This window comes from Shewanella sp. SW24 (genome assembly GCF_025653395.1).
In the GTDB taxonomy this organism is placed as follows: domain Bacteria; phylum Pseudomonadota; class Gammaproteobacteria; order Enterobacterales; family Shewanellaceae; genus Shewanella; species Shewanella oncorhynchi.
The window spans coordinates 115,344-210,031 of the sequence record NZ_JAKKSH010000003.1 but is presented as its reverse complement, the minus strand read 5'-3'; the positions used below and the strand labels follow the sequence as shown (position 1 = coordinate 210,031).

The window sequence follows — 94,688 nt, the reverse complement described above, 5'->3', positions numbered from 1 at the left end:
TTGATGGTTCAATGCCTGTTGTGGCTAGTTGGTTTACACGCACAGCAACAGGGCTGGGATAAGCATTTTCAGGCCAATACCATTGGGCATCGAACGGTACTCTCAACGATTCGCTTGGGATTGGAGGTACTCAGGCGGCCTGATTATCAAATCACGGAGAAAGAATTGCTGGCGGCCTGGGTATTATTCGCCAATCAGTTGCTCAAATATGGCTATGCTATGGCTGATTTATGAGGGGATCCTTCAGGGTAAAGCAGCTTTGACTGGCTTACCTCCATATTATTGATTATTTAGAGATATATTTAACCACAATATCTTACTCGCCGACTATTCTGTTAATGACGATTAAAAAAACCTGTTTCAATAATCTTATCCGCAAAAACTTTATGCACGGCAGTCGTTGGATGAGTGATCCCCCAAAACAGATACTTATCAGAGCCATAGTAGGCACAATCTTTTGTTAAGCTGTGTGACAACAAATAATCCTTACTACTATCTCTATTGATATCTAAGCAAGCATCTGTGACATTAACAAAACCATACTCTTTAGGATTTTGAATAATTTTATCAAAGATAGAATGAGCATCAAACAACACAAGATCTATACCTTTTGCTTGATACAACAGAGCCTGCTGTTTAATAAAGCCATTGAACTCTTCAATTTTTGATTTTATTTTCACAATGTTTTCTTGAGTAGAATACTTGAACTGTGGTGCGCGCGTAGCATCGGGCAATGTGAATAAAATAATATGCTGAGCCCCGCCTTCATCAACTAAACGTTTTAACCCATCACTTAAGTTCTGACTCACATCTTTAACCTCACGATCATAATTCATAAAATCATTAAGGCCAATTTCAAGTGTAAATAACGTATTTGCAGGCTGGTAATTTTCAGCCTTTTTTAAATAATGAAAATAGGATTGTATTTGATGACCTAAACCGGGAATAATCTTATATTCATCAATACCTGCGGCCCCGCCAACAGACCAATTATACAGAGGAATATTCTGCGATTTAGCTAAATATTCCGGCCATACAAATCCATTAGAAAAATGACCTAAAAACCAAGAGTTAGGATTTGGAAATCGCCACTCAGAACCATTAAATAGATTTCCCGTATCAGACAAACTATCACCAAATGCAATAATTTTGTTAATTTTATTCCCTTGTTCAGCCTTATCTTGCGTCCAGATAGTCTGATTAAATGACAATTTTTCATTAGCAGCAAAGAAGGTAATGTCTGCGACTTCGTTGTTTGAAACGCCTAATGTATCGACACACCGTTGCATGATTTCATCTTGTGACGTCTCTGTATAAAACATATTTTTACCCGAAAGCTTATGCCTCCAAGCGCCTTGAATAGAATAATATTCATCACTGTCCTTTTGCTTTGCCCACCTATGTTCAGTTGCAGGATTATTATGCGTTTGATCTAATCTATACCAACAACGAATATAAGTATGACTGTGACCAGCTTCCAAATGGTTATCTGGACCATCTGTCTCATCTATATCATCTATCTCATCGATATCCGCAGATCTAAGCGTTTCCAATATGCTAGTTTGGCTCTCCATATCATCCCTAAACGTTTCATTAGCAGCCCAAGCAGCTGAAAAAGGTAGGGTTAATGAAAAAAATAATAAAGCCTTATTCATACATTTCCTTAACAAAAATAAAATCAACACATATAAATTGGCCATAAAATTAAAATTGAGAAACCTAGTAATTCAATAGACTAATAAGTTTTGTCACAGCCAATATCAGAATAAATATTAAGTATGGGAGAATAATGATTAAAAACTCAAAAAAATATTATAATTAGTATGTTGACACCTGAAACTGGTCCGATGAGGTGATATAAAATATCCTTACTACGGGCAGTTATTTACATGAAGTGCTTAATCTTGTTTAACACTTGTGTAGATCTGCAAGTTTAGTAAGGAAAAATATCAGAATCTAAAAACGCGACGCGACAAACGATGCCTATCAGATCTTTTCCCCAGAGTAACTTGTATACAAGTTGTTATTTAAAATACGTTTTTGTGATAAAGCGCATTGATTAAACCGTATAGAGCGGGTTAAAGTGTGACCACAAAGTAAAAAGTGTGACCACTCAGGAAAATGCAGGGCAAACTCGAACTCAATCATCGAGCACGCCATTTAAGGAAGAAGAAGCAAATCAGCAATGTGCGCCCAAACTCTTAGCAGTCAACTCTGCCACCACTTTCCAAAATGATAAGTAAATTTTATTAGCGGTTTTATCATCGGGTTAGCTATTGACTCGCATTACTTCAGGGACGTAAATGACCGATTTCAGTAACAGTATGTTATCCCTAGCGATAATACTCTCCAGCATGTTTGCCATTGTGGGTGTCATGTATGGTTTGCTGAAATATCGCGATGCAACCGTAAAACTACCCGTCGATCGTGAGCAACTCACCCGTATTCCCGCTTATGGTCTTCAGCAACAAATACAAGATCTGCAGATGGACTTAATCGGCAGCATGCTGATGGGCGCGATGATAGTATCCCTGCCGTTTGCCGTCAGTAGCCTTAAAGCCCACATCACAGTCGGTCAATTCCCGTGGATATCTGTCACAACGGGTTTAATGGGATTAGCTTATTGCGGCTTTAAAACATGGAAAAACTTTTCAAAGCTCACCAAATTACGCCTAGGTCATACAGCCGAAATAGCCACAGCCAATGAACTCATAGGCTTACAAGCACTCGGTTATCAAGTATTTCACGATGTCCAAGCCGACGGCTTTAATATCGACCACCTCGTAATCGGCAAAAATGGCGTATTCGCCATTGAAACCAAAGGCCGCCATAAACGGAACAAAGACCTACTCCAAACCAATGGAACTGGCCCAGGCTCTGGTAAAAAAGGCTATCAAGTATTTTATAAAGACGGGCGATTAAACTTCCCCTCATGGACTGAAACCAAGCCCATAGAACAAGCAGAACGCCAAAGTAAGTGGGTCAGCCAATGGTTAACCAAGGCAACAGGAACACCAGTATCCTCAACCCCAGTCCTAGTATTCCCCGGCTGGTATGTCACCTGTCAATCAAAACCACCGTTCCCGATCCTCAACCACAAACAATTAGTCGGCACTATCCCAACCCTGCGAACCCAAGATCTTACCCAGCAACAAGTAGACACCATCATCTACCAAGTCGCCCAAAGATGCCTAAGTAAAAGCGAGGTGGGGAAATGATGGTACGAAAATACACTCTCTGACCACTTATGATGGATTTATATGCAATTAAGTATTCGTGATTTTGATTTTCTAAATAGTTTCGATCACCTAGGAGAATACTATCTAGACGTCCACAAAAAAAATAAAATAAATCTCTTTTCATTGAAAATTAGTGCCAATGAATTCGACTATAAATTTTTACAAGAAAACTTACTCGACCCCTTAATTGACTTCTCACTTTCAAGAGCAGTTAAAGCTGAATTCAAAGATAAACCAGGAACGCTTAGTAAAAAAGCTAGAGAAAAGTTCATTGACTATATTAGAAACAAAGGTGAATTAGGCGAATTAATTCTTTATAGCTTTTTAGAAACTCACTTAAAAGCACCTAAAATTTTATCAAAACTTGAATTAAAAACCTCGACAAGCCACTACGTAAATGGTGCTGATGGAGTTCATTTTATTAAACTAGAAAATGGTAATTATCAATTAATCTTTGGAGAATCAAAAACAGAAATAGGTATTACAAAAGGGATTACTGACGCTTTTAAGTCCATCTATGAGTTCAAAAATGAAATCAATAATAATGGTCAAAAAAAAAGTGGCCTGCCTTATGAAAAATCACTAATCAGTGATCATCTTGGCAATGAAACATTCTCTGAAGATGAAAAGAGGTTAATTAAGTCAATCATTTATCCCTCTAGAGACAGTGATTTCGATGTAGATGATGCATTTGGAATATTTATTGGTTATGAAATAACAGTTAGTGATGCAGACAAGAAACTATCAAATTCAGACTTTAGAGAAAAAATAAAAAATGATATAAAAAATGAAGTTAAAAATAAATTTGATCACATTACTAAAAAGATTGAAGAACATCAACTTTATGGACACAACTTTTATATATACATTCTGCCAATTACTGAATTAAATGACACCAGAATGAAAATTCAAAAAGGAATTACAGAATGAGTATTTTTGAATCATTAGCTGAAGAATGTCTTCAAGATGAATATTTCATATACTTGCTACATAAAGCTGAGTTGATAAATGCTAAAAGATTTTATTTTATAACAGAAGAAGGTTTTAATGAAAAGGAATATATAGATCTCCTTCGATTTTCAGACATTCTATCTAGATCTAAAAGTCCAGAGGCTATAAATAAGGCATATAAAGTAATAAGTTTATTAGCTGACACTTACAAAGAAGAAAAATTATTTACAATTTTCGCAAAGTCAATATTATTAAAAATAGGAAACTTCCCAGCAATAAAATATCTTGAGGAAAATTATAATGTTGACTGCAAATTACCTATCGAGCAATTGATATCCAAGATGGTTAAGGAAGATATTCAAAAAATACCTAATAGTGAATTAATATTCACCGACTCTCAATATGAAATTTTTGAAAGATTGAAAAATAGTAACCACTTTAGTTTTTCTGGACCAACATCTTTAGGCAAATCATTTATCATAAACGCATTTATCCGCCACCTTATATCAGAACACAAAGGTACAGACAATCTAGTTATATTAGTTCCAACTAGAGCATTAATAGGTCAGATAGTTAGTCAACTAAAAAACAACTTTTCAGATGTAGATAATTACAAGATACTAGCTTACCCCAAAGTTCCACTTTCTTACAAAGTCGAAAACTTTAAATTTATCTTTGTTTTTACACCGGAAAGACTATTAGCTTACTTATCAAATAAGGATAATCCAAAAATAGATTACCTCTTCATAGATGAGGCTCATAAAGTAATATCTAAAAAAGACTCTAGAAGCCCATTATATTATCATGCAATACTGCAAGCAGAGAAAAAGAGTGTGAAACTTTTTTTTGCATCCCCAAACATTCCAAATCCAGAGTTATTTCTTAGTATTTTTGACAAGAGCACTGATGAAAATTTAAACATAAAGAACTCACCTGTATCTCAAAATAGATATTACATGGACTTTTTGGATAAAAAGTGTATATATTTTTCTGAGTATAGAGGTGATATTAATATTCCAATAAATTTTGAAAACAAGAACTTTTTTGATTTTCTAGTTAGTTTATCTCGTGGAGATAAGAGCATTGTATATTGCAACACGAAGAAAGATACCATTGAACATGCACTAGACTTTGCTAAAAACTTACCTGAACGGAACAACAAAAAGATTAATGAATTAATTACAGTCATAAGAGAAAATTTACATAAAGATTATTATTTAATAGATTGCTTAAAAAAAGGTGTTGGATTCCACTTTGGAAACCTACCCCATGAAATAAGAGAGAAAGTTGAAGATCTTTTTTCAAGAAAAGATGGGATAGACTATCTATTTTGTACTTCTACTTTACTTGAAGGTGTCAATTTACCTGCTAAAAACATATTCATTTTAAGTAATGCTATAGGTCTATCTAAGTTTACAGATGTAGATTTCTGGAATCTAGCTGGACGAGCCGGTAGAATGACTAAAGAATTATCTGGAAATATAATTTGCGCCAGAATAGAACATAAAGAAAATCGATGGATAAATCCTGACAAAGATTTAGATGTTGCACGAAATAAAATTGTAAACCCGATTGATTCTATTCTAATCAGTGGAAAAGGAAATTTTTATAAAAATATCGAAAACTCTATAAAGGATCAGCCATTCACTAGAAAAAATGCATCGAATGATGACAAGAACATCTGGAACCATTACGCAAATATTGCACAAATCCATGAGATGCTAGGTTATGAGTCGACGCTTAGGTCAAACTTTATCGATAAAATTCCTTCTGCAAAGAAAATTTTAAGTAATGTAGCAACAGAAAATATAGTTCCTTATAAAATTTTATCATTTTCGCCTATGATAAAAATTAAATACCAAAATAACATTCTATCAATGCCTGATGATAGTAATTTAATATCTCTTACTGATGAAATCAATTACAACTCCTGTCTAGATATACTGAATTTACTTTATAAATTGTATGGTTGGGAGCATGAGGAATCCACAGGAAAAAATCCTATGTGTAGAACACAAGAAGTATTAAAGTACTACGCTGTTATTTTATCAAGCTGGATGAACTCGACTCCACTTAACTTGATGATAAAGAATGCTCTAGATCATTATGAAAAAAAAGGTGAAATTTGGGATAACAATTTAAGAACGAACATTTTATTTAGTCGCACAAACAAGCAACATACAAACATTGTAATAAATGAATTAATATCCGATATAGATAATGTACTCAGATTTAAACTAAAGAACTATTTTGATAACTATTATCTTCTACTAAAAGAAAGGCAAGGTGGTAACACAATAGGAGTAAATTGGGCTGATTTTCTTGAATATGGAACCAATAATTATAAGGTCATTGAGTTACAAAACATAGGTTTCTCAAGAACTTTAGCTTTGACTCTATTGGAACGCTGTTATGAACACCTTAAATTTGAAGGAGATGAGCTGGTATCACTTCATACTGAAAAAATATCTTTATCACTTCAAGATACACCATCTGAAAATAAAGAATTTAGAGAAGTAATGTCATTGGATAGGTAATAATAACGAGTCAGTAAGCTAATTTACTAATATCAAGACAGGCATAACTATTCATTCAATGGTTACACCAAACACAGCATTGTTGCACCAGTGACCTTCTAAAACAGGATGTTTTAGTAGAGCCTACAAGGATGTATCCACGGCGAGTCACTGGTGTAACAGTGCGAGAGCCTGCGGCAGGCAATTGGGAAATATCGTAGCTAGAAGCCATGATAAAGCTATTTCGCAGCACTTAACTCAGCAGAAATAAAATTCAAATCATTAAAGGTGGACGGCACAATTTAGCCCTTCTAAAGTAGAAAGTTGTGATTGGGGTGATAAGATACTGGGTGATGCTCTTTCTATTCTAAGAGGTAAAATATTGTGAAAATGAGATATCAAGAAGGTGATATTTTTATTATTCCTACAGAGGGTAAATTTGCCATCTGCCAAATTGTTTTTGCCCCAAAAGGGAAGTTTAAGCAAGTCATAGGTTTCTGCGTCCTATTTGTACAGGATAATAAAGTTTTTAAAAGTGATGACGTACTTCGCCCTCTTCCTATCATGGATATGGGGAAAGAGATGAAAGTTATATTTACTGGGAATCAAAATGTAAAAAATGGTTCTTGGGAGATAATTGGACATGCAGACCTGACCGAAGATAAAGACGAATTAAGGATCTTTAATTATGCAGGAGGGCTATATAAGGGAGAGAAAGAAATTAAACGAATCCCTGTCTCTGAGTATATTAACTATACCTCAATGGAGGTGTATGGTTTCGAGCTTGTTAATAGCTTATTGGCAAGCCTGTAACACCTCCGTTTTATCAGCCAGCGTCTTGTATTTGGGATATATCAGAACTGTACTAAACCGTTACACCAGAATAGGCATTGTTGCACCAGTGACCTTTTAAAACATAGGTCTTTTAGTTGAGCCTACAGGGGCTATTTTATTTAAGCATAAGCACGGCGAGTCACAGGTGTAGCTCATACAAGAGCGTCAAGAGCATGCAGAATCCTGCGGCAGGCAACAAAAAAAGCGACCTTTCGGTCGCTTTTTGATGCTTCAAATTCGCTGAAGCCGAAGAATGATAATGGCGTTACTGCCGACGATAAGGCAAGGAAGCCGATGCTTTTCGCCACGGAGTTGACTGGTGTCAATGAGTAGCGAAAAGTGTTGGCTGACGCCGAATTATCTAGGCCAAGTAGCCATTATTAATTATTCGTAGTCTGATAATGGTGCACAACTACACATCAAATTCCGGTCGCCGTAAACATCGTCAATACGATTCACGGTTGGCCAGAACTTGTTAGTGCGTACTGCTGCACTTGGAAACACGGCCACTTCGCGGCTGTATGGACGCGTATCAAAATCTGGGTCCATGATATCGGCCATAGTGTGCGGTGCGTTGTGCAGCGGGTTGTTGTCCGCTGGCCATTCACCCGATTCTACTTTGGCGATTTCGGCACGGATTGACACCATAGCGTCGATGAAACGATCGAGTTCCACCTTAGACTCAGATTCCGTAGGCTCAATCATCAGGGTTCCCGCAACGGGGAAGCTCATGGTTGGTGCGTGGAAACCGTAGTCATTCAAACGCTTAGCGATATCCATTTCGGTCACGCCTGAAGCTTCTTTCAGTGGACGTAGGTCGATAATACATTCGTGCGCGACGCGATCATTACGGCCACGGAACAATACTGGGTAGTGTTCAGACAGCTTCTTCATCACGTAGTTAGCGTTTAACAGCGCAGTTTGGGTCGACTTTTTCAGACCCTTTGAACCAAGCAGCTTAATGTACATCCAGCTGATCGGCAGAATGCCAGCACTACCATAAGGTGCGGCTGAGACGGCGCCGTTGTTGTCGCTCACGCGGCCCGGTTTCACCACAACGTGGCCCGCAACAAATGGGGCTAAGTGTGCTTTCACGCCGATTGGGCCCATACCTGGACCACCGCCGCCGTGTGGAATCGCGAAGGTTTTGTGCAGGTTTAGGTGTGATACGTCGGCACCGATAAAGCCAGGAGACGTTAAGCCGACCTGAGCGTTCATGTTGGCGCCATCTAAGTACACTTGACCACCGTGCTGATGCACTATGTTGCAGATTTCGCGGATAGATTCTTCATACACACCGTGGGTCGATGGGTAAGTGATCATGATGCAAGACAGGTTTTCAGCCACTTCGGCAGCTTTAGTCTTCAGATCTTCTAAATCGACGTTACCTTGCTTATCACACGCCGTCACCACCACTTGCATACCGGCTAATTGTGCCGATGCAGGGTTAGTACCGTGGGCAGATTGCGGGATCAAACAGATGTTTCTGTGCGCATCGCCACGTGACTCATGGTATTTCTTGATAGCTAACAAGCCAGCGTATTCACCTTGAGCGCCAGAGTTAGGTTGGATGCACACAGCGTCGTAGCCTGTAATGTTCACTAACCAAGTCGACAACTCTTCAATCAACTGAGTAAAGCCTTTAGCTTGATCCAGTGGGCTGAATGGGTGCATGTTGGCAAATTCTGGCCAGCTCACAGGGAGCATTTCAACCGCTGCGTTTAACTTCATGGTGCATGAGCCCAGTGAAATCATCGAGTAGTTAAGAGCTAAATCTTTGCTTTCGAGACGTTTGATATAACGCATCATCTCGGTTTCGCTTTGATAGCGATTGAAGGTTGGGTGGCTTAAAATCGCATCTTGGCGCACAAGTGCCGCCGGAATCGATTGGCTACCTTGGCTCACGATTTGCGCGTCTAACGCGGCAACATCTAAACCATGGCCAGCACCTAAGATCACATCGAACAGGGCTTCGATATCTGTGCGTAATGTGGTTTCGTCTAAGCTCACGCCCACAATACCATCGGCATCGAAACGTAGATTCATTTCAGCAGCCAGTGCGCGTGCATTGACGGCAGCAACATCTAAGCCTTTGATGCTAACAGTATCAAACCAAGTGCTGTTGACTAAGTTCACGCCCTTCGCTTTTAAGCCTGCCGCTAAAATGTCGGCGAAACGGTGAATGCGTGATGCGATAGTTTTCAGGCCATCTGGGCCGTGGAATACGGCGTAGAAAGACGCCATATTCGCCAACAGAATTTGTGCAGTACAAATGTTTGAGTTGGCTTTTTCGCGGCGGATATGTTGCTCACGAGTTTGCATTGCCATACGCAGTGCGCGGTTACCACGGGCGTCTTTTGACACACCAATGATACGGCCAGGCATAGAACGTTTGTGCTCGTCACGGGCAACGAAGAAGGCCGCGTGTGGACCACCAAAGCCCATTGGCACGCCAAAACGCTGTGCACTACCAAATACCACATCGGCACCCATAGCGCCCGGTGATTTCAGTAATACCAAAGACATAATGTCGGCGGCGACAGTCACAACCACATTCTTCGCACGCAGAGTTGCGAATAATTCAGTGAAGTCAGTGATTTGACCGAAACGGTTAGTATATTGGAACAAAGCACCAAACAGCTCATGGTTAACGGCCTCAGATGCAGGGCCAACCACCACTTCAAAACCAAAACACTCAGCGCGGGTTTTCACTACGTCTAAGGTTTGCGGGAACACATCATCAGCAACGAAGAAAATATTGGCTTTTTTCGCTTTAGAAACGCGCTTTGCCAGCGCCATTGCTTCGGCAGCAGCAGTTGCTTCATCTAATAAAGAAGCAGAAGCCAAATCTAAACCCGTTAAGTCCATCGACACTTGTTGGAAGTTTAGAATGGCTTCTAAACGGCCTTGGGCGATTTCTGGCTGATATGGCGTGTAAGCCGTGTACCAACCTGGGTTTTCAAATACGTTACGCAGGATCACGTTTGGCACTTGAGTGCCGTAGTAACCCATGCCGATATAGCTCTTAAATACTTGGTTTTGTTTCGCTAAACCACGAATGTAAGCAATGCCTTCGGCTTCGCCGCAGGAATCACCAATGCTCAGATCTTGGCTTAAACGGATCGACTCAGGCACAATTTGCGCGGTCAGATCGTCCAGAGACTCAGCACCAACATAGTTCAGCATGGCTTGCTGTTGGCTGCTATCTGGGCCGATATGACGACGTAGGAATAAATCGTGCTGTTCTAACTGAGTGAGGGTTTGCTTGGTCATGATAAACCTTGTTCCAGATTTGCCGAAATTCAGAACTGTAGGGTACTGATTAACGGACTGTTGTTATGTCAATCTTGCGCTAAAACAAACGAAGCCCCTTAGGGCTTCGTTAGCGTCGACGATTATTCTTCGTCGATGACAGCTTGGTAGCCTTCAGCATCCAGCAGAGCGTCGACTTCTGATTCGTCAGAAGGCATTACGCGGAAGAACCAGCCTTCGCCGTAAGCACTGCTGTTAACGAGTTCTGGCGAATCTTCCAGCGCTTCGTTCACGGCAATCACTTCGCCAGAAATAGGGGCATAAATGTCAGACGCCGCTTTTACTGATTCAGCTACAGCACAGTCTTCACCCGCAGTCACAGTGTCGCCAACTTCTGGGAGTTCAACGAAAACCATGTCACCTAACAGCTCTTGGGCGTGCTCAGTGATACCTACTGTGTAGCTACCGTCTTCTTCCTTGCGGATCCATTCGTGTGAAGAGGCGTATTTCAGTTCTGTCGGAATATTGCTCATTGTTCTTGTTCCTTGTTCCGTTTTTTTAAAATGCTTGTTTACCGTTGCGCACAAAGTTTGGCGCCACTACTCTAACAGCCACACGTTTTTTACGCATTTCGACTTCCGCAGTATCCCCAATCGAACTAGGAACACGTGCCATCGCAATAGAATAGCCCAATGTTGGCGAGAAAGTCCCGCTGGTGATCACGCCTTGTTGCTCTACACCGGCTGCGTCAGTGAAAAATACTGGCATATCATGGCGTAACACGCCCTTTTCTTCCATCACTAGACCAACAAGTTTGCTGGTTCCGGCATCGCGAAGTGTTTCGAGGGCTTTACGGCCGATGAAGTCACGGTCGCTTGGTTCCCATGCAATAGTCCAGCCCATGTTGGCGGCCAATGGGTTGATGGTTTCGTCCATGTCTAAGCCGTAAAGATTCATACCAGCTTCGAGACGCAGCGTGTCACGGGCACCGAGACCACAAGGTTTAACCCCTTGATCTAACAATGCTTGCCACAAGGCTTGGGCTTCATCTTCTGGGACGATAATTTCGTAGCCCGCTTCGCCTGTGTAACCCGTAGTCGCAATAAACAGTGAGCCAGCTTGCTTACCGAAGAAAGGTTTCATGCCTTCGATGGCGGCGTTTTGCTCAGCACTGAACACGGCAGCGGCTTTCGCTTTTGCGTTAGGACCTTGAACGGCAATCATCGCCAGCTCAGGACGCTCAGTCACAGTGACATCAAAACCTTGGGATTGCTTGGCGATCCAAGCGAGATCTTTTTCGCGGGTCGCTGAGTTCACTACCACGCGGTAGTTAGTGTCAGTGAGGTAATAAGTGATGAGGTCGTCGATGATACCAGCATTGTCATCTAACATGCCGCTGTATAAGGCTTTACCTGGCACTTTAAGTCTAGCCACATCGTTCGCCAGCAACTTACGTAGAAATGCACCAGCGTCGCTACCTATCACATCAACCACAGTCATGTGGGATACGTCGAACATACCCGCGTCTTGACGCACAGCGTTGTGTTCTTCGATTTGTGAACCATAGTTGAGGGGCATATCCCAACCGTGGAAGTCGACCATCTTAGCGTTTGATTCTAAGTGCTTGTTAAACAGAATAGTTTTGTTAGCCATTGTTATCCCTTTTTGCGGCCTTTTTCAGGTCTCTGCCTAGTGTAGGGTGTAGATACTAGGGTCTAAAATGCGGCGAAATTATACCTTGCGTCACAAATTTGTATACAGGAGATTTTTCTAATCCGAAGCCATTGTCATTAGATTTTCTCATCTTCAACATGTAATTTTTTTACATGCGAAGGCCAGATTTGCGCAGCTTGCAGTCAAATTGCTGATATTGTCGGCAATTCTGATCACATTAGCGCAACCTAGGCTAACGGCACAACTTAGGCAGTGCCGACTTATTGCCCATGGCCTGTTGTATGAACACTGTTTTCAGCCCAGCGACATTATCAACCAGATTTAAGCCCAGATCGCGAATCGCCTTTTTGACTGGGTTTGAACCTTCGAATAGGCGTTTAAAGCCCTCCATCGCCGCGATCATCTCCATTGCATCGGCTTTGCGCCAACGTTCAAGTGCACGCAGCTGCGCATAATCGCCGATATCTTTACCCGCTTGCTGTAATTCGCTGATGACTTCGATGATGCTGGCCGCATCTAAAAAGCCGAGGTTCACCCCTTGGCCAGCCAGCGGATGAATAGTATGGGCAGCGTCGCCTGCCAACACTAAACGGTGGCGGGCAAAATGGCGGGCGTAGCGCATCCGTAATGGAAAGGCTTGGCGCTCGCTTTCCAGCTTGCAAATCCCTAAACGACCGTCGAAAGCAGCGGTTAAGTTGCGCTCGAATTGCACTTTATCCATTGCCAATAATTCAGTGGCGCGCTCGGGCGGCACCGACCAGACGATAGAGCAGAGATTGTCTTCATACAGAGGTAAAAATGCTAGCGGGCCGTCCTGCAAAAACACTTGGCGGGCGGTGGCAAGGTGTGGCATTTCGGTACGAATAGTTGCGACGATTGCGTGGTGGCCGTAATCCCAAAAGGTCAGCGGGATCTTGCATTGCTCGCGCACCCAAGAGTTGGCGCCATCAGCGGCTATCACAAGTGCAGCACTGACACTTTCTATTTCAGAATCGGCGCCATTGGCAAGGGTCAACCAAGCTTCACGCTCACCAAAAGCAATGCGCTCTATGCGTTGGTTTTGAATATGGGTGATATTGTCAAACTCACTGACACGTTTGGCGAGGGCAAAGCTAATGGCATCGTTTTCGATAATCGCGCCGAGACTTGTTTCGCTGATGCTGTTGGCATCAAAGGCAATTTTACCGAAACCGTCTTTATCCCACACCGCCATTTTTTGATAAGGCGTAGCGCGGGAAGTGTCTAAATAACTCCATGCCCCTAAGTTTTCTAACAAGCGCTGGCTCGCCTTATTGATGGCGCTCACCCGTAAACGCGGCTCGCCGCTCACGACCTCTGTGTGGCCCGCATCGATAACGACGACATTCAGATCGGCCTGCGCCAATCCAATCGCGGTGGCGAGTCCCACCATGCCGCCACCCACAATGGCAATGTCATAGGCTTGTGAACTTAACATGGGTACATCCTTTTCGCGTTGCGATACCAGTAAATTGCGGAGTTATTTCCAGCCCATTGCCTTTTGAGCGACGGGGGTTTTCAGTGGCGGAAACCAAGACAAAAGCCGTAATCCTAAGTTACGCCCCAGCGCCATCGGCCAATATTGGTTTGAAAAGCCACGGACTAAAAATTCGATATTTCGGATAGTGCTGTTTCTGTCGTGCTCGCGGGCATTAAGGTACGCATGGGTCACAGCGGCGGAGCCAATATCTTCGCCCTGAGCTAGCGCCGTTTGGATTACCTCGAGCAAACTCACCACATCCCGCAGTCCTAAGTTAAACCCTTGCCCCGCAATCGGATGCAGTGTCTGCGCCGCATTGCCGATAAACACACATCTGTGATGAATTGGCCTTGGCATATAGGACAAATTAAGCGGATACGCATGGCGCGCGCTGACATCGATAAACGTGCCCGCACGATAACCAAAGGCCTGTTGAAGCGCCGCTAAAAACTCGGCCTTAGGCGCGTCTTGCATCTGTTTAGCCCGAGCATCATCGAGCGCCCACACGAGAGATAAGCGAGGTTGACCTTGAATATCGGCCATAGGCAATAACGCTAAGGGACCTGTTTGGGTAAAGCGCTCATAGGCCCAATGTTTGTGAGGCCTATTGGTTGGCAAATCGGCGGTTTGAATATTGGCAATAATGGCCGTTTGTTCGAAGGCCACTTGAGTCACGGGCAAATTAAAACTGCTGCGCACTTTGGATTGCAAACCATCGGCTGCAACCACAAGTTTGGCTTGAATTCGCTCGCCCGTATCGAGCACTAAGGTGTGACCTTCAACGGCGGGTTCTACTTGGGCAAGCTTGGCGGGGCAATAGAGTTTGACATTACTCTTATTCAACTCGTTAAACAGCACTTGGCCAACCCGTTCAAGTTCAACCACTTGGCCTAGGGCATCTAAATGAAACTGCGCCGCATTGAGTTCTGTCATGCCAAAGTGGCCGCGATCCGACACATGGATATTTTCAATCGCCGTGCCCAAATGGGCGAGCTTTTGCCATAAACCTAAACGGGATAATTCGAAAATAGAACCGTGGGCGATAGCAATAGAGCGAGCATCGAATCCGGGATGTTGCTTATCGGGAAGGTGCGCTTCGATTAAGGCAATAGAAAGTGGCCGAGCTGCGGATAAAGAAAGACGCGCGAGAGCTAACGCTAGGGTCGCCCCCGCCATCGCACCGCCTACAATCGCGATGTCGACGTGTTGAACTGAAGTATCCATGTGATTTGTGGCCGTCATGGGGATCTCATTCAAGCTTTGGCATAACACTAAGGCATGTAAACATAAAAGATGTAAACATCAATGCTATGCACTCAAAAATACCAGTGCTATGGACTCAAAGGCAGGTTTGCCCACCTTTGACATCTAATGAAGCCACTACTGTGTTAACTTATTGAACATTAAACAACTGCGGTAAATTAATGCACCACCGCAGTATCGTCAGCCTCGCCATGGGGAAGCTCAGGACCAAATTCCGAGTAACACATGATGGCTGCAATACGGACAAACTCGAGTAATTCAGTGTAAGCGGCTTCGGACTCTTCATCGTCGGCAACATCAAATTCCACTTGGGCAATTTCCGCCAAGTCTTTGATCACTTCACGTACTTCTGCCGAGGCTTGATTCAGTTTCGGCTGAATAATCGCCATGCCAGTCAAAAAACTCTGGGTCCACAGAGACAAGGCTTCAACACGTTGGCTGAGCGGCTCTTCTTCTTCAGGCAACAGCGGCATGAAACCAAATTCAAAATCCACTAAACGCGTCACTGAATCGTTAAACAAATCACACACTAATTGGTGCAACTGCGCTGGCAAAGGTTGACCATCGTTCATCAGGTCGAATAAAGGCTTGATCCAAGTGTCGCCAGTTTGCTCTACACCACCGCAGATTAAACCGACTAAAGCACCGTGAACTTCTACCGGATGCTGGCCGATTTCAGCCGCATCTAAGGCGAGTTTTAAGCTGTCGATACGTAACGAAGGAGGGGTTGCCATATCAGATCCCAATAAGATTTTTCCAGCAGCAATGCTAGCAGAGATAAAGACTTGAACCAATACTGAATCCCAATAATGGCGAAATCGGCCACGCCCTGATAAAAAACTATCCAACTGCTCACACAAACAGCAAACAAAACCGTCAAAGACCAATCCATTTGCGGCTTACCTTGCACTTTTAAGATCAGCCCTATATAGTCCGCCCTAAGAGGCTAACGAAAGGATCACCCGCGACATGAGTAACAGTGCTGTTGAAATTACCCTACTTGGGCGCACCTACTCTATCGCTTGCCCGAAAGGTCAAGAGGATGCCTTACGTACGGTAGCGTTGGGAGTTGAACAACAACTCACAGCGTTAAAAACCCGAACCAATAGCCTAAGCCGTGAAGAAATTGCGATCATGGCGGCGCTGAATATTGGACACGAGTTGTTCCAAGAAAAGCAAAAAAATAAGCACTACATGCAACAGATGGACGACAGGATCAGCTTGCTGCAGTCGACCCTCGAAAGTGCCTTAGTTGAGCGTTCAACTAAATAGATTTAAACTGTGCACCTTAGTGATTTAACACTCATTGAGTTAAACCAACTGACGCACAGTGAATGGCTAAACTGGATTATCAACATAAACCAATGCTTTAGCGATTCAATACCGTTTTGCTCCCTGGGATGCATGCCAACTGGTAATGTCCCTGTGCCGATAATTTTTATCTCAGGGTGAATGCTTTACTGACATTGTGCATGCTCGGCTTGTACCGAGAAGCCTTAGGAGGTAATCATTTACCCGCCTTGAACCTACGGTTCAAGGGCTACACCGGTAGCGGCATTCTGGGGAGCATCTTAATTCTATGTCTACATCTTCCAAACTTTCTCATTTGAATGCCAAAAGCGACACGGCGCAACTTGCCGTAGAAGTCGCGGATGCCGTAGATGTCACAAACTATGCGGCAAATATCGCACTCCATACAAAAGAAAGCCGCAATCTGTTACGCAAAGCCATTCGCACCGCCCGTAAATATCTCTCCGAAATAGAACAAACCCAAGCAAGTTTAAACGCCTGCCAGCGAATGCTCGATGCATTGCAGGCCAACAAAGCGCAACATGTAGCGTTATATCTCACCCATGATGGCGAACTCGCCACGCCACCGCTGATCGCTGCGCTGTGGCAAATGGGCATAAACACCTATCTGCCTAGGTTACATCCCTTCAATGCCGGACAATTATTATTCCTGCATTACACCGCAGACACGCCGATGCAGGCGAATCAATTCGGCATCTTAGAACCTAAGTTAGATGTGCGCGCCATTATCCCAGTAACTGAGCTAGATGTGGTTATCACGCCCTTAGTGGCTTTTGATTTAATGGGGAATCGTATGGGCATGGGCGGCGGCTATTACGATAGGACACTGGCGAACTGGCAGCTCAAAGGTAAACCTTTGCCTATGGGTTACGCCCACGACTGTCAGCAAGTGACGAGTTTACCTTGCGAACATTGGGATGTGCCTTTACCGTTCATCATCACCCCAAGTCGGGTACTGACGTTTTGAAAAAGAAGGATCTAGAAGCTAGATTCTACAGCCATGCAGTGGCGTTCTAGAGCCTTCTCTACCTTAAATGCCGGCCACCATCGACATTATGGCAACGACCAGTGACGTAGCGGCTATTCAGCAGATATTCCACTAAGTCGATAATTTCCTCATTCCCCGCCTCTTTCGGCAACAGCGCTTTGGCTAAGGTTTTTTGCTGATAGGCAGCGTCATCACCCGCATTAAATAGGATCATCGCAGGCGCAATCGAATTCACTTTGACCTCGGGCGCAAATTTGGCGGCAAAGGATAGCGTCATATTGTGCAGCGCGGCTTTACTGGCGGCATAGGCGATATGCTTCTGACTGCCCTTCTCTGCCACATAGTCAGTAATATGAATCACATCACTGCCGCCGATTTCATCGCCAGCAGCCGCACGTAGCTGCGCCTCTAAGGCCAAGTTCAACTGATAGGGTACGCTCACATGCACTTGCATCATCCGCTGCAGCACTTCACTCATTGTAAAAGTGGCACTCTTTAAAGACTCATTCTTTGTAAGCACAGGATCAGGCAGCCAGTCCGAGGCATTGTGAATAATGGCGCGAACTTGAGGCTGTTGAGTTAACTCATCAATTAAGGATTGCACTTGGGCATCGTCATAAAAATCGCAGGGATACAGGGTCGCACCTAAGGTGGTAAGCTCATCAATGCTAGCGTAATGGCTGCGATAAGTACCAATCACGCGCTGACCTTGGGCGAGAAAATGTTTGGCTAAGGCGTAACCTATGCGTTTACCTACGCCTGTGATTATGATGGGAGATGTCATACCTATCCTTTTGAGTCGTTATTTGTCAGGCTTTACCTTGTGCACTTAAAAATCAGCAATCAAGTTAAACTAATGAATAACCAAGATGTTACTGTACTCATTTAAATTTAACCTAACAAAAAGCCAAATGAGGGGGCTGAACCGTTCTACAATCACTTCGATCTAAAACCCTTTATTCTGCGTATAGGGTAGAAGAAAACCAAGCTTAAGTACTCAAGCCAAGAGCTTAGACCAAGTATTGTGATCAAGTCATCAGAGGTAATACCGATGGAACTGCGGATTTTTTACGATGGGAATTGTCCATTATGTAGCGCCGAAATGCGTCAATTGAAAGCGCGCGATCCGAAGAACTTGATTGCGCTTGAGGATTTAAATGCGCCAGACTTTAATGAGCGCTTCAGCCATATCAATAAAGACTACGCAAATACGATTCTCCATGGCGAAACCGCAACGGGCGAAGTGTTACTCGGGTTAGATGTCACTTGCAAAGCGTGGGCACTGACAGGAACACGCGCTTGGATCCAACTATTACGCCTGCCCGTGATTAAAACTGTGGCCGATTGGTGCTATCTCAGATTCGCAAAACACAGATATCGCATCTCTTATTTACTGACGGGCAAAGCCCGCTGCGATGATAACTGCCAAATTCCCACTAAGCGCCGCTGATCAACTGAATTAGCTTAGTAAAGTATAAAACCCAGGCATAAAAAAACGAAGCTCAATGGCTCCGTTTTTAATTCGTCATAATCTAAAAAGATTATCCAAAATATTATTTAACGAAATCAACGCCTAGTTTGATATCGCCTTTCAGCGTATCTAACATAGAATCACGAGCGTTAGCTTCGAATGCACTCACTTCACCGTAAGGCAGTACTTTTTCAATACCGTTTTTGCCTAACAGCACAGGTTGTGCGAAGAATTCAGCATGCTCACTGCCGCCGTCAACATAGGCGCATTCAACGATGTTAGCTTCGCCTTGCAGACCACGAACCAAAGACAGACCGAAACGGCAAGCCGCTTGACCCATAGACAGAGTCGCGCTTCCGCCACCGGCTTTAGCTTCAACCACTTCTGTACCCGCGTTTTGGATGCGAGTCGTCAAACTTGCCACTTCTTCGTCAGTGAAAGTCGCGCCTTCAACTTGAGACAGTAATGGCAGAATGGTCACGCCGCTGTGGCCGCCGATCACATTCACTTTAACGTCAGCAACGTTCAGGCCTTTTAATTCGGCGATGAAAGTTTCAGAACGGATCACGTCTAGAGTCGTGATACCGAACAGACGGTTCTTATCATAAACACCCGCTTTTTTCATCACTTCTGCAGCGATAGCCACAGTCGTGTTGACTGGGTTAGTGATAATGCCAACCAAAGCCGTAGGGCAAGTTGCCGCTACTTTTTCGATCAGGTTGCGAACGATACCCGCATTGATATTGAACAGATCGGAACGATCCATACCAGGCTTACGCGCAACACCAGCAGAAATTAGAACAACGTCAGCACCCACTAGGGCAGGCGTTGGATCTTCACCAGCAAAACCTTTGATTTCAACAGCAGTTGGAATGTGGCTCAAGTCAACCGCAACACCCGGAGTTACCGGTGCGATATCATATAGAGACAATTGTGAACCCGCAGGCAATTGAGTTTTTAACAGTAGGGCAAGAGCCTGGCCGATACCACCAGCAGCACCAAGTACAGCAACTTTCATAGTTATCTCCGTTATTTCTCGGATATGTGTGACATGGATCTAATTTGCGTTGGCGTCACATTACTGGAATGTCACAACAATTTCAATTATCCCTTAGTCGTGGGACAAAAGAATTCCGGAATAACGCAGAAGCAATGTAGAACAATTACTCAAATTGGGATTTTTACGCCCCCTACAAACACTTAACCACTGAGAGCTAGTGAATTTTTATTCAACCAATCTGGTTATTTGTTGACAATTTTTCTAAAAATATTCAAAATGGGCCTGTTTTTTTGAATAACGAATAATAATATTATGCAAACGACCAAGAATCAGGATGACCTTGTTAGAATTTTTAAGTCGATTTTAAAAGAAGAGCGCTTTGGCTCTCAGAGTGAAATCGTCACCGCCTTGCAAGCTGAAGGCTTTGGTAATATTAACCAATCAAAAGTGTCACGCATGCTCAGCAAGTTCGGCGCAGTGCGGACTCGCAACGCTAAGCAAGAAATGGTGTATTGCTTACCAGCCGAATTAGGCGTACCCACCGCGGGTAGCCCACTGAAGAATTTGGTACTCGACGTCGATCACAACCAAGCTATGATCGTCGTGCGAACTAGCCCAGGTGCCGCGCAGCTGATAGCCCGCTTGTTGGATTCTATTGGTAAACCAGAAGGCATTTTGGGTACGATTGCCGGTGACGACACTATCTTCATTTGCCCATCGAGCATCCAAGATATCGCCGATACCTTAGAAACCATCAAATCTTTATTCAATTATGCAGAATAAAAAAACAGGTCAGTGAGCTGACCTGTTCTATTTTATCAATACATTTTGAAGTGCAATACCGCGCTGGTTATTTGGCCATTGTCCCGATTACGTTACACATTCCAGCACAATATCTAACTCACAATCTCTAACTCAACTATAGCGATATCAGTAAGCCACACTGATGCGCTGGTTTGGGTAAGCGCCCTTTTCGGCTTCATCTACCATGGCTTTTGCGTAATCGGTTACAGAGATACGGCTTTGACCATTAGCATCGGTAAAGAAGCTGTCGCCACCAAGACGGTACGGGCCTTCACTCTCACCGGGATAAATCTCAGCCGCTGGGCTCACAAACGTCCAATTGATTGCCGTTTGCGCCGCACGGAATACCTTCAAGGCTTCACCCTGAGCTAACGCCTCATCTTTATATGCTGCAGGGAAATCTGGGCTAGAGACCAGCGTCACACCCGGCGCCACTTCTAAGCTTCCAGCACCACCGACCCACAATAAACGTGGCACGTTAGCGTTAGGCAGCACATCCAGTAAATGCTGAACCGTACTCGCCACTAGACCATGATTTTGTTGGGCGCGGCCACCAACGGCGGCAATCACGACATCTACGCCAGCAAAAGTATCGGCGACCAATGGCAGCTCTAAATCCACGGCACGTACTGCCACGTCAGCCACGGATAACTTGCTTGGGTCACGCACTAACGCTGTCACTTGATATCCACGACTCTGTGCTTCTTTTAAAATTGCACCACCGATCCAACCCGTTGCACCTAAAATTGCGATTTTCATTTCATTGTCTCACTCAGATGATTTACATTGGATCCAGTTTACTTGCAGTTTTTCACCTAATAAACATCAATAATTGAGCATGATTGTTTCAATATAGGATACTAATGTGGATAAAATTGCCGCTATACGCAGTTTCGTCGAAGTCGCAAACTGTGGCAGCTTTACCAAAGCTGCCGAACATTTAGACCTCAGCCGCCTGCAGGTTTCCCGTCATATTCAAGAAGTGGAGCAGTGGTTGAGTTTACGCTTATTACACCGCACCACGCGCAGCGCCAGCTTGACTTTGCAGGGTGAGGAAGCGCTACAATTTTGCCAGCGGATCTTAAGTGAAGTTGCTGCCATGGAGAGTCGTGCCCACAGCCATAACAGTGAACTGGTAGGCAGTATTCGTATCGCTACGCCTATTGGCCTTGGGCAGCACAGTCTGTTTGATGTCGTTGATCGCTTTATTAAAATTCATCCTAAGGTCAACATTCAACTGGTGATGTCGGACAGTTTTGCGCAATTGGTAGATGAGAGAGTCGACGTGGCGCTACGCTATACCGAGCAACCCGATGAGAATCTCATAGCTCGGCGTTTGATGACCATAGATGCGGTACTTTGCGCAGCGCCGAGCTATCTTGATAGCGCAACGCCACTCCTCGAACCCATTGATCTGCTGGCCCACAACTGCCTCATACACTCAGCGCAACAAAACTGGCCTTTTCTAAAAGAACTGCAAGCCGAGCACGTCAAAGTTACAGGGAATCTTAGGGCTAACGATATGGGAGTGTTGGTCAGTGCGGCGCTACGTGGACATGGCATAGTGCGTTTACCCTGTGACTTAGCTAACCAATACCTTGCCAGTGGTCAACTCAAAGAAGTCCTACCCGAATTTACGACACCAGGCCAAACCTTGTGGGCGGTATATTTGTCCCGCAGTTATCAGCAAAATCTAGTGCGCGCCTTTATCGATTTCACCGCCCTGCAATGGCAGCTCGATATCAAAAAATGGGTTCCCGCGCATTAGCATAAAAAAACGCACTTAGGCGTTAGCTTAAGTGCGTCTCGATTGATACTAATTCGGCTTGATTATAGAAAGCTTATTCGTCGAACTGCAGCATAAAATCCAGTGCGGGGGCAAAGAAAGATGAACCTGTCATCGCCTTAGTAAAATGCATCAAGTGATCATGATTGCCTTCGCCATCACCAAACATCATGCTATGCAGCATCTTTTCAAAATGTTCTGGCGTGCGGCAGTTAGAGATAAACATTAATCCCTGCTCCTTCAGCGAACCATAGGGCATACTCTGACGCAGGATCTCCATTGACTTACCATCGGCATCTTTAAGATTAACGCGCTTGATATGGCTGGTCAGTGGCTTATCTTCAGATTCATACTCGATATTATCTTGCTTAGTACGGCCGATAATATCCTCTTGTTTTTTAACTGGTAATCTATGCCACTTACTCAAGTTATGGGCATACTTTTGCACATGAATATAGCTGCCACCCTTAAACTCAGGATCCTCATCACCCACAAGTGCCACTTCCTGGCGGTGACGCCCCTTAGGGTTTTCGGTACCATCGACAAAACCAGTCAAATCACGGCTATCCATAAATCTAAAGCCACGCTCTTCTTCAACTAACTCCACTAAATCTTCAAACATTTGGCTGATTTCATTAGCCACTAAATGCAGAATATCGTAACGATCACTGCGAATATGCACGAATAAATCATATTCAATTGCAGGTGCTTCACGACTGCCCACTTGCATCGCAGGGAAAGGTTTAAGCAGTTCAGGGCGAGCAGTAGGATAGAGGCTATCCCAATAATTAGCACCAATACCAACAAAACCATTGAATGCACTGTCGGAATATTGATCTGTCAGCTCATAAATATACTGCGCAACGTTGGCAAGACAGGGACGTAATTGCGACTCGACATTGTCATTGGCATTAAACATCAAATAGACACTGTGTAAGTTCCCCTCTGCACACACACCCAACTGTTCACGCGGCATATTTTGAATATCCATTTGGTTATCACCCTTTTTCTAAATTCATTTTCGGCAATATTATCCGCAACTTTACCTAAAAATGACATTAACTAACGCACAGTTTGCTCTGATCTGTTTATGATAATGCCAATAGCGGAGCATTATCCCACCCAAGGCCCTTAAACATAAAAATTGACGAGACCATTAAAGTCTCGCCAATCAGTTAAATCGAATAAATGAAGCAAAGCTTACTCTGCCTCAAGCTTACCTTAGCGTGACGCTGAAGTTAATAACCCGCGGCGTGACCATCCTTGCGACTCTCAGAGGCCGCACGATATACGCCGGTTTCTGCATTAAATCCAATGGCTTGATAGCCACCAAACTCCCCAAGTCCATCACGCAGTACATGGCCTTTCTTAATCAACTCACGACGGGTTTCTACCGGAAAACCTGATTCCAGACTAACGTAGCCGCCATCATTCATCACTTCGCCTGTGGGCTCGGTTGAACCCATATGCAAAATTCTGGGGGCATCGCCCGCTTCTTGCAAGTTCATTTTAAAATCAATCAGATTCATTACAATCTGCGCGTGCATTTGTGGCTGAGTCGCGCCGCCCATCACCCCAAAGCTCAGCCAAGGTTTACCGTCTTTGGTCACAAAAGCCGGAATAATGGTATGGAATGGACGCTTGCCCGGTGCGTAGGTATTAAAACGCCCTTCCGTTAAATCAAACATCTGCCCGCGGTCTTGCAGCACAAAGCCGAGATCCGGCGGTGTCATCCCTGAACCCATACCACGGTAATTACTCTGAATGAGTGACACCATGTTGCCATCTTTGTCGGCGGTAGTCAGGTACACAGTATCGCCATGTTGCAACGCTGGATTACCCGCATCGACACTCTTGGCGGCTTTTGTAGGGTCAATCAACTTAGCGCGATCATAGTTATATTTCTGTGAGATAAGCTCGGTAACGGGCACTTTATTAAAGGCCATGTCGGCATAAAACTTAGCTCTGTCAGCAAAGGCGAGTTTCTTTGCTTCGACAAATAAATGGACATATTCAGGACTATTAAAGCCCATGGCAGCCACATTAAAGGGTTCCATGGTTTTTAAGATTTGTAGCGCCGCAATGCCTTGACCATTAGGTGGCAGTTCCCACACATCGTAACCACGGTAGTTCACCGAAACGGGATCTATCCAGTCGCTAGTATGGCTCGCTAAGTCATCATAACTTAAATAACCACCTTGGGATTTCATGTACTTATCGATACTTTTGGCGATATCACCTTTATAGAAAGCATCGCGGCCGCCCTTAGCAATTTTCTCATAGGTGTTAGCAAGCGCGGGATTTTTAAAGATTTCCCCTACGGTAGGCATCTTACCATTAGGCATATAGGTTTCTTTAAAACCGGGGAATTTAGCCAGTTTTTTACCACTGCCATCAAGGTAATAGGCAATCAACTCTGACACAGGGAAACCATCACGGGCGTAATGAATTGCAGGCGCGAGGTTATCGGCCATAGCTAATTTACCAAACTTATTATGCAGCTCGTACCAACCGTCAACAGTACCCGGTACAGAAACTGGCAAAGGTCCAAGCGGCGGTAAATAGTCTAATCCGAGGGATTTAAGCTTTTCTAAACTTAAGGATTTGGGACTGCGCCCCGATGCATTAAGACCATAGAGGCGTTTATCTTTTGCGCTCCAAACGATAGCAAATAAGTCCCCACCGACACCCGAGCCCGTTGGCTCGACTAATCCTAACATAGCGTTAGCGGCAATCGCTGCATCGACCGCACTGCCGCCCTGTTTGAGTATATCAATAGCGACTTGCGTGGCTAAAGGCTGACTGGTCGCCGCCATCCCTTGGGTTGCATACACTTCTGATCGCGTTGCGAAGGCTTTACCTGTGATCCTATCCATGGCCATCACTCCTGAAGACGATATTGCCGTTGCTACAATAACGAGGGTGCAAATTGAATTTATTGTTTTTATCATAATTCCTCCAAAACCGGAGGATAAAAGTAGCAAGGATGGTCGAAAATATCACCAACCAATACCGCATAGACCCAAGTTAAACGTAAGCAAAAATGTCGTACTTTAGTTGGCTATGTCATATCTGCATTAAATAAATACTCATCGCTTAGATTGGGTCCCCACAGTTTGAATATGCTGAAGATTCAAACAACACGAGCGAATGCGGCTCAGTCGTTACCCCAACTTTTTGGCCGATAGTGAGCTGCATCATTTGGCTACGCACCTCCACATAATAAGCATGGGAAGCGGCTTCAATTTTGACCCAATAATGACAAAAGGCGCCTAAGAAACGTCGCTCAGTGATAGTACCAACGCCCTGTTCATCGGCGCTGAGCGTCAATTGCTGTGGTCGCAAGAATACTGTTCCGCTGAACTCGCTCGGCAAATTTAATGGCGTGAGGCTCGTTAAATGACCTATGGGAGTGACAACACTGTGCCCATCAAACACTGCTGCAGGTAAGTAATTACCGCTACCTAAAAAGTCCGCCACATAGCGGCTGTTTGGGGCGGCATATAAGGCTTCGGCACTACCATGCTGCACTATGATGCCTTGATTAAAGATGGCTAAAGTATCTGCAAATACAAAGGCTTCATCCTTGCTATGAGTAACAAACACCGCGCTGACATTACGCTGTTTTAAGATGCTGCGAATTTCCGCCATCATCTCGTAGCGCACTTGGGCATCAATATTGGAAAAAGGCTCATCGAGCAGCAATAACTGCGGCTCATAGGCAAGTGCCCGCGCAATCGAAACTCGCTGCTGCTGACCGCCAGATAATTCATGGGGATAACGCTGTGCCAACCCTTCAAGTTTGACCAAGGCTAGCATTTCATCCAAACGTGCCTGACGTTCTGCGCCCGACAATCTAGCCACCCCAAAGAGGATATTTTCCGCCACAGTCAAATGAGGGAAAAGCGCATAGTCTTGAAAAATCATGCCGATGCCGCGCTGCTCGCTAGGTACAAACTGGCTATCGCCACTCACTATGCGGCCATTAATCTGGATTTCACCTTGGCTTATGGCCTGTAATCCAGCAACCGCACGTAATAAGGTCGTCTTGCCACAACCGCTTGGGCCTAACAACGCCAGGATTTCCCCTTGGGCGAGCGTTAAACTCAAACCTTTAAGTACTTGCTGGCCCTGATAATCGCTATGAATTTGCTTAAGCTTGAGCGTACTTGTCATCAGCTGTGATGCTCCAATGAACGGTTTAAATAAATAAGCGGCACTAAACCCACCAGTACAATCACAATAGCAGCTAATGCGCCGTGCTCGAGTTTTTCATCGGACGCAAACTGGAATACATAAGTTGCAAGATTCTCAAAGCCGATAGGCCGCAGCAATAACGCAGCGGGCAGTTCCTTCATGCTTTCGATAAACACCAATAAAGCGCCCGCAAACAATCCCTTGGCAAGTAAAGGCAAATGCACCCGCCGCAAAAGTTGCCTAGGAGTTTGCCCCATGGTCAGGCTCACCATGTCTAGCGATGGCGAGATGCGTTTATAACTGCTTTCAACACTGCCAATCGCAATTGCCACGAAACGCACACAAAAAGCAAAAATCAATGCCATCACACTGCCTGTAAGGATAAGACCAGGACCTGCTATGCCGACAAGATCCGCCAGATCGTTAATCGCAAAATCTAGCATAGTTAAAGGCACTAATACCCCAATAGCCAGCACAGTGCCTGGTAAGGCATAGCCCGTCGAAGCTAACCGTGAGGGCAAAGCATCACTCTGTCTTGGGCTTATCCGGCGAACGAACATAAGCAGTAAGGCGATTAAGCAACAGAGTAAACTGGTGATCAGCGCAAGACTGAGGCTGTTAAGACTCAATTGCCAAAAACTCTTATCCCAGCTTTGTTCAAAGTAACCAATGGCATAGGATAATAAAATCCCGAAAGGTAACAGAAAGGCTAATAGCAATAGCATGCCGCAAAAGCTGAGTGCGACCAAGGTTTGAGTCATCGAGAGTCGATACAAGTCAGTGACTTGTATACGTGATTGTTTTTGGAATAACTGCTGTTTACGACGGGCAAAACGCTCAAATCCAATCAGACTAAATACCACCAGCAAGATAATCACCGATAACTTAGCGGCGGCGGTTAAATTGCCATAACCCAACCAAGTGTCGTACACGGCTGTCGTTAAAGTAGGCACGGCAAAATAGTTAACCGTTGCAAAATCAGCGGCCGTCTCCATCGCCACTAAAGCCACCCCAACGGCGAGCGCAGGCCTTGCCATAGGCAAAGATAAACGCCAAAAACTTTGCCACGGTGAACAGCCCATAATGCGCGAAGCATGCGCCAAACTTAAGGATTGCTCCATAAAAGCGGTACGCGCCAAGAGATAAATATAGGGAAACAATACCAGCGACAACATACACGCCGCGCCGCCTAAGGTACGAATATCGGGGAAGAAATAATCCTGCGGTGAGTCCCAGCCAAATATCGAACGAAGACCGCGCTGCACTGGCCCCGCATAATCGAGTAAATCGGTATAGACGTAGGCAACAATATACGCAGGCATAGCGAGGGGCAATAATAGCGCCCATTGCAAATATCGCCTGCCGACAAAGTCACAACGAGCCATCAACCAAGCGCAGGGTAACGCGAGTAATAACGCCCCCAGACTCACCCAGAAAATCAGCAATAAACTATTAATGATATATGTCGGCAGAACCGTTGCCATCAAGTGCCCAAACACGGCTTCGTCAGGCTGAAAAGCTTGAAATATCAACGCAAATAGTGGCAATACCAGCAAGGCGGCCACGGCATAACCAGCAAGCGACCAGCTTCTGGCTAATCCTAAAATCATGTCAATCCTTAAAACGTCACAGCGCCAATCACTGGCGCTGATAACCTAAATCTGCATTTTGTCGCTAGCACTGGAGCTAGAGATCAAACTGCACTTCATCTAATAGCTTAACCGCCGCTTGGTGATATTCTGCCAACTTAAAAATGGGTAACTGATCTGACTTAAACTTACCCCATGAGGCCACTAAAGATGAAGGTGCCACATCGGCTTTCACTGGATATTCCATATTCACATCGGCATAGGCCTTTTGAGCCACATCGGCGGATAAGAACTCCATCAATTTGATCGCATTGGCTTTATTAGGCGCATGGCGAGTTAGTACCATGCCAGACACATTCACATGGGCACCGCGGTCAGCTTGGTTCGGGAAGTTGAGCGTCACAGCTTCGGCGATCGCCTTTTGCTCAGGATCCTGCAACATATTGCCGTAATAGTAGCTATTACCAATGGCGATCTCACACACACCTTCTTTTACTGCGGCAATTTGCCCCCTATCGTTCCCCTGAGGTTTGCGGGCTAAATTAGTTTTCACGCCTTGTAACCAAGTTTTTGCCTCTGCTTCACCGTGATGAGCAATCATAGATGCGACTAACGCTATGTTGTATGGATGCTTACCACTGCGAGTACAAATCTTTCCTTTATATTTGGGATCGGCTAATTCTTCATAGGTCAATTGCTGCTGGCCTAAACGATCCTTGGCTGTATAGAGATTTCGCACCCGCATAGTCAGGGCATACCACTGGCCGTCGGGATCGCGATACTGCGCAGGAATATTGCTCTCTAGCAGGGGATTTTTGACTGGAGAGGTTAGATCTTTATCCACTAATTCAACTAAACGTGAAAAATCAGACGTCAGCACAAGATCTGCTGGGGATAAACGGCCTTCACGGACGAGACGCTCGGCAATACCGTCTTTAGCAAATACCAAATTCACACCTATGCCAGTTTCTTCGGTGAAACGCGTCAGGATAGGCTCCACCAAGAAAGCTTGACGATAAGAATAAACGGTTAATTTATCATCTGCATTCGCTGAATGCCCAACCGACATTAACCCAACAACAGCCGCGCAAGTTACCCATTTCATTACCGAATTCTCCCCAAAGTGATGACGTGTTCAGTAAAATTTGAACACTAACGCATTAATGATAATGCTTATCAGTTTCGCAAGAGTAATGGATACAGAACTTGAGAGCAAGCAGCTAATTAACTTTATGTTTTTAATGGTATTAATCTGAAAATTTGAGATTATCTCAAATCAAACTAAACTGAACCTTAATTTGATAAAAATGCTTTCAGGAGGCGTTATGTTAACTGTTTTGCTGCTAGGCGTAGCCGCAATTGCGCTATTTGGCTTATTCAAACTCAATACTAGTCCCAAAAGACATAAACACCCTTCTCAAGCTGCAGATCCCAGTATTAATAAAACTCACAGTTTTCACAGTGTGAGCATTGTGAATAACGGCAGTTGCTGTGAGCAGATTGAAGCGCTTTCTGGAAAACGATTTTTATCGAAAGATGCGCCCGAAATTCCGATGGAAGAATGCACTATGGCAAACTGCCAATGCCGCTATCAACACCATGAAGACAGGCGCCAACTAGGCAATGATCGCAGAGTAGAATATGGGGTTACTCGTGAATTATTCGGCGCTTTTGGTGAACAAAATCGCCGTGATAGGCCAAAAGGAAGACGCGCAACCGATGGTTGAGCATCCTCTGCGGATTATTGGGGACGAGTTTGAATAAATGCAGGTAAATCACGCATTTCACTGAACCAAAGTGCTGTCGCAGGTGCAACCTTACGCCAATCTAGCTCTGGATGTCTAAAATCCACATAATCGAGTAAGCAAATCAAAGCTAATTGCGGTGCTTGAATCGTGGTTTGGGTGATCACAGTTTGAAGCTCAATCTGCATAAGGCCGCGCAGCAGTGCTTGTTCAAAACGTGCAGTCCAAAATACTGACCTCACGCCTTCTTCTTCACGCATTTGCTCTTGGCGTAATTTCACCGCGCTATCGATTAAGCCTTTGACTAAAGAATACTGACACTCCAGCACCCAGTTATTATTTGAGATCCCAAACATCTTACGATCGCCAAGCTCTGCATCTAGGTAACGCATGATCACTTCACTATCGAATAGTGCTACACCATCGTTGGTAATAAGACACGGGATCTGTCCTAACGGGTTAGCATCGAGTAATTCTGCGCTGTTTTCAAAGGGATTAACTAACTGCTCTTCAATATTGTTAATCCCTAGATACTGGATTAAGGCTCTTACACAACGGGCATAGGGCGAAGCTTGAGAACTTAACAACTTCATCAAAAATTTCCTTTTGTTTGCATTAAATGCTATGGCTTTTTAGGGGCAAGAACGGAAACAAGTTTACTCTCGCCTTCTATGTAAAATTGAGATTACCAGTATTTTTCAACGGTAATTTGCCCAGGAGCACGGCGTAAATTCTTCACTAACCCTTTATCGAGTAAAGCGGCTTGCGCACCATTAATCATACCCGGATTGCCGCAGATCATAACTTGAGAGTCAGCTGCGTTTAAGGTTAATCCTGCCTTTTTTTCGATTTCACCCGAGACTATTCCCTCGGGAATGCGGCACTGCAAAGCATCGGCAAAGGGTTTACGGGTCACACTCAAGACTAATGAAAATTGTTCAGGGTATTTGCGTTCTAAATTATGCAGCTTATCAAGATATGCCAAATCCTGTGCCTCGCGCACGCCATACACAAGCACGACTTGTTCAAAACGCTCCCAAGGTTCATCGGTGTCGAGCATAGACAAAAATGGCCCTACCGCTGTTCCTGTGGCTAAAAACCACAAATGCTTCCCTTGGAGTTCACCCTTAGGAATTTCAGCTAAGGTCATAAAACCGGTCGCGGTTGAGGTAATTTCAATTTCATCGCCTATTGCAAGGTTGTGTAATTGAGGCGATAACAGGCCATCCTCTACCGCAACGGCGAGCACCTCGGCATAGGGTTTATCGGGAGAATTTACTAAGGAGTAGGCTCTAGCCACACGCTTATCATCTTGCATTTGACTTAACTTGATAAACTGACCAGGAATAAATGGAGCTAACTCGGCAGCAATGCGCAATGAGAATAACTTATCACTCCAATCAATACGTTCTATCACTTGTCCCCTAATCCACATAACTTGCCCTCAAGCGAAACGTTAAATAGGCTTCCAGCATAGACTTTTTTCTGCACAACAAAAACCCCTTATATAAGGGGCTTATGACTATAACACTGAATATAGAACTGAAAATACTGAGGTATTAACTCGGACTCTATGCTGTCTCATCAGTCTTCTTGTTAAAGCTATCTCTAAAGGCTTGCAGCCCCTCTTGCACTAAGCTGTAGGTTTTATCGACACCATCGGCAATATCACCCTGCAATACTTTAAGGCCGGACAGAATATCTTTAGCCTCTTTAAAGCCATTGTCGATGGCACCGCCAATAATCCCCATAAAGCTATCGAGTTGATCACTTAGACTCATACCCGAATTTTGTTGTTGGTGAATGCTAAAAAACTGCGTCGCAAAACTCACGATACGATCTGCAGTCGCTTCTGGAGAAGTATCTACGCCATTATCGTAAGCCGTCTGAATCGCGTTCTCGCCCATAGTGGGCGCTAATTCTTTATTAATCGACTCTATCGCTGCGCGATAAAGCAAGGCCATAGACTGATCGCCTGACTTGATATTCACATCTTGCTGTGCCGATAAAATCGCTTGATTCATCAGCTGCTTACTCGTTTGCTGCGCGGTTTGCTTCGAGGTTACTTCTGTGGCTTTCGCGTCCTTCGAATCACTCACGTCGGTGCCCTTAGACGCCGCGTTTTCAGCATATTTTTTCTGTGGCAAAGGAGTACTTTGCACTTGAGGGGGTTTATTGATTTCCATGATGACTATCCATTCAATTCGGGTCGACTTAATTATCGACCAAAATTTAACCAGCTTTAGTAATTTTTAGAATTGAAGTACCATCTGACCACAAGGCCATGATAAGGCCCACATAAATTAAGTGGGTTCATTCTTTAATAAGGTGCATAAAGCGCCAACCCACCGCAATGCAGATCATTACTATCGCTGAGCTTAGACATAAGCCAATAGAAAAGGATGTTACACCATGGCAGCAGGCCGCAGTTTGAGTCATTTCCGCTTTCACGAGTTTACACTAATCCTTAAGCACTATTTTAAGCATAATCTGGGTATCAATATAAAACGCTTTAGCCTGCTAACAAGCCTCGTCATATTCACTTGCCTCGGCTTTACTCCCATTAGCCAAGCTCATGCGGAGAGCAGACTAATTATTTTAGTCAGACATGCCGAAAAAGCCGACACGCCAGCCAATAACCCGCAGTTATCACCCAAGGGAGAAATGCGCGCAACATCACTGATCACTGCCTTGAGCCGCACGCCGCTGTCGCAACTTATTGCGACTCAATACCTAAGAACCCAGCAAACACTCACGCCCATCGCCGAGGCTCGCCATTTACCTGTGACGATAGTAGAAGCAGCCAAACCTATCGAAGGACATATTCAACACATTGTCGAACAAGTGCATGCTGTAAAGGGCAATACACTCATCGTTGGGCATTCAAACACTGTCCCACTGATCATTAAAGCCCTTGGTGGACCTGAGATCCAAGCGATAAGTGAAGATGACTATAGCCAGCTGTTTTTACTCTCTCTTAATGATGACCAACCTGCGAGCTTGATCGCCACCCGTTACGGACAAGAATAAGGATAAATAACATGAGTGAACTCAATTGGTTTATGTGGGGACTCGATCTATTTTCAGGGCTGTTTTTGATTGTAATAGGACTCGCAGTACTCGCGGTTATTTACATGTATATCGCAGATAAAATGCAGACCAAACAAGCGGTAAGACATAACTATCCTGTAATTGGTCGCTTTCGGTATCTGTTCGAGAAACAAGGCGAGTTCTTTAGACAATACTTTTTCGCCCAAGACAGAGAAGAACTGCCATTCAACCGTGCAGAACGCAGTTGGGTTTACCGCGCAGCTAAAAATGTTGATAGAACTATCGCCTTTGGTTCAACTCGCCCCTTAGATAATGCTGGTACCATTATGTTTATGAATACCGCCTTCCCAACCCAAGATGAAGAGATCACACCCATTCATCCACTGACAATTGGCACCAATTGCCGCCAACCCTATACGACTCAAGCCATTTGTCATATTTCAGCCATGAGCTTTGGGGCTCTATCGCGCCCAGCAATTACCGCCCTTTCCCACGGTGCAGCGCAGGCGGGTTGCTGGCTTAACACAGGTGAAGGCGGCTTGAGCCCTTATCATCTAAAAGGTGGCTGCGATATCGTCTTTCAAATTGGAACGGCCAAATACGGTGTACGTAATGAGCACGGACATTTAGACGATGAAAAGCTCAAGTCGATAGCCATTCATCCCGAAGTCAAAATGTTCGAAATTAAAATGAGTCAAGGAGCTAAACCGGGCAAAGGTGGCATTTTACCTGGGATCAAAGTCACGGCTGAAATTGCCCATATTCGCGGTATTCCTCAGGGTTATGACTCTATTAGCCCTAATGGTCATATTGAATTCAAATCCGTGAACGATATTTTGGATATGGTTGAACGAGTACGTGAAGTTACCGGTAAACCAACGGGCATTAAGGCCGTACTCGGTGACGTGCAGTGGCTCGAAGATTTATGTGATGAAATTGAACGTCGTGGCGAAGACTCTGCCCCCGACTTCTTTACCTTAGACAGTGCCGATGGCGGCACAGGCGCTGCACCACAACCTTTAATGGATTATGTCGGATTACCACTGAAGGAAAGCTTACCTATCCTAGTTAATGTCTTGATCCAACGAGGCTTGCGTAAACGCATCAAAGTCATCGCTTCGGGTAAACTCATAGTGCCATCAAGAGTCGCTTGGGCTTTGGCATTAGGTGCCGACTTCATCGCATCGGCCCGTGGCAATATGTTCGCCCTCGGTTGTATTCAAGCCTTACAGTGCAATAGAGATACCTGCCCAACGGGCATCACAACGCACAATCCCAAGCTACAACAAGGACTCGATCCTAGGGATAAATCGGCTCGTGTTGCTAACTATAATCATAATTTACACCATGACTTAGCCTTAATTGCGCACTCTTGCGGAGTGACAGAACCAAGACAACTCAAACCCTCACATGTCCGAATTGTACTCGATAGCGGTTTATCCATTTCACTCGATAAATACTATGCACATATGGATAAGTAGCCGCGAACCCTCGCGGTTAATGGCGAATACAACTTTCGTCTATATAGGGTTTACATAAGGTATATTTGAATGCGTATCACAAAAGAGGTAAGATCCGTGACGTGAGACATTATTCAAATGTCTTACCCACAATTGAACTTAAGGAAACACTTTGAAATCTAGCTTCGTAAGCCAACTGCCCGCCAGTAAAACTGTAAGCACTAGCTGTAAGAGCTGTAATCGCCTGACCGAGATCGAAGGTGAACTGGTGTGTTTTCGCGAAGGGCAGATCATTCGACTCACTTTGATAGATGAGTCAGTACCTAAATTGAATCTTTTATGTGAAGGTTGGAAAGCGGGGAAGCTGAACGGCGTAGCTTAATTCAGCCATATTTTATCTCTGGAGTCTCTCTAGAGCATCAAGAATAGAGGCTCACCTCTATTCTCGGACGTTCTCACCTAAACTGTACTAAAGCACTAGCGAACACACCTAACGCATACCCATAAAGTCACTTGTCGGCGCGTTCATATCGCGGATCACACCTGCCAGCACCATTTCTGGATTGACTTTCGCCAAGGTAAGTCGCCGAGTGGTCACCAGTAGACCCGCGTTCAACTCAGCATGAATGCGTTGCAATGAATCATAATCAACACCACGTTTTTTCAATGTCGCCATGATGGCATACCAATCAGTGGCGACTTTTTCTTCTTTGCCTTCAATATTAGCTCTCAGTGTAATATTTTCCATGCCAGATCTCTTCCGATTGATGTGTTGGCATTGAGTATAGAGAGCCGAAGCTGAATAAAGACTGAACTGTATTGCGCTATTAACTGCTCAGATGAGTATGTTGTTGCTCATTTTGTATCCGCCATAATTTGGCATAGAGACCATTTGCCAACAGCAAAGTCTGATGATTACCTTGCTCAACTATTTCTCCTTGGCTTAATACCACAATTTGATCGGCATCGACTATGGTCGATAGCCTATGAGCTACCACTAGGCTAGTGTGCCCCTTAGCGACTTCCCGCAGTGCCGACAAAATAGCTTGCTCGGAGCGACTATCGAGTGAAGATGTCGCCTCATCAAACACCAGCACGGGCGAGCCCTTCAAAATGGCCCTTGCTATCGCGACCCGCTGTTTTTCTCCGCCAGAGAGTTTTAAGCCGCGCTCACCCACCTTTGTGTCCCAACCAAGGGCAAGTGATGCAATAAATTGCTCTAAGTGCGCTAATTTAATAGCATTACGCACCTCTTCATCAGTCGCGTCTGGGCGACCATAACGTATGTTTTCGACTAATGAATCGTTAAACAGCACAGTATCCTGCGGCACTATGGCAATGGCACGCCGCAGCGCATCTTGGGTGAGATGGCGGATATCTTGTCCATCGATTTTAATTGCACCTTGGTCCACATCGTAAAATCGAAATAGCAGTTTAATCAGGGTCGATTTACCTGCACCACTATCACCTACAACAGCCACCTTTTTACCGGCTTCAACCTTAAAGCTCACGTCCCGCAGAATTTGCCGCTCATCGTAGCTAAAATTAACATTTTCAAATATCAACTCACCCTTAGTGGGTTGAAAATCGAGTGCTTGGGGTAAGTCGACTATCATAGGATGTTTATCGAGCAGGCTAAACATGCGCTCAATATTGGCTAACGCGCCGCGAATTTCGCGATACACAAAACCTAAGAAGTTAAGGGGTAAAAAGAGCTGCATCATAAACGCATTAATCAACACAAAATCACCTAAGGTCATATCGCCATAGGTAACTCTGTATGCCGCCAGCGCCATCATAGCCGTCATCGCCAAAGCGATAATCACAGCTTGTCCACCATTGAGCGCAAACAAAGATAAACGATTCTTACGCTTAGCGACTTCCCACTGTTCAAGCGCTTGGTCATAGCGCTGCGACTCATACTTTTCATTATTAAAATACTTCACCGTTTCATAGTTCAGCAAGCTGTCGATGGCGCGGGTATTCGATAACGAGTCAGCCTTGGCCGCATCACGTACATACTCAGTACGCCATTCGGTCGCGACCACAGAAAAAATAATATAAGCCAGCACAGCAACAAAAGTGATTGCCGCAAACGCAATGCCATAGTTATAGAAGAAAATGCCGATCACCATGACAATTTCGAGCAAGGTTGGCACTATGTTGAACACCATAAAACGCATGAGGAAACTCACGCCGCTGGTGCCGCGTTCAATATCGCGGGATAGGCCGCCGGTTTTGCGCTCTAGATGAAAGTCGAGGTCCAGTCGGTGTAAATGGTCGAATACTGCTAAGCCTAAACGGCGGATCGCCCGCTCGGTTACGCGGCCAAACAAGGTATCGCGGATCTCCCCCGTAATCGCCGTTAGTAAACGTACCGCACCATAGGCCAACACTAATCCTACGGGCACACTGAGGGCTTGCGCGGTTTTATCGGCATCTAAGGTGTCGACCAAATGCTTCAGAATAAAAGGTAGAGCCACGCTGGTCAGCTTAGCGATGATGAGGCATGACATCGCCAGCGCAATACGGCCTTTGTATTCCAATAAGTAAGGCCAAAGCAGTTTCATGACGTGCCAGTTTAATTTATCGACTGGACCTTCAAAATATAACGTTGGGCGCATAGGACATAACCTTGAATGAGTTATGCCAATTGTAACAGTTCACACCGAACATAAGCTAAGCGAAACTAGCAAAGTCTGAATAAAATCAATCAGATTTTCCTGACAGACAAATAGACTTATTCACGACATACTCAGCTGCTATTTTGATTGCATTTAAAGTCAAAACATCATACTTACGCATTACACTGGCGTATTCACAATAAATGAATTTATACTGATTTGTGTTCAGGCATGTACCGTTTTACTTAACCTCAGAGCCGTATGTAGGAGGATAAGAGTGCAATGGAAGAAGGCTTGGCACAGAGTTGCTGCTGTTGATTATTTTTGCAGTTTTGCCCAAAATGCCATGGAGGCGGTTATACAAATCAATAGAATTTGTTAACCTCTACGCGCTAGATTTTGCGATTCATACGCCCAAGTTCTAGCGAGAACATTAAGACAAACAAATTAAATTAAGATCAAAGGAAGCTTTATGTTGGATTCCGCTAAAGTTCAATACCCGCCATTACCACTGATCCAAACTTGGGTGTGGATGATGATCGAATCAGGCAATCCAGAGATACAAGATAAAGGTAGAAACAACCTTATTGCCGCCTTTGGTAGCTTAGCCAAAGCAAATGAATACATTGTTGAAATAAGCAATAAATAGATAAAACAAAGGCGCCGGGATAGCGCCTTTGTTTTTACTTAACCCGCAATCGTTAACGGCTAACTCAGGTATAGTTGCGGCTTATGTTCGCTCGAGCAGACAATTAAACCTGACGGCGTTCGATAATGCTTTGGTTCAAAATGGCTAACAGACGCTCGGTATCATCCCAACCAATACACGCATCGGTAATACTCTGCCCATAGCATAACTCTTGACCTTCAATAAGATCTTGACGACCTTCCACTAAATGGCTTTCTACCATAACACCAAAAATAGCAGTATTTCCCGCCGCCACTTGACCAGCGACATCTTCAGCAACCACTAACTGACGTTGATACTCTTTACTACTATTCGCATGGCTAAAGTCGATCATGATGTTGTCGGCAAGCTTGGCTTTTAACAATTGCTGGCTAATCTCAGTGACATGCGGCGCACTATAATTGGGCTCGCGGCCACCCCGTAAAATAATGTGGCAATCAGGATTGCCCTTAGTCGAAACGATCGCCGAATGGCCCAACTTAGTCACAGATAAAAAATGGTGTGGTGCATTGGCAGCACCTATCGCATCAATAGCAACTTTGATCGTGCCATCAGTACCATTTTTAAAGCCGACCGGACAAGAAAGACCCGAGGCTAACTCTCTGTGTACTTGAGATTCTGTCGTACGGGCGCCAATGGCTCCCCAGCACATTAAATCAGCCATATATTGTGGGGTGATCATGTCAAGAAACTCACCCGCGGTTGGCATACCGCTGTCGTTCAAATCCACTAATAATTTACGGGCGGTGCGTAAACCATCATTGAGTTTAAAGCTGTTATCCATGTAAGGATCGTTAATCAGCCCCTTCCAACCCACTGTGGTTCTTGGTTTTTCAAAATACACTCGCATCACAATTTCGAGTTGATCTTTATAACGTTCACGCAGTGAGACCAAACGCTGTCCATATTCCAACGCAGCTTTGGGATCGTGGATAGAACAAGGCCCAATCACCACTAATAGACGATCATCAGACTTAGCCAGAATATTATGGATACTATTACGCGCATTAAACACAGTCGCAGAGGCTTTTTCGGAAGCAGGAAATCGTTCAAGAATCGCGATAGGTGGAAGTAACTCTTTTACTTCTTTAATGCGAACGTCATCATTTTGGTAATACATAATTTTACTGCTCCAACGCTGGTGTTTAGGCTATTTCTATCGCTGCGATAAGGGATCTCAACTGCAATACTGAGTTCAATTTATCGAGTCTCAAGCGCCAATGCAACCAAGTTGTCTCCATTTCAAAAAATCAAATATAACTTATTGTTTTAATATATTTAAAAAAAATCAAAATTCAAATATGCCAGCTAACTCACGGCCTTGATGAACAAAATCGAATATGGCGGATAAAAAGGAATAAACATATTTACTGCAAGTGTATTTAGGTGCCCTATATTAGCAAGCAAAGATGTTTACCCGTAATAAGCTTAATTGATGGCCAGCGCTCTATAGAAAAGAGCGGGCAAATGCTAATGCTGTAACATGACTTGTAACTTGCTCTGATAGCGTTGACGCTCTGACTCATCTCGGCTCAAAGCCAAGGCTTTATCCATATTCAGTTTGGCACGCTTTTCGTCCCCCAGCGCCCAGTAGGTTTTAGATAAACCGAAGAAGAACTCATGACGATAATCCGCTTTTGCCAACGCCCTTTGATACCAAGCCAAGGCCTCGTCGTATTGATGCTCATCATAGGCTTGCTGCCCCATGTCATAGTAATAATAGGGATTACGTATTCGCGCTAATTCAAGCACTTTATTAATTTCGGCCCATTCATCAAGCCGCCCCTGCTCCCCTAAAATCAAGGCTAAGTTATAAAGCGTTGTCAGATTTTTCGCATCAAACTTGAGTGCATAGCGATAAACCTGTTCGGCCCGCTTTTCATCACCTTTATGCCGGTAAATAATGGCGAGCGTGTTGAGTGAAGGAACAAACTGGCCGACTTTTAAACCCACTTGAATCAAGGCATAGGCCCTGTCTAAATCACCGTTCACCAAAGACTCTGCCGCCATATTGTTGTAAAACATGCTGATTAAGGTCTGCCGATCCACTTGGGTTTTACCGTATCCCCGTAGAGCTCGCTCTGGCATAAAGTCCACTAAAACTGCGGTAGATGACACATAAACTGAATGTGCGTTTTCAGGTGGAAGTAAGCGTAAATTCACATGCCCATTGATTAAATAGAAATCACCTTGCTTATCCCATACGGGTTCTATCGCAATATCTTGATACTCAGCACTCACATTCAATATGTCCGCTAACGCAGAAGTCATGACCACTAAAGACATGCAATTACCCGCCTTTTGGGCGTAGGTTTCACGGGCAATTTGGGTCAGATTATCTTGATATCGAAAATCAATGTTAGCGCTATTGGTTTGACTCGCATTAATATAACTAGCTAACCATTCATTGGCTAACATGTTGTTATTGTGTGACAAAGTGTATATCCCATAGCGACGTTTTACGTCTGTTACGACCTCGGGTGGCAGATAAAAAATATCCGCAACAGAAGGAATATCGGCCACAGGGGTAAACAGTGAATCGGCAAGTAACGACTCAAGATCCGACGGATTAGGCTCAATGGTCGTCGAGCTACAAGCAAACAATTGACTGAATACAACGCTCAAGATCGTACTCAAGTATACGGCTCGGAATAGTTTCGACATACGTCCTCCCACACCATTAGCTCCTATTTGAGCTTATTACAAATGGCGAAAAAGACGACATAAAATGGTTACAAAAAATAATAATCGCGATCGATTGAAAATAATTGCAAATAATTTAACGAATTAACTATTGCGAAGGTCGGTCAACTTCTATGTATAACTCACGCTGCTGATAATCATACGGCCGATAGTTATGCTCTCCACAGGTAAAATGTCGATAGGGTTTCATGACCGTAACGCAACCTGAGGGTAAAGCCTGCAGAATTTGGATTTGCTGCTGGCGACGAAGTGACTCCTGCCATTCAAAATCCTTGAGCACTTGATCACGCACGGCAAAGGCATCGACAGGCTCACTTGAGCGATTAACGATCACTTCTCCTGCAAAGGCAGAAACCGATATCCAGCCAGAAATGACGATAAGACTTAGTCGCGAAAATTGACCTATTGTTTTTATATTCAAGCTCATAGAACACTCCTTAATTTATGCAAGAAAACAGAATTGCTCAGTAATTAAGCTTATGACCCTGTGCTAAAACTTCAATCACAGTGATTACCCATAAAAAAGCAGAGCCTAGGCTCTGCTTCACTATCCCTCGATCCAAGCTAAGCATCAAGGTGAATCACGCATTAATGTGCAAGTTTAATCAGCCCGCATTTTTGACCGTAACAAACTCAGGATAGGCATCAATACCGCAGTCAGAAGCATCCATACCGTTGTATTCTTCTTCCTCAGTAACACGGATCCCCATGGTTATCTTAATCACATACCAGACAGCAAATGATGAGCAGAATACCCAAGTGAAAATGATCGCTGCCCCCGTCAACTGTCCGGTAATAGTTGCATTGGCATTGGATAATGGCACACACATTAAGCCGAGGAAACCAGCCACACCGTGTACTGAAATCGCACCGACGGGATCGTCAATCTTAATGCGATCTAAGCCCACAATCGAGAACACCACCACACCGCCCGCCACTAAACCAATCACACCCGCCATTAACAATGAAGGCGAGAGAGGATCTGCCGTAATCGCCACTAATCCAGCCAAAATACCGTTAAGGATCATGGTCAAATCCGCTTTACCCCAAATCATCTTACACACGATAAGAGCTGAGATGGCACCAAAAGCCGCTGCGGTATTGGTATTCACAAACACTTTCGCCACTGAGCTTGCATTCGCCGCATCCGACACCATTAATTGCGATCCGCCGTTAAAGCCAAACCAGCCCATCCACAGAATAAACATACCTAAGGTTGCCATTGGCAAGTTAGAGCCTGGAATAGGATTCACTTGGCCATTAGGCCCGTATTTACCCTTACGCGCACCGAGCAATATCACGCCAGCAATCGCCGCGGTCGCCCCCGTCATATGCACAATACCGCTACCAGCAAAGTCTACAAAGCCCAGTTTAGCGATAAAACCTTGGCCCCAAGTCCAATAACCTTCTACTGGATAGATAACCGCTGTCATCACCACAGAAAAGAACAAGAAAGCCCACAACTTCATCCGTTCCGCCACAGCACCAGAGACAATTGACATCGCCGTTGCCACAAATACAACTTGGAAGAAGAAGTCAGATTCTAATGCATGGCTCGCATCTGCTGATTGCGAACCAATTAAGGTGCCAATTGACGGTAACCAGCCACCTTCAGTGTTATCCACATACATGATGTTATAGCCAACCAACAGATACATCACACAGGCAATCGCGTACAGCACAACGTTCTTAGTTAAAATTTCAGTGGTATTTTTAGAGCGAACTAAACCCGCTTCTAACATAGCGAATCCCGCCGCCATCCACATGACTAAAGCGCCAGAAATCAAAAAGTAAAAGGTATCGAGTGCAAAGCGTAGTTCAGTGACTGTGCCGCCTAATTTCGTTAATTCTTCCATTGTCAGCCCCTTATAGCGCTTCAGTATCAAGTTCACCCGTACGGATACGGATAGCATGTTCTAAATCAACGACGAAGATCTTACCGTCACCAATTTTCCCCGTATGAGCCGCAGTGGTAATGGCCTCAATCAACATGTCGAGATTTTCAGCCTTAGTGGCAATTTCTAGTTTTACTTTTGGCAAAAAATCCACCTGATACTCGGCGCCGCGATACAACTCTGTATGCCCTTTCTGACGGCCAAAACCTTTCACTTCGGTCACCGTCATGCCCTCAATACCAATTCCGGCGATAGCTTCACGGACATCATCCAACTTAAACGGCTTGATGATAGCGCTGACTAGTTTCATCCTGACCTCCAAAAAAACGCGATTGTTATTAACTTGTATCAAAGGTAATTCAATCATTAGGCCAACAATTTAATCTATTGATTATTATTGGTTTAAATTGTTTAACACTATTTTTTAAGGTTAAAAATGCACCATAATCGAGCACTAACTGGTGCGATGCACTCTTTTAGTGAGCAGTTTAAGTGCGACAGCTATTCGACCTTAGGCCTATTGGTAACAAGGTTAAATTAGGGTCTACTGGGGGAAGCGTAAATCGAGATGAAATCTGAGCATCACAACACAAGCTCTTAGACAAAAGCGAAGATCATCACTAAGACAATCATCAAGCGCAGAAGGAAGGCCCGATGTTAAAACCAGAAGAATGTGTTCTCGTTATCGTCGATGTGCAAGGAAAACTTGCACAAATCATGGATAACAGTGACAAGCTGCATCAACAACTACAGACCTTAATCCAAGGCGCACAATTATTTGAAATTCCAATACTGTGGTTAGAACAACTACCCGATAAACTCGGAGCAACTAGCACTGAGCTGCAAACCTTACTTGCGAAAACCAGCTCACCCATTGCTAAGCAGCATTTTAGCGGCTGGCACTGTGACGCGTTTGCAAAGGCATTAACTAAGACGAATCGCAAACACGTCATAGTCGCGGGTATTGAAACCCATGTGTGTGTTTACCAAACCTGTTGTGACCTTATCGAACAGCAATATTCGGTGCATTTAGTCGCCGATTGCGTATCGTCACGCAGTGCTGAGAATAAACAACTTGGGATCCAAATGATGACGGCCAGGGGCGCCCTATTAACTAACGTGGAATCGCTATTATTTGAATTACAACATCAAGCCCAAGGCGAGCGATTTAGGGCGTTATTAAAACTGATCAAATAGCGATTTAGCCCGTGGTATTCACTCGGCCAGCATGATCAACGCCTGACATTACTCGATATTTTTTCCATAAAAAAGCCCCCGCTGAGTCAGCGAGGGCTTTTGTTTGCATGAGGGGTTAGCTCATATCGAAAACTCAACCACGATTGATTAAAACCTACTTATAAGTGGCTTCGCGTTTTTTCGCTTCTTCATCCCACTTAGGTAACATGTCTTTCTTAAATGCTTCTTTCTCAGCATTCATCTTTTTCATGTCCATACCTAAGGCTGCTTGTGCTTTAGCTTTAGTAGAGATATCAGGAATCGCAACAGGATCTGTGATGCCTTTTTTACCGAGTAATTGCGCTAACTTCACACGAGCATCAGCAGCTTTATTCACTGAAGTACCTAAAACACGTAGGGCTTCTTCAGGAGCATGAGCAGCAACACCATGGGAAGCAATCGCTAAATCCCAGCGCCATTGAGCATGACGGATATCGGTCAAGATAGGCTTCATTTCAGCTTCAGTTGCACCCAATTCCCACGCTTTAGCAGCTTCGAAGTGCGCTTTCACTAATTGCTCTTCCGCTTTCAGTTTCATTTCTTTAACTTTAGCTTTACGTTCATTAGTGACGCCAACTAAGAATTCTTTCGTTTGGCTATGGCAAGTTGCACAGGTTTCTTCGAAACGGTCAAATGGATTACCCACTTTATGATCGGTAAATTTCTTACCTTCAGGGCTTGTCACTTTTGGCATATGGCAGTCAACACAACTGACATTATTTTTACCATGAATACCCAGTTTCCAAGTTTCATACTCTGGATGTTGCGCTTTTAACATAGGTGTTTTAGACAGCGCATGAGTCCAATCGGAGAACTCGATACCGTCGTAGTAAACTTCCATCTGGTCAACAGTTATGCCCATATCCCAAGGGAATTTGACGAAACCTTTTTTGTCTTCTTTTTTCTCAAAATAGTATTCAACGTGGCACTGACCGCACACCATAGATTGCTTGTCTTTCTTCGAAGCTTTATCAAATGGCGTACCGATAGCATCCATTGCACGGTCTACATAAGGACGAGAGATCCGCAGTTTTGGTGAGCCTTTTTCATGACAATCACCACAGCCAATGGTGTTAGTGACTTCAGGGCCACCCTTAGCCCATTTACCTTTGAAGTAGCCATCTTCACCTTGCTCTTCAATTAAGCGAGGTACATCAGGGCTCTTACAGCTCCAACATGCCATAGGCAATGGACCATCTTCCGCATTTTTCGGCGCACCAGTACGTAGGGTATTACGCACGTCGGTCACGGCATACATATGGCCGCGAGGAGCGTTGTAATCTTTTGCGAATGCATAGCCAGCCCACAAGATCACCATATTAGGATCCTGCCCAATCGCATCGACAAGTTCTTCACTCTTTGCGGTATCATGCCAGCTATTATATTGATTCTTAAATTTATCTTTATAAACTTCGTTGCGAGGCTCTGTTTTATCACTCGCCATTGCGCCCGCTGCCATGAAGCTGGCGGCAACCAGTGCACTCAGTGCAAAGGACTTACCTGTCATCTTCTTCATCATCTCATCTCCGTGTTGCATTATTGTTGTAAATCACGACATCTCCATGGTCAAACTTAGTGATTTAACCCTGCTAAAAATATACCTCTTAGGGGGTATCTAGGTTGAAGTTTGCGCTAGATCAAAATGTAAAGGTGTTGTTGTTCACATTTCTATACTTTTGTTAATGTATTACATTATTTTCTAATGTAAAAACCACTGCAAAGTGCCATAACAGCGGCCATCAAAATGAACAGCGGATTAATGAAACGAGGTAGTCTAACCTCAAAAATCTTAGGATTAATGTTAGTACTTATTCTGCTCTCTAGTAGTTTATCGACTTTTGCTATCATCAATTTGTCCTACAGCTTAGGCGACGCCAAGGCGATTAATGCCTCAGGGTCGCTGAGGATGCAAAGCTATCGGTTAATGTTTTACGCCAACTCAGGCAGTGATGCTGCGCAGGATAAAATCACCGAATTCGAAAATACGCTCTATTCCGACACGTTAAAGCCCTCGGAAAGTTGGTTTAGTCCGCCAGAAATTGCCGCTCAATATCAGCTTGTCATCGATAAATGGCTGGTGATGAAACACTACATAGAACAAGAAAACTCCCGCGATTATGTCGCCTCACTGAAGGACTTTGTTGATACCATAGATTTACTGGTGCTTGAGATGGAGCACTACGCCGCCTTTAAACTCAGGCTCCTTGCCGCCAGCCAAATATTAGGCTTAGGCGTCATGCTCATTATCGCTTTTGTGGCCGTGCGTTTTACAAAGAAGAAAGTAGTGATCCCACTGCAAAAACTGATGGAATCGGCCAACACGATTTCTAAGGGTAATTTTGAAATAGAAATGCCCGAGACCGAATACATTGAACTTACAGCGCTGACCCATGCCCTACAAAAAACGGCTAAGGAACTCGCGACGCTTTATGGCAACCTAGAATCGCAGGTAGCAGAAAAAACCTTAGCGCTGACAAGGGCCAACAACGAGCTGGCATTCTTATATGATAACCTACTGACATTAAACGCAAATAAACTCGATTATAAGGCGCTCAAGGCGGCGCTGAATCAGTTAAAAGGCTATGAATCACTCGACTACCTAAGACTCATTATCCAGTATCCCGAGCAAGAGCTTGAAGTGATTGAGGCCGATGGCGGCTGGCCAGATATGACTCAAGAGAGCACCCGTTTTCCACTGCAATTTGAGCAGGCTAATTTAGGCTATTTAGAGTTAATTGCCGCTCAAACACCCAATATCGCCTTGTTTAACAATTTCGCTATTATGTTGACCCGCTCAATCGTGATCCACAATGCCACAGAGCAAAGACAGCAACTGGCGCTAATGGAGGAACGTGGCGTGATTGCCCGGGAGCTGCACGACTCTTTGGGTCAAGTGCTATCTTTCCTAAAAATCCAAATTAGCTTATTACGCAAAAACTTAGATTGCAGTTGCCGCAGTCCAATCATTGAGGCGCAGTTAACCGAAATCAACGAAGGTGTAAGCACTGCCTACGTGCAGCTCAGGGAGTTACTATCCACCTTTAGGCTCACAATTAAAGAGCCCGATCTAAAAAGTGCTTTAGAGGCTATGCTTGAGCAACTCAGGACAAAGACGAATATAAAGATAACCTTAGACTATAAACTTGCGCCACAATGGCTAGAGGCAAAGCAACACATCCACATACTGCAGATCACGCGAGAAGCGACGTTAAACGCCATCAAACACGCTGAGGCCAGCCTCATTAACATCCATTGCTATAAGGATGACGAGGGTATGGTCAATATTGATGTTTGTGATAACGGCATAGGTATTGGACATTTAAAAGAACGAGATCAACATTTTGGCATAGGTATAATGCATGAACGAGCCAGTAAGCTTTCAGGTAAAGTCGTGTTCAGCGACAATGATTTAAAGAGATTTAAACCTGCTATGGCAACCACGACTGAGCAAGGATGCAATGCACAAGACGACGCACTCAAATCTAACAGCCCATTAAACCTTATGCAGCACAGCAAGGGGGCAAGTGGCACTAGAGTGACGCTTATTTTCCCATCTCAACAGGAGCCTTCAAATGGGTAAACCTTATTCCGTACTGGTGGTCGATGACCATCCCCTCTTGCGCAAAGGCATCTGCCAGCTCATCGCTTCAGATCCTGACTTCAGCCTATTTGGCGAAGCCGGTAGTGGTTTAGACGCATTAACCGCAGTGGTCACCGATGAACCCGACATCATATTGCTCGATCTGAATATGAAAGGCATGACAGGCTTAGATACCCTCAACGCCATGCGCCAAGAAGGAGTTACCTCACGCATAGTAATTCTCACCGTTTCCGATGCAAAACAGGATGTTATCCGTTTACTTCGCGCTGGAGCCGACGGCTATTTGCTTAAAGATACTGAGCCAGATTTGCTGCTCGAAAAACTCAAGAATGCCATGCTTGGCCACAGGGTGATCAGCGATGAAGTCGAGGAATACCTTTACGAACTTAAAGATGCGACCGATGAACAAGAATGGATTTCAAGCCTGACCCCAAGGGAGTTGCAAATTCTACAGCAACTGGCGGAAGGCTTAAGTAATCGCATGATTTCAGAGCATTTACACATTAGTGAAGGCACAGTTAAAGTGCACGTAAAAAACCTACTGCGTAAAGCCAATGCGAAATCAAGAACCGAAATGGCGGTGCGCTACCTGAATAATTAAAGATACGAAAATGAGCTTGGTATCGCGCAAACAATAAAGGCAATCCCATGATTGCCTTTATGTTTTTATCAAATAGAGATTAAATAAATGATTACAGACCTTTCTCGATAAATGTCTGCCAACTCAGTAACGCCTGCTCAAAATCCTCAAGGCCACAATAAGCTTCTGACTCAGCATCATAAAGTGACATAGCCTCTTCCAATTCATATTCTTGCTCAAAGCCTAAAGTATTGGCAAAGACTCGGGCCTGTTCACGCTCTAACTCTAAGGTAAAATCATTACCAACAAGACGCCATGAACCTCGTTTATCGGCTTGAATTTCTTTTATCACACCCAACACTTGCTGAATTTTAGCTAACTCAGTCCCTAATTCTTCCGTAAACCATTGCCCAAGCACTTCATGATCCATGCTAAAGCTAGCCAAAAAAGTGCCAGTTAAACTGTTACGCCGAAATTCGTATTCCATTTTATTGTCTCTTTGATCTAAGCCTACTAATGCTAATTTTAACCTATCCTTGGCTAAGTTGCTTGCATCCCTCAGCACATCAAATTTATGTCAATTAACGTTTACCTCATGTCGTTAAGCATAAGTACTGACTTCATTTTCATGACAAAATCAGTTAGTTTGTTTGGATGATTTTGAAAGTTAAATGGAATGCGATATGCACGAAGGGTTTATCTACAGTTTAGTGCTCAGCGGCGCCCAAGCGGGTTCCACCTTGAGCCTAGAACAGATCGAAAAATGGGATCCTCAGGATGGCCTACTCTGGTTACACCTTCGCTATCGCAATAAAAAGGCACGCCACTGGATACTCAATAGCGGTCTGCCTAAGGTCGAAAGTGATGCCCTACTCGCCCAAGACACTCGTCCCCGCGCTGTGATTACAGGTGAAGGCATATTACTCGCATTACGCGGCGTTAACCTCAACCCCAATTCTGCTCCAGAAGACATGGTGGCAGTGCGTATCTATGCCGATAAACAGCGTATCATTTCCACCTGCGATCGCGAGTTACAGTCGGTCAAAGATGTCGCCGAGCTGATCCTTGAGGGAAATGGGCCTACAACTACAGGGGACTTTATCGTCGCAATCTGCGAGCGACTGACCAATCGTAAAGTCGAGTTTATTGATAAATTGGAAGAACAGCTCTCTGATTTAGAAGAACTCGTCGTCTCAGGCAATGTTAAAGATTTACGTACCGATATCGCCGAACTGCGCCGTCAAACTGTGGCCATCCGCCGCTATTTAGCCCCACAGCGCGAAGCATTCTCGAAAATGATTTCCGAGCAATTCAGCCTATTTAAAGATACCGAGCGACTCAAGCTAAGGGAAACAAACGATAAACTTATCCGCACCATTGAAGATCTCGATGCCCTGCGCGATAGAGCCAATGTGACTCAAGAAGAATTACTCAGTCAGCAATCGGAGCAACTCAACAAACGCTTATACTTCTTATCCTTAGTGTCAGCAATCTTCTTACCGCTAGGCTTTTTAACAGGCTTACTTGGGGTCAATATTGGCGGGATACCGGGCGCGGACAACACTTGGGCCTTCGCCACCTTCTGCGGAATATTAATCTCACTCGTCGCCCTGCAAATGGCGCTGTTTTATCGATTCAAGTGGTTATAGCCACCTTAAAACAACGCCAATCCTAATCGATTGGCTTTGTTTTCTCTCAGTCCCATAAACTAATTGTTATGGGCTAATGCTTATGCTCTAAGCGGGCGATTATGTCGTTGGCAACTCAAACGCATGAGTCATGACTTTATAAAGCTCTGTTCCTTGGTGCACTGATGCCGAAGCAAAGTGCAAAATCGGCACGCAGTCCTGCGGCAAACTAACCGTTTTTAGCTCATCCGCCGTACCGTATAAATCCATTCGCAGTAAATTTACTAAGGGCTGCCCCGCAGCTAATGGCTCGCCCACAGGTGCAAGGTATTCCACTAAACCAGAACTTGGCGCGTGATATTTTTTATAGTCTTTTAGATAACAACCAAAGCGCGGCATTTTAGCGGGCGCAACGGTTTCAGCGATCACGCCTCGGTGGCTTAAATATGCCAAAATCCCTTGTGCATCAACCAGTGCATCCTCAAGACAGACGCGCTCTTGGCTCGCCAATTCCAACGTTAACGCTGACACTGCAACTCCTAAATCGCGCCCTTGTGATTTTGCAAAATCACTCAATTGCCACCATGGACAAAACGCAGCCTCATCCATGGCGCCACCAAAGGCATTGGGGATAATGAGCGTATAAGGGATCGACAAAAACTGCGCAGCAGCTAAGTCATATTCGGGACAATACAAATGTTTACAGGATTTAGGACCCGTATGCAGATCGAGCACTATATCCGCGCCATGGGCCATAATCTGCAGATTAACCGCGAGCCTATGGCCAGTAGTAATGCCCCATTCATGACGCAATTTTTGCTGACAGGCTTCAACCAAAGTACTGCGATAGGCTTGTATCAGCTCGCTATCACTCAGCTTGGCATGTTCGCCATACCAAGTCGGCAAATCAATAGCATGATTCAAATACTCACGATTCCAATTCGCCCCCGTAATAGGATCAAATCGGCCAAGGGTAAACTCACCACTTTTTTGGTTGATCCCGAGTGGATTCGCCAATGGCACTAAGGTGATTTCGCCGCGGATGTCACAGTGTTCAAGCTGCTTCATCAACTGATAAATCACCGCATTACCTTGTACTTCAGCACCGTGAACATTGGCCTGAATATACACTTTGGGGCCAGTCGCCTTATCGTCACTCGGCTTGAAATGGTAGATAGGCAAAGTGAGTGCTTGCCCTGCGGCAAGCTCCCCGATTTGCAGAGACGATGTTGTCGGCAACATACTAAACGCCTTCGAACAGATTTTGATGCAGCGATTTAACCACTTGCGCCGCTTCCGATTCTGCTACTAACACGCACAGATTATGTGGGCTGGCACCTTGGCAAATCATCCGAACATTGTGTGGTTCTAACACTTCAAACACACGACGACAAATACCAGGCGTCGTCGCGATGCGATTACCGATAATCGCCACCAAGGCCAGTCCATCTTCGACGCGCACACGACAATGCTGTGATAATTCTTGCAGCAATGCCTCACTCAACAGACCTTGACCACTCGAATCTGAACCAGTTTTATCGAGGGTTAGAGACACATTCACTTCTGATGTGGTAATCAAATCCACACTGATCTTATGTCGCGCTAATGTCGCAAAGGTTTCCGCTAAAAAGCCCTGCGCATGCAGCATTTGCAAGCTGTGAAGATTTAACAGGGTTTGATCGCGGCGCAAAGCCACAGCGCGGAATACGGGCGCATCTTCCACTTGATGACGGATCCAAGTCCCGCCCTTTTCAGGCTCTTTACTTGAACCCACAAACACTTGAATTTGCTGACGAACGGCAGGAAGAATAGTCGCTGGGTGCAATACCTTGGCACCAAAGGTCGCCATCTCGGCAGCCTCATTGAAACTGATCTCGGCAATCGGAAAGGCATTGGGCGCAAGACGCGGATCGGTTGTATAAATCCCCGCAACATCGGTCCAAATCTCGACTGCTGAGGCGCGTAACGCTTCAGCTAACAGTGCAGCAGAATAGTCACTACCACCACGACCTAACGTTGTTGTTTGTCCCGCTTCATCGGCACCGATAAAGCCTTGCGTGACAATCACTTGTTCCGCTAACAGTGGCTGTAGATAATCACGAGCTAAAGTCGCAATCTGCTCAACCTGAGGTTCCGCGCGGCCAAAGTGGCTGTCAGTACGTAACACTCGGCGCACATCGAAGGCACTGGAGTTAACACCTTTCTCGCGGATCACCGCCGAAAACAACGCCGAAGAACATTGCTCACCGAGGGACAACAACTCATCCATAGTCGCTTTGCTGCGTTGTGATGCGAGCGCTTCACTCAATACCGACATGCGACTCAATAATTTATCTAATGCGGCGGCCACATCGTTAGGACGACCGAGCTTATCTAAAATCGCATATTGAATTTGGGCAATTTGTTTTAATCGCTGTAATCGTCCATCGTCGTTGATCGATTCTTGGGTCAATTCCACTAGCAAATTAGTCACGCCGCTCGAAGCGCTGACCACGACTAAACGGCAATCAGGATTAGCTAACACTATGTCGGCACAGCGATTCATAGCGTTATAGTCGGCGACTGAGGTGCCACCAAATTTTGCGACAACGAAGGACATTAGCGCACCTCCGTGAAACACGTAGGGCAAGAAATAAACGCAGATTGAATAAAATATTGATTAACTAACATGATCACACTCCGAACTAACTTCGTTCGAAGAGCCTGGTGCTCAATGATAACGCACCCCAAAAGAAGGGAAACAGCAATCGTCACCAGAAGCTCTCCACCAATTACAGGTGACAATCGTCAGGATTCAGCCTGAGCGACCGACATAAACATGCAGCAACCATATCTATGCCTCGGCGCTAATCTCCCTCATCAGTCATCGCTGGAGTTTGTGCTCCTCTGACCGACTACCTAGTTAACGCTCCTCTTCTGTTCCTTTCCTAGGAAAGGGACGAAAAAAGTAGCAATAAACCCCTAATGAAGTCAATGCTAATTTCATAACAAATGAACAATTTAAATAAAATCTTTTGAAAACAACTAAGTGTTCAAATCGGGTAGCTCGTATACCAGCTGCACATAATCTCTAAATTTGCCTAAACACACTTCATCATGTCCATCCAAGGTGCAAGGCACTAAGCTCACATCCCCTTGTTCGACAACATAAATCGCATATTGATTAAATTTCTTACCCAATTGCAATGCCATCGTTCTATCGATAAACACGGCCCAACTTTTTTCCATGTGGGATAAATCCGGTGCTGCGCCCACTAAAGCACGATAAGGGCTACCGAGTAATTCAATTTCACGGAGAAGTTGGCGATCGAGTAAACGGTTTTGGCTAGGAGAGAGAAGCTTTGAAGCGGGATTATGAGCGGTAATAACAGCAAAGGAAAAATCACAGGATAATGCTTGAGTCAGCAAAAACAACGGCGCTTGGTAACATTGCCACAAATTTTGAGTCGTATTGTCCATTGGTAGTCTAGTCGAAAAATGAACCCAAGCTAGTGTAGCAGAGTGATTGTAAAATCCAAAGAGGCGTGAACTGGCTCACAGGAATAAGAAATACATTAGTTATACTAATCAATAGCTAAAGTAAATATCATGGTAAAAACCCCTGCTCACCTAAAATTTGTTAACATTTCATTTGTTAACAAATGACTAAAACGAGTACAATGTACGTACTGGTGAGTTGAAACAGATTGAGCAAGATGCTTATCGTTCAATACAGTTTGTTACATATATCGCTTAAAGTAACGTGAACTGACCGGGCATCTGTTTAAAATCTGTTCTACATTTGATTTGTCTTTTAAACATTTAAAAAAACAATAGTTAAGGAACTTATTCTAACTATTGCTTATCGAAGTTGGTACTGATTACGTTTTCTCGTATTACACTTAAACGTGCACTTAATCTACATCCAGATATAGATGTCACCGTAAAGATTTTCCTTTTGAGCACAAAGCAGTTCAAGGAAGTATCAACGCTTTTATGAATATAAGAGCCCGAAGTAAGTTGCTCTTATTGGTTAGTATAAACTGATTAAAATTTAGGTAAATAATATGCAAAATCCGCACATTCTGATCGTTGAAGATGAAGCCGTTACCCGTAACACGCTGAGAAGTATTTTCGAGGCAGAAGGGTATGTGGTAACTGAGGCCAATGATGGCGCAGAAATGCATAAGGCTATGCAGGAAAACAAAATTAACTTGGTCGTTATGGACATTAACTTGCCAGGTAAGAATGGTCTATTGTTGGCACGTGAACTACGTGAAATCAACAACATCGGTCTTATCTTCCTGACAGGTCGTGACAACGAAGTCGACAAAATTCTTGGACTTGAAATTGGCGCGGACGATTATATTACCAAGCCGTTCAACCCACGTGAATTAACGATTCGTGCTCGTAACCTTCTGACTCGTGTCAACAGCGCTGGCGCTGAAGTCGAAGAAAAGAGCTCAGTAGAATACTACCGCTTCAATGATTGGAGCTTAGAGATCAACAGCCGTTCATTAGTGAGCCCACAGGGTGAATCTTACAAACTGCCACGTAGCGAGTTCCGCGCTATGCTGCACTTTGTTGAAAACCCAGGCAAAATTTTGACTCGTGCCGATCTACTGATGAAAATGACTGGCCGTGAACTTAAGCCACACGATCGTACTGTAGACGTGACTATCCGTCGTATCCGTAAGCATTTCGAAAGCTTGCCAGATACGCCAGAAATCATCGCGACTATTCACGGTGAAGGCTATCGTTTTTGCGGTAACTTAGAAGGCTAATCGCCCGCTAAGCGACATCCGCATTAATTGGTTTGATAAAAATCGATTCACAAAAAACCAGATCCTAGGATCTGGTTTTTTTATGCCTGCTATTTGGCGTTTTTCAACTGCCTATCGAGGAAATCTGCCAGTGAGCGATATAAGTAATTACGCACTTTCTCGCCACGCATCGAATGTTTAGATCCAGGATAATCGATCATCTGGAACAGTTTGCCCTCATCCTGCAACGCCTTATAAACCCGAGTGCTGTTTTCAAACAAGACGTTATCATCGGCCATGCCGTGATACATCAACAAACCCGCTTGATAGTTTTTCACATAAGGGAACACACTGCTGGCTTCATAACCTTTTTCATTCCCCTCAGGATGGGCTAAGTAACGCTCAGTATAATGGGTGTCATATAAGCGCCAGTCGGTTACAGGTGCACCCGAAATCGCGGCTTTAAAGTAATCCGGCGCCTTAAATAAACTCATCAAGGCCATGTAACCGCCGTAGCTGTGGCCGTAAATCGCTACATTATCGGCATCGACAAATGGCAGACTTCGTAAATAGTCCACTCCCACTTTTTGATCCTTGACTTCAGCTTCACCCAAATGACGGTAAATCACTTGCTCAAACTTTGTGCCCCTGTGGGCGCTGCCGCGGTTATCCAACTGGAACACCACATAGCCTTGTTGCACCAGATACTGGGTAAAGTAGTCCTGCTCGCTCCAACTGTTGGTCACTAACTGTGCGTGCGGCCCACCGTAAACCCGCACTACGACAGGGTATTTCTTGCTCGCATCGAAGGGAACAGGTTTGAATAAACGGGTTTGTAACACTTGGCCATCTTCGGCTTTCAGTTCACCAAATTCAGGGATTTGCCACAGACCCGCATAGTCATATAAAGGATGGCCTTGCTTGACTTCATTTTGCTCAACCCAAGCCAGTTGTTGGCCCTTGTCACCGTGTAAACTGATCTGCGGTGGCTGAGATAAGCTATTGAAATAATCCAGATACACACTTTGATTGTCGGCAAACACAGGATCGTGCATGCCCGCTTGCTTGCTTACCCGCTCAACCTTGCCACCCGCTAAAGGCATGCGATAAAGTTGTTTCTCGATTGGCGTATCTTTGCGGCCAGTGAAATATACCCAACCTGCGGTTTCATCTATGTATTCCAACGCATCGACAGCCCACTCGCCCTGAGTCAATTGGGTTTTAAGTTTGCCTTTTAAGTCAAAAAGATACAGATGATTAAAGCCGTCACGCTCAGACGCCCAAATAAAGGCAGACTGCTGCTTTAAGAAGTGCAGATCGTTATTGAGGTTCACCCAAGCGTTACTGCGTTCTTTCACTAAGGTTTTTGGCTTAGTCAGTGAATCTAACGCCACCAGTTGCAAATCTAGCTTATGTTGATCGCGACTCTGCCACTGGAACGACAAATATTTGCTATCGGGCAACCAATCGACCCGCGGCAGGTAAATATCTTTGCTCTTGTCTTCGCTATTCTCATCGCTATGATCTTCGCGCAGCTTCACCCAATTGATAGCCTTATCTTTTAACGTGACCACACCGAGGGCGATGTCGACATTGTTTTTGCCGGCATAGGGATAGCGCTGCTCAGTAAGTTTAATACCGTCAGCATAGATTTCGTTACGGGTTACTTGCTCGACACCGGACTCATCAATACGGGTGAAGGCGATAGCCGATTCATCGGGCGCCCACCAATAACCCGTCATGCGATCCATTTCCTCCTGAGCGACAAACTCGGCCATGGCATTTTTAATCGCCCCGCCGCCATCGGTTGTCATAGCTTGGAGCTTTCTGGTTGCCAGATCTAACACATACAAATTTTGGTCCCGCACGAAAGACACAAAATGTCCCTTGGGTGATAGGCGCGCATCTGTGGCAAACCCTTCGCCAATGGGAAGTTGGCTGACACTGTTATCCACTAATGAAAAATAATACAGATTACCAGCAGCCGGAATTAATAGCGCTTGGCTATCATCGGCCCAGAAGTACTCCATAATGCCTTCACCATAAATACGTTGGCGTTCGCGGCGGGCCTTTTCTTCATCGGATAATTCATTGCTTGCCAACTTATCTGCATTGAGCAATAGGCTAGATTTTCCCGTCTTTACATCCATCTGCCAGAGATCATAAAAGTTTTGATTGTCTTTACGGCCCGCAAGATAAGTGACGCGCTGACCATCGGGTGACAGTTTCAAACCACGAGGACTGGTGCCCGCTAATGCGGGCGAGGCATTCATTCGCTCAATCGTCAGTGGCAGTTTGCCGCCTTCCATTGCAAAAGCTGGGGTAATTGAAAACATAGCTGTCGAAATCATGGCCATTTGGCTCGCTATCAGTAGGGGAACGGCGCGCACCTTAAGTGAGCACGCAGGGAACCAAGTTAACCTATTTTTAATCATTATTATTCCTTGGAAACATAATCGCCTAAGATGTCAGCGATTAAAAACAAGCCGACATTGTGCCAGAGGCAAACCCTAAATAGAAATAGCATGCAATATGCCGATACAAATTAGGCCCTTGCGCCAAGCCCAATCCAAATAATCCCAAAAAGCCCTAATATTCGCTAAAAGCATCAGCAACATCGCTGAAATTGTCGACTAACTGAGTTATCATTCGCGGCAAATAACGAAATTGACCTCATTGTTGAACCTCTAAAGGACATAACATGCAGACTCTGGCCCAGCACCTGACCTCACAGGCAGTGAACGACTCCCTCTCCCACCTAATTTTAACCTTAGCCGACACCTCAAAAGCCATTAGCCATGCCGTTCGCCACGGTGCACTTGCGGGCGTGTTAGGCGCGACTGAGCAAGAAAACGTCCAAGGTGAAACCCAGAAAAAACTGGATATCATCACCAACGACATGCTCAAAGATGCCTTAAAAGCTGACGGTACAGTGCGCGGTTTGGCGTCGGAAGAAGAAGATCATGTGGTTGAAGTCAGCCGAAATGGTCAATATCTGGTGTGTTTCGATCCACTTGATGGTTCATCTAATATCGATATTAACTCATTAGTCGGCACCATTTTCTCCGTCCTGCCCGCCCCTGCTGGCGAGCTGACTGAAACTAGTTTTTTACAATCTGGCCGCGCACAATTAGCCGCAGGTTATGTACTTTATGGTCCATCAACCATGCTGGCATTAACCACAGGCCAAGGCGTGCAACTCTTTACTTTGCACCCAGAAACCAATGAGTTTTTACTGACGAATGCCGCCATGAGCATTAGCCCAGACACAGCCGAATTTGCCATTAATATGTCGAACCAGCGTTTTTGGGAAGCGCCAATGCAAACCTATATTGCCGATTTACTGCTCGGTAAAATTGGCCCACGCGAAAAATCATTCAACATGCGCTGGATTGCGGCCATGGTTGGCGATGTACACCGCGTGCTATCTCGTGGCGGTATTTTCACTTACCCAACCGACAATAAAGATCCTAAAAAACCGTACAAACTGCGCTTGATGTACGAAGCCAACCCAATGGCCTTCTTAGTCGAACAAGCTGGCGGTAAGGCTTCTACCGGTTATGAAACCATTTTGGATATTCAACCAACACAAATTCACCAACGTGTTGCCGTCATCCTAGGCAGCAGCAACGAAGTCGACGCTTGCCTGAGCTACCACGGTATCGATTACAGCGAAGAGCCAAATATAGAGTAAGCCGAATCGCTTAGATTTTGATTTTTATGATAAAAGCCACTGACCACAGTGGCTTTTTTGTTATTTATACGGCCTTGCTGCCGAGAAAGTCGTAGGGCTTCACCCCACACCCGACCAAGGAGGACTGCTCGTCCTATCCTCCTTGGATGCTCCATGACGTCCCCAACTGAGTTGAAAGCCCCTTGTGCTCATTGCCAAATCTGCTATCGCTTCCGAAGGATGCGTCCCTGCACCTGCGAAAGCTAGCTCGGCATCCATGCCGAGACTCACGCAATTTGTCTATTCGCCCTGCGGCAACTCCGAGGGGATGGTGTATTCCTCAGACACTAGAGTTATTGGAAAGTAATCAAGGCATAAAAATGAAGCCTATTTGCTCTTTTGCCTTTAATAAAGAGTCTTCAATGCCCTTCTGCAACTTCGCAGGGAAAGATGAACTTCTGAAATCTAGGTGTCGGCTGTTAATCCTGAAAGAGTTATGCATGTTCTATCTTTGCTCTATCTTTGTTCAGTCAAACTCGATACCAAAGAAATGTATAATTCTGTAACGATCGAGCTTGCTCCTTGCAGATACTCTAATTAATGCTTGATGCAGGTTTCGTCCAAAGATATCTTTTGGATTGTCGCCCTCAGTAGGTCTAAAAATACCCATACTTTCGCGAACCACTTGCATAAGATCACAATTGTTGTCACCAACTAAAAACTCGTATATTTCATCGATACTATGATTACCTAAATACTCTTCGTCTTCAGGATTCCAGCTACGGTTCTTAACTATTTTAGATAAAACGGCGTAGATTGAATGATGTTGAAAAATGACTTTCTCTTTACTAGAAATTATTTCAATGAGTTCTGCATTAGTTGTAATTTTTTTCAGCTGCATTAATAAATCAGGACTATCACTATCTAGGTTTAAAGTAACAAATTTATCAATCCAATAACTTTTATCAAAGTCTTCTTTTAGTTCCATCAACGTATCTAGTATAGGATGTAGTTCCCTAACAGAGATTGAGTTCAAATGTTCTGAAAGGAATCCTTCTAAGCCTCTAATCACATCATTGCTAGTGGAAAGGAAGTTGTTATTATAGAAACCCCAGACTTCCGTTAATCTTGATGAAACATCTCTATCAATTTGTCTTTTGTTAAGACGCGATATATTTTCAATAAATAAAGCCTCATCCATCCAACCATCCTCGATATATTTGATGATTTCAGCCTCATGATCTGCATAATAAATATACCCAAGTGAAGAAATACGCCTTTGAAGATTTTTATCAACGTCCTCATTTTTTAACGAGAAACTAAATACGCGTTCAATTTCATTAGCTCGAATACTGATACTTGGCTCATGATGAACATACGTAAGTATCACAATCGTGGTAAGTAGGTCATGTCTGACGGCTTCTTCTGAAGAAGCTATGAAATTCATCAAAGCATCAACATTCCATTTTATGTGCTTAATTATTCTAATATTATTTAGGCCTTCAGACTTGAATATGTCGCAAATCAAATCTCTACATATGTGGTTTCTAAACTCAACATCAATATTGTTAGCAGGATTAGGTGAATACTTTAACTCTAAATCTATAACTTTTTCTCGATATAGATCGATTTCTTTTTTATCTTCATCATTTAAAGTGTCATCATTAAATATTAATACAATTTTACAATGACTTGACTCACTTAAGTTTGATACATAGCCAAGTAAAGTGGACATTGAGAACTTTTTAGACTTTCTTTCTAAATCATCGATGCAAATCAGGTAATCATCTACAAGTGAGTTTTCAATAACATAAATTGCATTTGCATACTTTGATATTTGAGGGATACTTTTTGCTATGTTTCCAATTTTCTTTAAATTAGACTTAATGGTAGCTGACTTGCTATCAGAGCTTATTGCATGAGCATTGTAGAATACACCAGACTGCAGTTCTTTTAACCCATCTAGACCAAAGAGAGAAACATAAGAATAGTTAGAAAAACCAAGTGAACTGAAATGCTTGTTGACGATCTCATTCCATTTAAAAGTTTTCCCTACTCCCCATTTTCCTTTGATAACCAGAACTTTTTTCTCTTTATGTTTGAGAAACGCAACTACATTTTCTTCAAAATTTTCCACATTACCACCATAAATAAATCGTATAACAGGTTATGGCCCGAAACTCTAATTATCACCTAGCATATGTTTTGGCTAGATTAATATACATTTCGAATAAATTATTATTGTATGACACTAACTTAGCATTAAGTCTTCAGATGTGACAACAAATGAAAAATGAGACAGCACAACTCTTTCCAGGTTTACAACCCACACACTAGTTACTGAAGTTCACCTCCCCCTGCGAAGTTGCTGAAGGGCGTTGAAGAGAATCGCGTGACGCAGACAGGACGTCTGCGTAGCTTTCGGGGGGAAGGGACGCCCCATCGGAAGCGTTAGCTATTTTCGAATAAGCACGAAGCTAGTATCTAATGCATGTAACTTCGCAAGGGGCGTCATGGAGCATCCAAGGAGGATAGGACGAGCAGTCCTCCTTGGTCGGGTGTGGGGTGAAGCCCCACGACTTTGATTCACCTCGGCCGTAAGGCCGTATAAATCTGCAACTACAATATGGACGTGAACTAAAAATCGAAGGTTCTACATCAGTAGAATTAACAATTAAAAAGACAAGGACGAGGACGAGCAGTCCTCCTTGGTCGACTCTTGATTAAACGTCAGGGGTGAAGCCCCACGACTTTAATTCACCTAGGCCGTAAGGCCACAAAGCCAAAAGCTACGTAGCAAGTGCGAAATGTGGCGCAAAGAAAGTCACGACGGGTACAAACTCCAAAGCACAAATCTGCCACCACAGCCGCAAGGCCAGCGTGAGTGACCATAGCTGGACTCACACATTTTATAAATCAAGAAGCCAACGCCCCGCAGCATGGTTGGCGGGGATTGGTATTTTGTGGCATAAGCGGTGAATTAAAGCCAGATAAGAGCTGCCGCTCCTGTTTGTCGTCTGTCAATTGAATACATCAAACAGGCGGCTTTACTGACATTGCTATTTTACTTCCAACCGATTATTTACCGAGTGCACACCAGAGGTTGCTGCCGTCACCCGTTCAGCTTGGTCTTTCTGAGCTTGGCTATTTACATTGCCGGAAATGGTGACATCGCCCTTGCGGGTTTCTATCTGAATATCTAAATTTTGTAGCTGCTGATCAGCGATCAACGCAGTATTAACTGCTGTGGCAATTTTAATATCATCACCAGTACCATCCTCGGTTGTTACAGTTAAGTCTGGTGTACCTGTTTGAGTATTCACATTGCCACTATCACAACCGTTAAGCAGCAAACTACCAACGAGTACAACACCAGCGGTAACGAACGTAAGTTTCATGGTTTGCATTATAAGCTCCTTCACACTGCAAAAAGTGCAGGGTAATAACCATAATGCAATAACGCCAGTTTGAGCTCTGTGCGCTGGCAGACATACAAATCGATCTAGGGCGAGATCACTTGTTAGACTCTTGATTAAGCGTCAGGGCTGAAGCCCCACGACTTTGATTCACCTCGGCCATTAGGCCGCAAAGCCAAAATCTACACAATAACCCAAAGATAACCCACTAATTGCTAGCACAAAGATTTTGCTGAATCTTCCAGCGGCGCTGCATCACGGGAATTGAAAAACCATAACAAAACACCACGATTAGAGGCTGAATTTGAAAGCTCAGCTCGGGCCAGAGCATGAAAGCTGCCACACAGGCTAAGGTGCGCACTATCGCATGCACTATGGCCACCTTTTGCGCTGCTAAAACACCGTGGACTAACCACATTAAACCTGTTTGCACCGCAAGGGCGAAAGGCAAAGCCAGATAATTTTCCATAAAAAAGGGAATACTGATACTAAAGGTTAAAAAACTCATCCCCATCGCAGCGAGAAACACAGTCTCAAACCAATTACGCTCAGCGCTTTTCTTAAACGAGATATTCTCGCCTGTCAGCCGCGAAATACCCATGGCAAGGTAGATAATAGAACCAGTACCGATAAAGACCGCCATCACCAACTGCGAAGGAGGTAATACAAAGCTCAATACAAACAGTAGGCTCCACACAATCATGCCAGATAAGGGCATAGCTAAAGCACGTTGTTGACGATATTCGATTAATTGTTGGTCCAGTGATTTATGTTGCATGATTAAGCCTCCTTGTTTAGATGACTTAAGTATCTGCATAAAATGTCCATTACAGCAGTGTGAGTTGTCAGCAATCTAGGATGACAAATGTCACTTCCTTCATCAAAGCCCTAAAATGCCGAGAAAAATGATCATCCATAGCTGAATTTGCTTGGTATTAGGTTGAAAAAAAAGACGATCAGACATATCAAAGGCAGAGCAAATTAAACGATGTAGCGCCACTAACACCCAAATAGGGGTTAAATAACCACAGAGGTTACAAAAAAAGCACAATAACAGCATATAACTCACGCCCTTGTGATTGGGTAATAGCGCGCATAAAGTGCATTATGTTACTGTTTTAGTCATTAGTGACTCGATTTTTTACCGCATTTTAGATAAAGGGTTTAATGGATTATGGAACAAATATTTGAAAAATTAATGTATGCATCGCGCTGGATTATGGCGCCAATTTATTTGGGACTCAGCTTTGTTTTATTGGGCTTAGGCATTAAATTCTTCCAAGAGATCTTCCATATTCTGCCGATCATTTTTGAGATGACTGAAGTGGATTTAGTGCTGGTGACCCTGTCCTTGATTGATATCACCCTCGTGGGCGGCCTGATTGTGATGGTGATGTTTTCTGGCTATGAGAATTTCGTCTCGCAGCTGGATGTGGGCGAAGACAGTGAGAAGCTAAGTTGGCTGGGTAAATTAGATTCTGGCTCACTGAAAAACAAAGTGGCGGCGTCGATTGTGGCGATTTCGTCTATTCACCTACTGAAAATCTTTATGGATGTGAAGAATATCGATAACGACAAAATCATGTGGTATCTGTTAATACACATCACCTTTGTATTATCAGCCTTTGCCATGGGCTATCTGGATAAAATTACTCGCACTAAGTAATGGTGCTAACATAGTTGATGCTAACCTATCAACGTATCAATACCAGCATAGTGAATATAAAAAAAGCCACTGTTTTCAGTGGCTTTTGTTTTTATAGAATACGACTTAATGGCACATTAACTCTTCGCTGACTCAAGCTGATGCACTTTCTCGGTTTGATCCACTATAGTCAATACCGCAGTATCACCAACCACGTTACAGGATGTCAGCACCATATCAATAATCCGATCTAAGGCCGCCACTATGGCAAAGGCTTCTATCGGTAATCCCATTTGATGGATTAACACACCTATCATCACCATGCCGCCACCGGGCACACCACCCGCACCGACAGATAATAGGAAGACACTAAATAACAGCGAAGGCAATTGCTCAGTGGTAATGGGCATGCCAAAGGCGTTGGCGACAAAGAAAATCGCAATAGTGATATAAATCGCCACACCGCCCATGTTCATGGTCGCCCCCAGCGGTACGCCAAAACCAGCAACAGCGCGGTTCACGCCTAACTTGTCCGTTAAAGTACGCATGGTCACGGGAATAGTCGCATTTGAGCTTGCGGTCGAGAGTGAAAACAGCACTTGCTCTTGGGTCTTCTCGCGGAAGGTTTTGGCTGAGATTGGGGTAAATATTCCCACTGCCATAGGATAAACCACAAAAATCCACAGTAGCAACAGCGCGAGGATCAGCACCATATACTCAACCACACTCATAAACACACCTGCATCTAAGGTCGCGCCGAGTTTAAACATCAAGGCAAATACACCATAGGGCGCAAGACTCATCACCACAGAAATCAGTTTCATCATGATTCTATTGGCTGTTTGAAAACCTTGCACAGCACCTGCAACATGCTCCCCTAGGGACTTAATCACACCGCCAAGTAACAAGGCCATAAAGATCACTTGTAGCATATTGCCCGACATAAAAGCCGTCACAGGATTACGTGGGACTATGTCGATCACCAGCGCCATCAGGCTTGGCAATTCAGTTGCTGTAATCGCTACGCCATCCGTGCTACTCATATCCACGCCTTTACCGGGTTCGAGTAACAGTGCCACTAATAATGCGGTCGCGATTGCGACTACGGTATTGATGATATAAAAACCGAAGGTCTTACCGCCCAAACGACCAAAGCTTTTGAGATCTTGCAGCTCACAGACACCACAAACGATACTCACGAACACGAGTGGCACAACCAGCATCATGATCATATTGACGAACATAGTACCAACGCCACCGGCAAGCTCGACTAAATTACCCGAGAAAAAACCGATATCGTTTAAGAAGTATTGCACTATTGTGCCGAAAATAAGGCCGGCAAACAGACCAATAAAGATCCGCGTCGAAAGTGATTTCATCATGCTTGTGATTTCCCCAGAAAGGTCATTTATTTGTTATTCATCTTCCATGATGAGCACAATTGCCAATCCATTTTTGGCTCAGGCGGGGATAGTGAAACATGCTAGCCGTTAATTCAATGAATAAATTTCATTTTTTCATCTTGAGTTAAGTTAACACCATCACAGAAAAATAGTAATAAACTGATTTTAAACCATAAAAAATTTATCAGAACAATATTTGAGCACTCACAAAATATATTTAAACCAGTATAAACAAACAAAATAAACATCAAATAACATCAAATTAAACATATAAGAAACAACAGCCAGATAAAACTCAGACTTAATAACTGAATTTAAATTTATAACAGGATTTAAAACCAGTTAATTACAGTAAAGTAGAGAGATGAAAGGGATGACAACTAAATATATGGCACTAACACTAGTTCAAGTCCGTGAGCCAGCAGGTGTTGCTGTTTGATACTAATACGGTGTTGATTTAGCCAAACGGCTAATTTTTGCCAATGCTTTAACTCGGCATTTTGCAAATACTTAGCCTGTTTCGCTTGCTTGTCGAAATCATCAGTAGAATTAATTTGTGCTATTGCCAATAACTCAGCAGGTGCTGTCAGCGCAAGTTGTGGCACAAGGCAGTGGGTCACGCCTGTTAAGGTATGGGCGATTTGTAGTCCTGCGGGATCTAAGTCGGTAAAGGCAATGATCGGCAATTTATCTGCCATCGCTTGCAAAAAATGCCGCACGCCAATCGGGGAATGATGACCGCTACCTCGGTAGATAACCATCACATGAGTTAAATCCTGTGGCAAACGCGCTTGATGGATAACATCAAATACATCTAAGTTTTCAATCACTAGGATGGCTGCGACATTGAGTTCATGGCAATGCTTTTGTGCTTCATCCAAAGGAATACGCAGTGATGTGCGAGTTGAAATCCCAGTTGGTGAAGATCCGAAACCTAGATACTTCATCAAAACGTATTCGGCTTCAGGGCGTATCTTAGCGAGCTTTTCATCGTGACTTTTGGCGGACATCGCGATGCGATCGACATTAAAATCAAGCTGCCTTAAATCAAGCCCCATTAACGCCAACACGCTTTGCCTTAGCAGTTCAAAATCTTTGGGCGCAAAACACAGATACTTTTCGGATCCGTCTAACTCACCCACTTCTAACTCGCGGTAAATAGCGCGCCAGTTAGCCGTGAGCTTAACCCTTGGAGAACGCTTAATAAAAGCGTTCTCCAACAGTTGTAATTGTTGCTGGCCTAGGCGAGCCATAATTCCACATCGCGAATAATAAAGTTGCCGCTATAGATAGGATGCGGTTCACCCAAAGGCTCAAGTTCAAAGTAAGCTTTGTGTTCATCGGGCAGACCTTCGTAGCCACCAATCACTTGATAAATCCAGCTTTCAGCGTCCCAAGGCAAAGCCTTATCCGCCAGATATTCCAGCGCCGATTGGCGCAGGCCAGACTCAATTACATCGACGAAATACTCATCCACCGCTTGTTTGAGCGGATTATCCGGCACATCGAAGTCTTCACTTTGGGTGATAGAAACGGATGCATCTCGCTCACGCACCGCTGCAATCACAGGATGGCGACTGATGGCCTTGATATGCGCGACTATGCCCATCAACTCCAGTTCTTGGCTGGCGTTATGCACATCTACCGCAGCAGGTGCGAGCAAGATTTCGGCGCGATTGAATAGACTCGGGATTTCCTTGTGGGACACATGGTCCGCAGGCCGATAATCCGGATGCAAATCAGTGTAGAGCAACCAGCCCTTGAGCAAACGGGTACGCCCACGGATTTGTCTGAAGCGGCCTAAGAGTTCGAGTAAACGCCCCTGCACTACGCTCAGTTCCTGGGCGCAGTCGCTCATGGTTTCCTGCAAAGTCGTCACTAAGAGTTTGCGCAGTTCACGTATATCGCCAGCGATTTCGCCTAGCTCACTAAACTGGAACATCTCTAAGCCATTAAGCAATTCAGACACTTGGCTTTGAGCTAATTCGTTTTCGCGGATCTTAGCGTTGATCGTACCAACGTAACCGAACTCGTTATTAATGCGGCCCCAGAGCACCCGGATCGAATAACGCAGACTGTCGGCGAAACTATACACATGCTCGCTTAAATCGGATAAATAGGCCTCGGCGGCGCTGTAATCTGAGCTGTGACGCGCTTCTTTGTAGTGGTCGGCCAAGGTTTTAATGGTCGCTAAAGCCGAACCGACATTAGAGTCGATTTGGCGATTGCGCTCGTCACTTAAACCTTCTTCGAGTAAGGCACGCACAGAACGCTTAAGCCGCAGCTCCTGATCTGGCTCTGGCCGCCATAAAATCCCTGCCTGTTTAAGCTTTTCGACCACGCTTGGATCGTGCGCATCCTCGTTAAGAGAGCCCGCCAAATAGGTATCCATAATAATGTCAGCATGGCGACCTAACTGCTTGAGCAGTTTCACACCCGCCTGATGTAAGTTACTGCTCATCATGGCCTCCTTGGTCGCAGCTTTTACCTAGGTTTAACAGTGCCAACATTAGATTAAGTCCCGCTGGGTCGCTGTTTCCGCCTGCGCTTCTAGGCTTAAACCTTCGGTTTCATCGATAAAACGAATGACTTCATACAGGTAATCCAGCTTGCCCGTGGCGATATAGATTTGCTTCTCCGCATTGGGTCGTACTAAATAGCCGAGTTCGACTAAGCGTTTGAAGACTAATTTGATTTGCGCATCGCTGTTAGTGCTGGTTGAGCCAAATAAACGATATTGGCTGAGCTTGGCTAACTGCTCACGGAACGCCGGCGTGTCTTCGATACGGCTTTGCAGCTCGGTTAAACGCACGGGCGCACCTTCGCTCAGCGGCGCATCTTGGCCACTGGCTTCTTGCACTAATACCAACCATTCCACCAGCGGGATCAATGCCTGACAGATATCTTTAAACTGCGATGAAATCACTTTACGTTCGGCATCGCCTAACTGTAAGTAACCGCAGAAGAACACATCACCTTCGGCGGCAGACGCCACGGTACGGTTGATTTGATTGAGATAAGCTTCAACCCGCTCGCGGGTACTGCTATTTTTAAGGGCGCGCCAGCCTTCTTCATTGGTGGTGCGACAAATAAACTCGCCCTTGAGTAACAGCTCAATCAAAGCGCCAGTGCCAACTAATACGGTTTGGGTTGCATCACTCATTAGATGGTCTCCTTCGACAAACGCTTATTCAACATGTCGGCAATTGGGTTGACTTTAGGCTTAACCACCTGCAACTTCTTAGTTTGTTTGTTGATAATGTAACGATTAGCGAACAAGTTCAGCACCTCAGACTCAGGGTTCGGGAAGGCGCCCAGCACACAAATATTGTTATTTTCGCAGGCATCGAAAATCTTCTTCACGTTGGTATGGTGCAAAGTGCCCAACTCATCAATTGGCCAGTGAATGGTCACATCGGCGCGGCCACGCAGCAAGCGCGTGAATGCCAACAGGAACTTACACAAAATCAGATACGCCATACCGTGGCTTGAGGATTCGTTAAGCTGTCTGTCGGTGCGGATAATTAAGTCGCTGTTACCTTCTTTAAGGCGCAGCTCGATTTCCAGCAACTTGGAGATGCCCCCCGTTAATGCGGCACGACCTATAATATCCAAGGCGCGGCGCATGCTGTTGGTGTAATCCTCATCGGGCAAGCCATTAAAACCATCGGCTTTCCAATGTTTAAAGGCTTTGACGAACTGTTCAAGCTCAGGCCAGAACTCTAACTCACTGATGCGCGAGCGAATACGCACAGCCGATTCAGACACGCCATCGAGGAATAACTCTTCGCCCACTTCGAGGGTAATACGCGCACTTTGGGACGCGATGCGGCGGTCGATATCAGCTAACACATCGTAGAAGGCGGTTAAGTCGACGCCGAAAATCCGTCCTTGCTCACGCAGCGCAGTAATCGATTGCGGCACGATCACGTTCAGCAATTGCTCAAGCTGTGGCACTAACTTACGGTAATCCAGCAGACGAATACCTTTATCGTTGATAAAGCTCGATTCTTCGCGGGCACGCTCCCAGGTTTCGGCAAGGCCCGAACCCGACTTGCTGGCGATCACTGAGTCAAAATGCTCCACATATTGCTTCACTGATCCCATCAGGTAATCGCGTTTTAGCAGCAAATCCTCACCTTGGCGCAGACGCTCGCCTAGGCTGCCTTGGGCTTCTTCATTATTGGTCGGTAACTTAAGCTCGGCGAGTTTACGCATTACGGCACGTAACTTAGTTAAGTTTTCAGAAGCTTCAACCTGCGCCGCATCGGACGCTTTACGCTCGGTTTCAAGTTGTTGACGGCGAGTCTTAACATCCTGAGTTTTCGCCTTAAGCTGTTGATCGATTTCCGATACCGCGCGCTTCACATCGCTAAGCTGAGTTTGCAGTTTAGGTTTGCGCGCAAGCCAAGTGTGTTGATACCAATCGTCGAAGCGCAGTACGTCGCTGCGACGCTGCTCGGCGCGGCTAATTTTAGTTTCTAAATCACGAATTTGTTGCTTGAGTTTGAGGATATTATCCTCATCCACACCGCGGGATTTAAGCTCGTTTTTGTACCAAGTCTCACAGGCTTTCTGCTCGATTTTGGCACTTTCGCGGCGTCCTTCAATGGTCGCTTTAATTTGGCCGAGTTGATTGTCGAGCGCGCCGATAACTTCCTGCCAATAGGCATTCTTTTCCATGCGCGCTTCAAGCGCTTGCTCTTTTTGATCTTCGAGCCAGAGTTCGTGCTGATGTTTAAGCTGTTTTAGCTCACCATCGAGTTGAGTCAGTCTTTGTCCAGCATGGGCTTTACGCTCGCTCAATGCTTTGTTGATTTTCTCTTGCTCGCTGCGCTTTTCATCAAATAGGCGACGCAGATCGTCACGGCTATTTTTGTACGCCGTGCGGGCAAAAGTCAGTTCACGACTGAGATTATCCAACTCGCCATTAATGGCCACCAGCTGAGATTCGGCCTCGGCCTGCATTTCTTGGGCACTAGTGTGGGCTTCTTCGGCTTTGCTTAACCGAATACGCAGCTCTTGTTCGGAGGCGGCATATTCAGGCACATCGATCGCTTTAAGATCTAAATGCACGCCAAAGAAAGCTTCGCTCGATTCAGTCACTAAGCTTGGATGTAAATCAGTGCGATGCAGTAGTTCAGGTGCGATCACTTTCCCTAAACTTTGCTCCCAGCCTTGGGATTCTTTACGCAGAAACTCCAACAGGGTGTGGGATTGCGGGAACAGCATGTGGTGCAGTTCATCCAGCGCAGTTTGACGCTCATTCACCCTTAAGGTGGCGATACGCAAGGCTTCGTTGGCTTGATCGCGTTTAGCTCTGAGCTTGCGCTCATCGCTGCTTAAACGTTCGACCTTGGCATTACAGCTTTCTTGTTCTTCGTCAGCGCGGTGGATACGTTCGTCGAAAATCGCTAGGCTTAGCTTTTCTTCTTCGGTGTAAGTCACACCATCGACACGCAATTTAAGCTCGGCAGCAGTGAGTTTGAATTGGTATTCCTGCTCGCTAAAGCTAGCCTTGCCCGCATCCATTTGGTTGCGCCATTGCAGCTCTAGGGCGTCGATATCGGTGCGCGCCACTTCACGTTGTTTATCGCGGGCTTCACGCTGCTTGTCTTGGTCGCTATGCAGGCCTTCAAGCTCGCGGTTTAACTGCTCGCCAATCTTACTGCGACGGGCATTGTACGCAGCCTCAATGTCTTGATGCTTCTCGGTTTGCAGCTTATGGCGTTCACTTAGGTTTTCAACATCAGTGCGCCAGTTTGGCAGCATCTCAAGATCGGCCTTGGCTTGCTCTATGTTGGCATCTAAAAAGGCAGCGTGCTGATCTTCAATAGCATCGAGCTCATACTCGCACTTTGCCACATCGCCCTTAGCTGCTGATAAATCGAGATTGAGCTCATCGCGCTGCTCTTTCCATTCATCATCAAGCAATCTGAGCTTTAAATTCAGCTCTTTAGATAAGGTTTGCTGAATATCTTGGCGATCGGCTTCTAAGGTTTCATCGTTGCGATAACCACGGGATAAACTCGATAAACGCAGTTCGGCGCTGAGCAGTTGGTTAAATTCTTGCTCGAGTTTCTCAAACTCAGGGCGAATGACTTCAAAGCCTTGGATAAGTTGGCTCTCACGGATCCATGCTTCAACGCGCTGCGGATTCAAACGTGAGCTGGGCGGATTAACCCCATCTTCCTCTAAAATGGCGGCGATCATGGATTTGACCGTCTCCATCTTGCCTTCTTTGGAGTGCACCGCTTTAGCGAGTTTTTCGATGTGGCGCAGGGAATGCTCGCCCTCACACAGGGCAAATTGGCGTGCATAACCGCGTAGTTCGCTGCGGTTGCTGCCCGTGCTTAATAGGGTGCGATCATTTTGAATAATGGCGCGATATTCACGGGTATTAAGCAAATTAGTGGTGGCGATACCGGCACGTTTTAAATCACGGCCTAATTCCGCCATGGTGTGGCACAGAATAGTGTCGCCATTTTGCGATTTAATATAATCGCTTAGCTCAAAACCTTTGGCGATAAAACGATAGTTAACGCCCTTACCATCACCCGCCGAGGCCAACACGGCTTGATACAGTAAGCCATCGGCCTTTTGATATTCGTAAATGATGTAGCTTGAATCGTGTGGCAAATACCAACGCTCGAAACTGTCGCGGGTCGAAGGCACCACGCGGCTTGGGTATTCACCATAAAAAACAGGGACTAGACGTTGTAATGTCGTTTTACCCGAGGCGTTAGTACCACAAATGTTGGTATGACCATTGAGGGCGAGTTCCACCACGCCCGGAAGGTGCGTATCAATCAGCACAATACGAATCAAGCTTGCCATTTCATTCCTTATGCAAACAGGAGAGTCTTATCTAAGCTGCAGAAGCTTCTACACAAATAAGAGAAAACAATCCAAGAGGGCCACTGACATTAAAATCGTCACTGTAAATAAACACTTTAAAAAAGTGACTAAAAAGTGATGTTAAAAATCGTGGCCTAAAAATAGTGCCCCTAAAATAAGGCAATCACAGTGTATTGGCAATTAAGCGGCGATGCACTAATGCCTTGGCTCACATCTCAGCCCATTGCTCAGCAAAAACATAACCCTATAGCTAGGCTCAAATCAAACGGCCAATCATACGACAACTTAGCCAAAATAGGCGGCTAACAAAGCGGCAATTAGCGCGATAAAAGGTAAATTCCAGCGGATTTATTCGAGACGCAGGCGTTCGGCAATCCGACTGTAGATCAGCATCATTTCCGCCAGCGATCCCACTTGCATGCCTTTCATCAAATTGGCGCGGTGGATCTCAACCGTGCGCATGGCAATACAGAGACTATCGGCGATCTCTTGGTTCTTCAGTCCTTGGGCAATCAGGTTGAGTATTTCCCGCTCCCTTGGCGTGAGCGCTTGATAAGTCTCAAGATACTGATTGTCTTGATGATGCGCCTTGGTATGTTCCAACGCTTTGACAACCGCTTCGGCTAACTTAGCGCCATCGGCGGGCTTTTGGAAAAAATCCACCGCACCTAATTTAAGCGCATCTACCGCCATTGGCACATCGCCATGGCCGGTGAGATAAATCACCGCTAGCGGACTATTTTTTGCCACTAATTCAAGGTGCAACTGTGGGCCACTCAAACCCGGCATACGCACATCGACCAGCACACAACCCGGTAGTGTTAAGTCAACTGTGGTAAAAAAGGCTTCGGCACTATCAAAGTCGGTGATCTTAAGGCCATAACTTTCAAGCATAAAACGCAAAGAACGACGCACTGAGTCATCGTCATCGATTAAATACACAGGTAAGGCAAGACTCATTATTGTGCTCCATTGGGTTCAGATTTACGCGGTATAGCCACCTGCGCTTGGCAACCGCCACCCATAGCACTTTCTAAGCTAAACGTACCACCATGGCTCTCGGCAATATCACGGCAAATCACTAAGCCTAAACCTAACCCCTCTGATTTAGTGGAATAAAATGCTTGCATCAGCAGACTGGTCTCTTCGGTTAACCCTGTGCCATTATCTGTGACTGTCAGCAAGAGCGTACATTCTTGATAGCGAAGATCGATATCGATCGTAGGTGTGTATGGCTTTTGCGTGATGCTCTGTTCGGTGCCACTGGATTCAAGCTCTAACCGCTGAACGCAGGCGTCAAAGGCATTTTTCAGCAAGTTAAGCAACAACTGCTGCATGCCAACTTCATCGAGGGACTGTAAATAGGGTTCACCATTCACATTGACGGCAAGGTTTATCTGATGTTGTTCAAACTCATAGGCGAGCAGCGGCACAGTATCATTGACTAACTCATGCAGATACAAAGGCTGTTTTGACACAGGTCGCTTCTTCAATAAATTACGTAAGCGACTGATAATACTGTCGGCGCGTGTGACTTCCTGCTGGATCAGCGCCAATACAGATTGCAACTCCTCAGGGCTCGTCCCCCGCTGTAATCGCACTTCGGCGCCATGACAATAATGGCCAATCGCCGCCAAAGGTTGATTGAGTTCATGGGAGAGACTCGCGCCAAGCTCGCCCGCGATAGCAATACGTTGGGCATGTTCCAGTAACGCACGGTTTTCATTGAGCTGGCGCTGAGTGTTAATCAACTCACGGCCACGACGACTAAAGCGGTATTCAAGCCAAAAATGATACACATTGAGTAAAACCAAAATCCCTAAAACAAGCCAAGCCCATTGTTGATGTAACTTGATCCACTGCCACGCTCTTTGCCACCATGGTGCCTGCAAAGGGTGCATATCGAGATCTTTAAGCAGTTGATCGATCGCAAGCTGACTCACGGCCGTGGTCCAGCCCGCAGAATCAGCAGACTTAGCGGCGAGATGATCTTCAGGCAGCGCTAGCAAAGCTTGAGTCACACTTTTAGCCAGAGACTGGGAGGCGCGATTAGTCTTTGCCATAGACCAGTTGGGATAAAGGTGAGTCGAGACTTGGCAATTAAATCCCGCAGGCGCTTGATTATCGAGCACTCGATAATGGGCGATATTAATAAGACCTTCCGTCTGCATCTGCTCAAGCTGACACACTGGCACCACAGCCGCATCCAGTCGATTGTCTTTCGCCGCATCATCACCACTTTTTTGATCATCTAACTGATACAACAAATTATCTAGCGGAAACCCCAACGGAATGATCTCTCCCACAAAGCGAGGCAAATCTATGCCCTTTAGCTGCGCTTCGTACACTAAGGTCAAGTAACCGCCGAAGGCATTTTTCGATACGATCCCGAGTCGACGTCCCTTAAGATCAATTAAGGTGTGATAGGGTGAATCGGCGCGCACCACCAGCGCCGAGCCCACTTGCATTGCCGCGCCATTATTTAACGGACTGCGCAGGGTCGCCAACCAAGTAAGGGAATATTGCCGTGCCAGCAACACGGATTGCCCTGGGTTTGTGATCACAAAATCGAGCCCTTGGGTTTCAACACCCTTAGCTAGCTCATCAAGGGTGAGAGGATGTAACCTAAAGTAACTGTTGGGAATTTGGGTTTCGAGCCACCCCATCAAAGGTTGCCAGCGGTTGATGGTTGCCTTATAACCGCGGATGGCTAACACGCCAACATCGACCACTTGATAACTGGGCTCTTCGATAGCAACTTGAGCAACAACCTCAGGGTCAGTTAAGCCCGAATGCACACTTTGATTCAGTGGCTGCGAAGCAAACACCTTAACCGAAGCCAGCAAGCATAGGAATAACACTGCGTTCCTTGGCTTTTTTCTCGGTATTGCCACGGAATGTGGAGTGCTCAGAATCGATAACGGCCACTTGACCGATACAGCTAAGCGAAACACATTTTTCATCATCCTCAATAACATGAAATGCAATCCTTTATCCCCAGTCACTCACACTAAAATCAAGTCCAACTCAAGCTAAGAAAAGGCCAAACTCAAGTAACAAAAAATAAAACCCTAGCATTTTGAAGGCTATTCTAACGGATATTTGTTGCGCTAGATCAAGTCCACACCCGATATGTGGAAAACCACTATAGTTATGCCGCCTCCCCTTTTACAGAATGCCTGTAAACCTCGCCATAAACCTTAACTCTAGGTCTATGAGCCAGTTTATTCGCCATCTGCAAGTAGTGAAGGAAATCTGTATGGACAAGAGTAAACGTCAGTTTCTCGGCAAAATGGCCAGCGTCAGTGTTGGCGCCGCACTCATCCCTGTCGTGCAAGTGTATGCACAGGATGATAAGCGCAGCCCTCAAATGCACAGTGCCAGCGAAGACCAAGTGGGTAAACGTTACGGTATGGTGATCGATCTACGCCGCTGTGTGGGCTGCCAAGCCTGTACCGTCGCTTGCACTATCGAGAATCAACCGCCCCTCGGGCAATTTCGCACCACAGTGCAGCAGTATGAAGTCTCGCAGCAGGAAGATACCACTCCGCCTGCGTTTTTAATGCTACCAAGACTTTGTAATCACTGCGAAAACCCGCCCTGCATCCCCGTTTGTCCTACGGGCGCGACCTTCCAGCGCAAGGACGGCATAGTGGTCGTCAACAATGAATGGTGTGTTGGTTGTGGCTATTGCGTGCAAGCCTGCCCCTATGATGCGCGCTTTATCAACCACGACACCAATACCGCCGACAAATGTACCTTCTGCGCCCACAGGTTAGATGCAGGGTTACTGCCCGCCTGTGTCGAAACCTGCGTAGGAGAAGCCCGTGTGATTGGCGATCTGAATAATCCCAACAGCCAGATAAGCCAACTGCTCGCCGCCAACAAAACCGATATCAAGGTGCTCAAACCGACGGCCAACACTGCGCCACGGGTGTTCTACATCGGCATGAGCAGCGCTTTTGAGGACAAGATTAGCGGCCAAGCCCCCGTTAGAACCTTACTTACCGATACTGGCGAGGAGATCCACCATGGTCATTAAAGAAATCTTTACCCCAGATATCGCCATTACTTGGCTACCTTGGGCAGTGCAATACTTTTTTATGATGGGGCTCGCCTACGCCAGCGTATGGGTAGCGACAATACATTTGTTCAGCCAACCCAAACCAGATGACAGATTGCTGAAGCTCTGCGCCTGTTTAATGTTAACCGCAGGCATAGTCGCCCCTATCGCCTTACTCGCCGATTTACACCAACCGCTGCGGGCTTGGCATTTTTATGCGCAAGTTCGCCCTGATTCTTGGATGTGGTATGGCGCCTTTTTACTGCCCGTATTCTCGGGCACCAGCGCAGTGTTTGCTTGGCTGCTACTGCGTCAATATCTGCCTAAGCGCACCACGAATCAAGACTCAGATTGGGTGAATAAAATAGGCCAATTACTGAGATTCGGTGATTGGAACAGTGACAAATTCATCAAGCCGATCGCACTGATCACGGCCCTGAGTGCCTGCAGTATCGCCCTCTACACTGGCATGGAAACCATGGCCATTGAGGCGCGGCCACTGTGGCATACCTATTGGCTGCCACCTTTGATGGCAATGAGTGCCCTGCTCGCCGCCTGCGGCACTTTGGTGGTACTGAATCGACTATTAAAGGGCTACCAACAGCGCACCCAAGACAGCCTATTACTCTGGGTAAGAGCAAGTTTTGGTCTATTCGCCCTATGCCTTATCGGCTGGGCGTTATTCGATAAGGGCTCGGCCCCTGAAGCCGCATTATTGCTTGAAACCAGCCCAAGCTGGCAACTTGCTGCAATCTGGGTACTGGTCACACTCGCCGTGCTGGCACTGATGCTCGCCATTCGTCACTTACCCAATATGGCAATGCTAATCATCAGCCTCACGGCCATTCACCTTGCGTGGGGATTTCGCTGGATAGTGCTAATTCAAGCGCAAACCGATCCTAAATACGGCGCAGGGACTTACCTCTATCAACTACCTTGGGGACCCGAAGGGCTATTAGGCATAGCCGGTACCTTCGGCCTCTGGTTAGCATTAATGGCGCTGGTCTCCGAACTTATTCGCCACACGCCTGCGGCAAAACTTGCTCGCTGAGCACCCAAATAGTTTACAGAATTAAGGAGTCCATCATGGATAAGAGTAAACGTCGTTTTATCAAAGGGGCCGCTGTAACGGGTGGTGTGGGATTATTTGCTGCGGGTTATAGCCATACATTAGCGCAAATAGGTAAAGGTGTCGTCAATGGTACCTCAGGAAAACCAACCCAAGATCCGCTGCACGGCAATTCCTTAGCACCTGAATACAAAATCGATTTACAGTCAGGCCAGTTAATCAGCAATGACGATCAACGCATCGCCAATACTATGTGCTTAGGTTGCTGGACCAAATGCGGCGTGCGCGCTCGTATCGATCAAAAAACCGATAAAATCATCCGTATCAGTGGCAATCCTTATCATCCGTTGTCATCGCGGGAACATATCGATTTCGATACACCGATCAAAACCGCCTTTGTTGGGCTTAGCGCCTTTCAAGAACAGGGGCAGCAAGGACGTTCCACCGCCTGCGCCCGCGGTAATGCCATGCTAGAACAATTAGATAGCCCACACCGCGTCACACAATGTCTTAAACGTGTGGGTAAGCGCGGCAGCGGCCAATGGCAGAGCATTAGCTTTGAGCAATTGCTGAATGAAGTCGTCGAAGGTGGTGATTTATTTGGTGAGGGGCAAGTCGAAGGCTTAAGAGCGATTCGTGATATCGCCACGCCACTCGATACCAATAATCCAGAATACGGCCCTAAAGCTAATCAGTTACTGGTATCAAACGCCTCAGATGAAGGCCGCGATGCCATTATCAAACGCTTTACCTTCAACAGCTTTGGCACCCGAAACTTTGCCAACCACGGCGCTTACTGTGGATTTACCTACCGCGCCGGAGCAGGCGCTTTATTGGATGATTTGAAAAAATACGCCCACTTGAAACCCGATTGGGACCATAGCGAATTTTTACTCTTTATCGGCACTTCACCGCAGCAATCGGGCAATCCCTTTAAACGCCAAGCAAGACAATTGGCTAACGCGCGGGTGAATAACACCAATTTCAGTTATGTGGTGGTGTCGCCCATGCTACCCAATACCTCGAATCAACCTTGCGCGGGTAACAATACTTGGCTGCCGATCCGCCCCGCCACCGACTCGGCACTCGCCATGGGCATGTTGCGCTGGATTATTGATAATCAGCGCTACGCCGCCGATTTTTTGAGTGCGCCCAATGTCGATGCAGCAAAAGCATCAGGTTACCGTGGTTTTAGTAACGCAGGCTTCTTGATCGTCAGCGAACCTACCCATCCAAGATATGGCCAATATCTCTTTGCCAGCGATCTTGGCTTACCTTTCGACGGCAAAGCCTATGGCGAGCAAGACTCGCAGTTGGTTGTCGATGCCGCGAGTGGCAAGATAGTTTTCGCGAGCCAAAGTCAGAAAGCCAAGCTCGACGTTGACCAAAACGTCGACACGCCTAAGGGAATGATTGCGGTTAAATCTAGCTTCCAACTGTTAAGTGAAGCGGCGCAGAGCTTCGGGATGGCACAATATGCCAAGGAGTGCGATATCAGCGAAGCGCAAATTATCGCCCTTGCAGATAAATTTACTAGCCATGGCACTAAGGCCGCGGTGATCTCCCACGGCGGCACAATGAGCGCCAATGGTTTTTATAGCGCTTGGGCAATCATGATGCTCAACGCCATGATAGGTAACATCAATTTAAAAGGTGGCGCATTAGCTTCCGGCGGTTCCTTTCCCGCCTTTGGTAAAGGCCCAAGGTATAATCTGCAGGAGTTTGACGGCATGGTCGAGCCTAAGGGCGTATTCCTATCGCGATCTAAATTCCCCTACGAGAAAACCTCAGAGTATCGCCGTAAAGTCGAAGCGGGCGAATCACCTTATCCAGCCAAGGAGCCTTGGTTCCCGATTTCATCGCCCTTGCTTGGCGAACATTTAACCGCGGCGGTGCACGGTTATCCCTATCGACTCAAAGCATGGATTAACCACATGGGCAATCCGATTTATGGTCAAGCGGGCCTAGGTGAAGCCATTGGTGAACAACTGAAAGATCCCAAAGTGCTGCCACTGTTTATCAGTATCGACAGCTTTATTAACGAAACCTCGGCGCTATCGGATTATATCGTGCCCGACACATTAACTTACGAGTCATGGGGTTGGAGCCCTTCGTGGCATGGGACTCTGACGAAGGAAACGACAGGTCGCTGGCCGATTGTCGAACCAAGGGTCACAAAAATTGCCAGTGGTGATGTGGTCTGCATGGAGTCTTTCTTAAGCCAAGTGGCGATGAAACTGCAACTACCCGGCTTTGGCGAAAATGCCGTTAAGGCCGCCGATGGCAGCTTACATCCGTTAACGCGCGCGGCGGATTACTCACTTTACGGCGCCGCTAACGTGGCCTATTTGGGTAAAGCCGTCGCCGATATTAACGCTGAGGACATGTATCTTAGCGGTGTGAGTCGCATTCAAGCCGAACTCAATACCAGACTCAAGCCAGATGAAGTCAAAAAAGTTAGCTACTTATTTGCCCGCGGCGGCCGCTTTGAAAATATGAGCGGTGCACGGGATGAAGTGGGGAATCCAACCAAGGTTTGGCCAAAACCTATGATGCTGTGGAATCCCGAAGTGGGCAGTCGCCGTAACAGTCTCACAGGGGAATTTATGAGTGGCTGCCCACGCTTATATCAACCCGCCTTAGCCAATGGCACACCGCTCGATAAGGTGTTTAATAAATCACAATGGCCTTTGCTGATCAGTAGTTACAAATCCCACACCATGAGCTCTATGAGTATTGGCTCGGATCGTTTGCGCCAAGTGCACCCTAATAATCCAGTGCGACTGAACGAGAAGACCGCCAGTCGCTTTGGGATCAGCACAGGTGACACGGTCAAGATCAGCACGCCCAACGGCAGCGTTATTGCCTTAGTGGAATGTGTTGCCGGAGTGCACCCTGACTGCATCGCTATCGAACACGGTTATGGCCATAAGGAACTCGGCGCGCGGGACGTAGTGATCGACAACCTTAAAATCGCCGCCAATCCGCTGATCCGAGTCGGCATCAATATGAACGACTTGAATCTGTTTGATCCGAGTCGCCACGGCCGCTACCCGCTGGTGGATTGGGCAAGTGGCGCTTCGGCCAGACAAGGGCTACCAGCTAAGATTGAAAAACTAAGCTAACCGCCGAGCATAGATGACACTTAAGAAGCTGCCCTTTGGCAGCTTTTTCTATGGCCTTAATTCAATCTGATTAAGTCTAATCGCATCATTAATGCTTTCTAGCTATGCCTATTCGCGAATAAACCGAGGAATAGTGATCTTTTTTACTCAATTTAGGTATATAGATCCGGATCACGCGTTTCATAGAAATAAACCACATATTAAAATCACAGCTATATTTATCAGTATATCTAGCTCGAAATATCGAGCTTTCAATAAAGAACTGCAGTTTTTGAGTCAGTTAGACTCATCAGGAGTATCTCAGTGTTCAACTCTTCATTACGTAAAAGCCTAGAAGTGAGTGAAAGTAAACGCCAAGAGGCGGAGTCGATCATCGACTCGATTAAGCACAGTATTGCCACAGTAGAATTTACGCCTGATGGAATAATTCTCGATGCTAATGCGTTGTTTTTAAAAACGGTAGGTTATTCACTTAATGAAGTCGTAGGCCAACATCACAAACTATTTTGCTCAGCGGCTTATGGTAATTCTGCTACCTACCAGCAATTTTGGAGCAATCTAAAAGCAGGTCATCCACAGGAAGGCAATTTTGCACGAGTGAATAAAAATGGCCAAGAGATCTGGCTTAGAGCCACTTACTTCCCCATAAAACAGGCAGGTAAAGTCGTTAAAATAATGAAAACAGCCGCTGATATCACCCAAGATAAGCACCAACTTGACGACCAAGCGGCCATTTTTAATGCCTTGAATCGCTCGCAAGCCATTATTGAATTCACTACCGATGGCACGATTTTGAAAGCCAATACTAACTTCTTAAAGACAATGGGATTTAGCAAAGAGCAGATTATTGGTAAACACCATCGTATTTTCTGTTTTGATGAGTTTTATCGACAAAATCCACACTTTTGGGACGATCTAAAGCAAGGTCGATATAGCAGCGGTCTCTTTGAACGTAAAAATGCTTATGGCGATTCGATTTGGTTAGAAGCGGCATACAATCCTATTATGGATGAGCAAGGTAAAGTAGTTAAAGTGATTAAATTTGCGAGCGATATCAGCAAGCGGATCGAGCAAAGCCACGCTGTACGTGAAGCCGCCAATATTGCACTGACCACGTCACAACGTACCGTCGAGCAAGCAGAACAAGGCGTACATTTACTCAATGCGACGGTAAATACCTCTAATGCTATTGCCGAGCAAACCCATAAAGCGACCTTGGCGATAACTCAACTCAATGAACAATCTCAAAGTATTCAAGCGATAGTCGCAACCATTAGTTCGATTGCCGATCAAACTAATTTACTAGCATTAAATGCCGCAATTGAGGCCGCACGAGCGGGGGAACAAGGCCGAGGTTTTGCCGTTGTCGCCGATGAAGTAAGGCAGCTTGCTTCCAGAACCAGTAAATCAACCAGTGAGATTGCCGCCGTCGTCACTAAAAATACACAACTCACCACAAGTGCAACTAGCATGATGAACGAAGTTGAAGGTATTGCACTGGAAGGAAAACAACAGTTAGCGGAGGTAACATTGGTGATGGGAGAAATACGTAGCGGCGCGGAAAACGTCTCAGCAATCGTGTCGCAGCTATCAGTCAATAACAATTAATTGCTAACATTTAATCGCGCTATCAAGGATTGCATGGCGCTTTATCTAAAAGACAAAACGCCAACCTATTGCTTTTACGTCAATCAATAATCAGTTTTACGACCTTCATAGGTGGCGCGCATTTGCTGTACAAGAACCTCATCGTAAGCACGTAATCCACTCATCACTAAGGTTTTGATACCTGTGCCAACTAAAGTGTCGCCACTGTGTAATTCAAAATGCAATGTCACATCGCCACGTTTACCGTCGATTTTTAAATCTTGGCCAACGAGTGATAAGGTCACTTGCACAAAATCGAGGGTAGTTAAGTCAAACGACATACTTTCGTAAATCACTAAAGGCCGTTCTGGGTTGATCATCACTTGATGTTGTTTCATCAAAGGGATCAGAATATCGATAAAATTATGCCCAGAGAAAGCAACATATTGACGAATAAAGGATTCGGTCTGCGCATCGCAACAACTCACATCGCCATGACGGCTGACATTAAGATAGGTTTTTTCACGACTATCGCGAATCGAAAAACTCTCGCTCACTTGTTCAGGGAATTGCAGTTCGACGCTATCACCCACCATACCCGCAAAGCTAAACTTCATGCTCTGGCTCAAACCATATTGAGTCAATACTAGGGCAAACAGTAAATCTCCCGGTACGCAAAAGCGTTTTGCCCCCACATCGTGGATAGGATTAAAGTCCTGCGCAATTTTCTTCGCGAAGTCACTGGCTTGTTGTGCTGAAACGGAAATAGCTTGATTTTGCTTAGAAAAATAAGGCGCTAGAAACATATAAACTCTATTTGTAATAACTCAATACAGGGATGGATAACAAAATTATCACGAGTTTACCTTAAATTAGGTATTTAACTCACCCGATGACTTGACCCACGTAAGGCGTACAAAGTAACACCCTGCCCACATTTGTAAAGCCAAACAAATGACAGGGGTATCAGGATCTGTTGACGTTTCAGGTTCATTCTGCAGATATTAGGCGGAATTTTATGCAAGATAGAGCCTTTATGGCGTGATGACGCGACATATAACAGCCGATAATGCCGCAGAAATGTTAGCTAAATAAGGCCGTTTTCATCCCTCGTGACTCATTTAAAATAACTCAACATCATTTATCGTTTGGCGAGCAATACCTTGTCAGAACAAATAACATCTAAAACGTAAGTATTGCCTAGCCACCGATAAGCCAAGGAATAAATCGTTAGACCTTTTTAAATTCACGCTTTAACTGAAAACCATCGTCAGTGGCTAACTGCTCTAGCACTTCGATACGCTGACGAAGGATGGCTAACTCGGTCTGAAAAGCTTGGTTTTCGGCCACTTGCTCACAAGTCGACACACCTTGTTTGTTGCGGATTTTCATTATAGCGACCACATATCCGCCAACAATTGTGAGTATTGGGATAAGTAAAGCGAGGGCACCAGTGTTCATCGTCATTTCCTTTATCTATTGGCGTTATCGTTATCAAGCTCAAAATTTAGATCTGCTTATGACGCTTAATCAATGTCAAAGTCAGAACATGGAAATAAGTATGCGCAAGACAACCGCAATCAACCAGTGACAAAAGTCATGAGATTTAGCGAAACAGTGTCATTCTTTATCAAAACTATCCACAACAATAGCGCCCATAGAGGCTGGCATAGTGATCACTATGATCCGTTTTATAGAGGTTAGTGGGTCCTCAAAAAATGGCACTTTATCGAAGCAAAGCAGCACGAGGAAAACCACGAGGGCAGTGAGCAAATACGCCACCACGATACGAAAAATAAACACAGGAACGCGGGAAGCAATATTCTGTTGGAACACGCTGTGATAGGTGAATACCCCAAGAAAGAGCAGCGATAAACTAAAAAGCATACCGATATTCAATAAAGGTAAAGTCTCACCGAGATGCCACGCTTCCTCAGAAAATGCAACGGGGACCGCAAGGGCAAAAGCCCCTACGCAAACTTGGCTTGCATCTTCGGTGTTAAAACTAAATTTCATACTGATCGCTCCCTAATCTTCCAATCTATTTGATTAGTCGAAAATAACGTTCGGTGAAGATGCGCTTATTACTGGGGTATTAAGTGCGATACAGCACTTTAACCACATGCCAGCCAAACTTAGTTTTCACTATATGTGGCACCAGTAATTCACCTGAAAATGCAACCTTATCGAACTGTGGCACCATTTGGCCTTTTTTGAACTCGCCTAAATCGCCACCTTTTTTGGCCGAAGGGCAAGAGGAAAAACGCTTAGCGAGCACAGCAAAATTAGCACCATTATTCAGCTGCTTAACAATATCCTCAGCCTGTTCTTTGTGTTTCACTAAAATATGCACAGCGGCAGCGGTTTTAAACATGTCATTTCTCACTTTGGATTAACGTCCCGTGCAAAGGGAAGATTGGCGCCCCGAGTTTGCCCTCGATCACACCACTTCCATCGGCGCAGGTTCTACTGACTAAAAGGTTTTATATCCAACGCATAAGTGCGTTATTGGCCCATTATCGCCCCTATTAACCTAGAAAATTTTCTGCCACCACTGCAAAGGGTCGCCGCAGTTATTCACAGGACGATAGGTCGCAGCTAATGCCGGAAGCGCATCGACATTGCTGCAAGTGGATTCCTTAGCCACACCTGTATCTCGGTCAAAAAAGCCCTTCACTACGCCGTTCACAGGGATTGAGCGCAGACTAATAGGTGGACGTTCCTTTAAGAAGGCAAGATAAACGGCCATGGCGCCACTGCTACCATACAAACTGGTTTTGCCGTTATCGTCACGCCCAACCCAAATGGCGGCGACATTACGCTCATCAAAGCCCGCAAACCAAGAGTCGCGGCTGTCGTTACTGGTGCCAGTCTTACCCGCAAGTCCAACGCCAGGGAAAGCATTACCTAAACGCGTCGCCGTTCCCGTATTTACCACTTGCTGCATAGCAAATTGAATTAAGAAATCTGTCTCAGGTGCTATAGCTTGCTCTTTAGGCAATCGCGTCACTGGCAATGGGTTCTTATCAGAATCTAGCACAGCGGTCACTGTGGTTAACTTACGGTAAACACCGCTATCAGCTAAGGTTTGGTACACTTGCGCTACCATTAATGGCGAGCCATTGACGGCGCCGAGTAACATGGAGGGATACTCGTTTAACGGCTCCTGCCAACCCGATTTAGCCAATGTTGTTGCAACCGCATCCACACCCACAGCAATCCCAAGGTTTACCGTCGGTACGTTCATCGACTTTTTCAATGCCGTTAACAAAGGCACCTGACCACTGAACTTCTTATCAAAGTTTTGTGGTGACCATGTCTTACCTTGCTCGCTTTTTAAGGTAATAGGTTGATCTTTAAGAGGTGTCGCTAAGGTAAATTGGCTATTAGGTGCCAGAGCCGTAGCATACACAAAAGGCTTAATTAACGAACCAATAGGACGACGAATTTCAACCGCGCGGTTAAAGCCATCAAATCCTGGGGTTTTATCGCCGACCATAGCCGCAATACCGCCAGTGTATTTGTCGGTCACGACCATACCAATCTGCAATGATTTATTGCTCTTATCTAAACTCTTGAGGGTTTGAGTCACCGCAATTTCGGCGGCTTCTTGGGCCATAGGATCGAGCGTGGTATAGATTTTCACCCCAGATTGCTTCAATAGCGCATCGCCATAACGCTCGTTCACTTCCTGTTTTACCAAGGCGAAGAAGGAAGGCAATTTTTGATGTGCTGGTTTATTGAGATTACGGATCCCTAAGGGTGACTCTACCGCCACCTTGTACTCCGCCGTGGTTAAATCCCCCGCATCCATTAACAAACGCAATACTAGATCACGGCGTTCTTGAATACGATCCGGATATTTCCATGGATTGTAGTAAGACGGTCCCTTAATCGCAGCCACTAAGAATGCCTGCTGGGAAATAGTCAACTCACTGATAGGACGGCCGAAATAGAAACGTGAGGCCAAACCCATACCATGGACGGCGCGGGATTTATCCTGCCCCATGTACACTTCGTTAAGATACGCTTCGAGGATTTCGTCTTTGCTGTAACGGAAATCTATAATCACTGCCATCAAGGCTTCGCGAACCTTACGCAGCAAGGAACGCTCACTCGAAAGGAAAAAGTTTTTCGCTAACTGCTGAGTTAACGTCGAGCCCCCTTGCACAGTGCGACCGGCGCTGATGTTCACAAAAGCCGCGCGCGCAATCGCGAAGGGATTCACACCATGGTGTTCATAAAAACTACGATCTTCCACCAGCAGTAACGCCTGCACGATTGACTTTGGCATTTCTTCGGTCGGCACAAACAGCCTGTCTTCACCGTCGCCAGTAATAATGCGGTCGAGCAATACAGGCTCAAGGTGGAATACGGCGAGTTGACGCTTGTCTGAGACTCGAGTGACCGAACTGATGCCATTGCTGTCGAAGCTGATCATGACTCTTTGTTCGACTTGATCGCCTTCTGGATGCAAAAACGGTCGACGCCACAATTCAATACGAGTGCTCGATGCCGAAAACTCTCCCACTTGGCGCGGGTTAGCGACTTTGCGATAGCCGAGCAACTTAAGCTCAGCCATCATTTGCGGATGGCTGACTGCCGCACCAGGGTACAGCGCCATAGAGCGGCTAAACACCTGTGCTGGCAAATGCCATTTTTGGCCTTCAAATTTTTGCGCAATAATTTGATCAAGATAAATGCTGTAAAAAGTCACTACAGCTAATCCAGCCAAGCCTAATTTCCAACTGATAGACCAAATTCGTCGAAATAAACCGCGGCCATGATTAGCCCGACGGGAAGCGGGTGATTTTTTTGTCGTCTTAGTTGTCATATCTACTTCATCATTCATGCATTTAAAGACATCAGCCATAGGCACAAAGCTAACGTGGTGCGAATCAAAGTGTTTCATAACAAAATGTTATAAAACCAGCGGCGTGGTGCTAGGGCTGAGCTAAACCCAAGGTTTTCTTCTTGGTAAATTTTGTCGGCAGTGTATTCACAGGGTCGTCTGGCCACAGATGTTTTGGATATCGACCGCGCATTTCCTTCTTAACTTCCACATAAGGTCCCTGCCAAAAGCTGGCTAAATCTGCCGTCAAGGCTAATGGACGCTGCGCCGGAGAGAGTAATTCCATCGTCACCTTTAGTTTGCCCTGCGCCAACATAGGACTCTGCGCCATGCCAAAGGTTTCTTGCAGACGTACACGCAGCAGCGCACGCCCAGACTCGTCGTATACTATTGGCGCAGAGGTACCAGTCACTAACGGCCAAGAGGTTGGCAATAACTCGTCAAGTCGCTGTTTCTGCTGCCAGCTCAAACAGTTTGCCACAAAACCAAAGCAATCAAGCTTAACTAATTGCGGCAGATTATTCACATTTTCGAGGTAAGGCGCCAGCCAAGTTTCTAGGCTCGCTAATAATGCTTCATCATCAACCTTGGGCCAGTCACTGCCCGCGTCAAACTCAGTTGCCAGTTTGAGCCTGTGTTGAAACTGTTCTAAGTTAGCGTTCCAATTGAGGATTTGTAATCCTTGCTGGCGAATATAGCCCAGTAAGGCCGCGACAATTTGCTTGCGCTCAGGCTTAGCAATCGTCTCGGCTTTTACTAAAATTTGTCCGACCTTGTATTGGCGCTGCGCAATCACTCGACCTTTAGCTTCATCCCAGCCACAGATCTCATGAATGTCCAGCAAACCTTTTAGCTCGCCGTCGAACAAGCTTGGCTGAAGCTGACTCGCTAAGTAAATCCGCCCAGCGTTTCTGCCTTCAGTTTCTTGAAAATCCGCCACCACCATCCACGGCGTTTGCGCCAATGCATCATCGGCTGCGAGCACGACGCCAGTACCATTGGCTAATTGGTAGCCCTCAACACCGCGGGCTTTAGCGATACGATCCGGATAAGCAAGTGCTAATAATAACCCCACATCGCTGTGGTGTGCATGGGTCGCTATCTTAGACAAATCCGCTGCTAATCCTAGCTTTTTCTGCCACTGTTTTGCCTGTTGCCCAGCTTGTCCATGACAGGCAAAGTGCAGGTAATTCATGATATCGGCGCCCTTTTTAGGCAAACCACGCGCCTCTAAAACCCCCGACAACAAGCAGGCCAAACTGCCCAATTGCGTTGCTTGTTCGTTAGCATTATTGACTCCCCCATTGTTTGCGCCCAAACTTTTTGCGCCCAATAACATATGAGCAAGCCTTGGGTGACACCCTAGCTCGTAGGCCGCTTTACCGTGGGGAGTGAGTTTATTTTGAGCATCGACCATGCCTAAATCTTGTAACAGTTTCCACGCCAACGCCTCATGCACACTTGGTGGCGGCGTTAACAACATCAAGTCGCTAAAGGATTTTGCGCCCCAGTAAGCACAATCGTGGGCCATAGCCACCAGATCCGCTTGGCTGATCTCGGGTTCATCGGCCCTGAGCATGCGGCCATGTTCTTCTTGGCTCCACAGGCGAACACACACACCCGCTGATAAACGCCCAGCGCGACCACTACGCTGAGTTGCGGAGGCTTGGCTTATACGTTTCAAGCCTAAGCGGGTGACGCCGGTTTTAGGGTTAAAACTCGCTTGTCGTTTATAGCCACTGTCGATAACAAACCCTATACCTTCAATGGTTAAGCTCGATTCCGCCACGTTAGTGGCTAGCACAATTTTACGCCGGCCATCTATAGTTGCAGCGATCGCGCTATCTTGCTCGGCACCCGAAAGTTCACCATAAAGAGGGCAAATCAAAAAGGCATCGTCCGCTAAGCGCTCGCGCAAAAACTGCTGTAATCGTAAGATCTCCCCTTTACCGGGTAAAAACACGAGCACGGCATTATTGGCAGCCGTTTTATCAACACTGACACTGCTGGCCGAGACCAGTTCGAGCACGCAGCGGCCGAGGTGATCGATCCAATGCTGCTGAGTTGGCACAGGGCGATATTCGATGTCGACAGGAAAACTCCGGCCTTCGCTGTGCAAGGTCACCGCTTCTGGCATGAGTTCAACTAAAGCAAGACCTGATAGAGTCGCTGACATAGCTAATATCTTTAAATCGTCCCGCAGTGAAGCTTGCACTTCGAGCGCTAGGGCAAGACCTAAATCTGTGGTGAGGTGACGTTCATGAATTTCATCGAAGATGATCATTCCAATCCCAGTTAACTCGGGATCTTGTTGGATCATTCGCGTCAGTATGCCTTCGGTGACAATTTCTAAACGGGTATTAGTGCTGATTTTAGCTTCACCGCGGACGCGATAGCCAACTTCTTGCCCCACCTTTTGCTGGCGACAGCTGGCAATATAGTGCGCCACACTACGCGCCGCGACACGCCGCGGTTCGAGCATTAAAATGCGTCCGCTGATTTCTGGCCAATCCAACATAGCCAAAGGTAACGCCGTTGATTTACCCGCACCTGTCGGTGCCTCGAGGATCACTTGAGCGTGACGAGAAAAAGCCGCGCGCAGCGGTGCTAATAAGCTATGAATAGGTAGAGAGTTCAAGAAAAAGACATCAGCGGCCAAGACAGGGCGTCAGTGTACTAACAATCGGCTTTGAGTACCATTTCGCAGCAAACATTATCAAGTCAGTGCTGACATAAGTAACAGCTCAAGGCTGCCATGCCCAAGATTACAGCTGTGGATAGGGAGCAAAAATCTCACGCTTTTCGAGCCAAGGTTGACTGAGCCCTGACTGTAGTTCAGCTAAGCGTATCGGTTTATTGATGGCGTAACCTTGAGCATAGTCGACGCCTAAGGCTTGCAATCTCCACCCTATTTCTTGGGATTCGACAAATTCAGCAACCACATCAAACCCCATATCTTGACCAAGTTGGCAGATGGATTTTACGATCGCCTGATCCGCAGAGTCTTCGCAAATATTGACGACAAATTGGCCATCAACCTTTACAAAATCCACATTGAGGCGCTTAAGGTAAGCAAAGCTAGAAAAGCCTGCACCAAAATCATCGAGGGCTAATTTACAATTGAGTGGACGAAGTATCTCGAGTAACTTTGTCGCTTGATCAAGCTGACTCACAGCCGCGGTTTCAGTGATCTCGATGCAAAGCTTATCCACCAGCTCAGGTTCGGCCATCAAACGCATTTCTAGCCAATTCATAAACTCATGATCGCCCAAAGAAGTTGCCGACAGATTCACAGACACAAGATCCAATTGCTGCCAAATATCTAAATGACTACCACCCCACTTGAGCAAATTATCGATCACCCAAAGATCAACCTTAGAAGCCAAGTTGTATCTCTCGGCGGCGGGTAAGAAGATAGCAGGAGACACTATAGTGCCGTTAGTCTGCACCATACGCAGTAGGATCTCTAAATGTAAGCCAGTTTCCTCGCGGTTTAACGGCACTATGCTTTGAAAATAAAGCTCAAATTGATTTAACGCGAGTGCGCTGACGATATCAACAGAGGCCATCATCTCGGTGTAGAGACGGTTCATTTTAGGATCGCTCGCACTGTATAAATGCCAGCCATTTCGGCCTTGATCCTTCGCTAATCGACACGCAGCGTCAGCTTGACTCATGACGGTATAAATATCGGCAGATTTTTTATCTAGCCTAGCAATTCCCATACTAACACTGACATTGTGACTACGACTTTCCCAAATAAACTCATGATTTGCTAACTGGGTACAAATCCGCTTAGCAATCTGTTTCGCAGAGTCCACATTGCAGTAATGCATCAGGATACCAAACTCATCGCCCCCTAAACGGGCAACAATATCGCCTTTACGTACGAGCTGTTTCAAACGTAATGCGACTTGGCAAAGCAGCTTATCGCCCGCCTGATGGCCACTGATATTGTTAATGACTTGGAATTGGTCTAAATCGAGAAATGCCACGCAAATAGGCATATCGTCGTGGGCATGTAGTAGGTTTTCTAATAGGGCTTCGAAATGTAGCCGATTAGGTAAACCCGTAAGTGCATCATAATTGGCATGGAAGGATAACTCATCGGCTAAGCGGTACTTTTCACTGACATCTTCGGCAATCATGACTAAAGTATCTTTATCGCCGCTAATCTGGCTAAAACTCAGTTTCAACCAAGTTAATTGATGAATTGATTTTAAAGGTAATTCACACCAAGCTTGGCCGAGCACGCCTTCTCGTACCACATGTAAGGTATCGGTTAGCATGGCGTGTTCTTCCTCACGCACCATGTCGAATAAATCATAGCCATGTTGAATTGGCAGGGTTTGCAGAGCGACTTTATTCAGCATAGTCAATTGATCATGCTTATCTAACAAGGCGCAAGCTAAGGGCAACTGGTTGAATACTTCACAGTATTTATGTTCACAGGCAAGCATGCTCAAAGCAATACGCGTCAATTCCATCGCAGAGCCAATCATCACAGCAGCGTGATTAAACTCACTTATAAACTCTTCGCTCCATTCACAACATTCTGAGCAATTGACAGCCCCCAAGGCAATACGGGTTTCGCCAAACACGACTGGCGGCAATACTAATAGACTCTTGACGTCCCAATCCCTTAATAAAGCCCGCTCAGCCTGAGCATCGGCAGGTAAGGTATTCACATCAGCCAGATTTAATAGACGCGGAGTACGGACAAGAGAGCGAAAAAATGGCATTCGTGCCAAGGGCCAGACTCGGGTTTGTTGGCCTTGGGCAAATTGAGGTTTTAAATACAGATTACGCGTGCGTAAACGATCCAGTGACTGGCTTCCGGTTAATACAAATACCCCGTCACAATGCAGTTGCAAAGTAATAGTCTCAAGCGCTCTGTCAACATTCTGCTCTAAGGTTTCTAGCGGGGATTCACTAAAAATACTGACCAAAGCCTGTTGGAGTGGATTAGCTAAACCTACTGACATGAAAAGTCTCTTCCTTACCTAAAAATCCATTTAAGGTATTATCGACGTGCATTAAGTATAGGCTCACAGTGAATTAAACGTCTGCTTGAGTCACAAATTAGCTGATAAATTCAACAGCTAGATTAACGCTCAAATGCGCTTAACGTCAAAGTGTTCGCTGAGATAATCCATATTAAGCCCTCCAAAAGGATGATAAACCGATGCAACAAAGGCTATTCCTCGGCTTCGCTCCCACAGATAGTCAAAGGGTATATCTAAGTGAATTGCAGCAGCTATTGATATGCCACCTTAATCCTGAGGCGAAAGCGGTGAGTGTCAGCAATCTGCATTTAACGCTCTGCTTTATGGGTCAAGCTAACAACGAGCAAAAAATCGCCCTCCTTGATGCGGTTGACCGCTTAGTGAAGCCAAGATTTAGCGTTCGGCTTAACCAGCTCGATGTATGGCCCAATGCGCAAGTATGTTGCTTGAAAGGCGATGATATTGAGCCGCCGTTAGCGCAATTCGCTAAACAGACGCAAGAAATTGCTGACCGACTGCAATTGCATCGGAATGAGCACAACTTTTGCCCGCACATCAGTTTATTTAGAAAAGCAAAACAATGGACACTAGATAAGTCGGCTTTATTGCAACTCAAAGGTATTAATACGCTGACGTTAACGCCCGATAATTTGCATTTATATCATTCAAAAAGCACAAGCACGGGTGTCGAATATCACATCCTAGATTCGTGGGCGCTCGGTGAGCTTTAAATCAAAAACAAAAAGCCCGAGTATCCACTCAGGCTTTATTTTTAAACTTATGAATCAATCCATTAATCAATACTAGAATAAAAATAGCAGTTAACTAGAGAGCGATGATGAAGAAATACCTATTCGAGTAAACGTAAGGTTTCGCGATAGGCACGCTTTTGCTCGTAGGTTTGTAACCGCAGCATAAACTCATCAGTCTTAGTCATTTCAGCATTCATTTTCAACGCTTCGATCGCTTTCTGCTGCGTCGAAATAGCAGCACCAAAATCACCTAACTCCGCATAAGCCGCGGCTAAATTATCAAGATTTGTAGGATCGTTTTCATTCACTTTGAGTAATTTTAAGGACAACTCGACCGCTTTATTGCCATCACGATATTCTGCTTCGGGGCAAGTAGCTAAAATCCACGCCACATTCCCCAAAGCAACATCATCACCCACTTGGGAAAATTGCTCGACCGCTTTACCGCAGTTGCGCTGCACACCGTCACCGCCAGACGCATAAATAAAGCCTAAACGGAATTGAGCCCAACGACTGCCCTGCTCACTCAACGCTTTATACCAATGCTCAGCGACTGACAAGTCACGCTTGATCAATTGGCCTTCAAATGACAGATCCGCTAAGGTTTGCTGCGCTTTTTCATGTTGTTGTTCGGCGGAAAGTGAAATCCAGTGCAATCCAGTCGGCACTTCTTGCGACACAAAACGTCCGGAGAGATACATTAATCCCAGCAAAAATTGGGCATCGGCATCACCTTGCTCTGCCGTCACTTGAATATGCACAAACTTACTGGCCGCAAGTTCAGCTGCTGGCTGCGGGATAGAAAATGCGTGCGCCGCAGAGCTCAGCCCTATTGTTAAGCTTAAACCTGCACCTAAAACCCATAATCTGTATTTCACTTGCTTACCTCTCTTAAAAACAACTGCCCTCAAAGTTAGCCAGAATTAACCCCATAAGTCGAGCCTAAATACGCACAAACCTCAGGATAATGGGGGAAGCTAAGCCAAATGGAATGTCAAATTTAAAAAGTGAAACATGTTATTGTATAATTTAGTGGCATATTTTATTCATAATCTATAATAAAACTGCTGAAATAGACTGGTAAGATGTGATTAACTCGACAGAGTTAAGTGAATCCAGCGAGTTTCATACCGATTTAGTTGACTTAAATCACTAAAGTAGCAAAATAAGCTCTAATTTTAGATGGTTAATTGCATTTATTCACTTATTCTAAACTAAGACTTCCATCAAGTTTTTGTGAGTTTAATTGACGTAAAATGCTTATTTAGAATACTCTTACTTTCGTTTTAATCAATCGAGGAACACCAACATGGCTCTGATTGGTAAGCCAAAACCTGATCCAACTTTGGAATGGTTTTTATCACACTGTCACATTCATAAGTACCCTGCAAAGAGCACTCTTATCCATGCTGGTGAAGACTCAGATACCCTTTATTACATAGTAAAAGGTTCTGTAGCGGTATTGATTAAAGATGAAGAAGGTAAGGAGATGATCCTTTCTTATCTGAATCAAGGTGACTTTATCGGTGAACTAGGTTTGTTTGAAGAACAAGCCGAACGTACCGCTTGGGTTCGTGCTAAGCAAGCTTGTGAAATCGCTGAGATTTCATATAAGAAATTCAGACAGTTAATTCAAGTTAACCCTGAAATTCTGATGAAGCTGTCTGCACAAATGGCCTATCGCCTACAAAGTACCAGCCAGAAAGTGGGTAACCTTGCATTCTTAGACGTTGCAGGCCGTATTGCTCAAACTCTATTACATCTGGCTAAACAACCTGATGCTATGACACACCCTGATGGCATGCAGATTAAGATCACTCGTCAAGAGATAGGCCAAATCGTTGGCTGTTCACGGGAAACTGTGGGTCGTATCTTGAAGATGTTAGAAGAACAGAATTTGATCCAAGCTCATGGTAAGACAATCGTGGTATACGGTACCCGTTAAGTTAGTCTTCAGCTTGATTTAAGCCTGCCTTATTAAAGTGGCCTAGAATAAATTCTAGGCCATTTTTTATTGGGGAGCTCAAATGAAACGGCTGTTTTTAATCTGTTTTTTCAGCCTATTCACGCTGGTGCATCCAATAATCTTGCATGCCGAACCTATTGAATTAGAACATTATCAAGCCAAGGCGTTAGTTAACTCTGGGCAAATATTGTCCTTAAACGGTACACTCGCCGTAGTGAACCAATTTTGCCAAGGTGAACTAATTGATGCTCATCTCTATCAAGAAGATCATAAATGGCGCTATGATTTGCAAATCAAAGTTCAGCGTGGCCAAATCGTTAATCTCAGTATTGATGCAACAAATGGTCAAGCCGATCAATCAATAGCACTACCGAGCGAATGTCGAAAACATGAAACTGTTACTCGTTGAAGATAACCCAATGCTAGTCACCGAGCTGGAGAAACAACTCAAACTCGCTGGCTATGTAACCGATATTACAGACAAAGCGCTTGAAGCCGATTATCTGATCAAAGAAACCCAATACGATTGCGTAATCTTAGACATAGGTTTGCCCGATGGCAACGGCCTCGAACTGCTCGAAGGCTGGCGAAATCAAGGGATCAGCACTCCAGTTATCATGCTGACTGCCCGCAGCCAATGGCATGAAAAAGTAGAAGGTTTTAATGCTGGCGCCGACGATTACTTAGGTAAACCTTTCCACGCACAGGAATTATTGGCCCGAATCCAAGCTTTAATCCACCGTGCACATGGTCGTCTAAACACCTCAAGTAAACAATTGAGTTATGGTGGCGTGGTTTTAGATGAAGCAGAACAAACGGTAAAAGTGGCCGAGCAACTATATGAACTCACAGCAATGGAATTCAGGCTGTTAAAAATCTTCCTCATGTCACCTAAGAAGCTGCTATCTAAGACGCAGCTAACCGATAAGCTCTATCAGTTTGACGAT

Annotated in this window: 78 protein-coding genes, 1 other RNA gene, 1 pseudogene and 1 riboswitch (1 of these 81 only partly in view); of the genes and pseudogenes, 31 read left to right on the top strand and 49 right to left on the bottom strand. The window is 45.3% G+C overall.

Going from position 1 to position 94,688, the window contains the following annotated elements:
- Positions 1-234: pseudogene (locus L5M17_RS05000) on the top strand (IS4 family transposase); the annotation flags it as partial.
- Positions 235-335: 101 nt separating this feature from the next.
- On the opposite strand, the gene L5M17_RS04995 reads toward L5M17_RS05000, so the two are convergent.
- Positions 336-1,655, bottom strand: a complete 1,320-nt coding sequence (locus tag L5M17_RS04995) for an SGNH/GDSL hydrolase family protein (protein ID WP_263145652.1) — start codon at positions 1,653-1,655, stop codon at positions 336-338.
- Positions 1,656-2,303: 648 nt separating this feature from the next.
- On the opposite strand from L5M17_RS04995, the gene L5M17_RS04990 reads away from it, so the two are divergent.
- The 4 genes from L5M17_RS04990 to L5M17_RS04975 all read left to right on the top strand — a co-directional run bounded on the left by L5M17_RS04990 (position 2,304) and on the right by L5M17_RS04975 (position 7,519).
- Positions 2,304-3,218 carry a nuclease-related domain-containing protein gene (locus L5M17_RS04990; protein WP_263145649.1) on the top strand — a complete coding sequence of 305 codons (915 nt, stop codon included), beginning with the start codon at positions 2,304-2,306 and terminating at the stop codon, positions 3,216-3,218.
- A gap of 42 nt (positions 3,219-3,260) precedes the next feature.
- The gene (locus L5M17_RS04985; RefSeq protein ID WP_263145645.1) at positions 3,261-4,169 is read left to right on the top strand and encodes a DUF1837 domain-containing protein; all 909 of its coding nucleotides are present in this window, start codon (positions 3,261-3,263) and stop codon (positions 4,167-4,169) included.
- A complete protein-coding gene (locus tag L5M17_RS04980; RefSeq protein ID WP_263145643.1) occupies positions 4,166-6,727 on the top strand; it encodes a DEAD/DEAH box helicase in 2,562 nt (853 codons plus the stop codon). Before L5M17_RS04985 ends, L5M17_RS04980 begins: the two co-directional genes overlap by 4 nt.
- Before the next feature lie 369 nt (positions 6,728-7,096).
- Positions 7,097-7,519: an immunity 26/phosphotriesterase HocA family protein gene (locus L5M17_RS04975; RefSeq protein ID WP_263145667.1), complete on the top strand. Its 423-nt coding sequence runs from the start codon at positions 7,097-7,099 to the stop codon at positions 7,517-7,519.
- 405 nt (positions 7,520-7,924) lie between these two features.
- On the opposite strand, the gene gcvP is transcribed toward L5M17_RS04975, so the two are convergent.
- The 6 genes from gcvP to L5M17_RS04945 form a co-directional block, all read right to left on the bottom strand.
- Entirely contained in the window at positions 7,925-10,813 is a 2,889-nt protein-coding gene (gene gcvP / locus L5M17_RS04970; RefSeq protein WP_263145641.1) for an aminomethyl-transferring glycine dehydrogenase, read from the bottom strand.
- A gap of 122 nt (positions 10,814-10,935) precedes the next feature.
- Positions 10,936-11,325 (bottom strand): glycine cleavage system protein GcvH, encoded by a 390-nt coding sequence (gcvH, locus tag L5M17_RS04965; protein ID WP_011845766.1) that lies wholly within the window; start codon positions 11,323-11,325, stop codon positions 10,936-10,938.
- Positions 11,326-11,350: 25 nt separating this feature from the next.
- A complete protein-coding gene (gene gcvT, locus L5M17_RS04960) occupies positions 11,351-12,445 on the bottom strand; it encodes a glycine cleavage system aminomethyltransferase GcvT (protein ID WP_219250422.1) in 1,095 nt (364 codons plus the stop codon).
- Positions 12,446-12,698: 253 nt separating this feature from the next.
- The gene (locus L5M17_RS04955; protein WP_263145638.1) at positions 12,699-13,922 is read right to left on the bottom strand and encodes an FAD-dependent monooxygenase; all 1,224 of its coding nucleotides are present in this window, start codon (positions 13,920-13,922) and stop codon (positions 12,699-12,701) included.
- Between the two features lie 42 nt (positions 13,923-13,964).
- Positions 13,965-15,206, bottom strand: coding sequence for a 2-octaprenyl-6-methoxyphenyl hydroxylase (gene ubiH / locus L5M17_RS04950; protein WP_263145634.1), 1,242 nt, complete (start codon positions 15,204-15,206; stop codon positions 13,965-13,967).
- 179 nt (positions 15,207-15,385) lie between these two features.
- Positions 15,386-15,961 carry a UPF0149 family protein gene (locus tag L5M17_RS04945; protein ID WP_105252998.1) on the bottom strand — a complete coding sequence of 192 codons (576 nt, stop codon included), beginning with the start codon at positions 15,959-15,961 and terminating at the stop codon, positions 15,386-15,388.
- Positions 15,962-16,196: 235 nt separating this feature from the next.
- Between L5M17_RS04945 and L5M17_RS04940 the strand changes: the two genes are divergently transcribed.
- The 3 genes from L5M17_RS04940 to L5M17_RS04930 all read left to right on the top strand — a co-directional run bounded on the left by L5M17_RS04940 (position 16,197) and on the right by L5M17_RS04930 (position 17,505).
- Positions 16,197-16,499: a cell division protein ZapA gene (locus L5M17_RS04940; RefSeq protein ID WP_263145631.1), complete on the top strand. Its 303-nt coding sequence runs from the start codon at positions 16,197-16,199 to the stop codon at positions 16,497-16,499.
- Between the two features lie 117 nt (positions 16,500-16,616).
- A non-coding RNA gene (gene ssrS / locus L5M17_RS04935) (6S RNA) lies at positions 16,617-16,797 on the top strand.
- Positions 16,798-16,806: 9 nt separating this feature from the next.
- Positions 16,807-17,505, top strand: coding sequence for a 5-formyltetrahydrofolate cyclo-ligase (locus tag L5M17_RS04930; protein WP_263145627.1), 699 nt, complete (start codon positions 16,807-16,809; stop codon positions 17,503-17,505).
- A gap of 58 nt (positions 17,506-17,563) precedes the next feature.
- Here L5M17_RS04930 and folM read toward each other — a convergent pair whose 3' ends face one another.
- On the bottom strand, positions 17,564-18,310 hold the full coding sequence (gene folM, locus L5M17_RS04925) for a dihydromonapterin reductase (protein WP_263145624.1): 747 nt from the start codon (positions 18,308-18,310) through the stop codon (positions 17,564-17,566).
- Positions 18,311-18,577: 267 nt separating this feature from the next.
- On the opposite strand from folM, the gene L5M17_RS04920 reads away from it, so the two are divergent.
- Positions 18,578-18,976 (top strand): thiol-disulfide oxidoreductase DCC family protein, encoded by a 399-nt coding sequence (locus L5M17_RS04920; protein ID WP_219233866.1) that lies wholly within the window; start codon positions 18,578-18,580, stop codon positions 18,974-18,976.
- A 103-nt stretch (positions 18,977-19,079) separates the two neighbouring features.
- Here L5M17_RS04920 and mdh read toward each other — a convergent pair whose 3' ends face one another.
- Positions 19,080-20,015 carry a malate dehydrogenase gene (gene mdh / locus L5M17_RS04915; RefSeq protein WP_105250210.1) on the bottom strand — a complete coding sequence of 312 codons (936 nt, stop codon included), beginning with the start codon at positions 20,013-20,015 and terminating at the stop codon, positions 19,080-19,082.
- Positions 20,016-20,309: 294 nt separating this feature from the next.
- Here mdh and argR point away from each other — a divergent pair, with 294 nt between their 5' ends.
- Positions 20,310-20,780, top strand: coding sequence for a transcriptional regulator ArgR (argR, locus tag L5M17_RS04910; RefSeq protein ID WP_006080175.1), 471 nt, complete (start codon positions 20,310-20,312; stop codon positions 20,778-20,780).
- Between the two features lie 147 nt (positions 20,781-20,927).
- On the opposite strand, the gene L5M17_RS04905 is transcribed toward argR, so the two are convergent.
- The gene (locus L5M17_RS04905) at positions 20,928-21,560 is read right to left on the bottom strand and encodes an NAD(P)-dependent oxidoreductase (protein ID WP_263145621.1); all 633 of its coding nucleotides are present in this window, start codon (positions 21,558-21,560) and stop codon (positions 20,928-20,930) included.
- A 106-nt stretch (positions 21,561-21,666) separates the two neighbouring features.
- On the opposite strand from L5M17_RS04905, the gene L5M17_RS04900 reads away from it, so the two are divergent.
- On the top strand, positions 21,667-22,569 hold the full coding sequence (locus L5M17_RS04900; protein ID WP_113939097.1) for a LysR family transcriptional regulator: 903 nt from the start codon (positions 21,667-21,669) through the stop codon (positions 22,567-22,569).
- A gap of 73 nt (positions 22,570-22,642) precedes the next feature.
- Here L5M17_RS04900 and L5M17_RS04895 read toward each other — a convergent pair whose 3' ends face one another.
- The 5 genes from L5M17_RS04895 to L5M17_RS04875 all read right to left on the bottom strand — a co-directional run bounded on the left by L5M17_RS04895 (position 22,643) and on the right by L5M17_RS04875 (position 29,478).
- Positions 22,643-23,578: a Dyp-type peroxidase gene (locus L5M17_RS04895; protein ID WP_113939098.1), complete on the bottom strand. Its 936-nt coding sequence runs from the start codon at positions 23,576-23,578 to the stop codon at positions 22,643-22,645.
- Between the two features lie 247 nt (positions 23,579-23,825).
- Complete coding sequence (gene ggt, locus L5M17_RS04890) at positions 23,826-25,538, bottom strand: gamma-glutamyltransferase (RefSeq protein ID WP_263145619.1); 1,713 nt, start codon at positions 25,536-25,538, stop codon at positions 23,826-23,828.
- 145 nt (positions 25,539-25,683) lie between these two features.
- Complete coding sequence (locus tag L5M17_RS04885; protein WP_105250215.1) at positions 25,684-26,763, bottom strand: ABC transporter ATP-binding protein; 1,080 nt, start codon at positions 26,761-26,763, stop codon at positions 25,684-25,686.
- Entirely contained in the window at positions 26,763-28,394 is a 1,632-nt protein-coding gene (locus L5M17_RS04880; RefSeq protein ID WP_263145616.1) for an ABC transporter permease, read from the bottom strand. Before L5M17_RS04880 ends, L5M17_RS04885 begins: the two co-directional genes overlap by 1 nt.
- 76 nt (positions 28,395-28,470) lie before the next feature.
- Complete coding sequence (locus tag L5M17_RS04875) at positions 28,471-29,478, bottom strand: Fe(3+) ABC transporter substrate-binding protein (RefSeq protein WP_131525198.1); 1,008 nt, start codon at positions 29,476-29,478, stop codon at positions 28,471-28,473.
- Positions 29,479-29,698: 220 nt separating this feature from the next.
- Between L5M17_RS04875 and L5M17_RS04870 the strand changes: the two genes are divergently transcribed.
- Entirely contained in the window at positions 29,699-30,100 is a 402-nt protein-coding gene (locus tag L5M17_RS04870; RefSeq protein WP_263145613.1) for a hypothetical protein, read from the top strand.
- A gap of 14 nt (positions 30,101-30,114) precedes the next feature.
- Here L5M17_RS04870 and L5M17_RS04865 read toward each other — a convergent pair whose 3' ends face one another.
- The 3 genes from L5M17_RS04865 to L5M17_RS04855 all read right to left on the bottom strand — a co-directional run bounded on the left by L5M17_RS04865 (position 30,115) and on the right by L5M17_RS04855 (position 32,304).
- On the bottom strand, positions 30,115-30,711 hold the full coding sequence (locus tag L5M17_RS04865) for a glutathione S-transferase N-terminal domain-containing protein (protein ID WP_131525196.1): 597 nt from the start codon (positions 30,709-30,711) through the stop codon (positions 30,115-30,117).
- 92 nt (positions 30,712-30,803) lie between these two features.
- Entirely contained in the window at positions 30,804-31,553 is a 750-nt protein-coding gene (locus L5M17_RS04860) for a ferredoxin--NADP reductase (protein WP_263145611.1), read from the bottom strand.
- A gap of 136 nt (positions 31,554-31,689) precedes the next feature.
- Positions 31,690-32,304 (bottom strand): DUF5610 domain-containing protein, encoded by a 615-nt coding sequence (locus tag L5M17_RS04855; RefSeq protein WP_263145610.1) that lies wholly within the window; start codon positions 32,302-32,304, stop codon positions 31,690-31,692.
- A 226-nt stretch (positions 32,305-32,530) separates the two neighbouring features.
- Between L5M17_RS04855 and L5M17_RS04850 the strand changes: the two genes are divergently transcribed.
- From L5M17_RS04850 to L5M17_RS04840, 3 genes are all read left to right on the top strand, one after another.
- Complete coding sequence (locus L5M17_RS04850; RefSeq protein WP_028761805.1) at positions 32,531-33,148, top strand: SixA phosphatase family protein; 618 nt, start codon at positions 32,531-32,533, stop codon at positions 33,146-33,148.
- A gap of 11 nt (positions 33,149-33,159) precedes the next feature.
- Complete coding sequence (locus L5M17_RS04845; protein WP_105250223.1) at positions 33,160-34,650, top strand: FMN-binding glutamate synthase family protein; 1,491 nt, start codon at positions 33,160-33,162, stop codon at positions 34,648-34,650.
- Between the two features lie 151 nt (positions 34,651-34,801).
- On the top strand, positions 34,802-35,011 hold the full coding sequence (locus tag L5M17_RS04840) for a hypothetical protein (RefSeq protein WP_105250224.1): 210 nt from the start codon (positions 34,802-34,804) through the stop codon (positions 35,009-35,011).
- A gap of 108 nt (positions 35,012-35,119) precedes the next feature.
- On the opposite strand, the gene L5M17_RS04835 is transcribed toward L5M17_RS04840, so the two are convergent.
- Entirely contained in the window at positions 35,120-35,377 is a 258-nt protein-coding gene (locus L5M17_RS04835) for a hypothetical protein (RefSeq protein WP_105250225.1), read from the bottom strand.
- A 79-nt stretch (positions 35,378-35,456) separates the two neighbouring features.
- A complete protein-coding gene (locus L5M17_RS04830) occupies positions 35,457-37,253 on the bottom strand; it encodes an ABCB family ABC transporter ATP-binding protein/permease (protein WP_263145607.1) in 1,797 nt (598 codons plus the stop codon).
- Positions 37,254-37,725: 472 nt separating this feature from the next.
- Between L5M17_RS04830 and L5M17_RS04825 the strand changes: the two genes are divergently transcribed.
- Complete coding sequence (locus tag L5M17_RS04825) at positions 37,726-37,902, top strand: hypothetical protein (protein WP_105250227.1); 177 nt, start codon at positions 37,726-37,728, stop codon at positions 37,900-37,902.
- A gap of 103 nt (positions 37,903-38,005) precedes the next feature.
- Here the strand turns inward: L5M17_RS04825 and aroG are convergent, their stop codons facing one another.
- The 5 genes from aroG to L5M17_RS04800 all read right to left on the bottom strand — a co-directional run bounded on the left by aroG (position 38,006) and on the right by L5M17_RS04800 (position 42,849).
- On the bottom strand, positions 38,006-39,061 hold the full coding sequence (gene aroG, locus L5M17_RS04820; protein ID WP_131525191.1) for a 3-deoxy-7-phosphoheptulonate synthase AroG: 1,056 nt from the start codon (positions 39,059-39,061) through the stop codon (positions 38,006-38,008).
- A gap of 350 nt (positions 39,062-39,411) precedes the next feature.
- Positions 39,412-40,605 carry a tetratricopeptide repeat protein gene (locus L5M17_RS04815; protein ID WP_263145603.1) on the bottom strand — a complete coding sequence of 398 codons (1,194 nt, stop codon included), beginning with the start codon at positions 40,603-40,605 and terminating at the stop codon, positions 39,412-39,414.
- A gap of 127 nt (positions 40,606-40,732) precedes the next feature.
- Positions 40,733-41,071: a hypothetical protein gene (locus tag L5M17_RS04810; RefSeq protein ID WP_168824642.1), complete on the bottom strand. Its 339-nt coding sequence runs from the start codon at positions 41,069-41,071 to the stop codon at positions 40,733-40,735.
- 178 nt (positions 41,072-41,249) lie between these two features.
- On the bottom strand, positions 41,250-42,500 hold the full coding sequence (locus tag L5M17_RS04805; protein WP_028761801.1) for an ammonium transporter: 1,251 nt from the start codon (positions 42,498-42,500) through the stop codon (positions 41,250-41,252).
- A gap of 10 nt (positions 42,501-42,510) precedes the next feature.
- Positions 42,511-42,849: a P-II family nitrogen regulator gene (locus L5M17_RS04800; RefSeq protein ID WP_028761800.1), complete on the bottom strand. Its 339-nt coding sequence runs from the start codon at positions 42,847-42,849 to the stop codon at positions 42,511-42,513.
- Between the two features lie 344 nt (positions 42,850-43,193).
- On the opposite strand from L5M17_RS04800, the gene L5M17_RS04795 reads away from it, so the two are divergent.
- The gene (locus tag L5M17_RS04795) at positions 43,194-43,736 is read left to right on the top strand and encodes a hydrolase (RefSeq protein ID WP_263139709.1); all 543 of its coding nucleotides are present in this window, start codon (positions 43,194-43,196) and stop codon (positions 43,734-43,736) included.
- A gap of 154 nt (positions 43,737-43,890) precedes the next feature.
- Here the strand turns inward: L5M17_RS04795 and nrfA are convergent, their stop codons facing one another.
- Positions 43,891-45,294, bottom strand: coding sequence for an ammonia-forming nitrite reductase cytochrome c552 subunit (nrfA, locus tag L5M17_RS04790; RefSeq protein WP_263145600.1), 1,404 nt, complete (start codon positions 45,292-45,294; stop codon positions 43,891-43,893).
- Between the two features lie 225 nt (positions 45,295-45,519).
- On the opposite strand from nrfA, the gene narQ reads away from it, so the two are divergent.
- A complete protein-coding gene (gene narQ, locus L5M17_RS04785) occupies positions 45,520-47,355 on the top strand; it encodes a nitrate/nitrite two-component system sensor histidine kinase NarQ (RefSeq protein ID WP_263145597.1) in 1,836 nt (611 codons plus the stop codon).
- A complete protein-coding gene (locus L5M17_RS04780; RefSeq protein WP_105250232.1) occupies positions 47,348-47,977 on the top strand; it encodes a response regulator in 630 nt (209 codons plus the stop codon). Before narQ ends, L5M17_RS04780 begins: the two co-directional genes overlap by 8 nt.
- A gap of 91 nt (positions 47,978-48,068) precedes the next feature.
- Here the strand turns inward: L5M17_RS04780 and L5M17_RS04775 are convergent, their stop codons facing one another.
- Positions 48,069-48,443 (bottom strand): YacL family protein, encoded by a 375-nt coding sequence (locus L5M17_RS04775; RefSeq protein WP_198571932.1) that lies wholly within the window; start codon positions 48,441-48,443, stop codon positions 48,069-48,071.
- Positions 48,444-48,639: 196 nt separating this feature from the next.
- On the opposite strand from L5M17_RS04775, the gene L5M17_RS04770 reads away from it, so the two are divergent.
- Positions 48,640-49,605 (top strand): zinc transporter ZntB, encoded by a 966-nt coding sequence (locus L5M17_RS04770; RefSeq protein ID WP_131525184.1) that lies wholly within the window; start codon positions 48,640-48,642, stop codon positions 49,603-49,605.
- 99 nt (positions 49,606-49,704) lie between these two features.
- Here the strand turns inward: L5M17_RS04770 and L5M17_RS04765 are convergent, their stop codons facing one another.
- The 3 genes from L5M17_RS04765 to L5M17_RS04755 form a co-directional block, all read right to left on the bottom strand.
- Positions 49,705-50,826 carry a succinylglutamate desuccinylase/aspartoacylase family protein gene (locus tag L5M17_RS04765; protein WP_263145593.1) on the bottom strand — a complete coding sequence of 374 codons (1,122 nt, stop codon included), beginning with the start codon at positions 50,824-50,826 and terminating at the stop codon, positions 49,705-49,707.
- A gap of 1 nt (position 50,827) precedes the next feature.
- A complete protein-coding gene (gene lysC / locus L5M17_RS04760) occupies positions 50,828-52,183 on the bottom strand; it encodes a lysine-sensitive aspartokinase 3 (protein ID WP_263145590.1) in 1,356 nt (451 codons plus the stop codon).
- Positions 52,184-52,333: 150 nt separating this feature from the next.
- Positions 52,334-52,508, bottom strand: a riboswitch (Lysine riboswitch).
- Positions 52,509-52,608: 100 nt separating this feature from the next.
- Positions 52,609-53,043, bottom strand: a complete 435-nt coding sequence (locus L5M17_RS04755; protein ID WP_168824631.1) for a DUF3293 domain-containing protein — start codon at positions 53,041-53,043, stop codon at positions 52,609-52,611.
- A gap of 587 nt (positions 53,044-53,630) precedes the next feature.
- Between L5M17_RS04755 and arcA the strand changes: the two genes are divergently transcribed.
- Positions 53,631-54,347 (top strand): two-component system response regulator ArcA, encoded by a 717-nt coding sequence (arcA, locus tag L5M17_RS04750; RefSeq protein ID WP_006080127.1) that lies wholly within the window; start codon positions 53,631-53,633, stop codon positions 54,345-54,347.
- An 89-nt stretch (positions 54,348-54,436) separates the two neighbouring features.
- Here the strand turns inward: arcA and L5M17_RS04745 are convergent, their stop codons facing one another.
- Entirely contained in the window at positions 54,437-56,761 is a 2,325-nt protein-coding gene (locus L5M17_RS04745; RefSeq protein WP_263145587.1) for a S9 family peptidase, read from the bottom strand.
- Between the two features lie 266 nt (positions 56,762-57,027).
- Between L5M17_RS04745 and L5M17_RS04740 the strand changes: the two genes are divergently transcribed.
- On the top strand, positions 57,028-58,020 hold the full coding sequence (locus L5M17_RS04740) for a class 1 fructose-bisphosphatase (protein ID WP_263145585.1): 993 nt from the start codon (positions 57,028-57,030) through the stop codon (positions 58,018-58,020).
- A gap of 505 nt (positions 58,021-58,525) precedes the next feature.
- On the opposite strand, the gene L5M17_RS04735 is transcribed toward L5M17_RS04740, so the two are convergent.
- The 3 genes from L5M17_RS04735 to L5M17_RS04725 form a co-directional block, all read right to left on the bottom strand.
- Positions 58,526-60,136: a hypothetical protein gene (locus L5M17_RS04735; protein ID WP_263145582.1), complete on the bottom strand. Its 1,611-nt coding sequence runs from the start codon at positions 60,134-60,136 to the stop codon at positions 58,526-58,528.
- Positions 60,137-61,058: 922 nt separating this feature from the next.
- Entirely contained in the window at positions 61,059-61,406 is a 348-nt protein-coding gene (locus L5M17_RS04730) for a BON domain-containing protein (protein WP_105250242.1), read from the bottom strand.
- Positions 61,407-61,623: 217 nt separating this feature from the next.
- Positions 61,624-62,193, bottom strand: a complete 570-nt coding sequence (locus L5M17_RS04725) for a DUF7010 family protein (RefSeq protein WP_131525496.1) — start codon at positions 62,191-62,193, stop codon at positions 61,624-61,626.
- Between the two features lie 396 nt (positions 62,194-62,589).
- Here L5M17_RS04725 and L5M17_RS04720 point away from each other — a divergent pair, with 396 nt between their 5' ends.
- Positions 62,590-63,081 (top strand): TIGR00645 family protein, encoded by a 492-nt coding sequence (locus L5M17_RS04720; protein WP_105250244.1) that lies wholly within the window; start codon positions 62,590-62,592, stop codon positions 63,079-63,081.
- Positions 63,082-63,197: 116 nt separating this feature from the next.
- Here L5M17_RS04720 and L5M17_RS04715 read toward each other — a convergent pair whose 3' ends face one another.
- The 7 genes from L5M17_RS04715 to L5M17_RS04685 all read right to left on the bottom strand — a co-directional run bounded on the left by L5M17_RS04715 (position 63,198) and on the right by L5M17_RS04685 (position 74,299).
- Positions 63,198-64,442 carry a dicarboxylate/amino acid:cation symporter gene (locus L5M17_RS04715; protein ID WP_263145575.1) on the bottom strand — a complete coding sequence of 415 codons (1,245 nt, stop codon included), beginning with the start codon at positions 64,440-64,442 and terminating at the stop codon, positions 63,198-63,200.
- Positions 64,443-64,843: 401 nt separating this feature from the next.
- Complete coding sequence (locus L5M17_RS04710; RefSeq protein WP_263145573.1) at positions 64,844-65,716, bottom strand: Wadjet anti-phage system protein JetD domain-containing protein; 873 nt, start codon at positions 65,714-65,716, stop codon at positions 64,844-64,846.
- Positions 65,704-66,924: a phosphoenolpyruvate carboxylase gene (locus L5M17_RS04705; RefSeq protein ID WP_173248722.1), complete on the bottom strand. Its 1,221-nt coding sequence runs from the start codon at positions 66,922-66,924 to the stop codon at positions 65,704-65,706. Before L5M17_RS04705 ends, L5M17_RS04710 begins: the two co-directional genes overlap by 13 nt.
- A 48-nt stretch (positions 66,925-66,972) precedes the next feature.
- Positions 66,973-67,626, bottom strand: a complete 654-nt coding sequence (locus tag L5M17_RS04700) for a hypothetical protein (RefSeq protein ID WP_011790751.1) — start codon at positions 67,624-67,626, stop codon at positions 66,973-66,975.
- Positions 67,626-71,300 (bottom strand): ATP-binding protein, encoded by a 3,675-nt coding sequence (locus L5M17_RS04695; RefSeq protein WP_263145567.1) that lies wholly within the window; start codon positions 71,298-71,300, stop codon positions 67,626-67,628. The genes L5M17_RS04700 and L5M17_RS04695 overlap by 1 nt, the downstream gene beginning before the upstream one ends.
- 369 nt (positions 71,301-71,669) lie before the next feature.
- A complete protein-coding gene (locus L5M17_RS04690) occupies positions 71,670-72,281 on the bottom strand; it encodes a response regulator transcription factor (protein WP_263145564.1) in 612 nt (203 codons plus the stop codon).
- Complete coding sequence (locus L5M17_RS04685; protein ID WP_263145562.1) at positions 72,281-74,299, bottom strand: PhnD/SsuA/transferrin family substrate-binding protein; 2,019 nt, start codon at positions 74,297-74,299, stop codon at positions 72,281-72,283. Before L5M17_RS04685 ends, L5M17_RS04690 begins: the two co-directional genes overlap by 1 nt.
- A gap of 281 nt (positions 74,300-74,580) precedes the next feature.
- Between L5M17_RS04685 and dsrO the strand changes: the two genes are divergently transcribed.
- The 4 genes from dsrO to L5M17_RS23090 all read left to right on the top strand — a co-directional run bounded on the left by dsrO (position 74,581) and on the right by L5M17_RS23090 (position 81,186).
- Positions 74,581-75,363, top strand: a complete 783-nt coding sequence (gene dsrO, locus L5M17_RS04680) for a sulfate reduction electron transfer complex DsrMKJOP subunit DsrO (protein WP_263145559.1) — start codon at positions 74,581-74,583, stop codon at positions 75,361-75,363.
- On the top strand, positions 75,353-76,435 hold the full coding sequence (gene nrfD / locus L5M17_RS04675) for an NrfD/PsrC family molybdoenzyme membrane anchor subunit (RefSeq protein ID WP_263145557.1): 1,083 nt from the start codon (positions 75,353-75,355) through the stop codon (positions 76,433-76,435). Before dsrO ends, nrfD begins: the two co-directional genes overlap by 11 nt.
- A gap of 35 nt (positions 76,436-76,470) precedes the next feature.
- On the top strand, positions 76,471-79,578 hold the full coding sequence (locus L5M17_RS04670) for a tetrathionate reductase subunit A (RefSeq protein ID WP_263145554.1): 3,108 nt from the start codon (positions 76,471-76,473) through the stop codon (positions 79,576-79,578).
- A 303-nt stretch (positions 79,579-79,881) separates the two neighbouring features.
- Positions 79,882-81,186, top strand: a complete 1,305-nt coding sequence (locus tag L5M17_RS23090) for a methyl-accepting chemotaxis protein (RefSeq protein WP_113939130.1) — start codon at positions 79,882-79,884, stop codon at positions 81,184-81,186.
- An 83-nt stretch (positions 81,187-81,269) separates the two neighbouring features.
- Here L5M17_RS23090 and L5M17_RS04655 read toward each other — a convergent pair whose 3' ends face one another.
- The 7 genes from L5M17_RS04655 to L5M17_RS04625 form a co-directional block, all read right to left on the bottom strand.
- On the bottom strand, positions 81,270-81,971 hold the full coding sequence (locus L5M17_RS04655) for a DUF3581 domain-containing protein (RefSeq protein ID WP_131525486.1): 702 nt from the start codon (positions 81,969-81,971) through the stop codon (positions 81,270-81,272).
- A 424-nt stretch (positions 81,972-82,395) separates the two neighbouring features.
- Positions 82,396-82,626, bottom strand: coding sequence for a hypothetical protein (locus L5M17_RS04650; protein ID WP_263145552.1), 231 nt, complete (start codon positions 82,624-82,626; stop codon positions 82,396-82,398).
- Between the two features lie 159 nt (positions 82,627-82,785).
- Positions 82,786-83,181, bottom strand: a complete 396-nt coding sequence (locus tag L5M17_RS04645) for a DUF2391 family protein (protein ID WP_263145549.1) — start codon at positions 83,179-83,181, stop codon at positions 82,786-82,788.
- Positions 83,182-83,260: 79 nt separating this feature from the next.
- Complete coding sequence (locus L5M17_RS04640; RefSeq protein ID WP_006084190.1) at positions 83,261-83,539, bottom strand: peptidylprolyl isomerase; 279 nt, start codon at positions 83,537-83,539, stop codon at positions 83,261-83,263.
- A 159-nt stretch (positions 83,540-83,698) separates the two neighbouring features.
- Complete coding sequence (gene mrcB, locus L5M17_RS04635) at positions 83,699-86,017, bottom strand: penicillin-binding protein 1B (protein ID WP_168827694.1); 2,319 nt, start codon at positions 86,015-86,017, stop codon at positions 83,699-83,701.
- 91 nt (positions 86,018-86,108) lie between these two features.
- Positions 86,109-88,655, bottom strand: a complete 2,547-nt coding sequence (gene hrpB / locus L5M17_RS04630) for an ATP-dependent helicase HrpB (protein WP_263145547.1) — start codon at positions 88,653-88,655, stop codon at positions 86,109-86,111.
- Between the two features lie 127 nt (positions 88,656-88,782).
- Complete coding sequence (locus L5M17_RS04625; protein WP_263145544.1) at positions 88,783-91,002, bottom strand: putative bifunctional diguanylate cyclase/phosphodiesterase; 2,220 nt, start codon at positions 91,000-91,002, stop codon at positions 88,783-88,785.
- 200 nt (positions 91,003-91,202) lie between these two features.
- Here L5M17_RS04625 and thpR point away from each other — a divergent pair, with 200 nt between their 5' ends.
- A complete protein-coding gene (gene thpR, locus L5M17_RS04620; protein WP_263145542.1) occupies positions 91,203-91,754 on the top strand; it encodes an RNA 2',3'-cyclic phosphodiesterase in 552 nt (183 codons plus the stop codon).
- A 119-nt stretch (positions 91,755-91,873) separates the two neighbouring features.
- Here thpR and L5M17_RS04615 read toward each other — a convergent pair whose 3' ends face one another.
- Positions 91,874-92,653 (bottom strand): tetratricopeptide repeat protein, encoded by a 780-nt coding sequence (locus tag L5M17_RS04615; RefSeq protein WP_263145539.1) that lies wholly within the window; start codon positions 92,651-92,653, stop codon positions 91,874-91,876.
- Positions 92,654-93,084: 431 nt separating this feature from the next.
- Here L5M17_RS04615 and crp point away from each other — a divergent pair, with 431 nt between their 5' ends.
- The 3 genes from crp to L5M17_RS04600 all read left to right on the top strand — a co-directional run.
- Positions 93,085-93,720 carry a cAMP-activated global transcriptional regulator CRP gene (crp, locus tag L5M17_RS04610; protein ID WP_006080082.1) on the top strand — a complete coding sequence of 212 codons (636 nt, stop codon included), beginning with the start codon at positions 93,085-93,087 and terminating at the stop codon, positions 93,718-93,720.
- A gap of 82 nt (positions 93,721-93,802) precedes the next feature.
- Positions 93,803-94,150: a PepSY domain-containing protein gene (locus tag L5M17_RS04605; protein WP_105250261.1), complete on the top strand. Its 348-nt coding sequence runs from the start codon at positions 93,803-93,805 to the stop codon at positions 94,148-94,150.
- Positions 94,131-94,688, top strand: partial view of a response regulator transcription factor gene (locus tag L5M17_RS04600; RefSeq protein WP_131523983.1) — the 5' portion only. The gene runs 117 nt beyond the window's last position; 558 of the gene's 675 nt are visible here — the first part of the coding sequence; the start codon lies at positions 94,131-94,133; its stop codon lies beyond the right edge, outside the window. The genes L5M17_RS04605 and L5M17_RS04600 overlap by 20 nt, the downstream gene beginning before the upstream one ends.

Coding starts and splice junctions, on each gene's coding strand:
- L5M17_RS04995 (WP_263145652.1), bottom strand. CDS start 1,655: ATGAATAAGGCTTTATTATTTTTTTCATTAACCCTACCTTTTTCAGCT.
- L5M17_RS04990 (WP_263145649.1), top strand. CDS start 2,304: ATGACCGATTTCAGTAACAGTATGTTATCCCTAGCGATAATACTCTCC.
- L5M17_RS04985 (WP_263145645.1), top strand. CDS start 3,261: ATGCAATTAAGTATTCGTGATTTTGATTTTCTAAATAGTTTCGATCAC.
- L5M17_RS04980 (WP_263145643.1), top strand. CDS start 4,166: ATGAGTATTTTTGAATCATTAGCTGAAGAATGTCTTCAAGATGAATAT.
- L5M17_RS04975 (WP_263145667.1), top strand. CDS start 7,097: ATGAGATATCAAGAAGGTGATATTTTTATTATTCCTACAGAGGGTAAA.
- gcvP (WP_263145641.1), bottom strand. CDS start 10,813: ATGACCAAGCAAACCCTCACTCAGTTAGAACAGCACGATTTATTCCTA.
- gcvH (WP_011845766.1), bottom strand. CDS start 11,325: ATGAGCAATATTCCGACAGAACTGAAATACGCCTCTTCACACGAATGG.
- gcvT (WP_219250422.1), bottom strand. CDS start 12,445: ATGGCTAACAAAACTATTCTGTTTAACAAGCACTTAGAATCAAACGCT.
- L5M17_RS04955 (WP_263145638.1), bottom strand. CDS start 13,922: ATGTTAAGTTCACAAGCCTATGACATTGCCATTGTGGGTGGCGGCATG.
- ubiH (WP_263145634.1), bottom strand. CDS start 15,206: ATGACGGCCACAAATCACATGGATACTTCAGTTCAACACGTCGACATC.
- L5M17_RS04945 (WP_105252998.1), bottom strand. CDS start 15,961: ATGGCAACCCCTCCTTCGTTACGTATCGACAGCTTAAAACTCGCCTTA.
- L5M17_RS04940 (WP_263145631.1), top strand. CDS start 16,197: ATGAGTAACAGTGCTGTTGAAATTACCCTACTTGGGCGCACCTACTCT.
- L5M17_RS04930 (WP_263145627.1), top strand. CDS start 16,807: ATGTCTACATCTTCCAAACTTTCTCATTTGAATGCCAAAAGCGACACG.
- folM (WP_263145624.1), bottom strand. CDS start 18,310: ATGACATCTCCCATCATAATCACAGGCGTAGGTAAACGCATAGGTTAC.
- L5M17_RS04920 (WP_219233866.1), top strand. CDS start 18,578: ATGGAACTGCGGATTTTTTACGATGGGAATTGTCCATTATGTAGCGCC.
- mdh (WP_105250210.1), bottom strand. CDS start 20,015: ATGAAAGTTGCTGTACTTGGTGCTGCTGGTGGTATCGGCCAGGCTCTT.
- argR (WP_006080175.1), top strand. CDS start 20,310: ATGCAAACGACCAAGAATCAGGATGACCTTGTTAGAATTTTTAAGTCG.
- L5M17_RS04905 (WP_263145621.1), bottom strand. CDS start 21,560: ATGAAAATCGCAATTTTAGGTGCAACGGGTTGGATCGGTGGTGCAATT.
- L5M17_RS04895 (WP_113939098.1), bottom strand. CDS start 23,578: ATGGATATTCAAAATATGCCGCGTGAACAGTTGGGTGTGTGTGCAGAG.
- ggt (WP_263145619.1), bottom strand. CDS start 25,538: ATGATAAAAACAATAAATTCAATTTGCACCCTCGTTATTGTAGCAACG.
- L5M17_RS04885 (WP_105250215.1), bottom strand. CDS start 26,763: ATGACAAGTACGCTCAAGCTTAAGCAAATTCATAGCGATTATCAGGGC.
- L5M17_RS04880 (WP_263145616.1), bottom strand. CDS start 28,394: ATGATTTTAGGATTAGCCAGAAGCTGGTCGCTTGCTGGTTATGCCGTG.
- L5M17_RS04875 (WP_131525198.1), bottom strand. CDS start 29,478: ATGAAATGGGTAACTTGCGCGGCTGTTGTTGGGTTAATGTCGGTTGGG.
- L5M17_RS04870 (WP_263145613.1), top strand. CDS start 29,699: ATGTTAACTGTTTTGCTGCTAGGCGTAGCCGCAATTGCGCTATTTGGC.
- L5M17_RS04865 (WP_131525196.1), bottom strand. CDS start 30,711: ATGAAGTTGTTAAGTTCTCAAGCTTCGCCCTATGCCCGTTGTGTAAGA.
- L5M17_RS04860 (WP_263145611.1), bottom strand. CDS start 31,553: ATGTGGATTAGGGGACAAGTGATAGAACGTATTGATTGGAGTGATAAG.
- L5M17_RS04855 (WP_263145610.1), bottom strand. CDS start 32,304: ATGGAAATCAATAAACCCCCTCAAGTGCAAAGTACTCCTTTGCCACAG.
- L5M17_RS04850 (WP_028761805.1), top strand. CDS start 32,531: ATGGCAGCAGGCCGCAGTTTGAGTCATTTCCGCTTTCACGAGTTTACA.
- L5M17_RS04845 (WP_105250223.1), top strand. CDS start 33,160: ATGAGTGAACTCAATTGGTTTATGTGGGGACTCGATCTATTTTCAGGG.
- L5M17_RS04835 (WP_105250225.1), bottom strand. CDS start 35,377: ATGGAAAATATTACACTGAGAGCTAATATTGAAGGCAAAGAAGAAAAA.
- L5M17_RS04830 (WP_263145607.1), bottom strand. CDS start 37,253: ATGCGCCCAACGTTATATTTTGAAGGTCCAGTCGATAAATTAAACTGG.
- L5M17_RS04825 (WP_105250227.1), top strand. CDS start 37,726: ATGTTGGATTCCGCTAAAGTTCAATACCCGCCATTACCACTGATCCAA.
- aroG (WP_131525191.1), bottom strand. CDS start 39,061: ATGTATTACCAAAATGATGACGTTCGCATTAAAGAAGTAAAAGAGTTA.
- L5M17_RS04815 (WP_263145603.1), bottom strand. CDS start 40,605: ATGTCGAAACTATTCCGAGCCGTATACTTGAGTACGATCTTGAGCGTT.
- L5M17_RS04810 (WP_168824642.1), bottom strand. CDS start 41,071: ATGAGCTTGAATATAAAAACAATAGGTCAATTTTCGCGACTAAGTCTT.
- L5M17_RS04805 (WP_028761801.1), bottom strand. CDS start 42,500: ATGGAAGAATTAACGAAATTAGGCGGCACAGTCACTGAACTACGCTTT.
- L5M17_RS04800 (WP_028761800.1), bottom strand. CDS start 42,849: ATGAAACTAGTCAGCGCTATCATCAAGCCGTTTAAGTTGGATGATGTC.
- L5M17_RS04795 (WP_263139709.1), top strand. CDS start 43,194: ATGTTAAAACCAGAAGAATGTGTTCTCGTTATCGTCGATGTGCAAGGA.
- nrfA (WP_263145600.1), bottom strand. CDS start 45,294: ATGATGAAGAAGATGACAGGTAAGTCCTTTGCACTGAGTGCACTGGTT.
- narQ (WP_263145597.1), top strand. CDS start 45,520: ATGAACAGCGGATTAATGAAACGAGGTAGTCTAACCTCAAAAATCTTA.
- L5M17_RS04780 (WP_105250232.1), top strand. CDS start 47,348: ATGGGTAAACCTTATTCCGTACTGGTGGTCGATGACCATCCCCTCTTG.
- L5M17_RS04775 (WP_198571932.1), bottom strand. CDS start 48,443: ATGGAATACGAATTTCGGCGTAACAGTTTAACTGGCACTTTTTTGGCT.
- L5M17_RS04770 (WP_131525184.1), top strand. CDS start 48,640: ATGCACGAAGGGTTTATCTACAGTTTAGTGCTCAGCGGCGCCCAAGCG.
- L5M17_RS04765 (WP_263145593.1), bottom strand. CDS start 50,826: ATGTTGCCGACAACATCGTCTCTGCAAATCGGGGAGCTTGCCGCAGGG.
- lysC (WP_263145590.1), bottom strand. CDS start 52,183: ATGTCCTTCGTTGTCGCAAAATTTGGTGGCACCTCAGTCGCCGACTAT.
- L5M17_RS04755 (WP_168824631.1), bottom strand. CDS start 53,043: ATGGACAATACGACTCAAAATTTGTGGCAATGTTACCAAGCGCCGTTG.
- arcA (WP_006080127.1), top strand. CDS start 53,631: ATGCAAAATCCGCACATTCTGATCGTTGAAGATGAAGCCGTTACCCGT.
- L5M17_RS04745 (WP_263145587.1), bottom strand. CDS start 56,761: ATGATTAAAAATAGGTTAACTTGGTTCCCTGCGTGCTCACTTAAGGTG.
- L5M17_RS04740 (WP_263145585.1), top strand. CDS start 57,028: ATGCAGACTCTGGCCCAGCACCTGACCTCACAGGCAGTGAACGACTCC.
- L5M17_RS04730 (WP_105250242.1), bottom strand. CDS start 61,406: ATGCAAACCATGAAACTTACGTTCGTTACCGCTGGTGTTGTACTCGTT.
- L5M17_RS04725 (WP_131525496.1), bottom strand. CDS start 62,193: ATGCAACATAAATCACTGGACCAACAATTAATCGAATATCGTCAACAA.
- L5M17_RS04720 (WP_105250244.1), top strand. CDS start 62,590: ATGGAACAAATATTTGAAAAATTAATGTATGCATCGCGCTGGATTATG.
- L5M17_RS04715 (WP_263145575.1), bottom strand. CDS start 64,442: ATGATGAAATCACTTTCGACGCGGATCTTTATTGGTCTGTTTGCCGGC.
- L5M17_RS04710 (WP_263145573.1), bottom strand. CDS start 65,716: ATGGCTCGCCTAGGCCAGCAACAATTACAACTGTTGGAGAACGCTTTT.
- L5M17_RS04705 (WP_173248722.1), bottom strand. CDS start 66,924: ATGAGCAGTAACTTACATCAGGCGGGTGTGAAACTGCTCAAGCAGTTA.
- L5M17_RS04700 (WP_011790751.1), bottom strand. CDS start 67,626: ATGAGTGATGCAACCCAAACCGTATTAGTTGGCACTGGCGCTTTGATT.
- L5M17_RS04695 (WP_263145567.1), bottom strand. CDS start 71,300: ATGGCAAGCTTGATTCGTATTGTGCTGATTGATACGCACCTTCCGGGC.
- L5M17_RS04690 (WP_263145564.1), bottom strand. CDS start 72,281: ATGAGTCTTGCCTTACCTGTGTATTTAATCGATGACGATGACTCAGTG.
- L5M17_RS04685 (WP_263145562.1), bottom strand. CDS start 74,299: ATGTTATTGAGGATGATGAAAAATGTGTTTCGCTTAGCTGTATCGGTC.
- dsrO (WP_263145559.1), top strand. CDS start 74,581: ATGGACAAGAGTAAACGTCAGTTTCTCGGCAAAATGGCCAGCGTCAGT.
- nrfD (WP_263145557.1), top strand. CDS start 75,353: ATGGTCATTAAAGAAATCTTTACCCCAGATATCGCCATTACTTGGCTA.
- L5M17_RS04670 (WP_263145554.1), top strand. CDS start 76,471: ATGGATAAGAGTAAACGTCGTTTTATCAAAGGGGCCGCTGTAACGGGT.
- L5M17_RS04655 (WP_131525486.1), bottom strand. CDS start 81,971: ATGTTTCTAGCGCCTTATTTTTCTAAGCAAAATCAAGCTATTTCCGTT.
- L5M17_RS04650 (WP_263145552.1), bottom strand. CDS start 82,626: ATGAACACTGGTGCCCTCGCTTTACTTATCCCAATACTCACAATTGTT.
- L5M17_RS04645 (WP_263145549.1), bottom strand. CDS start 83,181: ATGAAATTTAGTTTTAACACCGAAGATGCAAGCCAAGTTTGCGTAGGG.
- L5M17_RS04640 (WP_006084190.1), bottom strand. CDS start 83,539: ATGTTTAAAACCGCTGCCGCTGTGCATATTTTAGTGAAACACAAAGAA.
- mrcB (WP_168827694.1), bottom strand. CDS start 86,017: ATGAATGATGAAGTAGATATGACAACTAAGACGACAAAAAAATCACCC.
- L5M17_RS04625 (WP_263145544.1), bottom strand. CDS start 91,002: ATGTCAGTAGGTTTAGCTAATCCACTCCAACAGGCTTTGGTCAGTATT.
- thpR (WP_263145542.1), top strand. CDS start 91,203: ATGCAACAAAGGCTATTCCTCGGCTTCGCTCCCACAGATAGTCAAAGG.
- crp (WP_006080082.1), top strand. CDS start 93,085: ATGGCTCTGATTGGTAAGCCAAAACCTGATCCAACTTTGGAATGGTTT.
- L5M17_RS04605 (WP_105250261.1), top strand. CDS start 93,803: ATGAAACGGCTGTTTTTAATCTGTTTTTTCAGCCTATTCACGCTGGTG.